This is a genomic window from Embleya sp. NPDC050493, from assembly GCF_044458105.1.
GTDB lineage: Bacteria > Actinomycetota > Actinomycetes > Streptomycetales > Streptomycetaceae > Embleya.
The window spans coordinates 502,859-618,201 of record NZ_JBITHP010000003.1; the positions used below are offsets into that span (position 1 = coordinate 502,859).

Annotated in this window: 86 protein-coding genes (1 of these 86 cut by a window edge); 46 read left to right on the forward strand and 40 right to left on the reverse strand. The window is 71.6% G+C overall.

Annotated elements, in window-relative coordinates:
• Positions 1-56: 56 nt before the first annotated feature.
• Entirely contained in the window at positions 57-605 is a 549-nt protein-coding gene (locus ACIBM5_RS08990; RefSeq protein WP_396006150.1) for a TlpA family protein disulfide reductase, read from the reverse strand.
• 257 nt (positions 606-862) lie between these two features.
• Between ACIBM5_RS08990 and ACIBM5_RS08995 the strand changes: the two genes are divergently transcribed.
• The 5 genes from ACIBM5_RS08995 (at position 863) to ACIBM5_RS09015 (ending at position 5,405) form a co-directional block, all read left to right on the forward strand.
• Positions 863-1,033 (forward strand): hypothetical protein, encoded by a 171-nt coding sequence (locus ACIBM5_RS08995; protein WP_391584005.1) that lies wholly within the window; start codon positions 863-865, stop codon positions 1,031-1,033.
• Between the two features lie 38 nt (positions 1,034-1,071).
• Positions 1,072-1,245 (forward strand): hypothetical protein, encoded by a 174-nt coding sequence (locus ACIBM5_RS09000; protein WP_396006151.1) that lies wholly within the window; start codon positions 1,072-1,074, stop codon positions 1,243-1,245.
• Positions 1,246-1,328: 83 nt separating this feature from the next.
• Positions 1,329-3,125, forward strand: a complete 1,797-nt coding sequence (locus ACIBM5_RS09005; RefSeq protein WP_396006152.1) for an ABC transporter ATP-binding protein — start codon at positions 1,329-1,331, stop codon at positions 3,123-3,125.
• Positions 3,122-3,595, forward strand: coding sequence for a S26 family signal peptidase (locus tag ACIBM5_RS09010; protein ID WP_396006153.1), 474 nt, complete (start codon positions 3,122-3,124; stop codon positions 3,593-3,595). Before ACIBM5_RS09005 ends, ACIBM5_RS09010 begins: the two co-directional genes overlap by 4 nt.
• 322 nt (positions 3,596-3,917) lie before the next feature.
• Positions 3,918-5,405 carry a rhamnulokinase family protein gene (locus ACIBM5_RS09015; RefSeq protein WP_396006154.1) on the forward strand — a complete coding sequence of 496 codons (1,488 nt, stop codon included), beginning with the start codon at positions 3,918-3,920 and terminating at the stop codon, positions 5,403-5,405.
• Positions 5,406-5,717: 312 nt separating this feature from the next.
• On the opposite strand, the gene ACIBM5_RS09020 is transcribed toward ACIBM5_RS09015, so the two are convergent.
• Positions 5,718-8,321 (reverse strand): collagenase, encoded by a 2,604-nt coding sequence (locus ACIBM5_RS09020; protein ID WP_396006155.1) that lies wholly within the window; start codon positions 8,319-8,321, stop codon positions 5,718-5,720.
• 818 nt (positions 8,322-9,139) lie between these two features.
• On the opposite strand from ACIBM5_RS09020, the gene ACIBM5_RS09025 reads away from it, so the two are divergent.
• The 3 genes from ACIBM5_RS09025 to ACIBM5_RS09035 all read left to right on the forward strand — a co-directional run bounded on the left by ACIBM5_RS09025 (position 9,140) and on the right by ACIBM5_RS09035 (position 12,333).
• The gene (locus ACIBM5_RS09025; RefSeq protein ID WP_396006156.1) at positions 9,140-11,464 is read left to right on the forward strand and encodes a glycosyl hydrolase family 18 protein; all 2,325 of its coding nucleotides are present in this window, start codon (positions 9,140-9,142) and stop codon (positions 11,462-11,464) included.
• A 242-nt stretch (positions 11,465-11,706) separates the two neighbouring features.
• Positions 11,707-12,060 carry a VOC family protein gene (locus tag ACIBM5_RS09030; RefSeq protein ID WP_391583998.1) on the forward strand — a complete coding sequence of 118 codons (354 nt, stop codon included), beginning with the start codon at positions 11,707-11,709 and terminating at the stop codon, positions 12,058-12,060.
• Between the two features lie 135 nt (positions 12,061-12,195).
• Entirely contained in the window at positions 12,196-12,333 is a 138-nt protein-coding gene (locus ACIBM5_RS09035; RefSeq protein WP_396006157.1) for a hypothetical protein, read from the forward strand.
• Between the two features lie 103 nt (positions 12,334-12,436).
• Here ACIBM5_RS09035 and ACIBM5_RS09040 read toward each other — a convergent pair whose 3' ends face one another.
• Positions 12,437-17,464: an FG-GAP-like repeat-containing protein gene (locus ACIBM5_RS09040; protein ID WP_396006158.1), complete on the reverse strand. Its 5,028-nt coding sequence runs from the start codon at positions 17,462-17,464 to the stop codon at positions 12,437-12,439.
• Positions 17,465-18,158: 694 nt separating this feature from the next.
• Between ACIBM5_RS09040 and ACIBM5_RS09045 the strand changes: the two genes are divergently transcribed.
• The 3 genes from ACIBM5_RS09045 (at position 18,159) to ACIBM5_RS09055 (ending at position 28,070) form a co-directional block, all read left to right on the forward strand.
• Positions 18,159-24,677, forward strand: coding sequence for an RHS repeat-associated core domain-containing protein (locus tag ACIBM5_RS09045; protein ID WP_396006159.1), 6,519 nt, complete (start codon positions 18,159-18,161; stop codon positions 24,675-24,677).
• Between the two features lie 67 nt (positions 24,678-24,744).
• Positions 24,745-25,212 (forward strand): hypothetical protein, encoded by a 468-nt coding sequence (locus tag ACIBM5_RS09050; RefSeq protein ID WP_396006160.1) that lies wholly within the window; start codon positions 24,745-24,747, stop codon positions 25,210-25,212.
• Positions 25,213-25,517: 305 nt separating this feature from the next.
• Positions 25,518-28,070 carry a hypothetical protein gene (locus ACIBM5_RS09055; protein ID WP_396006161.1) on the forward strand — a complete coding sequence of 851 codons (2,553 nt, stop codon included), beginning with the start codon at positions 25,518-25,520 and terminating at the stop codon, positions 28,068-28,070.
• A 458-nt stretch (positions 28,071-28,528) separates the two neighbouring features.
• Here the strand turns inward: ACIBM5_RS09055 and ACIBM5_RS09060 are convergent, their stop codons facing one another.
• The 8 genes from ACIBM5_RS09060 to ACIBM5_RS09095 form a co-directional block, all read right to left on the reverse strand.
• Positions 28,529-29,392, reverse strand: coding sequence for a helix-turn-helix domain-containing protein (locus ACIBM5_RS09060; protein WP_396006162.1), 864 nt, complete (start codon positions 29,390-29,392; stop codon positions 28,529-28,531).
• Between the two features lie 525 nt (positions 29,393-29,917).
• The gene (locus ACIBM5_RS09065; protein ID WP_396006163.1) at positions 29,918-30,397 is read right to left on the reverse strand and encodes a VOC family protein; all 480 of its coding nucleotides are present in this window, start codon (positions 30,395-30,397) and stop codon (positions 29,918-29,920) included.
• Between the two features lie 110 nt (positions 30,398-30,507).
• Positions 30,508-31,281, reverse strand: a complete 774-nt coding sequence (locus tag ACIBM5_RS09070) for a copper homeostasis protein CutC (protein WP_391583990.1) — start codon at positions 31,279-31,281, stop codon at positions 30,508-30,510.
• A 134-nt stretch (positions 31,282-31,415) separates the two neighbouring features.
• Entirely contained in the window at positions 31,416-32,441 is a 1,026-nt protein-coding gene (locus ACIBM5_RS09075) for an asparaginase (protein WP_396006164.1), read from the reverse strand.
• A gap of 74 nt (positions 32,442-32,515) precedes the next feature.
• Positions 32,516-33,379, reverse strand: a complete 864-nt coding sequence (locus tag ACIBM5_RS09080; protein WP_391583988.1) for an amino acid ABC transporter permease — start codon at positions 33,377-33,379, stop codon at positions 32,516-32,518.
• Entirely contained in the window at positions 33,376-34,020 is a 645-nt protein-coding gene (locus ACIBM5_RS09085; RefSeq protein WP_391583987.1) for an amino acid ABC transporter permease, read from the reverse strand. The genes ACIBM5_RS09080 and ACIBM5_RS09085 overlap by 4 nt, the downstream gene beginning before the upstream one ends.
• 261 nt (positions 34,021-34,281) lie before the next feature.
• Positions 34,282-35,247 (reverse strand): glutamate ABC transporter substrate-binding protein, encoded by a 966-nt coding sequence (locus tag ACIBM5_RS09090; protein WP_396006166.1) that lies wholly within the window; start codon positions 35,245-35,247, stop codon positions 34,282-34,284.
• Between the two features lie 182 nt (positions 35,248-35,429).
• Positions 35,430-36,197: an amino acid ABC transporter ATP-binding protein gene (locus tag ACIBM5_RS09095; RefSeq protein WP_396006167.1), complete on the reverse strand. Its 768-nt coding sequence runs from the start codon at positions 36,195-36,197 to the stop codon at positions 35,430-35,432.
• A 148-nt stretch (positions 36,198-36,345) separates the two neighbouring features.
• On the opposite strand from ACIBM5_RS09095, the gene ACIBM5_RS09100 reads away from it, so the two are divergent.
• Positions 36,346-37,500 (forward strand): ROK family protein, encoded by a 1,155-nt coding sequence (locus ACIBM5_RS09100; RefSeq protein ID WP_391583984.1) that lies wholly within the window; start codon positions 36,346-36,348, stop codon positions 37,498-37,500.
• A gap of 75 nt (positions 37,501-37,575) precedes the next feature.
• On the opposite strand, the gene dnaE is transcribed toward ACIBM5_RS09100, so the two are convergent.
• Positions 37,576-41,184, reverse strand: coding sequence for a DNA polymerase III subunit alpha (dnaE, locus tag ACIBM5_RS09105; RefSeq protein ID WP_396006168.1), 3,609 nt, complete (start codon positions 41,182-41,184; stop codon positions 37,576-37,578).
• 148 nt (positions 41,185-41,332) lie between these two features.
• On the opposite strand from dnaE, the gene ACIBM5_RS09110 reads away from it, so the two are divergent.
• Complete coding sequence (locus ACIBM5_RS09110; RefSeq protein ID WP_396006169.1) at positions 41,333-42,313, forward strand: LysR family transcriptional regulator; 981 nt, start codon at positions 41,333-41,335, stop codon at positions 42,311-42,313.
• A gap of 245 nt (positions 42,314-42,558) precedes the next feature.
• A complete protein-coding gene (locus ACIBM5_RS09115; RefSeq protein ID WP_396006170.1) occupies positions 42,559-43,146 on the forward strand; it encodes a LuxR C-terminal-related transcriptional regulator in 588 nt (195 codons plus the stop codon).
• Positions 43,147-43,265: 119 nt separating this feature from the next.
• Here the strand turns inward: ACIBM5_RS09115 and ACIBM5_RS09120 are convergent, their stop codons facing one another.
• The 8 genes from ACIBM5_RS09120 to ACIBM5_RS09155 all read right to left on the reverse strand — a co-directional run bounded on the left by ACIBM5_RS09120 (position 43,266) and on the right by ACIBM5_RS09155 (position 53,072).
• A complete protein-coding gene (locus ACIBM5_RS09120) occupies positions 43,266-44,990 on the reverse strand; it encodes an ATP-binding cassette domain-containing protein (RefSeq protein WP_396006171.1) in 1,725 nt (574 codons plus the stop codon).
• Complete coding sequence (locus ACIBM5_RS09125) at positions 44,987-46,786, reverse strand: ABC transporter ATP-binding protein (protein WP_396006172.1); 1,800 nt, start codon at positions 46,784-46,786, stop codon at positions 44,987-44,989. The genes ACIBM5_RS09120 and ACIBM5_RS09125 overlap by 4 nt, the downstream gene beginning before the upstream one ends.
• A 153-nt stretch (positions 46,787-46,939) precedes the next feature.
• Entirely contained in the window at positions 46,940-47,068 is a 129-nt protein-coding gene (locus ACIBM5_RS09130; RefSeq protein WP_396006173.1) for a SapB/AmfS family lanthipeptide, read from the reverse strand.
• A 102-nt stretch (positions 47,069-47,170) separates the two neighbouring features.
• Entirely contained in the window at positions 47,171-49,768 is a 2,598-nt protein-coding gene (gene lanKC / locus ACIBM5_RS09135; protein ID WP_396006174.1) for a class III lanthionine synthetase LanKC, read from the reverse strand.
• A gap of 263 nt (positions 49,769-50,031) precedes the next feature.
• Positions 50,032-50,901 (reverse strand): biotin-dependent carboxyltransferase family protein, encoded by an 870-nt coding sequence (locus ACIBM5_RS09140; RefSeq protein WP_396006175.1) that lies wholly within the window; start codon positions 50,899-50,901, stop codon positions 50,032-50,034.
• 73 nt (positions 50,902-50,974) lie between these two features.
• Positions 50,975-51,592: an allophanate hydrolase subunit 1 gene (locus ACIBM5_RS09145; protein ID WP_396006176.1), complete on the reverse strand. Its 618-nt coding sequence runs from the start codon at positions 51,590-51,592 to the stop codon at positions 50,975-50,977.
• On the reverse strand, positions 51,589-52,353 hold the full coding sequence (locus tag ACIBM5_RS09150; protein WP_391583974.1) for a LamB/YcsF family protein: 765 nt from the start codon (positions 52,351-52,353) through the stop codon (positions 51,589-51,591). The genes ACIBM5_RS09145 and ACIBM5_RS09150 overlap by 4 nt, the downstream gene beginning before the upstream one ends.
• Positions 52,350-53,072 carry a GntR family transcriptional regulator gene (locus tag ACIBM5_RS09155; RefSeq protein ID WP_396006177.1) on the reverse strand — a complete coding sequence of 241 codons (723 nt, stop codon included), beginning with the start codon at positions 53,070-53,072 and terminating at the stop codon, positions 52,350-52,352. Before ACIBM5_RS09155 ends, ACIBM5_RS09150 begins: the two co-directional genes overlap by 4 nt.
• A 155-nt stretch (positions 53,073-53,227) precedes the next feature.
• Here ACIBM5_RS09155 and ACIBM5_RS09160 point away from each other — a divergent pair, with 155 nt between their 5' ends.
• The 5 genes from ACIBM5_RS09160 (at position 53,228) to ACIBM5_RS09180 (ending at position 57,316) form a co-directional block, all read left to right on the forward strand.
• Complete coding sequence (locus ACIBM5_RS09160) at positions 53,228-53,992, forward strand: DUF969 domain-containing protein (protein WP_396006178.1); 765 nt, start codon at positions 53,228-53,230, stop codon at positions 53,990-53,992.
• Complete coding sequence (locus tag ACIBM5_RS09165) at positions 53,989-54,957, forward strand: DUF979 domain-containing protein (protein WP_396006179.1); 969 nt, start codon at positions 53,989-53,991, stop codon at positions 54,955-54,957. Before ACIBM5_RS09160 ends, ACIBM5_RS09165 begins: the two co-directional genes overlap by 4 nt.
• Before the next feature lie 77 nt (positions 54,958-55,034).
• Positions 55,035-55,679, forward strand: a complete 645-nt coding sequence (gene pcp / locus ACIBM5_RS09170; protein WP_396006180.1) for a pyroglutamyl-peptidase I — start codon at positions 55,035-55,037, stop codon at positions 55,677-55,679.
• A 268-nt stretch (positions 55,680-55,947) separates the two neighbouring features.
• Positions 55,948-56,481, forward strand: coding sequence for a hypothetical protein (locus ACIBM5_RS09175; protein ID WP_396006181.1), 534 nt, complete (start codon positions 55,948-55,950; stop codon positions 56,479-56,481).
• A gap of 196 nt (positions 56,482-56,677) precedes the next feature.
• Entirely contained in the window at positions 56,678-57,316 is a 639-nt protein-coding gene (locus tag ACIBM5_RS09180) for a class F sortase (protein ID WP_396006378.1), read from the forward strand.
• Between the two features lie 214 nt (positions 57,317-57,530).
• Here ACIBM5_RS09180 and ACIBM5_RS09185 read toward each other — a convergent pair whose 3' ends face one another.
• Positions 57,531-59,309 carry a histidinol-phosphatase gene (locus ACIBM5_RS09185; protein ID WP_396006182.1) on the reverse strand — a complete coding sequence of 593 codons (1,779 nt, stop codon included), beginning with the start codon at positions 59,307-59,309 and terminating at the stop codon, positions 57,531-57,533.
• 222 nt (positions 59,310-59,531) lie between these two features.
• Entirely contained in the window at positions 59,532-60,245 is a 714-nt protein-coding gene (locus ACIBM5_RS09190; protein ID WP_396006183.1) for a DUF2306 domain-containing protein, read from the reverse strand.
• 248 nt (positions 60,246-60,493) lie between these two features.
• Between ACIBM5_RS09190 and ACIBM5_RS09195 the strand changes: the two genes are divergently transcribed.
• On the forward strand, positions 60,494-61,540 hold the full coding sequence (locus tag ACIBM5_RS09195) for a sensor histidine kinase (RefSeq protein WP_396006184.1): 1,047 nt from the start codon (positions 60,494-60,496) through the stop codon (positions 61,538-61,540).
• Positions 61,537-62,199 carry a response regulator gene (locus ACIBM5_RS09200; RefSeq protein WP_396006185.1) on the forward strand — a complete coding sequence of 221 codons (663 nt, stop codon included), beginning with the start codon at positions 61,537-61,539 and terminating at the stop codon, positions 62,197-62,199. The genes ACIBM5_RS09195 and ACIBM5_RS09200 overlap by 4 nt, the downstream gene beginning before the upstream one ends.
• A gap of 305 nt (positions 62,200-62,504) precedes the next feature.
• Here the strand turns inward: ACIBM5_RS09200 and fusA are convergent, their stop codons facing one another.
• Complete coding sequence (gene fusA, locus ACIBM5_RS09205; protein WP_396006186.1) at positions 62,505-64,625, reverse strand: elongation factor G; 2,121 nt, start codon at positions 64,623-64,625, stop codon at positions 62,505-62,507.
• Positions 64,626-65,556: 931 nt separating this feature from the next.
• Positions 65,557-66,804 (reverse strand): MFS transporter, encoded by a 1,248-nt coding sequence (locus ACIBM5_RS09210; RefSeq protein ID WP_396006187.1) that lies wholly within the window; start codon positions 66,802-66,804, stop codon positions 65,557-65,559.
• Positions 66,805-66,923: 119 nt separating this feature from the next.
• Here ACIBM5_RS09210 and ACIBM5_RS09215 point away from each other — a divergent pair, with 119 nt between their 5' ends.
• The 3 genes from ACIBM5_RS09215 to ACIBM5_RS09225 all read left to right on the forward strand — a co-directional run bounded on the left by ACIBM5_RS09215 (position 66,924) and on the right by ACIBM5_RS09225 (position 70,484).
• On the forward strand, positions 66,924-67,835 hold the full coding sequence (locus ACIBM5_RS09215; RefSeq protein WP_396006188.1) for a winged helix-turn-helix transcriptional regulator: 912 nt from the start codon (positions 66,924-66,926) through the stop codon (positions 67,833-67,835).
• 209 nt (positions 67,836-68,044) lie between these two features.
• A complete protein-coding gene (locus tag ACIBM5_RS09220) occupies positions 68,045-69,535 on the forward strand; it encodes an alpha/beta hydrolase (protein ID WP_396006189.1) in 1,491 nt (496 codons plus the stop codon).
• Positions 69,536-70,019: 484 nt separating this feature from the next.
• Positions 70,020-70,484, forward strand: a complete 465-nt coding sequence (locus ACIBM5_RS09225) for a hypothetical protein (protein ID WP_396006190.1) — start codon at positions 70,020-70,022, stop codon at positions 70,482-70,484.
• Between the two features lie 73 nt (positions 70,485-70,557).
• Here ACIBM5_RS09225 and ACIBM5_RS09230 read toward each other — a convergent pair whose 3' ends face one another.
• From ACIBM5_RS09230 to ACIBM5_RS09240, 3 genes are all read right to left on the reverse strand, one after another.
• A complete protein-coding gene (locus tag ACIBM5_RS09230) occupies positions 70,558-71,361 on the reverse strand; it encodes an IclR family transcriptional regulator (RefSeq protein ID WP_396006191.1) in 804 nt (267 codons plus the stop codon).
• Between the two features lie 128 nt (positions 71,362-71,489).
• Positions 71,490-73,646 (reverse strand): SpoIIE family protein phosphatase, encoded by a 2,157-nt coding sequence (locus ACIBM5_RS09235; protein WP_396006192.1) that lies wholly within the window; start codon positions 73,644-73,646, stop codon positions 71,490-71,492.
• A gap of 45 nt (positions 73,647-73,691) precedes the next feature.
• Positions 73,692-76,256, reverse strand: coding sequence for a SpoIIE family protein phosphatase (locus ACIBM5_RS09240; RefSeq protein ID WP_396006193.1), 2,565 nt, complete (start codon positions 76,254-76,256; stop codon positions 73,692-73,694).
• Positions 76,257-76,609: 353 nt separating this feature from the next.
• Here ACIBM5_RS09240 and ACIBM5_RS09245 point away from each other — a divergent pair, with 353 nt between their 5' ends.
• Positions 76,610-77,236, forward strand: coding sequence for a hypothetical protein (locus tag ACIBM5_RS09245; protein ID WP_396006379.1), 627 nt, complete (start codon positions 76,610-76,612; stop codon positions 77,234-77,236).
• Positions 77,223-77,900 carry a class F sortase gene (locus tag ACIBM5_RS09250; RefSeq protein WP_396006194.1) on the forward strand — a complete coding sequence of 226 codons (678 nt, stop codon included), beginning with the start codon at positions 77,223-77,225 and terminating at the stop codon, positions 77,898-77,900. Before ACIBM5_RS09245 ends, ACIBM5_RS09250 begins: the two co-directional genes overlap by 14 nt.
• Positions 77,901-78,198: 298 nt before the next feature.
• Here the strand turns inward: ACIBM5_RS09250 and ACIBM5_RS09255 are convergent, their stop codons facing one another.
• Entirely contained in the window at positions 78,199-79,146 is a 948-nt protein-coding gene (locus ACIBM5_RS09255; RefSeq protein ID WP_396006195.1) for an NAD-dependent epimerase/dehydratase family protein, read from the reverse strand.
• 101 nt (positions 79,147-79,247) lie between these two features.
• On the opposite strand from ACIBM5_RS09255, the gene ACIBM5_RS09260 reads away from it, so the two are divergent.
• Positions 79,248-79,865 (forward strand): TetR/AcrR family transcriptional regulator, encoded by a 618-nt coding sequence (locus ACIBM5_RS09260; RefSeq protein ID WP_396006197.1) that lies wholly within the window; start codon positions 79,248-79,250, stop codon positions 79,863-79,865.
• A gap of 151 nt (positions 79,866-80,016) precedes the next feature.
• Here the strand turns inward: ACIBM5_RS09260 and ACIBM5_RS09265 are convergent, their stop codons facing one another.
• A complete protein-coding gene (locus tag ACIBM5_RS09265; RefSeq protein WP_396006198.1) occupies positions 80,017-81,264 on the reverse strand; it encodes an FAD-dependent oxidoreductase in 1,248 nt (415 codons plus the stop codon).
• Between the two features lie 75 nt (positions 81,265-81,339).
• On the opposite strand from ACIBM5_RS09265, the gene ACIBM5_RS09270 reads away from it, so the two are divergent.
• The 3 genes from ACIBM5_RS09270 to ACIBM5_RS09280 all read left to right on the forward strand — a co-directional run bounded on the left by ACIBM5_RS09270 (position 81,340) and on the right by ACIBM5_RS09280 (position 83,716).
• Positions 81,340-81,918: a TetR/AcrR family transcriptional regulator C-terminal domain-containing protein gene (locus ACIBM5_RS09270; RefSeq protein ID WP_396006380.1), complete on the forward strand. Its 579-nt coding sequence runs from the start codon at positions 81,340-81,342 to the stop codon at positions 81,916-81,918.
• Positions 81,919-82,203: 285 nt separating this feature from the next.
• A complete protein-coding gene (locus ACIBM5_RS09275; RefSeq protein ID WP_391583955.1) occupies positions 82,204-82,668 on the forward strand; it encodes a hypothetical protein in 465 nt (154 codons plus the stop codon).
• Positions 82,669-82,795: 127 nt separating this feature from the next.
• Complete coding sequence (locus tag ACIBM5_RS09280) at positions 82,796-83,716, forward strand: aminoglycoside phosphotransferase family protein (protein ID WP_396006199.1); 921 nt, start codon at positions 82,796-82,798, stop codon at positions 83,714-83,716.
• Between the two features lie 241 nt (positions 83,717-83,957).
• On the opposite strand, the gene ACIBM5_RS09285 is transcribed toward ACIBM5_RS09280, so the two are convergent.
• Positions 83,958-84,779, reverse strand: a complete 822-nt coding sequence (locus ACIBM5_RS09285; protein WP_396006200.1) for an NAD(P)H-binding protein — start codon at positions 84,777-84,779, stop codon at positions 83,958-83,960.
• 157 nt (positions 84,780-84,936) lie between these two features.
• Between ACIBM5_RS09285 and ACIBM5_RS09290 the strand changes: the two genes are divergently transcribed.
• The 4 genes from ACIBM5_RS09290 to ACIBM5_RS09305 all read left to right on the forward strand — a co-directional run bounded on the left by ACIBM5_RS09290 (position 84,937) and on the right by ACIBM5_RS09305 (position 88,232).
• Positions 84,937-85,542 carry a TetR/AcrR family transcriptional regulator gene (locus tag ACIBM5_RS09290; protein WP_391583952.1) on the forward strand — a complete coding sequence of 202 codons (606 nt, stop codon included), beginning with the start codon at positions 84,937-84,939 and terminating at the stop codon, positions 85,540-85,542.
• Positions 85,543-85,815: 273 nt separating this feature from the next.
• Entirely contained in the window at positions 85,816-86,166 is a 351-nt protein-coding gene (locus ACIBM5_RS09295; protein WP_391583951.1) for a YciI family protein, read from the forward strand.
• A 5-nt stretch (positions 86,167-86,171) separates the two neighbouring features.
• A complete protein-coding gene (locus ACIBM5_RS09300) occupies positions 86,172-87,548 on the forward strand; it encodes an RNA polymerase sigma factor (protein ID WP_396006201.1) in 1,377 nt (458 codons plus the stop codon).
• A gap of 51 nt (positions 87,549-87,599) precedes the next feature.
• Positions 87,600-88,232, forward strand: a complete 633-nt coding sequence (locus ACIBM5_RS09305; RefSeq protein ID WP_396006202.1) for a maleylpyruvate isomerase family mycothiol-dependent enzyme — start codon at positions 87,600-87,602, stop codon at positions 88,230-88,232.
• Positions 88,233-88,335: 103 nt separating this feature from the next.
• Here ACIBM5_RS09305 and ACIBM5_RS09310 read toward each other — a convergent pair whose 3' ends face one another.
• The gene (locus ACIBM5_RS09310) at positions 88,336-88,626 is read right to left on the reverse strand and encodes a type II toxin-antitoxin system RelE/ParE family toxin (RefSeq protein WP_391583948.1); all 291 of its coding nucleotides are present in this window, start codon (positions 88,624-88,626) and stop codon (positions 88,336-88,338) included.
• A 335-nt stretch (positions 88,627-88,961) separates the two neighbouring features.
• Between ACIBM5_RS09310 and ACIBM5_RS09315 the strand changes: the two genes are divergently transcribed.
• The gene (locus ACIBM5_RS09315; protein ID WP_396006203.1) at positions 88,962-90,185 is read left to right on the forward strand and encodes an acetyl-CoA C-acetyltransferase; all 1,224 of its coding nucleotides are present in this window, start codon (positions 88,962-88,964) and stop codon (positions 90,183-90,185) included.
• A gap of 25 nt (positions 90,186-90,210) precedes the next feature.
• On the opposite strand, the gene ACIBM5_RS09320 is transcribed toward ACIBM5_RS09315, so the two are convergent.
• From ACIBM5_RS09320 to ACIBM5_RS09330, 3 genes are all read right to left on the reverse strand, one after another.
• Entirely contained in the window at positions 90,211-90,942 is a 732-nt protein-coding gene (locus ACIBM5_RS09320) for a hypothetical protein (RefSeq protein ID WP_396006204.1), read from the reverse strand.
• Positions 90,920-91,648: a TetR/AcrR family transcriptional regulator gene (locus ACIBM5_RS09325; RefSeq protein WP_396006205.1), complete on the reverse strand. Its 729-nt coding sequence runs from the start codon at positions 91,646-91,648 to the stop codon at positions 90,920-90,922. Before ACIBM5_RS09325 ends, ACIBM5_RS09320 begins: the two co-directional genes overlap by 23 nt.
• Before the next feature lie 106 nt (positions 91,649-91,754).
• Positions 91,755-92,330 (reverse strand): MerR family transcriptional regulator, encoded by a 576-nt coding sequence (locus ACIBM5_RS09330; RefSeq protein ID WP_396006206.1) that lies wholly within the window; start codon positions 92,328-92,330, stop codon positions 91,755-91,757.
• 224 nt (positions 92,331-92,554) lie between these two features.
• Here ACIBM5_RS09330 and ACIBM5_RS09335 point away from each other — a divergent pair, with 224 nt between their 5' ends.
• The 4 genes from ACIBM5_RS09335 to ACIBM5_RS09350 all read left to right on the forward strand — a co-directional run bounded on the left by ACIBM5_RS09335 (position 92,555) and on the right by ACIBM5_RS09350 (position 97,049).
• Positions 92,555-93,604 carry an aldo/keto reductase gene (locus ACIBM5_RS09335; RefSeq protein WP_396006207.1) on the forward strand — a complete coding sequence of 350 codons (1,050 nt, stop codon included), beginning with the start codon at positions 92,555-92,557 and terminating at the stop codon, positions 93,602-93,604.
• Positions 93,605-93,859: 255 nt separating this feature from the next.
• Positions 93,860-94,948, forward strand: a complete 1,089-nt coding sequence (locus tag ACIBM5_RS09340; RefSeq protein WP_396006381.1) for an ABC transporter substrate-binding protein — start codon at positions 93,860-93,862, stop codon at positions 94,946-94,948.
• 5 nt (positions 94,949-94,953) lie between these two features.
• Positions 94,954-96,060: a FecCD family ABC transporter permease gene (locus tag ACIBM5_RS09345; RefSeq protein ID WP_396006208.1), complete on the forward strand. Its 1,107-nt coding sequence runs from the start codon at positions 94,954-94,956 to the stop codon at positions 96,058-96,060.
• Complete coding sequence (locus ACIBM5_RS09350) at positions 96,057-97,049, forward strand: ABC transporter ATP-binding protein (protein ID WP_396006209.1); 993 nt, start codon at positions 96,057-96,059, stop codon at positions 97,047-97,049. Before ACIBM5_RS09345 ends, ACIBM5_RS09350 begins: the two co-directional genes overlap by 4 nt.
• Positions 97,050-97,183: 134 nt before the next feature.
• Here ACIBM5_RS09350 and ACIBM5_RS09355 read toward each other — a convergent pair whose 3' ends face one another.
• Positions 97,184-98,395 carry a cytochrome P450 gene (locus tag ACIBM5_RS09355; protein WP_396006210.1) on the reverse strand — a complete coding sequence of 404 codons (1,212 nt, stop codon included), beginning with the start codon at positions 98,393-98,395 and terminating at the stop codon, positions 97,184-97,186.
• Positions 98,396-98,720: 325 nt separating this feature from the next.
• On the opposite strand from ACIBM5_RS09355, the gene ACIBM5_RS09360 reads away from it, so the two are divergent.
• The gene (locus ACIBM5_RS09360; RefSeq protein ID WP_396006212.1) at positions 98,721-100,187 is read left to right on the forward strand and encodes an acyl-CoA carboxylase subunit beta; all 1,467 of its coding nucleotides are present in this window, start codon (positions 98,721-98,723) and stop codon (positions 100,185-100,187) included.
• A gap of 432 nt (positions 100,188-100,619) precedes the next feature.
• Here the strand turns inward: ACIBM5_RS09360 and ACIBM5_RS09365 are convergent, their stop codons facing one another.
• On the reverse strand, positions 100,620-101,579 hold the full coding sequence (locus ACIBM5_RS09365; protein ID WP_396006213.1) for a D-alanyl-D-alanine carboxypeptidase family protein: 960 nt from the start codon (positions 101,577-101,579) through the stop codon (positions 100,620-100,622).
• A 122-nt stretch (positions 101,580-101,701) separates the two neighbouring features.
• Between ACIBM5_RS09365 and ACIBM5_RS09370 the strand changes: the two genes are divergently transcribed.
• The 4 genes from ACIBM5_RS09370 (at position 101,702) to ACIBM5_RS09385 (ending at position 107,055) form a co-directional block, all read left to right on the forward strand.
• Positions 101,702-102,382: a response regulator gene (locus ACIBM5_RS09370; RefSeq protein ID WP_396006214.1), complete on the forward strand. Its 681-nt coding sequence runs from the start codon at positions 101,702-101,704 to the stop codon at positions 102,380-102,382.
• Entirely contained in the window at positions 102,379-103,854 is a 1,476-nt protein-coding gene (locus tag ACIBM5_RS09375; RefSeq protein ID WP_396006215.1) for an ATP-binding protein, read from the forward strand. The genes ACIBM5_RS09370 and ACIBM5_RS09375 overlap by 4 nt, the downstream gene beginning before the upstream one ends.
• A gap of 119 nt (positions 103,855-103,973) precedes the next feature.
• Positions 103,974-104,546: a hypothetical protein gene (locus tag ACIBM5_RS09380; protein ID WP_396006216.1), complete on the forward strand. Its 573-nt coding sequence runs from the start codon at positions 103,974-103,976 to the stop codon at positions 104,544-104,546.
• 298 nt (positions 104,547-104,844) lie between these two features.
• Complete coding sequence (locus ACIBM5_RS09385; protein WP_396006217.1) at positions 104,845-107,055, forward strand: acyl-CoA dehydrogenase family protein; 2,211 nt, start codon at positions 104,845-104,847, stop codon at positions 107,053-107,055.
• On the opposite strand, the gene ACIBM5_RS09390 is transcribed toward ACIBM5_RS09385, so the two are convergent.
• Positions 106,972-109,812, reverse strand: coding sequence for a LuxR C-terminal-related transcriptional regulator (locus ACIBM5_RS09390; RefSeq protein WP_396006218.1), 2,841 nt, complete (start codon positions 109,810-109,812; stop codon positions 106,972-106,974). The genes ACIBM5_RS09385 and ACIBM5_RS09390 overlap by 84 nt on opposite strands.
• A gap of 238 nt (positions 109,813-110,050) precedes the next feature.
• Positions 110,051-110,491 (reverse strand): VOC family protein, encoded by a 441-nt coding sequence (locus tag ACIBM5_RS09395; RefSeq protein ID WP_396006219.1) that lies wholly within the window; start codon positions 110,489-110,491, stop codon positions 110,051-110,053.
• A 136-nt stretch (positions 110,492-110,627) separates the two neighbouring features.
• On the opposite strand from ACIBM5_RS09395, the gene ACIBM5_RS09400 reads away from it, so the two are divergent.
• Entirely contained in the window at positions 110,628-111,563 is a 936-nt protein-coding gene (locus ACIBM5_RS09400; protein WP_396006220.1) for a polysaccharide deacetylase family protein, read from the forward strand.
• Positions 111,564-111,679: 116 nt separating this feature from the next.
• Here ACIBM5_RS09400 and ACIBM5_RS09405 read toward each other — a convergent pair whose 3' ends face one another.
• Together ACIBM5_RS09405 and ACIBM5_RS09410 are read right to left on the reverse strand one after the other, a co-directional pair.
• Entirely contained in the window at positions 111,680-112,399 is a 720-nt protein-coding gene (locus tag ACIBM5_RS09405; protein WP_396006222.1) for a response regulator, read from the reverse strand.
• Positions 112,396-114,030: an ATP-binding protein gene (locus ACIBM5_RS09410; RefSeq protein WP_396006223.1), complete on the reverse strand. Its 1,635-nt coding sequence runs from the start codon at positions 114,028-114,030 to the stop codon at positions 112,396-112,398. Before ACIBM5_RS09410 ends, ACIBM5_RS09405 begins: the two co-directional genes overlap by 4 nt.
• A gap of 298 nt (positions 114,031-114,328) precedes the next feature.
• Between ACIBM5_RS09410 and dctA the strand changes: the two genes are divergently transcribed.
• Positions 114,329-115,343: the 5' portion of a C4-dicarboxylate transporter DctA gene (gene dctA, locus ACIBM5_RS09415; RefSeq protein ID WP_396006224.1), read on the forward strand. 485 nt of this gene lie beyond the right edge of the window; the window shows 1,015 of its 1,500 coding nt (coding positions 1-1,015); it begins with the start codon at positions 114,329-114,331; its stop codon lies beyond the right edge, outside the window.

The following is a 115,343-nucleotide window of genomic DNA, read 5'->3' on the forward strand; positions in this document are numbered from 1 at the left end:
ATCTTGTCGGAATCCGATCGCGCCCGGCCGAATCGGTCGAATCCGGCGGTGGTGCGTCAGGCGGCGGTGCGCACCGGTGCGGAAAGGGCTTTCGGGTCGAAACCGCTCGCGGTGATCGTGCCGTCCGTATCCAGCAGACCGAACACCGGATATCCGGTCACCGCGAATCCGCGACCGAGTGGACCGTCGGTCGGTTCGACCACGACCTGCGCGACCGCGGCCAGCGCGGCGACCTGCTCCCGACTCTCCGCCTCGTCGCCGTGCACCACCGCGAGCACCCGCCGGCCGTCCGCCCTGCGCGCCGCCGCCACGAACTCCGGCAGTCGCTCCTTGCAGGCCCGACAGTCCGGCGAGAAGAAGCCGAACAGCGCGGCCCCCAAGTCGTCCCGGGACACCGTCTCGCCCGTGGTGGTGACCGCGGTGAAGGCGGGCGCCGGCGAGCCCACCGGCAGCACCAGGTCCGAGATGTCCACGTCCTGCGCGCCATGCCCGTGTTCACCCTGTTCACCCTGGGTGCGAAGTTTGCGAATGACGCCGAACGTGAGCAGCAGATTCAACAGGCACAACACCGTGACCAGTACGACGGCGGCGATCAGGAACGGCATGGGGATGCTCCCAAAAGGGCGAAGGATGTCGGCCGACCTCGATGTGCGCGCGACCGGCGAACACGGCCGTCGAAATGTATCCCCGCACTCGCCAATGGCAACAGTGCTCACTCGGCGACGGCTCGAAACAATCACGGTATTCATTGATTCGAGGTACTCGCCATCTCTTGCGACTCGGCTGACGAAGGGTTTAGCGTCGCCTCCGGCAGAAGCACACCCCGCTTCCGTCGATTCGACCCTTCAATGGAAGGTCCACGATGAACCGTGTGATCGGCACCATGGGCGACAAGCTGTTGGGACTCGTCCTCCGCGAGAAGCGAGCCGGGGCGTGCGTCCCGGAACACGGCCAGTTCTGCGTGTGTCGCAACCACTATCGCTACGTGTACAGCTGCAACGGCCCGTGCGTGAAGACCGCCACCCGGTGTTGACCGGCGTCCTCGCCGCTACCGCGACTCCGGAGGCTGAGATGAAGCGAGCGATCGGCACGATCGGCGACCGGCTGCTCGGCCTGGTCCGGGAGGAGAAGCGCGCCGGCGCGTGCGTCGAGTACGTCGGCCGACTGTGCCACTGCCGCGGCGGCCGCGAATACCGCTACAGCTGCAACGGCGTCTGCACCCTCCGACCGGGCGACCCCTGTTGATCCCGGAATCGCACGGGACCCCGGAGGGCGATACCTCTCCGGGGTCCCGGTTGCGCCCGCGCGCGGTCAAGGTGGCCCTTGCGTTGCAGTTCAGGGCCGCGCCCGTGGGCGCGGTGCTGTTGCTGGTGGCCACCGTGCTGATCGGCGTGCTCCCGGCCCTGGCCGCGTGGCTGACCAAATTGCTCTTCGACGAGCTGGGCCGCGGCGAACACGCCGACTCGGGACGGGCGGTGGCCCTCGGCCTCGCGCTCGCGACGCTCGGTGCGGTGCTCGCCGTGCTGATGCAACTGGCGAGTTACCTGGACGAGGTGGTGCGTCGACGGCTCGTCGTCACCGTCGAGCGGGACCTGTTCGCCAAGGTCAACGAGTTCCGCGGACTGCGCCGCTTCGAGGACCCGGCCTTCCACGACCGGCTGCGGCTGGCCCAGCAGGCATCCGAGGACGCGCCGCACAACATCACCATGTTCAGCCAGGAGGTGGTGCGTTCCGGCGCCGCGCTGAGCGGGTTCACCGGTGTGCTGCTCGCCGTGTGGCCGCCGATGGTGGGACTGCTGTTCCTGGTCGGCGTCGCCGCGTTGCCGGCCCGGTTGTCGATGGCGCGTCGACAGGTGGCGGTGCTGGAGCTGACCTCCGGGAAGCAGCGCCGCCGGCTGTTCTACCGGTCGTTGCTGACCGACCCGCGCGCGGCCAAGGAGATCCGGCTGTTCGGGCTGGGCGACTTCCTGCACGGCCGCCTGGTGCGGGCGCTGCGCGAGGCCACCGACGCCGAACTCGCGGTGGCCCGAAGGGGCATGCTGATCCAGGCCGGATTCGCCGCGCTGAACGCGGTGGTGGCCGGGCTGGGCATGGTCGTGGTGGTGGCCGGCGCGGCGCAGGGCCGATTCAGCGTCGGCGACGTGATGTTGTTCACCGCAGCCGCGGCGGGCGTCCAGCAGGTCTTCACCGGCGTGATCACCCAGGCCGGCATGGCCGCCGAGGCGATCCGCCTGTTCGGTCACTTCCTGGATCTGATGGACACGCCCGACGACCTGGAGACCGGGACCGGACAGGTGCCGGCGCTGCGCGGACGACTCGAATTCGACGACGTGTGGTTCCGCTACGACGCACAGGGCCCGTGGGTACTGCGCGGGGTGAGCCTGGTGGTGCCCGCCGGCGCCGCCGTGGGCCTGGTCGGACGCAACGGCACCGGCAAGAGCACGCTGATCAAGCTGCTCTGCCGGTTCTACGACCCGGATCGGGGCGCGATCCGCTGGGACGGCGTGGACATCCGCACGATGGACGTGGCCGCGCTGCGCCGCCGGATCGGGGTGACCTTCCAGGACTACATGACCTACGATCTCTCCGCGGCGGAGAACATCGGCATCGGCGACCTGGCCCACCGCGAGGATGCGGCCCGGATCCGGTCGAGCGCGGTGCTGGCGGGCATCGACGCGGACCTGTCCGCGCTGCCGGACGGCTACCGGACCCAGTTGAGCCGGGTGCACCTGGACGAGGACGACGACTCGGCCGGTGTCACGCTGTCCGGCGGTCAGTGGCAACGGGTGGCACTGGCCCGGTCGTTGATGCGCGGCGACGCGGATCTGCTGATCCTGGACGAGCCCAGCTCGGGCCTGGACCCGGAGGCCGAGCACGAGGTGCACCGCGCGCTGCACCGGCACCGGGCGGGCCGGACCGGCCTGCTCGTGTCGCACCGGCTGGGCGCGCTGCGCGACGCGGACACGATCGCCGTGCTCGCCGACGGCCGGATCACCGAACTGGGCCGCCACGACCAGCTGATGGCCTTGGCCGACGGGCACTACGCCCGGCTCTTCGGGCTCCAGGCGGCCGGGTACCGGGACCGGTGCGAGGACTCGACCAGGATCGTGGAGGAGGCGCAGTGAGGGGGTACGGGCGCGTGGCCCTGGTCGTCGGAACGGTCGCGACGAGTGCGGCGCTGGCCGGGTGGGCGGTGCGCTCGCGGCTGGCACTGGTGCGGGTGACCGGGATGAGCATGGCGCCGACGTTCGTGGACGGCGAGCGGCTGGTCGTGCGCCGGACCACCGCCGTGCGGCGCGGCGACGCGATCGTCTTCCGCAATCCGGTCCGGTACGGCGCGGAGGACGACCTGCGGTGGCTGGTCAAGCGGGTCGCGGCGGTGTCCGGGGATCCGGTGCCGAGCGAGGTGCGCCCGGCGGTGCACGCGGTGCACGGAACGGCGGTGCCGCCCGGTTCGCTGGTGGTGCGCGGGGACGCGGTGCGCACCCAGGATTCGCGGCACTTCGGCTACGTACCGACCTCGACCGTGCTCGGCGTGGTGATCGGCGGGCGGGGGGAGCAGAGCCGGCGCGCGGTGTGGGAGACCGGCGTCTGACGGGTCGGGGTGGGGGAGCCGGCTCGTGACGTGTTCCGGCGGTGGCGCCGGGGCCTGGCGGTGTAGGGGGAGGGGCCGGCGCTTGACGTGTTCCATCATGGGGACGTACGTTCGCCGACATGGATTGAAACGTTTCATTTCGCGGTCGGTTCAGGTCGGGTCGAGTCGGGCTGGCTGGGCTGGGCCTGCCGGCATGGCTCGGTCTCCGGCGGTGGGTGGCCGTGAACGCCGGTCGGGTCGAGGTGCGCCGGATTTCGGTCGGCGTGGCCTGGGGGATGCCGGGCCGGAGGAGCCGGGTCGGTGGCTTGGGAGGGAGTCGGGCATGCGTACGGCGCGGAGTTTTGTGGCTGTCGATCTGGGGGCGTCCAGTGGCCGGGTGCTGGCCGGGCGGGTGGGACCGGATTCGCTGACCGTGAGTGAGGCCCATCGGTTCGTCAATCGGCCCGTGCGGGTCGGCGGGACGTTGCACTGGGACGTGCTCGCGCTGTACGCGGGCGTCCTCGACGGGCTTCGGGCCGCCGGACGCACGGCCGGCCCGCCGGTGAGCGTGGGAATCGACGCGTGGGCGGTCGACTTCGGGCTGCTGGACGCCGACGGTGCGCTGCTCGGCAATCCGGTGCACTACCGCGATACGCGCACCGACGCGGTACCCGACCGGGTGTACGCCCGCGTGGCCGCGACGGAGCTGTACACGATCACCGGCATCCAGCACGCGAGTTTCAACACGGTCCATCAGCTCGTCGCGGCATCCGACACCCCGCAATTCGCGGCCGCCCGGCAGGTGTTGCTGATCCCGGACCTGATCTCGTACTGGTTGACGGGAGTTGCCGGCACCGAGGTGACCAACGCCTCCACCACCCAGCTTCTGGATCCTGTCACCGGGTGCTGGTCGAGCAGGATCACGACCGCGCTCGGCCTGGATCCGCAGTTGTTCGCGCCACTTCGCCTGCCCGGCGAGGCGGCGGGCGCGCTCACCGCGCAGGTGCTCGCCGAGACCGGGCTGCGCGGACCCGTACGGGTCACCGCCGTCGGGTCGCACGACACCGCGTCGGCGGTGGTCGGGGTGCCCGCACACGGCAGTCGGTTCGCGTACATCTCCAGCGGCACATGGTCGCTGGTCGGTGTCGAACTCGACGCGCCGGTGCTCACCGAGGAGAGTCGACGGGCCAACTTCACCAATGAGTTGGGTGTCGACGGCACCGTGCGCTATCTGCGCAACGTGATGGGGTTGTGGCTGCTTCAGGAGTGCATGCGGCACTGGGACCGAACGGGCAGGCCGCACTCGCTGGAGCGGCTGCTCGACGACGCGGCGCGGGTGCCGGCGCTGCGATCGCTGGTGGACGCGGGCGACCCGGCCTTCCTGGCGCCCGGCGACATGCCGGACCGGATCGAGGGGGCCTGTCGGGAGGCGGGCGAGCCGGTGCCCGGGACGCCCGGTGAGCTGGTGCGCTGCATCGTGGACAGCCTGGCGCTCGCCTACCGGGGCGCGGTGCTGGATGCGCAACGCCTGGCGGGGCACGCGGTCGACGTCGTGCACGTGGTCGGCGGTGGGGCGTTGAACTCGCTGCTGTGCCAGGTGACCGCCGACGCATGCGGATTGCCGGTGGTGGCCGGGCCGACCGAGGCGGCGGCGCTGGGCAACCTGCTCGTGCAGGCCCGGGCCGCGGGGAGCGTGACCGGTTCACTGGCCGACCTGCGCCGGTTGTTGCGGGAGACCCAGCCGCTGCGCCGGTACGAGCCGCGGGGCGATACGGGCGTCTGGGCGCGGGCGGCGGATCGGTTGCCGGCCCGCCCGGCGGCGGTCGGTTGACCTCGGCGCGCCGGTGCACGTATCGAACTCTGGGGCACGGTCGCCGAATTGCTCTCAGCTGAGGGAGGGAGCCGCAGTCGCACACCCATCGGCAGGTGGTGTTCGGGCCCGAGCCGTTCGTGCGCGAGTCGGCAGCGGGCTACGCGAGTCCACGGCGGGCGACGGGGGTCGGTGACGGGCGACGCGAGTCGACGACGACGGGCGGCGACGAGACCCGGTGGGGTCCCGTCGCCGCCCGGTGTGGGCCGCGCGACTCGTGGTGCGCGTTGTCGACTCGTGGTGCGTGTCGTCGACCGGGTGGTGCGCGTTCGGTCAGTAGGCGGTGGTGACCGACGTGCCGGCGAAGGTCTGCTTCGCGTGGAGGGTGATGTAGTGGTAGCCCTCGGGAGGTGCCGTGATGGTCAACGTCTCGGCATTTCCGGTCGCGGTGGACTTGCTGGTGTAGGCGGTGTTCGTGGCCCACACGTCACTGTTGTAGTAGAGGTCGGCGTTGCCGGTACCACCGGCGGTGGTGATGTTCAGACGGGCGGTACCCGCCGGGATGTAGATGTAGAAGTACAGCTTGTCGTTCCCGCCGGCCGTCGCCGACAGGCCGCTGCGCCGGCAGTTCTTGCCCAGTACGCGGGGGTCGGGGTCGGTGCACTCGGCGCCGCCACCGCCGCCGGTGACCGTGACGGTGTGCGTGACGTTCGCGGTGGCGCCTCGGTTGTCGGTCACGGTCAGCCGCACGGTGTAGGTGCCGGCGGCATAGTTCCTGGTCGGGTTGGCCGCGGTCGAGGTGGTGCCGTCGCCGAAGTCCCAGGCCCGCGAGGCGATCGTGCCGTCGGGGTCGGTGGAGGTGTCGGTGAAGGCGACCGTGGTGCCGTTGACGGCGCTGGTGAACTCGGCCACCGGCGGACGGTTGGCGGGAGTACCGCCGCCGCAGTCGCCCGCCGCGCAGGCCGCCAGCCACGTGTACCAGTCGCTGTCGTAGCGGGTGCCGATGGTGCTCGTCAGGAACGAGCGGGCGCCGTTCCAGTCGCCGGCCCGGTAGTAGCCCAGCAGCCGGGTGATGTCCGCAGGGTGCTTTTGCAGCATGTAGCGCACCCCGAGGTAGCCCCAGCGGTAGATGCGGGTCGTGTCGTGGGAGTAGGTGGTGTCGAAGACCGTGCTCAACGCGTAGGTGTGCTTGCCCGCTTCGGTGATCGCCGCGTCGTAGGGCAGATTGCGGTAGGAGTAGGAGACGTACTCGGCGAAGCCCTCGATCCACCAGATGGTCGGGGTGGTGACGCCGGCGTCGAAGTCGCCGGCCATGTCGAAGCGGCCGTCGAGGTAGTGCGTGTACTCGTGGTTGAGGTTCCAGATCTCGAACGCGGGGCGCGTCCACTCGGCCTCGTAGGCGATGAAGCGCGGCTGGTTGCCGGCCGCGCTCGGGTCGCCCTCCAGGTACATGCCGCCGTTGTTGGTGTCGATGCCGAAGATCGCGCCGGCGTAGGTCTGGTAGTCGTAGCTGGAATCGAAGACCACGACCTCGATGGTGGAGTTGCGGTCGTTGGCGACGGGACCGTTGTCCGCGACCACGCCGTGGAAGTAGGCGTCCTGGTTGCGCAGGCTGGTGCACGCGGCGGTGAGGTTGGCCGCGGTCATCTCCTGCGCGCGGATCCGGATGCCGGCACTGCACGTGTAGTCGACGGTCAGCACGGCCGCGGTCAGCCGAGCCTGCAGGTTGCAGGTGTCGTAATAGGCGCACTGTGCCTTGTCGTAGAAGTCCGTGCCCTCGGCCAGTGCGACCCACAACGACGCGGTCGGCCCGGTGATCGAGGTGGCTTGCAGATGCGTGCGCACCTTCGGGCGCACCTTGGCCTGGAGGGTCGGGTACTGGACGAACCGGACCAGTTCGCGGCCCGCGTTGGTGGTCAGGTACCCGCGGTCGGTGCCGAGCAGGTCGCGGTGCGCGGTCACGAACGCGTCGACCGCGTCGACGATGCTCGGGTCGGCCTGCACGGCGGTGACGAACTCGGGGACCTGGTGGCCGCGGAACAGCACGGTGAAGCTGTTGTTGACCGCGGCCTTCATCCACCAGGACGCGTCGTACGAGCTGTTGTAGCCGGCCAACAGGCGCTTGACGACGTACAGGTAGCGGGCGTTCTGCTCGGCGCTGTCGATCAGGGTGACCGCCTCGGCCAGCGTCTCGCCGTTGGCGTCGGTGACGTCGGAGGAGTGCGGATTGGCGTAGAAGGCGTCCAGCCCCGACCGGATGGCGGTCTGCAGCGTGGGGCCGTAAGTGCCCACGGTGGACTGGTTGTACCAGTGCACGTAGTAGCCGGCCCGCAGGAAGAGTACGACCTGCGGGGCGCCGGTGCTGCCGTTGCCCGGGTAGGTGCCGGCCAGGTCGCGCAGGGCGTAGGCGACCGTGGTCATCTGGGCCTCACGGAAGATCGAGTAGGCGTCGGGCCCGGTGACCGAGAACAGCGTGTTGACGCAGTCCGTGGTCGACGCCTTGATCTGCTGAACGAGCGCGGCGCCGGTGCGACTTGCGAAGTCGGCGACCGTGCAGGTCGCCGCCGCAGCGACGCGTTGCTCGGCGGCCATGGACGGGCGGGCCGGAAGTACCGCGGCCGACGGGTCGTCGTAGTCGCGTCGGGCGGTGGCCGACGCGGACGCGGACAGCGGGGGTCGGTCGGGTACCGGTAGCGGTTTGCCCTGGGTGTGCGGGAGTTGGTCGGCCGGGGCGCTGGGGGCGGTGCCGGCCGACGGTCCGGGGACGGAGGAGGGGGTGGAGGTCGACGTGGAGGTCGCCGGGGCCGTCGATGTCGCCGCGACCGGATCGGAGGGGGCGGCCGATCCGGGCTGGGTGAACAATCCGAAGCCCATGGCGAGGGAGATGGTGACCACCGCGACGCGGCGAAGTCCCTGTCGTGCCAGGTTGGTTCGCAAAGACCGTCTCCTTGCGGAACAGAGGTCACGCCGATGCGTGCCTCCGGATGAGGGGTGGTGCCACGGCATGAGCGGTTCGTCGCCGGTCCCGCTCCGGGGACTTCGGGATCGGCGCGAGCGTGGTCCTGGTCCCTGCCTCGCCTGAAACGCAACGGTGGCGCGGCAGTTGGTGCGGCGGGGGACCGGAAGGGGAGCGTCCGGACCACCGCGTGACATGTACCATGTCACAAATCACATTTTGCGTGAAGGCCTGTCGAACATCGAGTGTGGCCAACGAAACGGCAGCCGTCGGCGGGGAAGCGGGGGCGGGGGTAGGGCCGTTCGCCTTGCGCTTGCGTGTCCCGTTCGCGCGTGCCCGCGCCCGGGTGTGTGCTCGCGTCTGCGCCCGCGTGCCCGCGTGCCCGCGTGCCCGCGTGCCCGCATGTCCGCCGGCGTGCTCGCGCCCGGGCGCCCGCCCGCGTGCCCGCGTGCCCGCGTGCCCGCGCGTCCGCAGGCGTGCCCGCTCGCGTACATTCGCGCCCGCCCTGCGCGCGTCCGTCCGTGTGCCCGCGCCGACTCGCCCGCCCGCTCGCCCGCGATCGAATCGGATCGGATCGGTTTCGCCTTCCCGCCGCTTCGCTCTCGCCGCCCCGCGCGCTCGTCACGATGCCGCCCGGGCGTGCGGATTCCGATCGATCCCGGTTTCCGATGATCCCTACTGGTCTAGACCTTGATTATTGGTCCAGACCTTCATTACGCTCGCTCTACTGTGTGAGCCGGGCATCCCGGCTCATTGTGGGGCGCAGGTTCTCCATCGGATCCCAAGTCCAGGAGCACCCATGGCCATCGGTACCGTGAGGCGCACCAAACGCACCAAACCAGGCAAGAGATTCATCGCGATCTGTGCCGCCCTGCTTCTCCCGCTCGCTGCGATGGTCGGCCTGTCGGCCGCGCCCGCGCAGGCTGCCGCGGGCGCGACCGCAACGTTCGCCAAGACCTCCGACTGGGGCGGCGGCTTCCAGGCGGAGTGGACGATCAAGAACACCGGAACCACCGCCATCACGGCCTGGACCGTCGAGTGGGACTTCCCCACCGGCACCTCCGTGGGCGCGTACTGGGACACGTTGATCACCAAGTCCGGTTCGCACATCACCGCGAAGAACCGTGAGTACAATGGCTCGCTCGCGCCCGGAGCCAGTGCCAAGTTCGGCTTCGTCGGCTCCGGCCCCGGAAGTCCCGGCAACTGCAAGGTCAATGGCGGCCCCTGCGACGGCGCACCGCCGACGGACAACCCGCCGACGGCGCCGGGGCAACCCACCGCCACCGCGACCACCGTCGACTCGATCTCGCTGAGTTGGACGGCGGCCACCGACGACAAGGGCGTCCAGAACTACGACGTCTACCGAGGCGCCACGGTGGTCGGCACGGCCACCGGAACCGCCTACACCGACACCGGCCTGAGCGCCGACACCGCGTACGCGTACAAGATCGTCGCGCGGGACACCATCGGCCAGACCGGCCCGGCAAGCCCCTCCGCCACGCTGCGCACCAAGCCGACGGGCGGTGGCACCGACAACCCGCCGACCGCGCCGGGCACTCCCCAGGCGAGCGCGGTCACCGACACCTCGCTGACGCTCAACTGGGCGGCGGCAACCGACGATCACGGCATCAAGAACTACGACGTCTACCGAGGCGCGACCAAGCTCGCGACGGTGACCACCACCGGCTACGGGGACACCGGCCTGACCGCGAACACCACGTACACGTACACGGTGGTCGCCCGGGACACCCTCGACCAGACCGGGCCGGCCAGTGCGCCGCTCACGGTCAAGACCACCGGTGGGGGCACCCCCGGCAACGACTACGCGCGCGTGGGCTACTTCGTACAGTGGGGCATCTACGGACGCGCCTACACGATGAAGTCGCTGGACACCTCCGGCGCAGCGGCCAAGCTGACCCACCTCAACTACGCCTTCTCCAACATCGATCCCACCAATTTGACCTGCCTCAACGGGGTCACCCGAGCCACCACCCCGGGGCCGCAGGACCCCAACCAGGGTGACGGCGCGGGCGATTCGTGGGCCGACTACGAACGTTCGGTCGGCGCGGGCGAGTCCGTGAACGGGACCGCCGACACCTGGAACCAGCCGCTGGCCGGAAGCTACAACCAGCTGCTGCAACTCAAGGCCAAGTACCCGAAGTTGAAGACGCTGATCTCGATCGGCGGCTGGACGTACAGCAAGTACTTCTCGGACGCCGCCAAGACCGAAGCGTCGCGGCAGAAGTTCGTGAAGTCCTGCGTGGACATGTACATCAAGGGCAACCTGCCGGTGACCAACGGACGCGGCGGAACCGGTGTCGCGGCGGGTGTCTTCGACGGGTTCGACATCGACTGGGAGTGGCCCGGCTCCGAGGGTCACGCCGGCAACCACATCTCGACCGCCGACAAGAACAACCTGACCCTGCTGATGGCCGAGTTCCGCAAGCAGATGGAAGCGCTGACCACGACCACGGGCAAGCACTACCTGCTCACCGCGTTCACCCCGGCCGACCCCGGCAAGATCGACGCGGGTTGGGACATCAGCACTCGGGACGGCACGCCCAGCGTGTTCGACTACATGGACTTCGCCAACGTCCAGGGCTACGACTTCCACGGTTCCGGCAGCGACAACAGCTGGGAACCCAACCGCACCGGCGACCAGGGCAACCTGTACGTCGACGCGGGGGACCCGTACCCGACCAAGTTCAGCGTGGAATCCACCGTCCAGTACTACCTGGACCAGGGCGTCGACCCGCGCAAGCTGGTGCTCGGGCTCGCCTTCTACGGTCGTGGCTGGCAACAGGTCACGGACGGTGGGGCGCACGGTGAATGGCAGGCCGCCAACGGTGCCGCACCGGGGCAGTTCCCGGAGGAGTCCGGCACCAGGGGCTACGCCAACCTGATCGCGTCGGTACCGAACCTGACCGTCTACCACGACGAGCAGTCGGTGTCGACCTACGGCTACACCGGCAACAACGGCCAATGGTGGACCTTCGACGACGCGTGGTCCATCGGTAAGAAGACGGCCTGGCTCCGCACCAGGAACCTCCTGGGCGCAATGCTCTGGGAGATGAGCGGAGACACCGGAGTGCTGATGACCGCGGTCGACAACGGGCTCAAGTAGCCCACCCGATCGGAAGGCCGGGAGCGCGGTGAGTGGCCGCCTCCCGGCCTTCCTCGTGCGCGGATGTCCGGCCCCGGCCGGGCACTTGGAGTCGGTCGCCGAACTCGAACCCATCACCGCGACGCCGGTGGCCGCAAGGTCGCAGGGACGATGCGCGACCGACGGGAGGAGGAGCCCGCCGTCCGGCATGGACGATGGCGTGGCGCCGGCCTGCTCGGTCGCCGTCCTGGCAGGATGGCGACATGGAACACGTGCTTGGAATCGGTGGCTACTTCGTGCGTGCCGCCGACCCGGTGGCGCTGGGCGCGTGGTATCGCGATTGCCTGGGTCTCGACACCGACGAGAACGGCCTGTGGCATCAGGAAGCCGGGCCGACGGTGGTGGCAACGTTCGAGTCGGAGACCGACTACTTCGGGTCCCGTACCCAGCAAACCATGATCAACTTCCGGGTCCGCGACCTGGATGCGATGCTCGCCCAGCTGCGCGCCAAGGGAGCGGACGTGACCACGGCGACGCAGGACATGGCGGGAGTCGGTCGATTCGGCTGGGTCACCGATCCCGAGGGCAACCGGATCGAGCTGTGGCAGCCGGCCTGACCACGTCCCCCGGCAGTCGATGATGTGCCGGTTGCCGGTTGCCGGTTGCCGGTTGCCGGTTGCCGGTTGCCGGTTGGCGACTGGCCGCCGAGGTGTGAACCTTGGCGGGGCGCGCCCATTCCGCCTTGCGCCGGGATGCGCCCCCGGCGCCGCCTGTCTCGCCTCCTGGTCACCGCCATCGAGTCCTACACCCTCACCCTGATCCGCGACCCGGCCGCCGACCCGTCCTCGTACGCGGCGGCCGGCACCCGGGACGCGACCGACTTCGAGTGACCGGCAGCGGCCGCCGGGCGTCGCAAGGCGCGGACACGCGAACGGGCCCGGCACGTGATGTGCCGGGCCCGCCGCTCATGGGTGTGCCGGTGTTGCCCTGTGGTTACCAGGTACCGGGTGCCGCCCGCCATGCCTGGAAGGGATTCTCCAACGTGCCGTCGGCCTTGCCGAGGAACGTGTTGAAGGTGCTGCTGCCGTCGCTCCAGTCGTACATGGCGCCGATGTCGGCGCGCCCGTCGCCGTTGAAGTCACCGGAGGTGGGCATGGCCCACTTGCTGTCCCAGGTGCCGGTGGCGGACTTCCAGGCACGCACGTCGTTGGTGAAGGCACCGTCGGTGTTGCCCGCGAAGGTGAAGATGCCGGTCGTGTCGCCTCCGTAGTCGTAGGTCGCGGCGATGTCGGCGCGGTGATCGCCGTTGTAGTCGCCGGCGGAGAGGATGACCCGGTTCCACTCCCAGTTCCCCACCGGTACGTTCCACGACTTCACCGGGTCGTTGAATCCGCCGTCCGGGCGGGACTTGAGGGTGAACAGTGCGACGGCTCCGCCATTGAGGTCGCCGTAGCCGTACATCGCGCCGATGTCGGCCCGACCGTCACCGTCGAAGTCGCCGGCCACGTACTTCCCGCGTGGCTGCACCCAATTCCCGGGGCCGCTCTGCCAACTCGCGAACGCGTCGGTGAAGGTGCCACTGCCGTCGACCTTGCTGATCCAGGTGTAGGCGGCGGCCGCCTCATTCCCGTGGTCGTAGATCATCGCCGTGTCGGCGCGTCCGTCGCCGTTGAAGTCGCCGGCCAGGAACTGGGCCTTGGCCCACTCCCAGTTGCCCGGAGCCGTGTATGCGCTGGGGACGCCTTCCTCGAAGGTGCCGTCGGCGCGGGACAGGAATGTGAACAGCCGGGTGCTGCCGTTCGGGTAGCCGTACAGCGCGCCGACGTCGGCGCGTCCGTTGCCGTCGAAGTCGCCGATCGCAAACTTGGCCCGGGTGCTGTCGAACCAACCGTAGTGGCTGGCCCACGCCATCCTGGGGGCGCCCACGGTGCCGTCGGCGTTGCCCGACGCGACGTAGAAGCCCGTGGTCTCCGAGCCGAAGTCGTAGACGGTGAGCACGTCGGCGCGATGGTCGCCGTCGAAGTCACCGGCGAATTCACTGCGTTGGGCGGCCGTCTTGTCGTTGGCGAGGTGTGCCGCGGAACCGCCGGCGAACGCGTTCCAGCGGATGTAGCCGCCTTCGTAGTCACCTCGGACGCCGCCGGTGACGGGGTACTCGTCACTGGTGGGGAAGCCGAGCCAGCCGCCCTCCCATTGCTGCGCGGCCCACACGGTGAGGTTGGCCCCGTAGACCGGCCAGGCGCCGGTCGCGGCCGACCAGTAGATCGAGCCCGTACTCGCGGTGGCCGTGGGGATACGGAAGTTCACGTACTTGCCGGGCTTGAGCGTGGTCGGGCTCACGTCCATCTCGGGGAACCCGAGCCTGCTGAGCGGGCCGCCCATCGACTGCCAACGGTCGTAGATCGGACCGGTGATGACGTGCGCGCCGGTACGGCCGTCCCAGGTGACCGCACCTGCCCCGCCCGCGGGGGTACCGCCGTAGCGACTGATCCAGCCCACGACCTGGTCCGCACCGTCGCGGACGGTGATCTCGTCCGAGACCGGGTAGCCCAGCGGCCCGGTCAGGCCGCCGCTGTCGAGCCACTTCTGCCGGGTGCCACCGTGCTGGAACCAGGCGCCGGTGTAGGGCGACCAGTTGATGCAGCCGAAGGTCGCATCGTTCGAAGTCCCTTGGAAATCGACGAACTTGCCGCCCTGGCCGTCCTCCCGCACCGGTGTGGTGGGCAGCCGCATCGGGCCGCCGGGCCCGCCCAGGGCCTCGTACTTGGCCAGGATCGGACCGCAGATGTCGAAGGTCTTCGACGCGTCGAACGCGGTGGCGAACGGCTTGCAGGTCGTCCACGGAGTCTGGCTGTTGGCCAGCAACTGGGCCGTACCGAAGGCCGTGGCGCTGCCTGCCGGGTTGCCTCGGATGAGGTAGAGGCTGCCACCGGGGCCCTCGGCCCACAGGTCGGCGATCTTGTCGCCGTCCAGGTCGCCGTCCGCGTGCAGGCCGGGATAGACGGCGGTGGTCATGTCGGCGGCGAGTTGCACCCGCCGGCTGTCGTCGCCCAGCGCGCCGACGTCGGTGAGCGTGGGGGAGATCTTGTGCGAGGGGTACTGGTACAGCTTGCCGGTGGTGCGGTCGCGGACCCACAGGTCCGGGCGGGCGTCCGCGGTGACGTCGCCGGGGGCGATGATGTCGCGGTCGGCCCAGTTGGCGGTGCTGAGGAGTTTCGCGTAGGGGTTGAACTGGCCGGGGGTGCCGTTGCCGGTGAAGAGGAAGAGTTGGTTGGCGTCGCCTTCGACGGTGATCAGGTCGAGTCTGCCGTCGCCGTCGACGTCACCGGGGGCGACGATCTGCTTGACCTTGGTCCAGTTGGCGGCGAGGGTGCCGGCGGGGCAGGCGAGGTTGGTGGCGGCGACCTGGCAGCGCGGCGGCCGGGTGGCCAGCACGCGGTTCTCGGCGACGTAGAACTGGCCGCCGTTGTTGGCCGATCCGGGCTTGGGCAGTGCGGTGTAGCCGTCACTGTTGCGGTAGACGTACAGGCTGCTGCCGTCGTGGACGAACAGGTCGTCCTTGGTGACACCCGCGCCGCCGCGGTGGGCTACCAGAGCCCCGGTCCAGGTGGGGGCGTTGGTGGCGGTCCGCTTCGGTCCCTGGGCGGCGAGGGAGGTGGTGCGCCCGCCGGTGGTCGGGTCGGTGGCGGCGTCGTACATCCGCAGATCGCCGGCGTCGTTCACGGCGAGCATGTCGATTCGGGTGTCACCGTTGATGTCGCCCAGTTCGGTCCGCGCGTTCGGGTTGCCGGGCGCGTAGAACTCGTAGACGAAGGACTGGGAGCGGTTGCCGGCCCGGTCCACCGCGCGCACCGTGAGGGTGTTGGTACCCCACCGGGACACGTACAGGTCGGTGATCCGCCACTTGCCGACTTGCTCGTCCCAGGTCGCGGCGGGCGCTTCGCCGACCGGCAGAGTCGAGTTGAGGGCGAACTCGACGCGGCCGACGCCGGAGTCGACGTCGGCGGCATCGACGTAGAACGTCCCGGTGTTGTCGGTGGTCTTGCTGCCGCCGTTTTTCGGGAAGTCGATGCTGGTCACCTCGCCCACCGTCGGGACGGTGCCGTCCACGGTGAACACGCAGCCGTCGGTCCAACCGGAGGGACGCCGTCCGTCGCCGCCCTTGACGCTGGTCTGGTACCGCTTGCCACCCTTGAGCAGGGCGGCGGGCACGTCGGCCGATCCGGTGGCGCCGTTGGGTCCCCATGAGGTCCAACCGCTGTTCCAGATCTCCGTCTTGCCGGTGTCCGTCATCTCGTCGAGTGCGAACCACAGGTCGCCGTCGTCGCCGTCGGGGTCGTTGCGGTCGGCGAACATGCGAAGTCGCCCGACGTCCTGGTTCAGCAGCCCGATGTAGCCGCAATTCCCGGACGCGGCACCGTTGATCGGCGCCGGGTCGGTACGCAGGTTGGTCGGCGGGTTCGGCACAGTGTTGTAGTTGACCGAGAGCACGGTGTCGGCGGGCTCGCGGGAGACCCGCTTGAAGCCGTTGTTGCTGCTGACCTGGCTCTCGTTGCCCTGCACCGCCAGGATCACCGACGGGGTGCCCAGACGTGCGGCGATCTGGTCGGTGACGGTGAAGTCCAGCATGCGCGGGGCGCAGTGGTCGTCGGCGCTGGAGCCGGGGAAGGAACCGCTCGCCCAGGCGGTGCGGTTGCCGGCGGGTTGGTTGTTCCAGTTGGTGTAGTTGTCCAGGGTGCCGGTGACCTGGTTGAGGTAGACCGGTTGCGGGGAGTCCGTGCACGAGTGCATGGCGGAGTCGACCTGCTTGACGCTGAAGGTGGCGCCGATGATGTCGGTGCCGGCCAGGCCGATGGGCACGCGGAAGAAGGAGCGTTCCAGGCCCTTCTTGTCCGGCGGCCACTGCTGGTAGCCCACGCCGGGCTGGTATTTGGTGTTGTCGCGACCGGGCGTGGTGGGGTAGGCCGACTGGGCCCAGCCCCAGGTCTCCGCCCAGCGGCCCCAGGTGGGGTCGATGTAGACGGGGAAGACCGTGTCCGGCGCGGTGAGCAGCGAGGCATCGGCGGCGAGGGTCAGGGACTTGGCGTCGACCGTGGTGTCGAGGTCGGCGGTGCGGGCGTGTGCGCCGGGACGGTGCGCGTCCGAAGTCAGGTCGCCCTGTGGCACGTTGCCCGCCGGCGCACTTTGCGCAATGGCCGACCGCGCGGCGGCCTGGTCGGTGGGGGTGGTGCGTGAGTCCCACATCTGCGGGGTGGGTGCGACGAACACCGGCGCGCCGTCGGCGGTCTTGGCCACCAGCGAGCCGTCGCTGTTCTCGGCGAGTGTGACGCCGGTGGTGGTGGTGCCGAGCTTGAGGGTGGCCAGCTTGGGGTTCTTCGCGGCCTGGGGGGTCTTGACGATCAGGGTGTGGGCGAAGCCGCCCTGCTTGGCCGCGGTGACCTTGAGGTCGACGTCCGGGAGCACGCTCGGGTACAGCGCGGACGAGCCTTCGAGGACCGGCTTGGGCAGGGTGCCGGGCCAAGTCAAAGCGAGGGTGCGCCCGTTGCTGGTGATCGAGGCGAGGATGTCGTTGCCGCCGCCGCCCAGGACGAGGTCGTCGGTGGTGCTGACCGGGCGAACCCTGCCGTCGGCGGAGGGGCGCAGGGTCGCGTCGAGGTCGACCCAAGTGCCGGTCTTCTTCGTCCGGGTGGGCACGATGGTCCGCTTGAGGGACATCGTGCCGTCCGGCAGCGCGGTGACCGTGTCGGTCTCGGTGGTCAGCGCCGGCACCGGTACCGGCTGCTTCGTGGCCCGGGCCTTGGCGGAGGCGCTCTGCTCCGCCTCGGCCTTGGCGGCGGGGGTCGGCGCCTGTGGGTCTGCCGATGCGGCGACGGGCTTGGCGGCGGACGCGCCGGGCGTGGCGGGTGCGGCCTGGGCGACGGGCGCCAGGACACCGCAGGTGAGGGTGAGCCCGACCAGCCCGCACACGGCGGCCGACAGGCTGGGACGTATTCGCTGGCTACGCGGGGGTGGATGCCCCATGTGATGTGCTCCTGCTCGGGGTTGACGACGCCGGCGCGTGATGGGCCGGATGTGGATGACGCGCCGGTGTGCTCCGGCGCACCCTCGTTGCGGAGCCGGACGCGGACGTACCTACCGCGGTCACGGCGGGAACTGCCCGGCGGTGTAGGCGAGTACGCGGGGAGCGAGCGCGGGCACGGGCAATCCGCGAACCGTCGGCGACCGACGGGGACGGTTTCGGGCGTGCGGGCGCGGCTGCCCCATGGGCAAGTCTCCTGTGCCTGGCGGGAAATGGGGCGGGTGGCCCGCATACAGATGCGCGGAACCTATGGGCCGGTGTGGAGAGGCGGCAACATGACTCTCCTGTGACCTACTTCACGGTATGTATATGGCCGAGTCGACTAATGGTCTTTGGCTGAAAGCAAGCCAACTAACCATCCGCTTTTGATAGCAGCTGCACCCTTTCGATCAACCGAGGACATCTGAAGAGCCCGCGAAGTTGTAGTGACAGGTATCACAGCCGCCCGGGGAACTGCCGTTGTCCGCAAGGGATTCCGCGCCCTACGTTGCGCTTCCCATCTGATCTTGCGTCTGCCGGTGGCGGGCGGGAACGGCGGTCGACAGAGTGCGTGGCATAGGCATGTGGTCCTGGGAGGCCGGTGGTATCTCGCGACCGAGACGCGGACCGGGACGACGGCGAGCCCGAGGAATCGTGGTGGCCGGAACCGTATTCGCCCTCCTCGCCGCGGCGGGTCCGGCGCAGGCACAGTCGTGGATCGTGTCGGAGGACCGGGCACCGAAGTGGTCGCCGGGACCGCTGCCCACAACGAAACCGGTAAAGGGCGTCGCGGCGCCGAAGCCGAACGTGCGGGCGCCGGCAGGTGACGGGCACGGGTCGTGGAAGCCGGCGAAGGTCACGTGGCCCAAGGCACTCGACGCCGAGGCCGTGCCCGCCCCGGAGGCCACCGCGCCGCGCTCGTCGGCATTCTCCGCCCTGTACGCGGCCCCCTCGGACGGCAGGGTGGCCGACAGCCCGATCCGGGTGACCACCCCGTCGTCCGCACCGTCGCCGTTCGTCGACCGCGCCGCGCCGGCGACCCCGAACGCGACGGCTGCCGCACCCGGCAAGGTACGGGTCACCGTCGGCGACCGCGCCGCCGCGGAGAAGGCGGGCGTCGACGGCGTGCTTCTGAGCGTCGCCCGCACGGACGGCCGCACCGACGCCGGCCGAGTCACCGTCTCGGTCGACTACGCCGGCTTCCGCGATGCCTTCGGCGCCGACTGGTCCACCCGGCTGCGCCTGTTCGCCCTCCCCGAGTGCGCCCTCACCACCCCGGACCAACCGTCCTGCCGCACCAAGACCCCGATCACCACATCCCGCAACAACCCCACGACCCGCAACGTGAGCGCGTCGGTGGAGTTGGCGGCGACTTCCACGGGCCGAATGGTCCTCGCGGTGGCTGCGGCGGACTCCGGTCCGTCCGGCGACTACAAGGCCACTTCACTGGCGGCATCCGGTTCGTGGACGGCAGGTGGCAACACGGGCTCCATGTCGTGGACGTACCCCATCGCGGTCCCGGCTGCCATCGGTGGAACAGCTCCGCAACTCACGCTCGCCTACAACTCGGGTGCCATCGACGGGAAGGGCACCTCCACGAATAACCAGGCATCCTGGATCGGCGAAGGTTGGGAGTATTCGCCTGGTTTCGTCGAACGCACCTACCAGGCGTGCGCCAAGGACGGTCAGGACAAGTCCGGTGAGAAGTGCTGGTCGAACCAGAACTCCCTGACTCTGTCGTTGAACGGGCGTTCCTCCACGCTGCTGCGTGATGACGTGTCCAAGGTGTGGCGCCTTGCCGAAGACGACGGCTCCCGTATCGAGTTGCTGACCGGTGCGAGCAACGGCGACGACGACGGCGAGCACTGGAAGCTGACCACCACCGACGGAGTGCAGTACTTCTTCGGGGTCGGTCACAAGCCGGCCACCGGCACCGGCCCTGCCACGAATTCGACGTGGACGGCGCCGATATACGGCAACGACTCGGGTGAGCCGTGCAACAAGGCGTCGGGTTTCGACGCTTCCTGGTGTCAGCAGGCGTGGCGTTGGAACCTCGACTATGTGATCGACGCCCGCGGGGGGATGGTCACGTACACGTACAACGAGGAGAAGAACAACTACACGCGTGGGGCGATTCTGGTCGGTTCCGGGACTGTGACCCCGTACACCCGCGGCGGGACACTGGCCAGGATCACATATGGATCGAAGCAGGCCGACAGCACGCGACCCACCGCGCAGATCGTCTTCGATACGGCGGAACGCTGCCTGAAGAAGGACGGGTTCGACTGCGATCCGGCCAAGATGACCAAGGCCAACGCGGCGAAGTGGCCGGATGTACCGATCGACAAGGTGTGCGCCGCGAGCGGCACGTGCGAGGAGCACTCGCCCACCTTCTGGTCGACTCGACGATTGACGAAGATCACCACTCAGATCCTGGCGGGTGCCGACTATCAAACCGTGGACGAGTTTGCCCTGGGTCAGGACTACCCCGATCCCGGCGACGGCTCGACCGCGACGTTGTGGCTGAAGTCGATCACCCGTACCGGCTACGACGGTTCGAAGAAGATCGACATGCCGTCCCTGGACTTCACCGGCACGTTCATGCCCAACCGCGTGGACGCGGGCGGCGACATGGCCCCGCCGATGAACCGCCGCCGGATCACCACGATCACCAACGAGACCGGCGGATCGACCACCTTCCGCTTCAACGCCGCCGAGTGCACGACGGCGAACCTGCCGACGCCGGACACCAACACCAAGGCGTGCTACCCGGTCTGGTGGAGCTACAGCGACTCCGACCCGGTCCTGCACTGGTTCCACAAGTACACCGTCGCCGAGGTCACCGAACAGGACCCGACCACCCACACGCCGGACAAGTCCACCCGCTACGAGTACGTCGGCGGCGCGGCCTGGCACCGCGACGACACCGAACTGACCGAGGACAAGGAAGCCGCCAAGCCCAAGTCCAAGGACCGCCGCACCTGGAACGACTACCGTGGCTATGCCGAGGTGATCACCCGATCCGGCGTCGCCCCGGACAAGATCACCCAGTCCAAGTCCCTGTTCCTGCGCGGCATGGACGGCGACGTCAAGAAGGACGGCACCAAGCGCGCGGTGAGCGTCACCGACTCCGCCGGCACCGTGATCACCGACACCAACGACCTGCATGGCTTCGGCTACGAGACGCAGACCTACGACGGCGCGGAACTCGGCAACAAGGTCGTCGCGACCAAGTCCGACAAGCCGTGGCTGTCCGCCGTCACCGCGACGCACAAGCGGGCACGTGACCTGCCGGACCTCACCGCCCGGAAGACGCGCACCGGCCAGAGCCGCTCCCGCAGCCTGCTCGCCGACGGCGTCAACTGGCGCCAGACTCGCACGGAGACCACATACGACCCCACGTACGGTCTGGCGGTAGCCAAGGCGGACTACGCCGACGCGCTCGACCCGTTCTGTACCAAGACGAGTTACGCGCACAACACCACGGCCTGGATCATCGGCAGGCCTACCGAGGTGACCTCCGTCGTCGGCGATTGCGATACCACCGCGACCGCTGCCACCGTCTACGGGCTCGCTCGCACCTCGTACGACAATCTGCCCCTGGGGCAGGTCGGTACGATCGGCGACGTCACCTCGACCCAGGCCGCGATCGCATACAAAGCCGATGGGACACCCGACTGGCTGACCACGGCAAAGACCGAGTTCGACGCCTACGGCCGTACGGTCAAGGCGACGGATGCGGAGAATCGGGTCACACTTACGACCTATGAACCGGCTGTGGGCGCGCTCCCGATCAGGACGACGGTCACCGATTCCAACGGCTGGAGCACGGTCCAAGAGGTCGGAGGCTCGCGTCGCCTGCCCATCAAGAGCGTCGATGTGAACGGCTTGGTCGTGGAGCAGGAATACGACGCGCTCGGCCGTCTGCTCGCGGTATGGAAGCCGGGCCATCCCAAGTCGGGCAATGCCGATCTGCAGTTCGCATACGACATCAGCAAGTCCGTGCCGTCGGTGGTGACTACCAAGACCATGCGGGTGGACGCGACGTATGCCACGTCCCACAGCATCGTCGGCGGATTCCTCCAGGCACGCCAGACCCAGACCGACACCGGCAACGGCGCGTCAGGTCGTCTGATCGCGGACACCTTCTACGACAGCCTGGGTCGGGTGCTCAAGTCCAATCAGACCTACTACGACAATACCTCCGCACCCACCAAATCGCTTTTCATTGCCAACGACAACGAAGTTCCCGCACAGAGCGCCAACGTCTATGACGGCCAAGGGCGGAAGACGGTCGAGTCCTTCTCGTCGTTGTCGGTGAAGCAATGGGAGACCCGGACGGCATATCAGGGTGCGGATCAAGTCGCCGTAACGCCTCCCGGAGGAGGTGTCGCCACACTCTCGATTTCCGATGCTCGTGGCAAGATCAGGGAACTTCGCGAGTATGACGGCGGTGTTCCCACCGGCGTCTACTCGAAGATCACGTACACTTACACGCCGCGTGAGGAATTGAAGACCGTCACCGATGCCGGCGGCAACACGTGGTCGTATCGGTACGACTTCATGGGTCGGACGATCCATACGGACGACCCCGACAAGGGCGCCTCCGACACGACGTACGACAAAATGGGTCGCGTGACCGGTACCACGGATGCCCGAGGTCAAAAGATCACCTACACCTACGACTCCCGAGGGCGCAAGAACGCTCTGTACAAGGGCGCGGAGGCCAAGCCGGAAAGTCTGCTCGCTTCCTGGTCCTACGACAATCTCGCCAAGGGCCAGAAGGACAAATCGACGCGCTACGTCGATGGCGCATCCGGGGCGCAGTATGTCTCCGAGATCACCGGATTCGACGCGGACTCGTATCGTCCCACCGGTACTCGGGTGACAATTCCAGCGGCAGAGGGAAAGCTCGCCGGAGTCTACGAGACCCAGACCTCCTACGAGTCGCTCACCGGTCGGCCGACGTATGCCTACATGCCTGCCGTCGGCGGCCTTCCGGACGAGGCGGTGACGTACGCCTACAAGAGCACGGGCCAGCTGGGCACGCTCGGCAGTACGACAGGTGACTCGTATCTCAATTGGTCGAATTACGACGTGTTCGGGCGTAATGTTCGCGCGATTCTCGGCTCTCAGCCCCGCCAGGCGGCTTTCACGAGCAGCTTCGACCCGGCGACCGGCCGGCTGTTGACGACGAACTGGGACAAGGAGACCGCAACCACCGCGAGCGTGGACGCGACCTCGTACACGTACAAGCCGTCCGGTGACGTCACTTCCATCAAAACCGTTCGCGACGGTATGCAGACGGACACCCAGTGCTTCGCCTACGACGGCTCGCGGCGGTTGAAGGAGGCCTGGACCGATACGGCCGGCGTCACCGTCGCTCCCGCGCCCAGCGTGCCGGGCATCGGCGGGTGTGCCGCCTCGACTCCGAGCACGAACTCGGCCGGTGGTCCGAACGCATACTGGCAGACGTTCGACTACGACATGGTCGGCAATCGCATCAAGCTCGTCGAGCATGACGCCGCGGATGACCCGACGAAGAACGTCTCCACGGAATACGGCTATCGCTCGGTCCCGAGTGTCACCCGTACACATACCTTGGACTCGGTCACGGTCAAGATCGGCGGTGGTCAACCGGTGAGCCGGGAAATCACCTACGACGCCGCCGGTAACACCGAAACTCGATTCGGCACCGACGGTAAAAAGCAGGTGCTGACGTGGAATGAGGAGAACAAGCTCGCCAAGGTCGTCTCGGAAAGCAGTGCCGTCAGCGACTATGTCTACGACGCGGACGGAAATCGAATCATTCGTCGTGAAGCCGGCAAGACCACGCTGTACCTCGGCAGTGACGAACTCGCCACCAAGACCGACGGCAGTGGTCCGGTGGTCGGCACCCGTTACTATCCGACGCCGGGGGGTGCGACTGTCGTCCGCTCCGGAAACGGAACACTCACCTACATGGCCGCGGACAGCCACGGCACGGCCACCAGCACACTGGACGCGGGGACGTTGACGGCGACTCGTCGTCAGTCGAAGCCGTTCGGTGAGCCCCGAGGATCGCAACCCACACAGGCGAATGGTCAATGGCCGGACGACAAGGGTTTCCTGGGCAAGTCCATGGACACGACCGGCCTCACCCACGTCGGTGCTCGTGAATACGACCCCACGCTCGGTCGGTTCATCAGCGTCGACCCGCTCATGGATCTCACCGATATCCAGCAGATCCACGGCTACACCTACGCCAGCAACTCTCCACTGACGTACGACGATCCGAGCGGTGCAGGTGAGGTGTGCGCGATCCTGGGCGTCAACGACTGCAAGGACGTCAGGCCTTCTCGACCGGCCGGCGCCTCGATCGACCCCCCGGCTCCTTCGAACCCGCCGGTCGATACCGGCGGGAACAAAACGACCGGGAACGGAACCGGAAAAAGGACCGGATCCGGCACGCAACTCGCCGACAGGTCGACGTGTGGACCGGTCATGTGTCCGAAATTCGTGGCCGAAGGTAAGATGCAGCCCATCACTTATATGGAGCTCAGGGAGCTTCTTCCGGAGATCCCGTTCTCGGAGAAGCCGGCTTGCCTGATTTTCGACTACGAGTGCACCGGACAGAATTCCTCGAAATTCACGCTCGTGACTGCTTGGCTCTTGGGTCGCGGGGACATGGAGTACAGATACTCGGACGGCAGCGACATGGTCGCTCTCCTGGAAAAGAGTTCGCATCTCGCCGATGCCCGCCAGGAGATCATGGCGCGCTACAACAGCGAGGCGACGAAGATGTCCGGTACCGTGAACTACTCCCTCGCGAAAATGAGCCCCAAAGACAAGGTGCAAAATGGCGGGGCCGACGTTCTCTCGATGATCATAGGAGACGGGCCACGCGAGGTTCAGGGTCTCCTCGGGTCCTACCAGATGACCTACCAGGTGAACGAGGTTTCGGGTGGGGTCGCGGACTCGAAGAACAGTCGCTCGCTCACTGTGACATATTCCGGGAAGACCGATCTCAATACAGCATCCTTCCTTCACTTCGTCTCCTACGGGAAGAGTTCCGAGGTGCTGGCCAGTATGGTTCCGAAGACTATTGCGGCCGGTAACGTGAAGGTCTCCTTCAACTTTACGGAGGTCATCTCGTACGCTCCGGACGGGGGTGTCTCACATCGCAGTTACCGGTGACGAAGAGGGTCGGGTGCGGGAGTTCGACGGCCATCCGGACGTCCGATGGTACGAGTGAGGGTATGCCATGAAGCCTGATCGGTTGCGCAGTGTTTTCATTGCCATCCTGTGCAGTTGCGCGGTCGCGTGCGGCTCCGCTGCTCCGGATTCGCTCAGGATGAGCGAGGAGGATGTGGTGGGAAAATGGACGGGCGATGACGGAGGCTTGGACGTCTCCGCCGACGGGCGATTCTGCGCGACGGATTTGCGAGCCGACTGGCTGGATGGATCACGCAACCTGCGGGAACGACTCACCGGATGCGGCAAGTGGATCATCATGCCGTACCGGAAGAATGGTTCATCTCAAATAGATCTGCGCATCGACGAGGACGGATCATCGGCGACATTCGCGGCAGGGGGATCGCTCAAATCTCCCCGATTGTGGGTGGAGATCGGTGATCCGGACGATGATGATGTCGTGGTTCTGAAGAAGATATCCGGCCCCGCGGGCGCTTCCACCGGTGTCGTCGTCACCACCGGTGGAACGGAAAAGTAGACGCTGCATTTCGCTGTGTAAGCGGCTGGATGGCAGGGTGTGTTCCTTCCGGAAACGGGAGGACCACACCCTGCCATTTTGATGCCTCCGTCACGCGTGCGGCCGTGCGCATGACGGAGGCGGTTCGGCGGATCGGTGTTGACGCCCGGGATCGTCCCCGGTGAGTGTGTCCCTCAGCGGCGATGGTGCGAGGGGCGGGATGCGTGCACCGACCGCGGCGGAGCCTGCTGGTACGTGATGGCGAATTCGGCGACGAGGCCGGGATTCGCTGCGCGTGAACACGAACGCGACCGACGGGGATGGGCATGGGCGGAATTGACGGTGCGGACGCGATGGTGGGCGATCCGGCCGCCGGGCAGTTGGGTGCGTTGTTGGGGGAGTTGGTGGGGCGGGGGGTTACCGAGCGGGATCGGGGGGCGCTGCGTGGGTTGGGGGTGGCGTTGCGGGAGGCCGGGCGGGTTGTCGACGTGTTCGAGGCGGTCACCCTCGATCGGCGGGACGCCGCGATGTGGACCGTGGACCTGGACCTGCTCGATGCCGCCATCGCCGTCGGTGTGCCCGTGGCCGACCCGCCCGCCGGCGTCGCGTTGCGCCTGGCGGCATGGCTCGAATCGGGGAGGCGTCGGGGCGACCTCGCCGCCGTATGCGCGCACCCCGGATTTCGGCCGCTGCTGCGCGACGCGTTTCTGGATCGGCGGGCCGACCTGCTCGCGCTGGGCCGCCCGGCCGAGTCGCGCACCCACGAGGGCGCCGACGCCGCGCTCCTGGACGCGGCCGGGCCGCTCGACCTGCTGGTGGAGAGCCTGCACGAGTGGGTGACGGCGGTTCGGGCCGGCAGCCTGCCCGCCCTGCACGAGGCCGTCTATCACCTGGATTTGGTCGGTCCCGCCCGCCTGGTCGAGCGCCGACCGCAGACCCGCCCGTGGGTCCTCGAACTGCTGACCGCCGACCTCCCGGCTCTGCTCGCGGAAACCTGGCGGACCGGGCTCGTGGACGAACGGGGACACCGGGCGCTCGAACGCTTCGACGAGCTCGCCCACAGCGAGGACGTGTATCCGGTCGATCTGTCGGACGGCGTCGGCACGGACGACGGCTTCGTCGTGCTCGCCGGCGCCCGATCGGCGGTCTTCGACGCCCGTAGGCGGCTCGCCGGCCCCCTGTTCGCCCGTCTGCCCGAGTTGGCCGGCTCCGCGCTGCCACCCACGCATCGACTGCGCTTCGCGGACGGTCGACTCGCCGCCGATCGGATGGACTCGGGGGCGCCCCGCCCCGACGACCGGACGGCCCTCGTTCCGGTGGGTGGAAAGCACTCCCACGAGCTGCGCCGCGTCGGCACCGGCTGGTGGGAGGTGGCCAACGCCGCCGGCGCGTGCACCTCCCGGTGGTACCAGGGGCCTGCTCGACCCCGGCGCGCGTCCGGCTCGCACAGCGTCGGTCGATACCGACATCGCTGGGCCGCCGGCAGCGAACTGGTCGTACCGGTACACCTGTGGCCGCATCTGACCCCGCGTGACAAGTCCGGCTCGCGGGTCCTGCGCGCCGCCGATCGGGCACTGACCGACCGGGTCCTCGGCGCGGTCGACGCCGAACTGCGGGCCCGGATCACCGAGATCGGCCGCCGGATCGGCGTGTGCAGTCCGTCGCGCGAGGTGGACGAGACCTTTCGGGCGCTGCGGCAGGTGATCGATCCGCTGCTCCCGAGGATTCGCGCCGACCGGCTGCTCGACGGCATCGCCGGTACGGTCTGGACCGCGGTCGAATGCGCCGAACTGACGGCCCGCCACCTGGACCCGCCGTCCGCCGAGGGCGTCAAGGGCACCAAGGGGGCCAAGGCCGCCAAGGCCACCAAGGACACCCGGGTCGCCGTCGATCCGCCCGGCGGCACGGATCCCAGCGCCGGTATCGACTCGCCCGGCGCCGACGACGCCGAGGTCGGCGTGGTGCTGCGGACCAACCCCCGCCCCTACCCGCGCGCCGACGCGGGTGATCTGCGGGCCCGGTACTACACCGGGATGCAGGACATGTTCGAGCGCATCGCCGCGGTTGCCGCCGCCTGTGTCGACCCGACCGTCGTGTCACCGCCGCAGACGGTCGAACTGGTCGATGCCCAGGGCTGGGAGCAGGGGCTCGGCCGGCTGGGCGCCAAGGCGTTGCGGCTCGCGCTGTTCCCGAGGTCGGGCGGCGGAGAGCAGCAGGACGAACCGGCCCGAGACCACCTGCGCATGTGGGGCGTCGCGGAACTGGCCGACCCCGGCGATCGTTGGCGCGTGCTGGAGGTCGAGGTCGACACGGGCCACCCACCCGCGCAGGGCACCGTGTGCCGCACCGCGCGCGGTTGCCTGATCGCGCTCCAGCGCTCGCCGTCGACCCGCGGCCGGGTCGCCCCGGTGCTGGAGTACGCGTACGACGGCCGGTTCGACGCGTCCCCGTTCGGGCGGATCGTCGCCGAGCGGGTCTGCGCCGGCTGGGGCGGCAGGGAACGGATCGCGGCGTTGCTGCGCCTGCACCACGATCGGGGCGCGGCGCCCTGGCCCGGCCGGTCGGTCGCCGCGCTCGCCGCCGCCGGCGCGATGTCGCGGGCGGACGCGGCCGTCCTGACGGCGGGCTTCGAGCCGCGCGATGCCTACCTGGTCCGACAGGGGCGGGGTATCGACTCGCGCCTCGCCGAGATGTCCGGGCTTGATCCGCAGGAAATCGCCGACGCCGCTCGCGAGTTGTCCCGTCGGGTCAGCCCCGAGCAACGCCTGGCGATCGCCGAACTGCTGATGCCGGAAGATCCGGCCGACGTCTGGGCGGACCGACTCGCGGTCGAGCGCGCCGCGAGCCGGTGGCATGCCGCCATCGGCAAGGGGGTCTGAGGCCCGGGCCGAACGCATCGGTTTCTCCGCACGAAGGCGTCGGTTTTCTCCAATACCCGCCCGCCCGCGCCGCGGCAGCCTGGTTCTCGCCCCGCACGGCACCTCACCCCCCGACGTCGGCGGCCCGACCGGTGCCCCGGTCGGGCAACGGGCGTACGCGGGGCGGGCCCGATGGGGGAGGCCCGTCCCGCGTTCCGACGTACGCCCGCGTCTCGACCTCGGCGTGCGGCACCCAGGCCGTGTCCGGCGAATCCTGGTGGGGTCGCGCCGCCCGGCATCCGCCCTTCGGTCTCCGCGCTGCGCTCGTCTCGCCGCACCGGAGAAACAGCCGAACCGAACCACCATGCGGCTGCTGCTCCCGCACGCCGAGTCACGGCACCGGACGACGCGCCTCATCCACCGGGATCCACCGGACACGGCCCAGGCTTGCGGCGACTCGCGCCGGGCCCCACGCATGCTCACGGCGGCAACAGCACCGTGGTCACCATGCCTTCGAGCCGGGTGGGTCGGGCCGACGCGTGCGGCGCGTGCGCGACGAAGTCGCCGGGAGTCAGCCCGGTGGCGGCCCGGACCTCGCGGTTGAGATGCGACTGATCGTAGAACCCGGTTCGGGTGGCGACGTCGGCCAACGGCAGCCCCGCGTCCACCAGGCGCAGAGCGTCCTGGAGTCGCAACACCCGGGCGACGGCCTTGGGCGTCAGGCCCAGTTGTTCTCGGAAGCGGCGCTCCAACTGGCGCTCGCTCCAGCCCAGTTCCGTCGCCAAGCCGCCGATCGGCAGCCGGCCCGCCGAGGCGGAGAGCAGATCCCAGGCGCGCAGTACCCGCGGTGCCGGCCCCGGACCGGCCGCCTGCCAACGCAGCAACGTGGCGTCCAGCACCGCGAACCGGGCGGGCCAATCCGGGAGTTCCACCAGCCGTTCGGTCAGTCGACGGATCCGCGCGCCGGCGAACTCGGTCGGATCGACCAGGTGTTCGGCCAATTCGTGCATCGACACCCCGAACATCGCGTAGGCCGCCCACGGGTGCATCACCACCTCGATGCCGTGCACGAACCCGCGATGCTCACCGATCACGGCCCGGGTCCGCATGCCGGCGAACAACGAGGTGAATGCCGTGGTCGGGCTCGCCGTGCCGTCCGCGGCCATCGGACCGACCCGGATCCGCTGGTCGAAGCCGAGTACCAGGGTGGCGAAGCCGACCGGCAGTTCGAGCCGCCTGCGCGGGCGGTCGAAGGCGACGCGCAAACCGCGATAGAAGCGCACACCGGGGCGCAACAACGCATGGGGTAAGACCTGGACGATCCGGGGCGTGGCGGGATCCACACCGAACTCCGGCTCGGACGGGACTGGTTCGCTCGCGCTGCCGCTCGGCCGAGCCGGGCCGGGTCGTCCGGCGATGCGCCCCGCAGGGCTGGGCCGCGTGGCGACGGGCCTCGCCGAACCGGATCCCGCCGGGCCGGGTGGTACGGGTACGGGAAGGTCGGGGACGGGCGGGGGGACGGGCACGGGGACGCGCGAGCGATGCGGCATGACCAACGCCTCCGGGACGATCGGACCGTGTCGCCCCCGCCCGAGACGTTCCCGATACCGGGTGCGGTACCGGCGTTCGACCGTTCGTGGCCGGGCGACGTCACGGAGTAGCGGGACGCCGGCATGCTAGCGATGCGCACCCCGTCCCCGACAGCCCCCGGCAGGCACTTTCCGGCACCTTGCCGGAACCCTTGCCTCCGCTGTGCCGTTCTCCGCCCGCGCGCAGCCGACCGGTTCATGCCCCGGGGACGGGGGGCACGACCCGGTCGGCGCATCCGCTGCGACACCCATCCGCTGCGACACCCATCCGCGGCGACGTCACTCCCCCGCGTACGCCGTGCGCAGCGTCGCGATGTCGAGCTTGCCCATCTTCAACATCGCCGCGGTCGCCCGGGCTGCCTTCTTCGGGTCCGGGTCGCCGACCATGTCGATCAGCTCGGTCGGCACGACCTGCCAGGACACGCCGTACTTGTCCTTGAGCCACCCGCAGGGCCCCTCCTGCCCACCCTCGGACAGCTTGGCCCAGTAGTAGTCCACCTCGTCCTGGTCCGCGCACGGGATCTGGAACGAGACCGCCTCGTTGAAGGTGAACTCCGGGCCGCCGTTGAGGCCGACGAACTTCTGCCCGTTGATCTCGAATTCGACGGTGACCACGGAGCCCACCGGACCGGGCCCGGCCTCGGTGTAGCGGTCGACCCGGCCCAGCCGGGCGTCCTCGAAGATGGACAGGTAGTGGTTCGCGGCCTCTTCGGCCTGGCCGTCGAACCACAGACAGGTGGTGAGTGCCTTGTCCGTCATCGTTACCTCCGGTACTCGGTGTGGGTGGTGTACACGAGTACCGACCTGTTCGGCGCGGCAAACTCATCGCCCGTCGGCGAGCGAGTTCCCGCGATGCGCGCGCCTGCCGGTCAGCGCCTGCGAGCGGCCTCGACCACGTCGCGGATGCCGTCCGCCGAGGTCACCCTGCGGGCGTACTCCGGCTGGCGCAGCGCGCCGCCCATGAAGGGATGCGGGTTGCGGTGGGTCGCGGTGCTCTCCAGGACCGCACCCGCCGCGAAGTGCACCTCGTGCACGCCGGTGGCGGCCAGGATCCGGTCGATGTTGCGGGCGGTGATGCCGCCACCCGGCATGATCACGATCCGGCCCGCGGCCTGCTCGACCAGGCGTGCGATCAGCGGTGCGCCCTCCAGCACGCTGCTGTCCTGGCCGGAGGTGAGCACCCGGTCGACGCCGAGTTCGATCAGCTCCTCCAGCGCGGCGTGCGGGTCGCGGGTCATGTCGAAGGCGCGGTGGAAGGTGACCGAGCGGTCGCCGGCCGCGGCCATCAGCTGCTCGATCACCGGCCGGTCCAGGTCGCCGTCCGCGGTCAGTGCGCCGATCACCACGCCGTGTGCGCCGGCCGCCCGGATCGCCTCGACGTCCCGGCGCATCGCGGCGACCTCGTACTCGTCGTAGACGAAGTCGCCACCGCGCGGGCGGACGATGACATGGACCCGGATCGTGTCGACGGCGGCCAGGGTGGTCTCGATCAGGCCGAGGCTGGGCGTGATGCCCCCCTCGAACAGGTCCGCGCACAACTCGACCCGGTGCGCGCCCACCCGTTCGGCGGCGAGTGCGCCGGGGACGTCGTCGATGCAGATCTCGTAGGTCAGGGCGGGGGTGGGGCCGGCGGTGACGATCATGTCGTGTTTCTCCTGGTGGACCGAGAATGTGGGCCGGGACGAGCGTTCGGCTCGGCCGGGGGTGCGGAGTCCGGACGTGAATCCGGCTGCGCAGGAGCGTGCGGGCCCGGACGTGGGTCCGGCTCCGGGGGCACTCAGGTCAGGCTCGGGCTCACTCGGACCTCGCCGACCGGCAGACCGCCGCCCAGCACCGGTACGGACGCCCACTCGTGCGCCGCGGCCGTGTCCACGCCGAGCATGCGCAACGCGGCCAGCGCGAGGGCGGTGGTCGCCCGCGGGCTGCCGTCGATCACCTTGACCGCGACCGCGTGCCCGGCCGTCGTCGCGGCCACGAACACGCCTTCGGCGCCGCCCTTGACCACGACGCCGGGCAGCAGCCGCATCACCTCGGTGTTGGCCTGCCCGTCCCCGCCGACGTACCGCGGGTACTCGCGCATCGCGTCGGCCACCGTGCGCCCGGGACCGTTCGTCGCGGTGGCCAACGCGCGTACTCCGCGCGCCAGTCCGGTCAGGGTCATCGCGAACACCGGGGCGCCGCAGCCGTCCACGGCGGTGTGAGCCGTCGACTCGCCCGCCGACTCCTCGATGCCCTCGCGGACCAACACCTGCAACGGATGTGCCGGATCGAGGTAGCCGTCGGTCGGCCACCCGGCGGCGACGCACGCGGCCAACATCGCGGCGTGTTTGCCGGAACAGTTCATCCGCTCCCGCGAGTCCGCCTCGCCGCGCGCGATCATCGCCTTGTAGGCCGCCTCGTCCTCCGGGCGGCTCGGCGGACACCGCAGCTCGTCGGCGGTCAGCCCGGCGGCGGCAAGGATCTCCCCCACCGCCCGGACGTGGAAGTCCTGCCCGGTGTGACTGCCCGCCGCGATCGCCACGTGCGCCCCGGACAGGGGCGCGCCGGCGCGCAGACAGGCCAACGCCTGGAACGGCTTGGCCGAGGAGCGCGGTATCACCGGCTCGTTCGGATCGCCGAGCTCGATCGCGGGCCGCCCGTCCGGGGCCAGCGCGACCAGGCTGCCGAAGTGCCGGCTCTCCACGAATCCGGAGCGCACCACCTCGGCCAACTCGGCGTAGCGGGTGCTGGGTTCGGGGCGCACGATGTCCTCCTGGCGCATGGGGTCCTCCGGGTCGGGGCGTTCGCCGGCGTCGGCGATCACGGACGGCGCGGTCGGGCGGGGTGCTCCGGCCGTCGGCGGTTGCACGTCGGTGCCGGCCGTTCGGCGGGGCGCGGTCACAGGCGGGCGTCCGCGCCGGCGCGGGCCCGCAGCAGGGTCCGCATGCTGCGCCGGCCTGCGGATTGGAAGCCCTGGCGGGCCTCCAGGGTGCGGGCCAGCTTGGACAGCGATGCGTTGAGCACGATGTAGACGAGCGCGATGATGATGTAGGTCTGGATCAGCAGTCGGTTGTAGCTGGCCAACACTCGGCCGCTGTACAGCAGTTCGGAGTAGCTGACGATGAAGCCGAGCGAGGTGTCCTTGAGCAGGCCGACCGATTGGCTGACCAGCGACGGCAACAGCCGGCGTACCGCCTGCGGCAGCACGATCAGCCGCATGGTCTGCGTGTCGGTCAGGCCGACGGCCAGGCCCGCTTCGCGCTGGCCGCGGTCCAGGGACAGGATGCCGGCCCGGAAGATCTCCGCGAAGACGGCGGAGGCGGACACCGAGAGCGGCAGTACCAGCTTCCAGAACAGCGGCAGATCCACGCCGTAGTGCGGCAGTCCGAACAGGACCAGGTAGACGAGCAGCAGCACCGGGACCGTGCGCATCACCTCGATGTAGCCGGTGGCCGACCACCGCAGCACCCGACGCCGGGACAGCCGGCCCAGCGCCAGTACGATGCCGCCGGCCATGGACAGCACGGTGGCGACGACCGCGGCGCGAATCGTGGCCCAGAGCCCCTCCAGCAGGTATCGCCACATCGGCCACGTGGTGTAGGGCCGCCACTTGTCCGCGTCGAGCTGGCCGTGGTCGGCGAATCGCCGTACGGCCAGGGCCAACAGCGCGGCCGCCGCGACGGTGGCCACGATGCCGGCGATCCGCATCCGGCGGCGCGCGATCGGGCCGGGCTCGTCGAACAACACTCGGGACGCGCTCATCGCACGATCGCCACCTTCCGCTCGATCACGCCGGTGAGCAGGCCCGCGGCGGCGCAGATGACCATGTAGCCCAGGCCCGCGCCGACGAACACCGGGATGGGCTGGGCCTCCAGCAGGTTGACCCGGTTCGCGGCGGAGGTCAGTTCGACCACGCCCACGGCCGCGGCCAACGAGGTGTTCATGGTCAGCGCGATGAAGATGTTGCCGATCGGCTGGACCACGCCGCGCAGTGCCTGCGGCAGGATCACCAGGCGCAACGACTGACCGAAGGTCAGTCCCAGTGCCCGGGCCGCCTCGGCCTGGCCGATGGACACCGTGTTGATCCCGGAACGCACCGCCTCGGCGATGTAGGCCGCCTCGTACAGTGCGATCACGATCACCGCGGTGGTGAACAGCGGGAAGATCACTCCGACTTCGGGCAGGCCGAAGACGAACAGTACGAGCAGGACCAGCAGCGGGGTGTTCTGGAAGGTCTCCACGTACACGGTGCCCATTCCGCGCAGGGCGGCGACGGGGGACACCCGCAGGGCGGCCACCACGACGCCGATCAGCAGCGCGCCGGCGAAGGACAGCGCGGTGAGTTCGAGCGTGGTGGTGATGCCGTCGGTGAAGGCGGAGAGATGTCGCAGCACGACATCCATCGGCGATGGCCTTTCGGGAGAGGGCGGGTAGGGGCGCGCGGGGGCCGCCACGGGGAGAGGCGGCCGGGGAGGTGCTCGGGGCCGGGCGCCGTGGTGGGGCCCGACCCCCGGCCCGAGGCCGCGCCGGGAGGGGCGTCGACTCGGGTCCGTCCTCGATCCCGCTTCGCGGTGCTCGGCGGGGGATCGTGGACGGGCCGCTCGGGCCGGGCGTCGGGAAGCCGGGTCGGGAGGGCGCGGCGTGTCACCCTCCCGACCCGGGGATCAGGAGCCGGGCACGCCGCCGATCGCGGGCGGCGTCGGCGGGTTGCCCTCGACGACCGTGCCCAGGGTCTGCTTCCAGATCGCCTGCCACGAGCCGTCCTGGCCGATCTTGCGCAGCCAGTCGTTGACGAACGTCTTGAACGCGGCGTCGTCGTGCCCGAGCCCGATGCCGTACGGGTCGGCCGTGAACGGCTCGCCGACCACGGTGGTGTCGGGGTTCTGCTTCACGTCCGCGACCAGGAGCGCCTGGTCCTGGACGTACGCGTCGCCGCGGCCCTGGCGCAGTGCGGTGACACACTCCGGGTCGCTGCCGAAGGTGACCACCTTCGCGTCCGGCGCGACCTGCTTGATCGCGGCGATGGCGGGTGTGTTGGCGCCGGCGATCACGGTCTTGCCGTTCAGGTCGGCCGGCGTCTTGATGCCGCCGGCGCCCTTCTTGACCAGGATGGCCTGGCCCGACGAGTAGTACGGGCCCGCGAACGCGACCTGTTCGGCCCGCTTGGGGGTGATCGTGTAGGTCTGGAAGACCACGTCGACGGTGCCGTTCTGGAGCAGCGCCTCGCGGGTCTCGGTGGCCGAACTGACGATCTTCACCTCGGGCTTGCCGATGATGTACTTGGCGAGCAGCCGGCCCATCTCGGCGTCGAACCCGTCGACCTTGCCGGATATCGGGTTGAGCTGCGACCACAGCGGGGCGTCCTGGGAGCCGCCGACGATGAGGTAGCCGCGCGCCTTGATCTTGGCCATCGTGGAGTTGGGCAGGATCGCGCTGTCCGGGGCGACGTCGGCCTTCTTGGCGACGTCCTCGCCGGCGGGCTTGGCGCCGCCGGGCACGTCCGAGGACGAGCCGCCGGAGCAGGCGGCCAGCGCGGTCAGGGACAACGCCGCGAGGACCGCCGGGACGGCGGAGCGCAGGCGACGCGCGGGTGCGGCGGTGCGCGGGCGACGCAGGGGGAAGCCGGACATCGGGGCCTTCCTTCGCAGGTGGGGGTTGGGGACGAGGGCGTACGGGGCCGGGGAGCGGAGCGGTGGCCCCGACGCTCGGCGGTTGGGTGCTGCGGTGGGTCGCGGGTCTTCGCCGGTCCGGTGAGACCCGGTGACCCGGGGCCGCGGAGGGCCCGGTGGGACCCGGTGGGTGCCCGGGTGGGTCAGTGGCTGAGCACCTTGGACAGGAAGTCCCGGGCGCGGTCGGTGGTCGGTGCGGTGAAGAAGGTCTCGGGTGTGCCGACTTCGACGATCTGTCCGTCGGCCATGAAGACCACCCGGTCCGCGGCGCGGCGGGCGAAGCCCATCTCGTGCGTGACCACGACCATGGTCATGCCCTCGCGGGCCAGGTCGACCATCACGTCCAGGACCTCGTTGACCATCTCCGGGTCCAGGGCGCTGGTCGGTTCGTCGAAGAGCATCACCTTGGGCTGCATGGCCAGTGCCCGGGCGATGGCCGCCCGCTGCTGCTGGCCACCGGACAGTTGCGCCGGGTAGTGGTCCGCCTTGTCGGCGATGCCCACCCGGTCCAGCAGCGCCCGGGCCTGTCGGTCCGCCTCGCTTGCGGACAGACCCTTGACCCGGGTCGGTCCGAGCGTGACGTTCTGCAACACGGTCTTGTGTGCGAACAGGTTGAACTGTTGGAAGACCATGCCCACTTCGGTGCGCAGCCGGGCCAACGCCCGACCCTCGGCGGGCAGTTCCTCCCCGTCCAGCAGGACCACGCCGGAATCGACGTTCTCCAGCCGGTTCAGACAGCGGCACAGCGTCGATTTGCCCGCGCCGGAGGGGCCGATCAGCACGACCACCTCGCCTGCGGCGACGGTCAGGTCCACGTCGGTCAGCACGCGGACCGCCCCGAACGACTTGTTGATGGCGCGCGCCTCGACCATGGGCGTCAGTACGGCGGAAGAAGGCGACGCGGACTTCATCAACGCTCCATCTTTGTTCGGAATCGAAGTTTCGTGTGACAGTAGAAGCGAAATTCGAAGGAAGTCAATGCCTTGCTGGTTATTACCTGGTGTGCTATTCCTGTCACAGCCGTACCGCAGCAGGTGTGCCTCGAACGGGAGTGGGACGTTGGCTGGAACCGCGGGTGACCTGGTGCGACTGGTGGCCAAGGGGCACGGTCGATCCCGGGCGGAACTCGCCCGACTGAGCGGCATGGCCCCGTCGAGCGTCTCCCTGCGTGTGGAGGAACTCATCGACGCCGGGCTGCTGCGCGAGGACGGCGAGGGCGCCTCCCGAGGCGGCCGACGTCCCCGGCAGTTGCGCCTGCACGAGAACGCGGGTGTGGTGGTGGCCGTCGACGTGGGCACCCACCACCTGCGGATGGCGGTTCTGGACCTGGCCGGCCGGGTCCTCCTGGAGCACGAACTCCCCGGCGACATCACCGAAGGACCCGAGCAGGTGAGCGAACGCCTGCTGGAACACATCCGGATGACGCTCCGTCAGGCAACCGTCGAAAAGTTGCCGTTGCTCGGCGTCGGCATCGGCATGCCCGGCCCGGTCGATCCGACCGCCGCCAAGGTGATCGCGCCCTCCCGGATGCCCGGCTGGAACGAGTACCCGATCGGTCGCCGGATGAGCGAACTCCTCGGCGTACGCGTGGTGGTGGAGAACGACGCCAATCTGATGGCGGTGGGCGAACACCGCTACGGCTGGCCGGATCGGGACAACCTGATGGCGGTCAAGGCCGGCACCGGGATCGGCTGCGGCATCATCGCGTCCGGGAAGCTGCATCGCGGGCGCGGCGCGGCCGGCGACATCAGCCACGTCCCGGTGCACGTCCCCGAACCGGTCACCTGCTCGTGCGGACACTCCGACTGCCTGGAGGCGCACGCGAGCGGCGCGGCCCTGCGCCGCACGCTGCGTGCGCAGGGCATCGAGGTCTCCTCGTCACGCCAACTGGTCGAACTGGTCAACGACGGCGTACCCGAGGTGACCACGCTGGTCCGCAACGCCGGCCGGCTGGCCGGTCAGGTGCTCACCCCGCTGGTGAACTTCTTCAACCCGGACGTGCTCGTCCTCGGCGGTGGCCTCTCCGCGGCCGAACCCTTCGTCGCCGCCGTACGCGGCGCGATCTACGAACGCTGCCTGCCGCTGGCCACCCGCGACCTGGAGATCGCCACCGCCGTCACCGGCCGCGACGCATGCATGCTGGGCGCGGGCGCCCTGGTCCTGGACGAGGTCCTGGCCAGCGAATGGGTCGACGACACCCTGTCCGCCCGCTGACGGACCCACCTCACGCCGGACGGCCGCTCGGCTACCCGACGGGGACGCCGGCCGTCCCACGCGGCGGCGGCGTGTTCAGCCGGCGCCGGCCCAGGTGTCGGGGCCGAAGCTGCCCTTGATGTCGGAGGCCAGGGTGGTCGGGTTCACCTTGGCGGCCAGGGCGTAGACGGTCGTCTTGTGGGTGGCGCGGACGGTGAGGTGGACCGGGGTGTCGCCGGGGTGGGCGGTGAGGATGCGCTTGAGTTCGGCCACCGATTGTTCGGTGACGCGGTGGGCGGGGAGGGCGAGGCGGACGGGGGGTCTTCCGCCGTGTTCCGCGGATGACACGTCCAGCACGGTCGCTTCCCGGCCGAAGATGTTCGGGGTTCCGTCCCGGTCCTCGATCCGGCCGGTGACGCGGACGACGTGGTCCTCGACCAGTGCGTGCCGGACGAGGCGGTAGACGGCGGGGAAGAACAGGACCTCGATGCCGGCGTCCCGGTCTTCGAGGTTGACGATGGCCCACACGTTGCCCTGCTTGGTCGTCTTGAGTTGTACGCCGGTGATCAGCCCCGCCAGCCGGACGTCGCCGGAGCCGCGTTCGGGGCCGGAGCCCGAGCCGAGCAGCGCCGCGATGGAGCAGTCCCGCGCGGCGGCGAGGATGTGCTCGGCCCCGTCCAGCGGGTGAGCGGAGACGTACAGGCCGAGCATCTCGCGTTCGGTGGCCAGGAGTTGCCGCCGGGGCCACTCGGCGTCGTCGATCGGGAAGTCCAGCCCGAAGGCGGGCCCGTCGCCGTCCGCCGCGCCCGCGTCGGCGAAGAGATCGTCCTGGCCGAAGCTCGCCGCCTTCTTCACCGGGATGAACGCGTCGATGGCGTCCTCGTGGGCGGCGGCCAGGCCCTTGCGCGAATGCCCCAGGGAGTCGAACGTGCCGGCCTTGATCAGCGAGTCCACGGCCCGCTCGTTCAAGGCGGGCAGGTCCGCCTTGGTCAGGAAGTCCGCGAAGGAGGTGAACTTCCCCTTCCGGCGCCGGGCTTCGACGACGGCGTCGATGACGGTGTCGCCGACGTTGCGCACGGACCGCAGCCCGAACCGCACATCGTCACCGACGGCGGTGAACTCTGCGACGGACTCGTTGACATCGGGTGGCAGTACACGCACCCCGTTCTTGCGGGCGTCGGCGAGGTAGATCGCGGCCTTGTCCTTGTCGTCGCCGACGGAGGTGAGCAGCGCGGCCATGTACTCGGCCGGGTGGTTGGCCTTGAGGTAGGCGGTCCAATACGAGACGAGGCCGTAACCGGCGGTATGGGACTTGTTGAACGCGTAACCGGAGAACGGGAGCATGACGTCCCACAGCGCCTTGATCGCTTCCTCGCCGAAGCCGTTGCCGCGCATGCCGTCGTGGAACCGGTCCCATTCCGCGGCGAGCACCTCCGGCTTCTTCTTGCCCATCGCCCGGCGCAACAGGTCCGCGCCGCCCAGGGTGTAGCCGGCCAGTTCCCGGGCGATGGCCATGATCTGCTCCTGGTAGACGAGCAGATGGAAGGTGTTCCCGAGGATCGGCTCCAGGGCGTCGCGCAGTTCGGGGTGGATCGGGGTGATCTCCTGGCGACCGGTCTTGCGGTGCGCGTAGTTGGTGTGTGCGTTCGCCGCCATGGGGCCGGGCCGGTACAGGGCGTTGACCGCGGCGATGTCCTCGAACCGGGTGGGTTCCATCTGTCGCAGCAACACGCGCATGCCGCCGCCGTCGAGTTGGAAGACGCCGAACGTGTTGCCCTCGGCCAGCAGTCGGTACGTCCGGGCGTCGTCCAGGGGGATCACCGTGGCCGAGGAATCGGCGTCCAGCGGGTCGACGGTGGCCAGGTCGATGCCCCGGTTCTCGCGGATGTTCTCGATGGCCTGGTCGATCACGCCCAGGTTCCGCAGGCCCAGGAAGTCCATCTTGATCAGGCCCATCGCCTCGCACGAGGGGTAGTCGAATCCGGTGATCCGCACGCCGTCCGAGGCGCGCATGTGCAGCGGGATGCGGTCGGTGAGTCTGGTCTTGGACAGGATCACCGCCGCGGCGTGCACACCGGTGCCGCGGATCAGGCCCTCGACTCCGCGCGCGGTGTCCAGTACCCGCCTGACGTCCGGCTCCTCGTCGTACATGCGGCGCAGTTCGCCGGCCTCGGCATACCGCTCGTGGGCGGCGTCGAAGACCGCGGCCAGCGGGGCGGGCTTGCCGTTGTGGTCCGGCGGGAGTGCCTTGGTGATGCGCTCGCCGTGGGAGTACGGATAGCCCAGGATGCGGGCGGAGTCCTTGATCGCGTTCTTCGCCTTGATCCGGCCGAAGGTGTTCACCATGGCGGTGTACTCGTCGCCGTACTTCTCGGTGACGTAGCGGACCATGCGGTCGCGTTGGCGGTCGTCGAAGTCGAGGTCGACGTCCGGCGGGTTGATTCGCTCGGGATTGAGGAACCGCTCGAACAGCAGGCCGTGTTCCAGTGGGCACAGTTCGGTGATGCGCGTGGCGTAGGCCACGATGGAGCCGGTGGCCGAACCGCGGCCGGGACCGAGCGGGATCCGGTTGTCCCGGGCGTGCCGGCAGATGTCGGCGACGACGAGGAAGTACGAGCTGAAGCCCATCGGGCCGATGACGGACATCTCGGTCTCGAAGCGATCCAGGACGTGCGCGGGGATCGGATCCCCGTAGCGCATCGCCAACCCCCTGAGGACCTCCCTGCGCAGCCAGGACTCCTGGCTCTCGCCGGCGGGTACGTCCGGGAAGTGCGGCATCTCGTCGACGTAGTCGAAGACGTCGTCGTAGGACTCGACACGTTCGGCGATCAGCAGGGTGTTGTCGCAGGCCTCGGGCAACTCCGCGAACAGGGTGCGCATTTCGGCAGCGGATTTGAGGTAGTAGCCGGAGCCGTCGAAGCGGAACCGCTTGGGGTCGTTCTTGTCCTTGCCGACGCCGATGCACAGCAGGCTGTCGTGTGCGTCGGCCTGGTCCTCGGTGACGTAGTGCGCGTCGTTGGTGGCCAGGAGCGGCAGGCGCAACTCCCGGGCCAGGCGGAGCAGTCCGTCGCGGACTTCGCGTTCGATGGTCAGACCGTGGTCCATCAGTTCCAGGAAGTAGTTCTCCGGACCGAAGATCTCGCGGTAGGCCGCCGCGGCGGCCTTCGCCTCGTCGTACTGGTTCAGCCGCAGGCGGGTCTGCACCTCGCCGGAGGGGCAGCCGGTCGTGGCGATGATGCCGTCCGGCCGCTGCGCGATCGACTCCCGGTCCATACGCGGCTTGCCCGCCGGGAACTGGCCCTCGTACCCGGCCTGGGTGCTCAGCCGGAACAGGTTCCGCAGCCCCCGGACGTCGCGCGCCCACATGGTCATGTGCGTGAAGCGGCCGCCTCCCGAGACGTCCTTCGAGCCCTCGCCGTCGTTGCCGACGGCGCGCCGGCCACCGGGTCCCCAGAACTCCTGCTTCCGGGAGAACCGGGACGAGGGCGCCACATACGCCTCGATACCGATGATCGGCTTGACGCCGTCGAAGCCCTTCGCGACCCGGGCGAACTCGTGCGCGCCGAACATGTTGCCGTGGTCGCTCATGGCGATCGCGGGCATCCCGAGCCGGGCGACCTCGCCGAACATCGGCCCGAGCTTCTGGGCGCCGTCGAGCATCGAGTATTCGGTGTGGTTGTGCAGGTGGACGAAGGAATTCGGCACGCGTGAGTCATCTCCGAGGCCGGCGGGAGACCGCCATTGGTGAAACCGGGCGTTGACCGGAGACATCAAATCGAGCATGCCGTAACGGGATCAAACAACTATCTCGCCCACTGCCCACAACCTCTGGTTGTGCTCCTAGGATGACGGCGTGGATATCGCCGCCGTGCGCACCTTCGTCGCCGCCGTGGACGCGGGGCAGTTCCAGTCGGCCGCGGCGCAACTGTCGATCACCCAGCAGGCCGTCTCCAAGCGCATCGCCGCGCTGGAGAAGGACCTCGGTGTGCAGCTGTTCGTGCGGACCGCGCGCGGAGCCCGGTTGACCATCGACGGGCAGGTGTTCCTGCCGCATGCCCGGGATCTTCTGCACGCCGAGGAGCAGGCCGCCGCGTCCGTGCGTCCGGGGCGGCGCGCGCTGCGGGTCGACGTGGTGGGTCGACGGCTCGCCCCGGCCGGCCTGGTCCGCGAATTCCATCGCGCGCACCCGGAGATCGGGCTCGACGTGGTGACCCTCTTCGGCGCGGACGCCGCCGTGGACGCGGTACGGTCCGGCGCCATCGACGCGACCCTGCGTGCCGTCACGATGCCCGGTCGGCAGTTGCCGGACGGTGTCGAGGCGACCCCGGTCCTCGACGAGCCGCTTCGGTTGTTCGTCGGCCCCGCCCACGAGTTCGCCACCGCCCGTGCGGTCGCGCTCGACCGACTGGTCGGGCAGCGGATCTGGATGCCGGGCAACATCCGCGGCACCGAGTGGACCGCCTACTACGACGCACTCGCCGCCGCGTTCGGGCTCACCATCGACACGATCGGTCCCGACTTCGGCATCGAGGCGCTCCTCGACACGATCGCCGACTCGTCGACGTTGGCGACCTTCCTCACCGACCGAACGCCGCTCGTCTGGCCGGTCGGCCACGACCTGCGGCTCATCCCCCTGTGCGATCCGACCCCGATCTACCCGCACTCGCTGGTCTGGCGCACGGACAATCCGCACCCGGCGCTCACCGCGCTCCGCGACCACCTCGCCGCGTCGGCACCCGAGGACCGGGAGGGCGAGACCTGGGCGCCGTCCTGGGCCCGAACCCGACGCTCCGATCGCCCGCGTCGACCCGGCGGTGACGGGCGCCGCAGGTAGCGGGCGAGCGCGTCCCGCGTCCTTCCTTCCGTGCCGACCGGGGCCGTGCCGGTCGCGCCGTCGGCCCGGTGTGATCGAGAGCGGCCCCTAGCGGTCGTGGTTCGACAGGAAGTGTGAGCGACGGATCCAAACGTCGCACAAACGCATCATTCGGTTACGGGTTGTGGTGTAAGTCGTGGGGCGGGGTAGCTATCGAGGTGCTCGACGGGCAACTTCGGGACGTCGGCGTCGATTGGGAGCGAACAATGATCCGCGTTCTCTTGGTGCACGACACGGAATTGATGCGATCGGCGCTCACCGCGCTGCTCGATCGTGAGGAGGACATCGAAGTGGAGGCCGACAGTTGGGACGGCGCACCGAATCGGGCCCGGTGTCAGCGCCCGCACGTCTGCGTGGTGGACGTGGACTGTCCCGGGTCCGTGCAGTTGCCGCGCCGGCCGGTCGATCCGGACTGTGCCCTGCTCGTCCTGGCCACGACCTCCCGGCCGGGCAGCCTGTGCCGGGCGGCCGAGGCCAAGGCCATGGGCTTCGTGGACAAGGACGCCCAGCCTCCGCAACTGCCGCGGGCGATCCGGCTGGTGGCCGCCGGACGGCGCTACGTGGACGGGTCGCTCGCGCTGGACCTGCTGCGGGCCGCGAGCGCCCCGCTGACCCCCCGCGAGATGCGGGTGCTGACCCTGGCCGCCGAGGGGGCATCCGCTCCGGAGATAGCCCGTAACCTGCGGCTCAGCATCGGCACGGTCCGGAACTACATGTCCGCGATCACCCGCAAGACGGGTGCCCGCAACCGGATCGACGCGATCCGGATCTCGCAGGACGCCGGCTGGGTATAGACCGGCCCGGTCGGATCCGGGCGCACCCCAGCCCGGATCCCGACCCCATTCGCCCCCCACGCCCCGCACCGCCCCGCACCGCCCCGCCGACGCCCGCTCCCATCGCATCGATGCCCGGCTCAGATCCGCTCGGCGTGCCAGTCCCCGACCAGATCCCGGTACAGCGACGAGCGATCCAGGAGCTCCCGATGCGTCCCGCACATCGCGTGCACGCCGTCCAGGACGAGCACCCGGTCCGCCCGTCGAGCCGAACTGATCCGATGGGCGACCACGATCAGCGTCCCGGGCCGCTCCGCGAAGGCCAGTTCGGCCCGCCGTTCGGCGACCGGGTCCAGGTGACAGGTGGCCTCGTCCAACAACACCAGGGGCGCCGGTGACAGGTGGGCCCGCGCCAAGGCGATCAACTGGCGCTCGCCCTGGGACAACGAGGCCGGGTCCACCGGCGCATCGAGTCCGCCGAGTCGATCGATCAGCGGCAACAGGCCGACGGCGTCCGCCGATGCGGTCAGCGCCGAGGTGGTCGCGCCGTCCGGGCACAGGTAGAGCAGGTTCTCCCGCACGCTGCCGGTGAACACGTACGCCTGCTGCGGGATGAGCACCCGCAGCCGGGACGGATCGCCGCCGACCGGGCGGACCGGCCGTCCGTCCACGTGCACCTCGCCCCCGTCCGGCGCGAGCACACCCGCGACGACGGCGGCCAGCGTCGACTTACCGATCCCACTGGGGCCGACCACCACGAGGTGCTCACCGGGTTCGACGATCAGGTCCAGATCGCGCAACACCGGTTCCGCGTTCGGGCCGTACGCGAACGTCACGCGGTGCATCCGCACCCGTGGCGGCCCGCCGGTCGTGCCCGCCACGTGCCGCGCCGCCGCCGGGCCGGCCGCCGGTCCCGAGGTGAGCCGATCCAGCACCACGAGCAGTCGGGTGCCGGCCGCGCCGAGCGCGTGCATCAACGTGTGCAGCGCCGGCAGCAGGGCCTGGGTGAGGTACGTCAGCGCACCCAGCAGCGCACCCGCGGTCAGGCCCCGGTCGAGCAGCCAGGGAGCGGTCACCAACAGCAGCAGGACCGGCAACTGCCCGGCCACCGCGAGTGCGATCGCCCGCGCGCCGGCCCACCGGGCCAACGACCGCGCCGCGCGGGCCTCGGCGTCGATCAGCGCGTGTGTGTGTGCCGCGACCGAATCGCGCGCACCGCCCGCGAGCACGTCGCGCAGTCCCGTCGCCACCGTCCCGAGTCGGGTGGACAGCGCCTCGTCGGCGTCCAGGAAGGCGCGCTGCCGGGAGGCCATCGGTGCCAGCGTGGCCAGGAAGAGCGCCAGTCCCAGCACCAGCGGTGGCACCACCACGACCAGCAACTCCGGTGCCAGCGCGGCCAGTCCGATCAGCGCGCCGAGCGCGGTGAAGACGAAGGAGCGGGCCACCAGGACCAGTCCGGCGAAGCTGTCCCGGGCGATCTCGCACTGGTTGGTCAGTCGGGAGACCACCGCGCTGTCCGCCGCGCGCGCCGGCGCCTCGATCGCCTCGACCAACGCGCCGGTCGCCACCCGCCGGACCAGCCCGTCGCGCAGCGGTTCGACCAGATCGGCCAGGCCGCGAAAGATTCCGCCCGTGGCCGCCCCGCCGAGCACGATCGCCACCGCCGCAACGGCCAGCCAGGCCAGACCGATTCCGGCGTGCCCGGCCAGGAAGCCGTGATCGAGGGCCATCGCCACGCCGTAGCCGCCGAGGAACGTCTGCGCCGACTCCAGCAGCGACCAGCCCGCGAGCCGGAGCAGGGCCGTCCGGCGCCGGGCCAGGAAACGCCGGGCCAGCGCGGGCACCCGGGATCGACCGCCGCTCACCGGTCCTCCCCGACCGGGTCGGACGCCGCGCCGGCAGCCGATCCACCGGGGCCCGACGGATCGCCCGGATCCGCGAACACCGCCCGATAGTCCGGGTCTTCCCACAGCGTCTCGTGCGGGCCGAGCGCGCGCACCCGGCCGCCCTCCAGCCACACGACCAGGTCGGCCCGCGCCGCCGAGGAGGCCCGGTGGGCGATCAGCAGCCGAGTGCCCGCGCGGACGTCACGGACCAGCGCCCGCCCGACCCGCAGTTCGGTGACGCTGTCCAGGCTCGAGGTGGCGTCGTCCAGCACGAGCAGCCGGCCGGCATGGGCGAACGCACGTGCCAGACCGAGTCGTTGCAGCTCGCCGCCGGACAGCGGCGCGGTAGCGAGCGGCGCCGCGTAGCCCTTGGGCAGCAGCCGGATGAAACTGTCGGCGCCGGCCGCCTCGGCGGCGACCTCGATCCGGCCGGGGGAGCAGGTGTAGGGCCCGAAGGCGATCGCCTCGGCGATCGTGTCGCCGAACAGGGCCGGCCGCTCGAAGGCGTACCCGACCTCCCGACGCAGCTGCGCCGGGTCGATCCCGGCCAGCGGTACGCCGTCCAGCAACACCGCACCCGCATCCACGTCGGTCAGCCGCCCGGCGACCGCGGCGAGCGTGGACTTGCCCGCGCCGGAGTGCCCGACCACGGCCGCGGTGGTGCCGCCCGGCACGATCAGGTGCACGTCGCGCAGCACCGGCGTGCCGTCGCGGACGACGGTGACCCCGCGTAGTTCGAGCCGGCCCGGGCCGTTCGCCGGAAGCGGGTCGCCGCCCGACCGCATCGGGGGCACGGCCAGCAACTCGGCGGTGCGGCGGGCCGCGGCGCGGCTGCGCACGAGGCCGTTGAGTTGCCCGACGGCGGCGCCCAGACCGGCGGCCAGTACGGCGTAGCGCGAGGCGGCAAGCAGTTCGCCGACGGTCAGGTCGCCGTGGGTCAGTCGCACCCCACCGACGGCGAGTACGGCCGTGGTCAGCAGCGGCACCAGGATTCCGGCGCCGGCCACGGCTCGTCCGTAGACGTGCCACATCCGCCTGCCCTGGTTGCCCAACTCGGGCAACGGCGCGAGGATTCGGTCGAGTTCGCGCGCCGAGCTGCCGGCGGCGGCGATCGTGCGCGCGCCGCCCAGCGCCTCGACGAGCCGGCCGGCGATGTCCGCCTGGACGCGCTGGTAACGGGCCACGCTGTCCGAGGAGTCGCGGACGAAGGCGCGCAACAACCAGGCCAGCAGCGGTACACCCGCCAGAAAGACGGCGAACAGCCGGATGTCGATCACCGCGAGAGCGATCAGGCCGCCGAGCGGAACGAACAGGGTGGCCACGCCGTTCGCGGCCGTGGTGGGGGCGGTGCTCGCCTCGGCGACGTTGCCGGTGAGCCGGGTGACCAGGTCGCCGGGGGTGCTGCGTTCGGCGGCGCGGTGCGGGGCGAGCGACAACACGTGGTCGACGCCCAGCCGGCGCAGCCAGGCGGCGGTGCGAGCGGTGGTGATCCCGCCCAGGAGCGCCTCGGCGGCGTCGAAGACGACCTCGGCCAGGATCAGGACGGCGCACAGGGCGACCGCGCGGCGTGCTCCGACGGCGTCGTCGAGGAGTAGGTCGAGCGCGTGGCCGAGGACGGCGGGCAGCGCGATCGCGACGGCCGCGGCGCCGAGACTGCAACCGAACACGGCCGCGGTGCGGCCCGCGCTGTGCCGGAGGGCGCCGGCCAGGAGTCGGCCGGTGCCGTCGGTGGGCGCCGGTTCGGCGCGTTCGGCTGTCCGGCGCGTTGCGGCCATGCGCTGCGATTCCTCGCCTCCGGGTGCGGGGTGCGGTCCTGGGAGTCTGGCGGGGGGCGTACTTTCGAGAGCAGCGGTCCCGGGCGGAATGCCGCCGCCCGGGACCGCGTTCAGCTCGTCATCTCGGGGTGTTCAACCCCGGCAGTGAGTCGGTCAGTTGCAGGTGACCAGGCTCAGGCTGCTGTTGCCGCACAGGAGGAGGCTGGCGCGGCTGCCACCGCCACCGCCGCCGAACTCGGGGGCCTCTTCGGTCTCCAGCGCCTGCAGGTCGAGAAGTGCCATGATGATCGTTCCTCTCGGTAGTGGAGCTCGTTCGTTCGGATGGTGCGCCGGCCCCCGGAACGGCGGGCCGGTCCTGCTTCGATCCCCGTGAAGGAATCGGCTCTAGGGCCGCGAAGGCGGCGGGAGGAAGGGCAGTTGCACGGGTCGGTCGTGCAGGGCGCTGCCCAACGCGAGCAGGCAACCGGCGGTGCCGGTGCTCAGGTCCATCGACAGGCGCATCATCTGCTCACCGGCGAAGGCCACATGCCCGCGGTAGGGGACGGCGCCCCAGGACAGCGACTCGATCTGCCGACGGATGTCGTCGGGTTCGGTGCCGGGACCTCCGGTGCTGGTGCGACTCAGGTGCAACACCATGCCCGCGGCGCCGCGGAACAGGCCGGGCTGGGCGTAGAACCTGGCCTGCGCGGCACGGACGATCTCGATCCGGGCCTGCTCGAAGTCGGCGTCGGGGCGGTGCGCGAGATAGTCGTCGAGGACCATTCCGATGCCCACGCTGCCCGCGCCCAGGTACGGCATCGTGCGCCGGCCCTCGTCGACCTGGAGGGTGCCGCCGACCGCGACCACGCAGCGGGCCAGGTCGGCCCGCAGCGCATCGGCGGCGGCATCCAACAGGCCCGGGTCGCGGAGCCGTTCGTACAGCCGCAGGTACAACAGCGCGCTGCCGGTGGCGCCGTGCAGGAGACCGGCGCGGGCCGGTGCGGGGCCGGTGCGGGCACGGTCGGCGAGTCGCTCGGCGCACGTGATCGCGTGGGTGTGCAGGCCGGTTTCGCCGGTGGAGGAGGCCAGTGCCTCCAGGGCCAGGCCGAGGCCGGCGAGTCCGCTGTGCAGATCGGATCCCAGGGTGCGCCGGTCCTGCGCCAGGATCGTGTCGACCAGATCCAGGGCCCGTTCCCGATGGCCGAGTCGGTCCAGTGTCCAGGCGACGCCGGACAGCCCGTCGTAGAAGCCGATCGGGTTCCCGGAGGGCAGGTTCTCGGTGCTGCGCAAAAGCCATTTCTCGGCCGCCGGCAGCGGCTCGGCATCGGTCTCGGCCAGGGCGTACAACACACCGGCCGCACCGTAGCCGAAGCAGGCGCCGCCGCCGGGCACGGCGAACTGGGTGATGTCGCCCGGGAAACAACGATCCTCGCGGTCCGGGGTCGCCGACGCGTGGATCGCCCGGGCCATCGAGTCGCGGCTGTTCGGCCAGTCGTCGAGGGCGACCGGCAGGTATGCGTCCGTCGACCGTGGGCCGTGCGCCGCCGGCGACGCCGCGTCCCGGGTCTGCTCCGGGTGGTGTCCGCGCAGGATCTCCTCGACCGCCGCATCCAGCCAGTCGGCCGGGATCGGGAACTGCTCGGCGGCGATGTCGGCCAGGTGCCGGGCCTTGCCCCGGTCCACGGTGAACAGGCTGGTCAGTGGCAGGAACAGGGCGATGCGCAGACAGGCGAGGGCGTAGCGGTCCACGTCGGCGCCGCGCCGGTCGCGCGGAGCGACGAAGCCGGGATTGGCGACCACCTGCCGACCGCTCTCGTCGTCGACGGCGGCGGCCTCGAAGTCGAGCAGCGTCACCGCGCTCTCGTCCTCGGACATCATGATGTTGAACAGGTGCAGGTCGTTGAAGACCACGCCGCGGGCATGGATCTGCGCGACCGCGTTCTCCACGAGTGTGTACACGCGCATCGCCCACTGGGTGTACTCGGCCAGGCGCTCGGGCGAGGGGTCCGTCTCGATCAACGGATGCCGGTGCGCGAAGAACGTGTTCAGCGGACTGCCCTGGATGAACTCCAGCACCAGGAACTTGTGTTCGCCGAGGTCGAACCAGTCGTGCACCTCGGGTGTACAGGCGAGTCCGCTCAGCCGGCGCAGCGCGTCGCGCTCGCGCTCCAGCCGGGTGACCGCGTCCGCGCCGTCCGCGGCGAGTCCGGCGTGCGGGCGGGCCTCCTTGAGCACGACCTGTTCGTCGGTGCGCAGGTCCCGGCCGATGTACACGCCACCGCCGTTGGAGAAGTGCAGCGCACGCTCGATCTTGTACGGGAGTTCGCCGACGGTGGTCGCGGAACGCGCGGCCAGGTGCGGGCCCAGGAAGGCGGGCAGTTCGAGCCACGGCGGCAGCCGGAAGGTGGGTTCGCGGCGGTCGGGGACCAGGGTGCCGGTGTCGTCCTCGATCGCGGGACACAGTTCGCCGCGCTCGTCGTGGCAGTTGCGTTCGGTGAAGCTGCCGTACCGCAGGTAGACCGGGCCCTCGCCCCAACGCAGGTCGCTGAGGATGTACGGGCCGGGCTCGCCGGCCAAGAGCGCGGCCAGGTCCGTCGCGATGCTTTGACACTGCCCGTCGTCGGCGGGGTAGACGGTGACGAATTTTCCGCTCCCGGCCCGCTCGGCGTACTTGGCGTTGCGAGTGTGCAGCAGGTACGGGCTCGGCACACACTTGAAGGCGATGCGGCGCGGGACGCAGTAGTCCCAGACCGCGGCGAGCACCTTGTCGGCGTTGCCCAGACAGGCGGAGACGTGGATCTTCCAGCCCTGGGCGGGCAGCGGGCACTCGATCGGTCGGAACGCGAGCCAGTCGCCGGAGTTGTGCCGCCGCCAGCCGTCCGGGAGTTCGCGGCGCGTGGTCTCGTAGGACGCCGCCGGACCGCTCTCGTCCGTGCGGAGTCGGTGCGGCGCGTCGTAGAAGGTTCGATCGGCGTCGCAGTAGACCGCGTACCCCTTGTTCATCGCACTCCCATTCCCGTTGGCCGGGTGCCGTTGGGAACACTGCCGGCGAAGCGGAGCGTGCGGCAGTCGTATTCATCACCAAACGCCCGTGAGGAATGCACGGATTCGTCCGTGAGGAACTCACGGGCGCGGCGGTCGCTTCGCAGGTCGGCGCCGGGGTGCGGCCCGCTCCGGTGAGCGCGCGGGCGTGCCCCGGCAACTCCTTTGTAGCGCAGTCGAGTTGCCGGTTGATGGCATGCGGCGTGGTGCGGGTCGACCTGTGGTCAGTGCGCCGTGACGGTGAAGCGGACCGGTGTGCCGGGGACCGCCTGAGCGGCCGGGGCGAGGTGTTCCTCGGGGACCACGCCGATCACCGGGTAGCCGCCGGTGACCGGGTGGTCGGCCAGGAAGAGCACGGGCCGGCCGTCCGGGGGCACCTGTACGGCGCCCAACACCATGCCCTCGCTCGGCAGTTCGTCCGTGCGCGCCCAGCTCAGCGCGGGTCCGTCGGTGCGCAGCCCGATCCGGTTGCTCGCCGAGGCCACCGTGTAGCGGGCGGCGCCGAGCGCGGCGGGGGCGTCGGGTGCGAACCAGTCCCGGCGCGGGCCGAGCACCACCGGCAGCACGAGCTCGGTGGGCGGCCCCGGTCGACGGGACACATCCGCGTCCGGCGGCGTGGGGCCGGTCGGCTCGCCCAACCCGAGCACGTCGCCGTCGGCCAGCGGCGCGGGCCCCAGTCCGGAGAGCAGGTCGGTGGACCGGCTGCCCAGCACCGGCTCGACCGCCACGCCGCCGGCGAAGGCCAGATAGCCGCGCAGACCGGCGGTGGCCGGGCCGACGTCGAGCACGGCGCCGGCCGGGATCCGGATCGCCGCGCCCCACGCCACCGGGCGGCCCTGGACCCGGACCGTGCAGGGCGCGCCGACCACCGCGGCCACGGTGGTCGCGCACACCCGCACGGCGGTGCCGGTCAAGGTGGTCTCCAGGGTCGCCGCGTCGGGCGGATTGCCGACCAGGCGATTGGCGAGCCGGTGTGCGGGCTGGTCCAGCGCGCCGGAGCGGGGCACACCCAGGTGCGCGAACCCGGCGCGGCCCAGGTCCTGCACGGTGGTCAGGGCGCCGGCCCGGACCACCTGGATGGCGCGCGTGTTCATTGCTCCTCCGGTGCGGAGAGCGTCCGCATGGTGGTCGGGGCGTCCGCTCGGACCGCCTCGACGGCGCGCGCCCTCATCGGTCCTCCGGCACGAAGTGCACCCGCACCCCGGGAGCGAACAGGGCGGCGGGCTCACGGGCGGCGTCCCACAACACCGCGTCGGTGCTGCCGACCAGTTGCCAACCTCCGGGCGAGGAGCGCGGGTACACGCCCGCGTACTCGCCGGCCAGTCCCAGCGAGCCGACCGGGACGGCGGTGCGCGGCGTGGCCCGGCGGGCCAGGTGATAGCGCCGGGGCAGGCCGGTGAGGTAGCCGAATCCGGGGGCGAAGCCACAGAAGGCGACCCGGAAGGTGATCCCGCCGATGATCTCGGGCACGCGCCCGACCGGCACCCGCCACAGGTCGGCCACCTCGGCCAGGTCCGGCCCGTCGTAGCGCACCGCGATCTCGATCAGCTCGCCCGCCTCGGCGGACAGCGGCGGGATGTGCCACCCGGGGACGTCGGCGGCCAGGGCGGCCGGTTCCGCGAGCCCGTCCAGCAGCACGGTGCGTGCGGCCGGGACGATCTCGCGGACCGTCGGCAGGGTTCCCGCGGCGCGTCGGCGCAGCAGTTCGGCGTGCAGCGCCTCGGCCCGGTCGGCCGTGTCCACCTCCAGGAGCAGCGCGTGTCGGCCCACCGGCAGGGCCCTCACGCGAACGGCTCCAGGGACACGTCGGCGGCCAGCAGCGCGCGGCGGACCCGCAGCGCCAGCTCGGCCGCACCCGGGGTGTCACCGTGCAGGCACAGCGACCGGGCCGAGACGGCGACCCGCTCTCCCGTGATGGCGACGACGGCGCCCTCACGCGCCATCGTCAGCGAGCGGGACACGACCCGGTCCCCGTCGTGGACGACGGCTCCGGGTTCCCCGCGCGGCACCAGGGTGCCCTGCGCGGTGTATGCGCGGTCCGCGAACGCCTCGCGTACGCAAGGCAGTCCGGCGGACTCGGCAGCTTCGAGCAGGCGTGAGCCGGGCAGCCCCAGGACCGGCAGCGCAGCGCCGGCCAGGAGCACGCCGGCGACCACCGCGCCGGCCTGGTCCTCGTCCCACACCGTGCGGTTGTACAGCGCGCCGTGCGGCTTGAGATAGGCCACCCGGGCCCCGGCGGCACGTGCGAAGACCTCCAACGCGCCGATCTGATAGGCCACTTCGGCGGCCAGCTCGGCGGCCGGCACGTCCATCGCGCGGCGGCCGAAGCCGGCCAGGTCGCGATAGGAGACCTGTGCGCCGATCCGCACGTCGTGCTCGGCGGCCAGGTCGCAGACCCGACGCATCGTGATCGGATCCCCGGCGTGGAATCCGCACGCGACGTTGGCGCTGGTCACCACGGACAGCAGTGCCTCGTCGTCGGTCAGCGTCCAGCGGCCGAAGCCCTCGCCCAGGTCGGCGTTGAGGTCGATCACGGTGGCGCTCATGCGCCGTCCATGCGCATCGCCGTGCAGATCATCTCGCACGCGTCGTCCAGGTACCGCTCCAGAACCACCGCGGCGCCGGCGGTGTCGCCGGCCGCGAGCAGGTCGGCGATCCGCCGGTTGCGGCGCAGGAACGGTTCGTGCAGCGCCCGGGCCGAGGGCATGGCCAGGAAGGCCAGCCGCAGCTCGGCGATCAGCCGGGTCATGTACTCGTCCAGACGCGGGCTGCCCGCGAGGGCGACCAGGGCCCGGTGGAAGCGCAGGTCGGCGGTGCCGACCTCGGGCCAGTCGCCGGCGTCGGCCGCCGCCTCGCCGCCGGCGACCGCCGCGTGCAGTGCGGCGATGCGCTCGGGTGCGGCCGTGGCGGCGGCCCGCAGACCGGTGCCCTCCAGGGCCCGACGGACCGCGTAGATGTCGGACACGTCGTCGGGGTCGAGCATGCGGACGAAGACGCCGCGATTCATCTCGTGCACGACCAGGCGGCCGTCGACCAGCGTGCGGAACGCCTCACGCAGCGTGTTGCGGGAGACACCGAGGGCGGCGCCCAGGGCCTGTTCGGACAGTCGGGTGCCTGGTGGCAGCGCGCCCTCGGCGATGCGATCGCGCAACACCTCGGCGACGCGTTGTGCGGTGCCCGCGCGTCCGAGCAGGTCGCGATCGGCGGCAAGGCGTCCGAGCGTGTCGTCGGCGGAAGGCCGGGCGAGGTCGACGTCTTGGCCCATGTGGGGTTCCCCCAGAGTGCGACGGGCAGTGCGGGAGGAGTAGATCAAGTTCCCGCACCGTTCACAAGGTCTTGTGGGATTGTTCAACAATAGCTTAGCCTCCTCGGCACCTCCTCGTCCCCCTGTTCGAGGACCCGAGCGTGGAAGGCTGCGCAATGATTGTGCTCCTCGGCGTCCTACTGGTGATCGTAGGGTTCGCCACTCGACGCAACCCCCTGTTGGTGGTCGGCGTTTCCGGCGTGGCCACCGGCCTGCTCGGAGACCTGTCACCGCGCGAAGTGCTCGCCGCGTTCGGCAACGGCTTCGCGTCCAGCCGGGGCGTGACGATCTTCGCGATCACCCTGCCGGTGATCGGCCTCCTGGAACGCAACGGCCTCCGGGAGCAGGCCCGTACCCTGATCGCGCGGTTCGGCAGGCTTACCACCGGGCGCTTCCTGGTGCTGTACCTGGGCCTGCGTCAGCTCACCGCCGCGGTCGGCCTGGTCACCCTGGGCGGACCGGCCCAGACGGTACGCCCGTTGGTGGTTCCGATGGCCGAGGGCGCCGCCGAGCGCAGCCACGGGCCGCTCCCGGACAAGGTCCGGGAGAAGATCCGTTCGCATGCCGCGGGCGCCGACAACGTCGGCCTGTTCTTCGGCGAGGACTGCTTTCTGGCGGTCGGCTCGATCCTGCTGATCACCGGCTTCGTGAACACCACGTACCACCAGCACATCGAGCCGTTGCACGTGGCGCTGTGGGCGATTCCCACCGCCGTCTTCGCGTTCCTCATCCACGGCTGGCGACTGCTGCGGCTGGACCGCACGTTGGCCCGCGAGTTCGCGGCCGTCCCCGCCGCCGGGCCGGTCGCCGAGACCGTCGCCGCATCCGTGGCCGCACGTCCCGCCGCCGCTGGCGCCGTTGCCGAGAGGAAGCTCAAGTGATCGAGGTCGAATGGTTCTTCTGGCTGGTCGGCGCCATCTTCCTGGTGATGGCCGGGCAGATGCTCGTGGACCGCAGCAATGCCAAGCGCTTCGGCAGCGCCGCGTTCTGGGGCCTGCTCGGTGCGGGCTTCATCTACAGCACCCGAGTCGTGGAGAAGACCTCCCCGGCCGAACCGCTGGGCGTGGCCGTGCTGGTGATGGTGTGTCTGGCGGGCTTCGGCTTCACCGGCAAGGGCGCCGTGCACAGTACCGACAGCGAGCAGCGGGTGGCCATCGCCGCCCGCCTCGGCAGCCGCCTGTTCATTCCGGCACTGACCATCCCGGTGGTGGCGATGGTGTGCGCGGTGATCGTGAAGAAGTGGCACATCGGCTCCGAACCGGTCCTGCAAAAGGGCAGCGAAACCCTCCTGGGCCTGGGCATCGGCGCGATCGTCGCACTCGTGGTCGGCATGCTCGTGGTCCGCGAGAAGCGCATCAGCGTGCCGATCCACGAGGGTCGTTCGATGCTGGAGGCGATGGGCTGGGCACTGCTTCTGCCGCAACTGCTGGCCACGCTCGGTTCGATCTTCCAGGTCTCGGGGGTCGGCAAGCAGGTCGGCGTGCTCACCTCGAAGGTGCTGCCGGACGGCAAGATCTACGTCGCGGTGATCGTGTACTGCCTGGGCATGTTCCTGTTCACCACGATCATGGGCAACGCCTTCGCCGCGTTCCCGGTGATGACCGCGGCGATCGGCTGGCCGGTGCTGGTGGTCGAGGGCGGCGGCGACCCGGCGGTGGTGCTCGCCCTGGGCATGCTGGCGGGCTTCTGCGGCACGCTGTGCACCCCGATGGCGGCCAACTTCAACCTCGTGCCCGCGGCCCTGTTGGGACTCAAGGACCAGTACGGGCCGATCAAGGCGCAACTGCCCACCGCGGGCGCGCTGCTGGTCGTCAACATCGGCATCATGTCGGCCTTCGCGTTCTGAGCCCGCCCGGCCCCTGCGCCCCGCCTCCTTCCGTTCGCCTCGTTCCGCTCGCTCGGCCGTCCCAGGAGACAACAGTCATGACCCGCGTACTCGTCACCGGATTCGACACCTTCGCCGGCGAGGCCACCAATCCCTCGTGGGAGGCCGTGCGGCTGCTCGCGGAGGCGCCCGAACCGGGCCTGACGGTGACGGTGGTGAAGCTGTCCTGTGTGTATGGGGTGGCGCTGAAGGAACTGCGGGCGGCCGTCGAGCGGGTCGATCCCGACCTGGTGCTGTGCGTGGGCCAGGCCGGCGGCCGGCCGGACGTCACCGTGGAGCGGGTCGCGGTCAACATCGACGACGCCCGGATCCCGGACAACGCCGGTCGGCAGCCGATCGACACACCCGTCGTCGAGGCGGGCCCCGCCGCGTACTTCGCCACGCTGCCGGTCAAGGCGTGCGTGGCGGCGGCCCGCGCGGCCGGCGTGCCCGCATCGGTGTCCCAGACGGCCGGCACCTTCGTCTGCAACCACGTCTTCTACGGCCTGATGCATCTGCTCGCCACCGAACGCCCCACCACCCGCGGCGGCTTCGTGCACGTGCCGTTCTCCTCCGACCAGGCCACCGATCGGGTGGTCCCCTCACTCCCGCTGCCCACCATCACCGCCGGCCTGCGCGCGATCGTGACCACGGCCGTCACCCGCACGGACGACATCACCGCCCCGGGCGGCGCCACCCACTGAACCCCGCCGGGGGGAGGGGCGCCGGATGGGGTCGAGCGCCGAAGGTCACCCATTCGGCCAGTCCGCGGGCGAATCGTGCGAACCGGGTCCCGATACCGGGTGGCGTGCGGAAACCCGGGGCCCATCGGGTGACACAGTGTATCCACTCGGCTCCGTGGCGGCATTCTCGGCATGCGAGGGGCCGTGCGCCCGGCTTATCTGGAAGTCGCGAGCACGGCTGTCCCAGCGGTAGGTCGCTACCGCGTCCGGGCTCGCCGGAGGTTGCATCATGCGTTCGATCACCAGGTTTGCGGGCGCCACGCTTCTCGGCGCGAGTCTCGCGCTGGCCGCTCCCACGGCCGGCCACGCGGCCCCCGCCCGTACTCAGGTCGACCCGGCGGACTGCGCCAAGGCGGTCGCCGCGGCGGCGAAGGCCCAATTGCAGTACGACGCCGCGGTCGCGGACTTCGCCAAGGCAGCGGCCGGGCGGCCCGACAAGTCCCGGCAGGAACAGCTCGACCGCACCAGGAACGAGATGAGCGCCGCGACCTCGGCCGCCGCCAAGGCCTGCCCGAACGTCAAGATCCCCGCCGGCGAGGGCGGACCCGACAAGGGCCGGGCGGACGCCGCCCAGGCCGCGCACGGCGGCGCGGCCGGATCCGACGGCAAGTACGCCCAGGCCCCCTCGGGCAGCATGCACACCGGTGCCGGTGGTACGTCCGGCACTGCCGGCGGCAGCGGAATCGCGCTCGGCGTGGGCCTGTTCGCCGCCGGTGCGGGCGTCGTCGTGCTGCGTCGCCGACGCGGCACGGACCGAGTCTGAGCGGAACCCTCGCCGCTCGGACCACCGCGTTCCCGCACCGCCCGGCCCCGGTCGCGGCGGTGCGGGAACGCGGGTGTAACCCACCGACCACGTGGGTGACTTCGGGCCACGGCCCCGCCCGGGCATGCCGGGAGCAACCCCGTCAGGAGCAGCAGTGGACCCTTCGGCCCCGCCCGACGAAGGTCGCAGGCGCACCATGGGGCCGGTGGGCGCCGGCGTCGTCGCGATGTGCCTCGGCGCCGCGTTGATCGTCAACGGCGCCGGGGCCGCCGACCCGCCGCCGCAGCCCGGCGAGGCCCGGGTCTATCCGGACGAGCCACGCCCGGCGCCGAACGATCCGCCGCCGCTGGCCCCGCTGGCGTCCGCGGCGCCGATCCGGGTGCGGATCCCGGCGATCTCGGTGGACGCACCGCTGACCGGTCTGGGCCTGGAGGACGGCGGCCGGCTCGCGGCCCCGCCCGACGACGAGGTCAACCTCGCGGGCTGGTATCGCAGCGGCACCGCGCCCGGTGCGGGTGGTACCGCGATCGTGGCCGGCCACGTCGACACCCGGGAGGGCCCGGCGGTCTTCTACCACCTCGGCGAGCTGCATCGGGGGAACACCGTCGAGGTGGATCGCGCCGACGGCGACACGGCGATCTTCACCGTGGACGCGATCGAGGTCTACCGCGCCGAGCAATTCCCCGACCGCCGCGTCTACGGCGCCGCGAAGGGTGCGGAGTTGCGGCTGATCACCTGCGGGGCGGGCTTCGACCGAGCGGAGCAGCGCTACCTGGGCAATGTCGTCGCGTTCGCGCACCTGACCGGCCTGGTCCCGGGACGGCACACGTCCTGAAACGCCGCCGCCCCGCCGACCGGATGGCCGTCGGGGCGGGGCGAACAGCGCGGCAGGGCGAACGGTCGGGGCGCACGGCGCACGGCGCACAGCGCGGCGGGGTCGAGGCCGAAGCCGGGACCGGGGCCCGGGACCGGGCCGAGCGCCCCGCCCCGGCCCCCGCCTCGATTCCGGCCGGGCCCCTGCCCCGCCGTACCGCGTGCGGGTTGTTACCTCAGTGCGAACCCTTGACGTCGACGAAGATCGGGTTGCTGTAGAACCAGATGTCGCGCCACGGGTCGCCGTCGTTGTTCGGGTGCTGGATCGGGCCGGCCGGGTCGACGCCGGCGCCGAACGGGCCCACGCCGTGCCGGTTGCCGTCGCTGCCGCGCAGACGGACGTAGTACGGCTTGTTCCGGCGCGGCAGTTGCACCTTCAGGGTGTAGGTGCCGGTGCGGCCGGACACGTCGATGCGCTTGCTCACCCGCGTGTCCGGGGCCTGCCACGAGTCCGCGTCGCGGGACTTGCCGGTGACCGTTCCGGTGATCACGTCCACGTGCGCGAGGCGGGGCACCTCGCCGTGGTAGTTGGGCCGGCTCGCGGTGGTGATCCGGATGTAGAGGGTGGCGCCGCGGTTGGCCGCCAGCGGCAACCGGCCGCCCAGGGTGACCGGCTCGGTGTGGCCGTTGTCCGCGACCATCCACACGTCCAGGCCGTCCAGAAGCTGGCCGTGGTCCACCCACACCCGACCGGCCCGCAGGCCGGCCATCACGTCGCGGTAGCCGAAGCGCTCGACACCCACGTGGGTGCGGCTGAACTGACCCGGCCAGAAGTCGCTGCCGGGCTGCGGGACTCCGGTGTCCACGGGCAGCGGCTTGGAGCCCAGGTCGTCGAAGCCCTTGCCGGGCGGGTAGGCGCCGTCCGCGTGGGTGTCGAACATGGTGCGGTGGTTGTCCGAGTTCGAGGTGACCGACCACAGCCGGCCCTCGGCGAGCAGCGCGTCCCACATGCCGCCGACCGTCGAGGTCATCCAGTCGAAGCCGCCGTGCGTGCGGTAGCTCTCGATCGGGTACCGCGGCCAGCTCTGCGGCGACGGCGCGTTCTGGTACTCGCCGCGCTGGAAGGTGCCCGGACCCGACTGTCCCTCGCGGTACTTCACCCAGGCCGGGTCGGCGTTGGCCTGCGAACCGGGCGCGCCCTCGAAGCCGAGGAAGATCGAGGGGTCCGCGTCCTGCCACGCGCGCAGTTCGTGCGGCGAGACGATGCCCAGCCGACTGGGGTGGTTGGCCAGCACCAGGACGTCCTCGACGAAGCCCTCACGCCGGCGCTGCCCGAGCCAGCGGATCGCCTCCACCGCCTTGGCCTCGTTGGCCGCGGTGACCGGGTCGCCGGGGGCGCCCACGTCGAACTTGTTGAGCTTGGCGTCGAAGGTCAGCTCGAATCGGCGGAGCAGTTCCACCTCGTTCCGGCCGGGCGCGACCATCACGGTGGCGTGCTCGGCGGCGGGGACGTACCACTCCAGGCCCTGGAAGATCAGCACCCGGGGGTTCTCCTGGCGGGCCTTGACGATCTCCGCGTGCTCGCGCTCCGCGCCGCCGGCGTTGGCGTGGCCGAAGTTGGCGTGCTCGGTGTAGACGATCCAGTCCAGGCCGAACTGCCGACCCTGCGCGGCCGACTGGGCGAAGCCGTACTTGGCGTCGTGGCTGTAGACCGTGTGTACGTGGTGGTCGCCCACCAGGTAGACGAACTTGGCGGGCGGGCCGTCCTGGCCCGGTCGCGAACTCGCCTGCACCGCATCGTCGGACTCGGCCGCGGCGGCCGAACCGGCACCCACCGCGCCGAGCGCCGACGCGCCGAGGAAGCCGGCTCCGAACAGGCCGGCCCGACCGATCAGACCACGCCGGGACACACCCTGCGGGTCGAGCCGGTCCTCGGCCACCTCCGGGTCGGCCCATTCGGGCAATTGCGGAGTGGGGTGGTCGTCGGGTCGGTTCGAGTGGTCCTCGGTCGCCATGTGCGTTCCTCCGGTCTGGGGCATGGGCGGATGCCGCGGCAGACGCTATGGGCCGTAGGTGGCGATTGGGCGACATCCGCCCCTCGCGCACATGACGGGCACAATGATCTTGAGGTGTCCGGGCTTCGACGGCATCGACCGGCATCGACCGGCCCGGACCGGCATGGACCGGATCGAACAAGCTCGAACCGTCTCGGACCGGCTTCGACCGGAGGCCGCAGCTCAGCCGGCCCGCGGCTGCGGATCGGGCGCCGGGTCGCGCGCCGGGTCGGCCTGCCGGTGCCCGGCCCGCGGGCGTTGGCCGCGCCGGCGCAGCAGCAGTTCGACCACGATCAGGTTGGGCACCCAGCACAGGAACGGGACGACCCGGTACGCGCGGTCGAAGTCGGTCATCGGGACCAGGACGACCAGCCACAGGCGCAGCGTCACCGCCGCGTAGGTGAACGCGAAGGCACGCTGCATCCAACGCCGGTGTTCGCCGACCGTGCCCCAGCGGATGGCGCGCAGGCCCATCAGCGCGCAGGTCACCCACAACACCGCCGGCATGCCGAAGCCGGCCGTGCCCACCGCGCCGGCCAGGTTCAGCGGCGCGAGCACCAGGCCGGCCGCGCCGCCGAGCAGGATGCACGCCACCGTCACTCGGCCGCAGATCCGGTGCAGCCGCGGCGACCGGCGGCGGACCCGGGCCGACAGTTGTGCCGGAGACAGCAGCAGGGCCAGGCCGGCGGCGACGATGTGGGTGTAGAAGAACGCCTGCGCCCATCGCGGTCGGTCCGCGTAGTTCGCGGCGATGCCGCTGTCGTCCGAGGCCAGATCGGCGAGCGTGTCGGTCAGGTAGGGAAGCGGCGCGAACACCGCGACGGCCAGGGCGCTCAGGGCCAACCACCACACCCCGACCGTGCGTCGTCGGGTCGATTCGTGCGTCACCGCTGTCATCTCCGGGCGTCCCTTCCCCCGTGCGCCGGCAACGCTCTTCCCGTGTGCCGGCGACGCTGTCTCCCGCGGGCCGGCCACGCATTTCCCGTATGCCGGCGACGCTCTTGCGCCGAGTGCCGGCAACGCTAGGAAGCGAGGGGCGCCCCGCTCGCCCCTCGCGGCGGGGGAATCGCCTACCTCCCGCGAGGGAGGTACGTCTCCGTCGGGGGGAGGTGACCGATGTGACCGATGCCGGTGCAGGATGGGCCATGCGCATTTCCGACGCCTGGCTGACCGTGGGGTTCGTGGTCGCGGCGGCCTCGGTGACCGTGCTCGCCCCGGCCGGCCCGCCGTACCACGCGTTGGACCCGGTGGGTGTCGGGCTCGCGGTCGGATCCGCGCTGTGCCTGCTCTGGCGCCGGGTCGCGCCGATCCCGGTGGTCTTCGCCACGTCGGTGCTGGTGGTGGTCAACGCGGCGGTGGGCTACGCCACCACGGTGACCCAGTGGCCGGCCTGGATCTCGTTGTTCACCCTCTTCTCGCTGCGGGGGGCGACCGCCCGGGTCATCGGGTCGATCATCGAGTTGTCGGCGGTGGGCGGGTACGTCGTCCTGGATCGTGCGCCGGTCGGCGGCGCGGACGTGTTCGGCGTGGCGGTCTGCTTCCTGTTGGCCGTCGTCACCGGCGACGCCGCCCGCAGCCGGCGGGCCGTCTCGGTCGCCGAACACGCCCGGGTGCGGGCCGAGGAGCGCACCGAATTGGCCCGCGAACTGCACGACGCGATCGGGCACGCGGTGAATGTGATGGTCATGCAGGCGGGTGTCGGGCGCCGGGTGTTCGCCGACGACCCGACCTTCGCACGCGAGGCGCTGGGCAACATCGAGAGCGTCGGCCGCGAGGCGCTCGGCGAGTTGGACCGGCTGGTCCGAGTGCTGCACGCGGCCGAGCCGGTCACCGATCTGACCGGCCTGGTGGAGCGGGTCCGGGCCGCCGGACGGGAGTTGCGGCTGAACGCCGAGGAGGTCGCGGTGAGCGAGGGTGTCGCCCGGGCGCTGCACCGGATCGTCCAGGAGGCGCTGACCAACGCGCTGCGGCACACCGAGACGGGCCGGATAGACGTGGACCTGGTCCGGTCGAACGGCACGGTGGTGCTGGAGATCGTCAACCAGGGCCGACACCGGCCGGTGGGCCCGCCCGGCCGCGGTCTGGCCAACATGCGCGAACGCGCCCGCCTGGTCGGCGGCGAGGTGGAGGCCGGTCCGATCCAGGCGGGCTTTCGGGTGCGCGCGACCCTCCCGGCCGAGGCGCGTTCGTGATCCGGGTCCTGCTGGTCGACGACGACGCGTTGGTGCGCAGCGGGCTGCGGGCGCTGCTGCGGGCCGAGCCGGGCATCGACGTGGTGGGCGAGGCGGCGAACGGTGTCGAGGCGGTGCGCGGGGCGCTCGAACATCGCCCCGACGTGGTGGTGATGGACATCCGGATGCCGGTCCGCGACGGGGTCTTTGCCACCCGGGATCTGATGGCCGTGCCGGATCGCCCGCGGGTCCTGGTGCTCACCACATTCGACCTGGACGAGGTGGTGGACGACGCGATCACCGCCGGCGCGGACGGATTCCTGCTCAAGCGGGCCACGCCCGAGGAACTGGTCGCGGCGATCCGTACGGTCGCCGCGGGCGACGCGGTGGTGTCGCCGGCGGTGGCCCGCAGGCTGTTCGCCTCGCACGCCGCACGCGTGGGACCGGACCACGCGCGTGCGGCCCGGCTCACCGAGCGCGAGGCGGACGTATTGCGGGCGATGGCGCTGGGCCTGTCGAACACCGAGATCGCCCGCACGCTGCATCTGTCCGTGGAGACGGTCAAGACGCACGTCAAGCACATACTGGCCAAACTGTACGTGCGCGACCGCACCCAGGCGGTGGTGTGGGCGTACCGAACAGGCTTCGCCTATCGCGGTACGGTGCCCGCCCCGGACTGATCCGGACCGAACCCGGGTCAGGGGCCGGGGGGTTGTGGCCGAAGGTGCTCGCGCCTGTCGGTGCGGGCGTCGCGGGGTAGGGTCCCGGGCGCCGTCGCGCCTGCCGCCATGGCGTCGTGGTGTCGGGTCCGGGGTGTTCGTGCCTGTCGGCGCGGGACTCGCGCAGTCGGTGGGTCGTCACGTGCCGATGCCCGCCGGTGCCGCGCAGCGTGGGCGGCCTCCCGTCGCGTCGGTCCCGACGGGAGGCCTGCTCCGGGGGCGCGGAATTCCGCGTGGTGAGCGGAATTCCGCACCCCCGTCGGCGATTACGCCGTGCTCGCCTTGGCCAGGATCGCCTCCGCGACGTGCCCGGGGACTCGGGCGTACGCGGCGAACTCCATCGTGTAGCTCGCCCGACCCGAGGTCCGGCCGCGCAGGTCGCCCACGTAGCCGAACATCTCGGCGAGCGGCACCAGCGCCGTGACCACCTTGGCGCCGGAGCGCTCGGTCATCGTGGAGACCTGTCCACGCCGGGCGTTGAGATTGCCGATGACCTCACCCAGGTATTCCTCGGGCGTGGTCACCTCGACCGCCATGGTCGGTTCGAGCAGCGCCGGCGACGCGAGTCGCGCGGCCTCCTTGAAGGCCAACGATCCGGCGATCCGGAAGGCCATCTCGGACGAGTCGACGTCGTGGAAGTCGCCGTCGAGCAGGGTGACCCGAAGCCCGGTGAGCGGGTAGCCCGCCAGCACCCCGAACTCCATCGCGGCGCGGCAACCCGCGTCCACCGACGGGATGAACTCCTTCGGGATGCGCCCGCCGGTGATCTTGTCGACGAACTCGTAGCCCTCTCCCTCCAGTGGTTCGATCGCGATCCGGACCTTGGCGTATTGGCCCTTGCCGCCGGTCTGCTTGCGATAGGTGTAGTCGTGCCCGGCCACCGCCGCGCACACCGTCTCGCGGTAGGCGACCCGGGGCCGGCCGACGTCGGCGGCGACGTCGAACTCCAGCCGCATCCGGTCGACCAGCACCTCCAGGTGCAGTTCGCCCATGCCGGAGACGATGGTCTGGCCGGTCTCCCGGTCGGTCTTGACCCGGAAGGACGGATCCTCCTCGGCCAGGCGCTGGATGGCGACGCCCAGTTTCTCCTGGTCCGCCCGGGACCTGGGTTCGATGGCCACTTCGAGCACCGGTACGGGGAAGTCCATCGATTCCAGGATCACCGGGTGCGCCGGATCGCACAGGGTCTCGCCGGTGGTGGTCTGCCGCAGCCCCATCACCGCGACGATGTCGCCGGCGCCCACGGACGCGATCTCCTCTCGTTTGGCGGCGTGCATCCGGTAGATCTTGCCGACCCGTTCCTTGCGACCCTTGACCGGATTGTGCACCTGGTCGCCGGCGGCGAGTCGGCCCGAGTACACCCGGATGAAGGTCAGCTTGCCCAGGTGCGGATCACTCGCGATCTTGAACGCCAGTGCCGCGAGCGGCTGTTCGTCCGACGGCTTGCGCTCGACCTCGGTCCGTTCCGCGTCGACCGCGTGTCCCACGATCGCGTCCACGTCCAGCGGCGACGGCAGGTAGCGTACGACGGCATCGAGCAGTGGCTGAACTCCCTTGTTCTTGAAGGCGGTTCCACACAGGACCGGGGTGACGGTGCGGCCTTCGTCGAGACCGGAGGCGATGGTGATCCGCCGGATCGCGGCGTGCAGCCGCGCCTCGGTGGGCTCCTCGCCCGCCAGGTACAGCTCCAACATCGCCTCGTCGTGTTCGGCCACGGTCTCCAGCAGTCGGCCGCGCCAGGTCAGCGCGGTCGCCAGGTACGCGGCCGGGATCTCGACGTCCTCGTACGCCTCGCCGAGTCCGCTCTCGGCGGACCACAGCAGGGCCCGCATGCGGACCAGGTCGACCACGCCGCGGAAGTCGGCCTCGGCGCCGATCGGCACCTGCACGACCAGGGCCACCGCGCCCAGCCGTTCGCCGATCATCTCGACGCAACGATGGAACTCGGCGCCGGTGCGGTCGAGTTTGTTGACGAAGCAGATCCGGGGCACCCGGTAGCGGTCCGCCTGCCGCCACACCGTCTCGGACTGCGGTTCGACGCCTGCGACCCCGTCGAAGACGGTCACCGCGCCGTCGAGCACGCGCAGGCAGCGTTCCACCTCGACGGTGAAGTCGACGTGGCCGGGTGTGTCGATCAGGTTGATCCGGTGACTCACCCCGTCCAGGGTCCAGTCGCAGGTGATCGCGGCGGACGTGATGGTGATGCCGCGATCGCGCTCCTGCGGCATCCAGTCCGTCGTGGTGGTGCCGTCGTGCACTTCGCCGATCCGGTGCGAGGCGCCCGTGTAGAACAGGATGCGCTCGGTGGTGGTGGTCTTGCCGGCGTCGATGTGGGCCATGATCCCGATGTTGCGGATGCCGGCGAGGTCGCGGGCGGGTGTGGTCATGACGGGTCTTCTCTCCTGCTCGACGGGATGGATGGTGACGAATCCGGGCAGCCGCCATCGACCCGTCGCCGCGCCGAGCCGGCCCGGCGCGCGGCACGGCCGCGTGCGGTGGGTGCACGGCACGGAGGGGGACGGATTTCGTCGGATGGCAGGCATGCCGGGGCGCGGTGGCCGCCGGGACCGGTGCGCGCGCTACCGGACACACCCCATCGACCCGTGCGCGCACCGCGCACGCGCCGGTCGGCGACACCGCACGCCGGTACGAGGGCGGGACGGTGTGCCGGTCCGGTGCGGCGCGGGGCGTGGCACGGTCGGTCGGTGGGGGATCAGGGTGCGGGCGCCGGCGGAGCCGGGACGGACCGGGCTCGGCGCGGGGCGGCGGCCTTCGGGTCGGCTCGGGGGCGGCTGTTCGGCCGCGGGCCGGTGGGTGGGACGACCGTGGTCGTCACACCGCCTACCGGTGGCGGTTCAGCCGCGAGGCGACCCGGAGCGATCGGGCCAACGGCCCTTCCACGGCTCCCGGTTCGTCGTCGGATGCGCGCTCCGCGGGCGGCTGCCGAACGCGTGGCGCGGCTCACCGATCCGCTTGCAGGTCACATCCATGCCCCCAACCTAGATCAGGAACTGCCACACGGTCACCTGGATTTCCCGCCCCGCGGACGAGCCCGCGGCGCCGGGATCGGCGAGCGCACAGGCTGAGCCTCCGGCCGGGGGCGGGCGCGGCCGCATCGACACCCGCCGCGGCCGTGGACGGGCGTGCGGCGCCGGGATCGGGGTCGGCGAGCGTAGTCGATGAGCACCGGCCGACGGCGGGCGCGGCCCGCACCGACACCTGGCCGCCGCCGTGGACCGGCCGGCCCCGACCTCGGTACCGATCCGCCGCCGGCCTCGGTCCCGGTCGCAGCCCGGTGGGCCCCACGGGCGGCCGGCCTCAGGTCAGGTCTCGTTGGGTACGGATCGGGCTCGACCACAGTACGAGGGGGGTCAGGAAGGCGATGCCGCACAGTGTGGCCAGGGCGGCCCGGGTGCCCAGCCAGGTTGCGATCAGGCCGGCGGTCAGCGCGCCGATCGGGATCGCGCCCCAGGACACGAACCGGACCGTGGCCATCACCCGGGGCAGCAGGTCCGGCGGGGTCACCGTCTGGCGGTGGGTGCGGGTGAGGATGCTGAGCACCACGACCCCGGCGCCGAAGCCCGCGTTCGCCACCGCGAAGACGAGCAGTCCGAGACCGTGGCCGGCCAACGGCACGAACCCGAGCGCGACGGCGCCGAAGAGCGCGGCCCCGATCAGGGCACGGGCGCTGCCCACCCGGGCCACCAGGCGCGGGGTCAGCGCCGCGGCGAGCAGGCTGCCCATCCCCTCGGAGGCGATCAGGACGCCCACCAGCGCGGCCGGCGCGTCCAGGGTGCGTACCAGGAATGCCGGGACGAGCGCCAGCAGCGCGCCGCAGACGAAGTTGACGGTGGTCGCGGCGGCCACGCACGGGCGGATCACCGGGTGCCGGCGCACGTAGCGCAGCCCCTCGGAGATCAGCGCGAACACCGAGGGCCCGGCGGTGGTCGACGTGGTCCGGGCCGGGCGCGGCAGGCCGCGCAGCAGCACCGCCGACACCAGGAAACTGACCGCGTCCACCAGCAACCCGCTCGCGGCTCCGCACAGTTGCACCAGCACGCCGCCCAGCGACGGGCCGCCGAGCTGGGTGGCCGAAACCGAGCCCGAGGTGAGGCTGTTGCGGGCGGTCAACTCCTCCTTGCTCACGATCGACGGGAGCAGCGTCGCGTTGCCCACGTCGAAGACCACGCTCGCCAGGCCGACCACGAAGGCGACCATGATCAGTTGCCACAGGTGCAGTACCCCCAGGGCCCACGCGAGCGGGACGGAGGCGACCGCGACGGCCCGCAGCACATCCATCGCGACCTGGGTGCCGCGCAGCGGGAGTCGTTGCACGATCACTCCGGCCGGGAGCCCGATCAGGATCCACGCGGTGTACTGCGCGACGGTGATCAGGCTGACCTGGAGGCTGCTCGCGTGCAGGCCCTGGAGCGCCACCAGTGGCAGTGCGACGGCGGTCACCGCGTCGCCGACGTGGCTGACGGTCGTGGCGGTCCAGTAGCGCCGGAATGCGCCCGCCGTGCGGGTGATGGTCGGGCCGGCCTCGCTCGTCGTCGTTTCGCTCATCTGCGCCCCCGGAAAGCCCGGCCCGCCGGGCGGCCGAGCCGGGACCGCCGGACGAGCAAGTGAGTAACCAATGGAAACTCACTATAGTGAACGGGTCGTACCAGGCAAGGCGAGGTCACATGCGATACACGGATCTGACGGATGCCGACTGCGCCATCACCCAGGCGCTCGGCATCGTCGGCGACTGGTGGACCCTGCTGCTGATCCGCGATGTCGCGGCGGGCGTGCACCAGTTCGGCGCGCTGCACGAGCAGGTCGGGATCAGCCGCAAGGTGCTGGCCCAACGGCTCAAGGCACTGGTGGAGCACGGGGTGTTGGAGAAGCGGCTCTACCACCCGCACCCGCCGCGCTACGAGTACCACCTCACCGAATCCGGTCGCGGCCTGCTCCCCGTCCTGGTCGCACTACAGAACTGGGGCTCACGGCACGTCCTGGGCGACGGCACGCTCACCGCCACCGGCGAATCCGACTCGGCCGAGGCCCGTCAGGCGCACGCCCTGGTCGGCACCCGGCTGCCCGCACTGACCCTGCGCACCGCCGCCGACGAGCGCATCGACCCGATCGCGGACACCGCGTGGACGGTCCTGTACTGCTTCCCCGGCGCCTACGCCCCCGGCCTCCAGGGCCATCCGCCCGGCTGGGACCGGATTCCCGGCGCGCCCGGCTGCACGCTGGAATCGTGCACCTACCGCGACCGGCTGGCCGAATTCACCGACCGCGGCGCCACCGTACGCGGCGTGAGCACCCAACGCCCGGACCAACTGGCCTCGTTCGCCCGGCACGCGAACATCCCGTTCCCGCTGCTCTCGGACGCCGACCTGGAACTGACCGCCGCACTGCGGCTGCCCACCTTCCGGGCGGCGGGCGTGGACCGGCTCAAGCGCCTGACGCTGCTCCTGGACGACACCCGCACGGTCCGCGGCGTGCTCTACCCGCTGCCGGACCCGGCCGGCTCCGTGGAGGACGCGCTCACCCTGATCGACACCCGTCCGACCCGGACCACGCGCGCCGACCAACGAGTCGATCGGTAGGACGTCCCCGCTCACCCGCAGGTGGCACCCACACGGCGAAACCGCCACCTCCCGAGGACCCCGACCCGGTACGTGTGACGGACGCGCCCCTCGCGGCCCCTTCCTAGCCTCGCAGCATGCGCATACCAGTACCGCGAAACTCCCGCACGCGAGTGAACTCGTCGCACAACAAAGGACATCGGCCGGCATCGCGCTTCGGCGGACGAAGCGTGCGCCTGCTCGCCGCGTTCGTCGCCTGCGCGAGCGTCGCGGGTCTCGGCACGGCCGCCGGCCCCGCCCGCGCCGCCGCCGAACCCGCCACCGCAGCCGCCTCGATCGCCCGACCGCTCACCTGGCAGCCGTGCCCCGAGGACCCCACCGCCGACTGTGCCGAGCTGACCCTGCCCGTCGACTGGTCCCGCCCGCACGGCCCGAGCTTCGAGATGGCCGTCGTCCGCCGCAAGGCGACCGACCCCACCCGGCGGATCGGCTCCCTCGTGGTGAACTTCGGCGGACCGGGCTCGCTCGGTGTGGACGACGTACTGACCACCTACAAGGACTTCTTCTCGGCGGAGGTGAACGCGCGCTTCGACCGCGTCGGCTTCGACCCGCGCGGCTGGGGCCGCAGCGCCGCACCGACCTGCCCCCAGGTCGGGCCGAGGCCGACCGCCGACCCCACCACACCGGCCGGCTTCGCCGAATTCGCGGCCGACAACCGTAGGTTGGTACACGGTTGCCGCGCCGGAACGGGCCCGCTGTACGACCGCCTCGACACGCTTTCGGTGGTCCGCGACATCGAGGCACTGCGAGCCGCACTCGGCGATCGGCGCCTGACCTTCTGGGGAGTGTCCTACGGAACCCTGATGGCACAGCAGTACGCCGAGCTGTTCCCGCAGCGGGTCCGGGCGTTGGTCGCGGACAGCAACATGGACCACAGCGTGGGCGGTGCGGATTTCCTGCGCGCGCAGGCCGCGACCGTCGAGGACTCCTTCACCGAATTCGTGAACTGGTGCGCCGCGGCCGCCGACTGCCCGCTGCACGGCGCCGACGTCGGCGCACTGTTCGAGCGGCTCTACTCCCGGGCCGAGGCCGGCACCCTGTACGAGCCCGGCAACCCGACTCGCGGCGTGCGCCCGAAGAACCTGCTGTCCGCGATCCAGTGGAAGATCTCCTACCTCAAGGAGGCGCCCACCGACACGCTCGCCGACGCCCGCCGCTCCGCCGCCGACCTCCTCGCCGCCCTGGACGCCTCGCCGCCCAGGCCCGCGCCGGCGATTCCCGACATCCCGGACTCGGACGCGCGCAGCAGGCAGTCCGTGCTGTGTGCCGACTGGCGGCTGGACATCCCCGACGCGGGCACGCTCGCCGCCATCGGCCGCCGCTCGCAGACGATCGCGCCGCACATGCGCCGCTCGATCCAGGCATGGGACGCGATGACCTACTGCCTGGGTCGCCCGATGCCCGTGACCAACCCGCCGCGTCCCTACCGGATCCCCGGCCACACCCCGATCCTGCTGGTCAACAACCTGCACGACCCGCAGACTCCGTACTCATGGGCGGTGCACGCGGCCCGGCAGATCCCCGGCGCCACCCTGCTCGCCGCCGACGGCTGGGGTCACATGAGCTACGACAAGAGCCGTTGTGCCGCCGCACTGACCGACCGCTACCTGATCGACCTCGCCATGCCGGCGCCCGACACCCATTGCGCGCCCGACGATTAGGCCGGGTCCGGTGGATTTTGGTGGATGAGGTCGCGTCGTCCGGTGCCGTGGCTCGGCGTGCCGGAGAAGCAGCCGCATGGTGGTTCCATTCGGCTGTTTCTCCGGTGCGGCGAGACGCGGTGCCGGGCGGCGCGGCCCCACCTGGATCCGCCGGACACGGCCTAGGCCGGCTCGACCCACCTCTCGGGTCGCCGGCGCGCACCGTGCGGGCCGGCGGCCCGACCGTCGTCCCCGGGGTTCGACGCGGGGCGGAATCGAGACACCGTGGGGACGCCGCCCCCGTCGGGCATGATCCGCACCACGGTGCTTTGCGGTCGACTTCGGCGGAATCGGCGTGTTCGGGGCCGGATCTGGGCAAGAATGCGCCCAACGGCGGGCCCGCGACGGCGGACTCGGCGACGACGCGGTTCGGGGGTGGGCGATGCGCGTCGGTCGGCCCGCCCGGCGGCCACAACTGCGGGGGGTCGGTGTGGAGGCAGAGTTGATGACCTTGGCGGCATCGGGCGCGACCACGATGGTCGGGCTGATGGTGTCGGAGTCCTGGGCGCAGGCCCGGACCCGGATCGCCGCCCTGTTCGGCCGGGGCGATCCGGCCCAGGGGATCGCGGTCGAACGCGAACTGGACTCCTCCCGACGCGAGTTGTCCGTGGCCCGGGAGTCCGGCGACGATCCGGTGATCGCGGACATCGAGGCCGAGTGGCGCACCCGGCTGCGTCGCCTGCTCCGCGCCGATTCGGTGGCGGCGGCGGAACTGCGCACGCTGCTCGACGAGTTGGCGCCGTTGCTGCCGGAGGAGGCGGCGGGTGCGGTGCACAACACGATCAGTGGCGGCACCCAGCAAGGCCCGGTCATCCAAGGACGGGACTTCACCGGCCTGACCTTCGGCGCGCCGGGCATCGCGGCACCCCCACCGGACCCGGCCCAGGGCGGTCCCGAACCGCGCCGTTGACCACGCGCCGCGCTCCGCCCTCCGGCGGCAGGGCCGGTTCCCGATTCGCGCCCGCCGTCGTTGCCGCGTCGTCCTACAGCCCCATCCGAGCCACCTGGACGGACAGTTCGCCCGCCGAGGCGACCACGGCCGACACGTAGTCCGGTACCTGCTCGTCGGGCACCCGGTGGGACAGTGCCGCGATGCTCACGGCCGCCACGACGCCGCCGTCCTCGCGACGCACCGGGGCACCGATGCCGAGCACGTCCGGGTCGAGTTCGCCGCGTGCCACCGCGTAACCCCGGGTGCGGATCTCGGCGAGTCGCGTGCGCAGTCGCTCGGGGTCGGTCACGGTGGCGTCGGTGAACCGGGGGAGCGGGCGCGCCAGGAGCCGGTCGAGTTCGGCGTGGTCGGCCCAGGCCAGCAGGGTCAGTGCGGCGGCGCCGGCGTTGAGCGGCAGCACCTGTCCGCGCTCGTAGGACAGCCGCAACGTGTGCACGGCCTCCTCGCGTTCGAGGCAGACCACCACATCGCCGGCCCGGCGGGTCAACAGCACCGGCTGACCGACCGCACGGGCCAGGGTGCGCAGCACCGGACGGGCCAGGTCGGACAGACCGACGCCCTTGCGGGCCAGCCGGGCCAGGTCCATCACCCGGGGCCCGAGCCGGAACCCGGAGCCGCCGTCGTTCTCCTCCAGGAACCCGTTGGCGGTCAGGCTCTGCAGATAGCGGTACGCGGTGGAGCGGGCGACGCCCAGGTGCTCGGCGACCTGGTTCGCGGACAGCGCGAGGCGGTCGTCGCCGAACAGCAGAAGGATGTCCAGGGCGCGGTCCGCGGTGGAGTTGCGCCCGCGATACGCCTGCCCACTTCCTGATTCGCGGGGGATGGTTCCTGACATGCGAAAAACCGTAGCAGGGCTCGCGGTGACATCCGGGAGCCCCGGGGCTCGTGGCGACGCCACGAAGCGCCGACCGTCGACGCCGGGGCGTCGCGGGCTCCGACGCGGGGTCGAGGACAGGCCCGGGCTCACAGCGGGGCGGGCAACAACTGCTCCGTCCAGATCGTCTTGCCGTCGCCCGTGTAGCGGGTGCCCCAGCGCTGGGTGAACTGGGCGACCAGGAACAGTCCGCGCCCGCCCTCGTCCGAGGTGCGCGCGTGCCGCAGCCGGGGGCTGGTGCTGGTGGCGTCGGAGACCTCGCAGATCAGCGTGGCGTCACGGATCAGCCGCAGCCGGATCGGCCCCGACGCGTACCGGATCGCGTTGGTGACCAGTTCGCTGATCACCAACTCGGTGGTGAACGCGATGTCGTCCAGTCCCCACTCGGCGAGTTGTCGGCCGGTGAGCGTGCGGGCCTCGGCCACGATGGCCGGGTCGGCGGGCAGCTCCCAGGACGCGACCCTGGAGGAGTCCAGGGTGCGGGTGCGCGCGATCAGCAGGGCCACGTCGTCCGGCGGCGGATTGTGGGTCAGCGTGTTCAGCACCGAGCGGCACAGCTCGTCCAGGGGCCGGTCCGGTTCGGCGAGCGAGGCGCGCAGCCGATCCATGCCGAAGTCCACGTCCCGATCGCGGGTCTCGATCAGGCCGTCGGTGTAGAGCACCAGCAGGCTGCCCTCGGGCAGCTCGAACTCGGCCGACTCGAACGGCAGGCCGCCCAGGCCCAGCGGCGGCCCGGCGGGCAGGTCGAGGAACTCCACCGCACCGCCGGGGCGGACCAGGGCGGGCGGCGGGTGCCCGGCGCGGGCGAACGTGCACAACCGGCTGACCGGGTCGTATACCGCGTACAGGCAGCTGGCGCCCAGTGCGGTGGTGTCCACGCCGCCCTCGCCGGTGCCCTCCTCGTCGACGAACCGGATGACCAGGTCGTCCAGATGGGCGAGCAACTCGTCCGGTGGCATGTCCAGGTCGGCCAGGGTGTGCACCGACGCGCGCAGCCGGCCCATCGTCGCCGCGGCGTGCGTGCCGTGTCCGGCCACGTCGCCGACCACCAGGGCGACCCGGGCGCCGGACAGCGGGATCACGTCGAACCAGTCGCCGCCGACCCCGGCCCGATCGTCGGCGGGCAGGTAGCGACTGGCCACCTCGACCGCGGTCTGCCGGGGCAGCCCGTGCGGCAGCAGGCTGCGCTGCAGGGCCAGTGCGGCGGCGTGCTCGTGGGTGAAGCGGCGTGCGTTGTCGATGCACACCGCGGCGCGCGAGACGAACTCCTCGGCCAGGATCAGGTCGTCGCCCTCGAACGGGTCCGGGGTGTCCCGGCGGAAGAAGTGCGCCATGCCCAGGATCGTGCCGCGGGCCCGGATCGGGACCACCATCATCGAGTGCAGGCCCACCGTGCGGGTGCGCTCCGTGGACACCTTGTCCTCGGCCAGCCAGGGCAGGATCACCGGGTCCAGGACCGGTTCCAGGACCGCCTTGCCGTCGACCAGGCAGCGTGCGCCGGGGGAGTTGCGGGCGACCGGGGCACGCTCGCCGATCCGGGCGATCGACTCGGCCGGGTCGCCGTCGGTCCTGCCGTCCCGGCCCTCGCGGGCCGAGCGCTGCCCGAGTCGGATCAGCTCCGGGTTGTCCCGGCTGACCGGGCCGGGCGCGGGCTCGATCCCGCCGAGCACCGGTTCCAGCAGGTCGACCGCGACGAAGTCGGCCAGGTCGGGGACCGCGACGTCGGCGAGTTCCTGCGCGGTGCGCGCGACGTCCAGGGTGGTGCCGATCCGGGCCCCGATGTCGCTGAGCAGCGCGAGCCGCTGCCGGGCCCGCCAGCGGTCGGTGACGTCGATGACGAGGTAGCACACCCCCGCCGGTGTTCCCGTGCTGTCGTCCAGCCGGAAGAACGAGGTGGAGTACGCGTGCACGTGTTCCGGGTCGCTCGCGGTGCGGCCCTGGTACTCGTGGTCGATCAGCGGGACCCCGGTCTCCAGCACCTCGCGCATCCGCGTCTCGATGGTCTCGGCGGGCAGGCCGGGCAGCACCTCGGAGAGCCGCCGGCCCAGGCGCAGCGCACGGGGGATCCCGCCGTTGCGTTCGAGCTGGTCGTTCAGCCACACGCAGCGCAGCTCCCGATCGACCACCGCCATGCCGACGGGTGCCCGGTTGAGCAGGTGGTCGAGCAGCGCCCGGTCCGCGCCCCACGGCACGGAGGACGCGTCGGCACCGGCATCGTCGGCACCGGCCGGGTTGGGTGTGCCCATCGAGCCCTCCTGTTCCTCCTCATTCCATGGTCGCGCGTTTGCCGCTCAGCGCAGATCGGCCGTGCCCCCCGCACCCGGCGCCGGTTCGGCCGACCCCGGCGCGGCGGGCCGGGTCGTCGGCCGCCGGGTCAGCAGCACGGCCACGTCGTCGGCCCGCTCGGTCAGTCGGCCCGCGTCGCGCAACATCCGGTCCGCGAGCTCGGCCAGGCCCGCGTCGGGGGCCTGCGACAACGACGCGCGCATCCGGTCGATGCCCAGGTCCAGGTCGGTGCCGGACTCCTCGACGAGGCCGTCGGTGTACAGGGCCAGGACCGAGCCCGGCTCCAGGGTCACCCGGGTCACCGGATACTCGGTGGCCGGGTCCACCCCGAGGAGGGTGCCGCCGGCCACGTCGAGGACTCGGGTGCGCCCGTCCGGGCCGCGCAGCAGCGGTGGCGGGTGGCCCGCACGAACCGCCTCGGCGTTGCCGGTGGCGGGGTCCAGTTCGATGTAGCAGCAGCTGGCGAACAGGCCCGGATCCAGATCGGCGAGCAGCCGGTTGGTGCACCGCACCACCTCGTCGGGTCGTTGTCCGCCGGTGGCGAAGGCGCGGACGGCGCTCCGCAGTTGGCCCATGGTGCCGGCGGCGGCCACGTTGTGCCCCTCGACGTCGCCGATCACCAGACCGACTCCGCGCCCGGTGTCGATCACGTCGTACCAGTCGCCGCCGATCTCCATGCCCTGGGTGCCCGGCAGGTAGCGGGCCACCACCTCCAGGTCGGGCAGGTCGGGCAGCCGGTGCGGCAGCAGGGCGTGTTGCAGGCCGCGGGCGAGGGTGAATTCCGCGTCGTAGAGCCGGGCCCGTTCCAGCGCCTGGGCGATCAGGCCGCTGAGCGCGGTGAGCACCGAGCGCTCCTCGGGGGTGAACAGGTGGTTGCGGTCGAAGCCGAGGATGCAGCTGCCCACCGACCGGTCGGAGGCGATCAGCGGCAGGAACGCCCACGCGGACATCTCGTCGAGCGGGATGCCCGGATACGCCGCTGCCAGTTCCTCGGCCGATTCGAAGAAGATCGGCACGCCGCGGGTGAGCGCCTCGACACCGGGGAGCGAGGCGTCCAGCGGCACGCCCTCGAACGGGTCCAGGAAGTTCTCGGGATAGCCGGTCTGCAGGGCCAGAAAGAAGCGTTTGTCCCGGACGATGTAGATCGCCAGCTCGCGGCCGCCGAAGGCGGGCAGGATCTGGTCGGCGACCACCTCGCACACCTCGCCGACCGACACCGCCTCGGTGAGCGCACCCGCCATCTGGAGCACGTGGTAGATCGCTCCGAGCCGGGGCGGCTCGGTCTCGGGGCGGGAGGCATCGGCCTCGGTCGCCCGACCGCCGGCGCCGGGTGGCGCCCCCACCGGGACCACCTTGCCGGTCAGCCCGTACGGGTCGGGGTAGAGCGAGAACGCCAGCCAGCGGTCGCGCGGGGTGTGGGCCAGGAAGGAGCCGGGCTGCTGGGAGAGCATCGCCGCCCGGTAGCGGTCCTCGTAGGACGGGTCGGCCAGCCAGGGCAGGGCCTCCCAGGGGGTCCGGCCCAACAGGTCCTCCGGCCGGACGCCGAGCAGGTCCGCCAGGTTGCGGCTGGCGTAGGTGATCCGGCCGCCAGGGTCGAGCGAGAAGACGCCGTCGCGCAGCCGCTCCACCGCCTCCGCGGCGGCTGCGCCGGCACCCAGGTCCAGCACCGCGCCCACCAGGTGTCGCGACCGGTCGCCGGACCCCTCGTCGGGAACCCGGCCCCACACCTCCAGCGGCCGGCCGGCGCCGTCGGAGCCCGCCACGTGGAGCCGCCAGGCCAGTACCCGGCCGGTCGCCACGGCCTGCCGCGCGGCGTCGCGGAACTCCTGTCCGCCGCCGGAGATCACCCGAGCCGCCAGGGTCGTCGCGCGTCGATCGAAGTCGGCCGGGTCGACGCCGAACAGCTCGCACAACTCCTCGTCCGCGTCGAAGTCGCCGGTGGCCACGTTCCAGTCGAACAGGCCCACCCGGATCAGCGGGAACGTGTTGGCGGGCAGCAGGGTCACCGTGGGTGGGCCGTCGTAGTCGACGGGCACACCGCGGGCGACCCGTGCGCCGAGCGCGTTGCCCAGGCGTTGGGCCGCGGTGCGCAGACTGCGCCGCCGCGAGGGGGGCAGGCCGCGTCCGGGGGAGGCGGGCCACATCACACACACCACGCCGAAGGTCTCGGTGCCCGCGCGGACCGGCGCTGAGGCGGACGCGTAGGCGTACGGCATGCCCAGGGCCAGCTGGGGAAAGCGCCGCATGGTGTCGCCGTCGTCGGCGAGGAAGACGATGCGGCCGGTGCGGTAGGCCTCGGGGGCGGGCAGTGCGCCGGTGACCGGGACCCGACTCCACGGCCCGAGCAGGGACAGGGCCAGTCCGGCGACCTTGGCCAGGACCAGCGAGCGCCGATCGGGTGAACGCAGGTAGACCACCCCGGCGTAGGCGCCGGTGCCCCGGACGGCGCTGTCCAGGCACGTGGAGCAGTCGGCCAGGACCGCCTCGCGTTCCTGGTCGAGGTCGGCCTCGCTGTGCACCGCACGAAGGGGACGGGGCCCGGCGCCGGGCCCCGGCACCGTGCCGGTCATGGGCGCCACCCACGTCCGGGCACCGGGCGTCTTCGTACCGTGCGGCGCGGCGGCCGCTCCGCTGCTTGCGCGCACATATGTCTCGGATTACGCCTGCCCGGACCCGATGTCAAACCGGCGTATCCACGAGCGGATCCGGCATATTGCCACGCGGGCCGCCCGGGTGTCGCCGGGCCGGGCGTCCGAGCCGGGGCGGGACGACGGACGGTGTACGTGCTGCGACATACGGGTGAATCCGGGACGGGGTGGTGTGTGTCGTCGCGGTGGGGGCGGATGCGGAAGGCACCGTCGGAATGTCCCATCTTCAGGTGATGCGACCACCTTTATCCGTCCTCTTCGTGGAGCCCATCGTGATGCCATCCCCGTGCCATAGTCCGTCCACCCGCACCCGGCGGCTGACCGTCGCGGCGATCGCGCTGGGTGCCGCCACGCTCGCCGGTACCGGCGCCGCACACGCGCTGCCGATGGCGCCGGGGGACAACGGCGACGTGAAGGTGCACATGAGCACCACGTCGCCGACGGACCAGCGCAACGAACCCAAGGTGTGCCTGTTCAACCTGGCGGCGTTCAACTTCGACACGCTCCAGTCGGTCACCTACACGATCGCCCCGCAGCCGGCGAACAGCGCGGGATCCGTGCTGGGCGGGACCATCACCCTCGTGGACGGCACCGGTCACACCCCGAACCTGTCGCTGCCCAACGGGCAGTACAAGCTGGTGTGGACCTTCGAGGGCGAGCAGGGGGCCGGCAAGCAGAAGGTCTTCAGAGTCGACTGCCCCGCCGGCACGACCACCGGTGGCGGCGCGACCACGGGTGGCGGCCGGCCCGCAGGTAGCGTCAACGCCGGTGGTGGTGGCGGCAGTTCGCAGGTCGACGCGGGTGAGGTGGCGGCCGGCGTGCTGGTCGCGGGCGCAGCGCTCGGCGGCTTCGGCCTCTACCTCGCCCGTCGTCGCCGTGCCACGGGCGATGGGACGAACTGAGCCCGCGCCGGCGCAGCGCGCGCGTCGCTCCGGCCCGTTCGCGGCCGGGGCGACCGCGTTGGCGGTCGCCGTCGGACTGTGGCTGGTCCAGCACGGATCCGACGGCCCGGTCGAGCGGCCGCCGGCTCCCGTCGCGGACGCGGCCCGGGTGCCGGCCCAGGCCCGGACCCCGAACGACGCGCCGCACCGGGTGGACGCCGCGCCGCTGACGGCGTCGGCGCCGACCCGGATCAGGATCCCGGCGATCGGTGTCAACGCGCCGACGAGCGTGCTGGGCATCGGTCCGGACCGGCGGCTGGCCACCCCGCCGGTGGGCAACAAGAACCTGGTCGGCTGGTACGGCGACGGTGTCACTCCCGGCGCCCGCGGAAACGCGATCACCGTCGGCCACGCGGACACCCGCTCCGGCCCGGCAGTGTTCTTCAAGCTGGGCCTGCTCCGGGTGGGGGACCGGATCGAGGTGCAGCGGCGGGACCGCCGGACGGCGGTCTTCGCGATCGACGCGGTCCGGTCCTACCCGAAGGACGCCTTTCCCGACGACGTGGTCTACGGGCCGACCGAGGCCGCGGAGTTGCGGGTGATCACCTGCGGTGGTCGCTACGACAAGCACGCCGGATACGCCGCGAATGTCGTGGTCTTCGCGCATCTGACGGGCAGCCGGTAGGGCTGCTCGACCCGTCCGCGATGCCGACCCGCACCCGCCTTTCGCGCGGGGCGGGATCGGCGCGGGGGTGTCACCCGGTGGTCCCGGATCCGGCTTGCATCGGGTCCGGGCCACCCGGGGTCGGGGCCACTCGGGGTCCGCGCCGATCGGGTTCGGCTCACCCGGGGGCCGGGCCATCCGGGGCCTGCGGGCCGGCGGGGTCCGGATCGCCGGTGTCCGGTCGGCATCGGGACAGGCGCCGGAGCCGGCGCGAAGCGCGGCGGAGCGAAGGCGCGCGGGTCGGGCCCGGACGCGGCCGTCAGGCGTGCGCGCTGCGGAACCAGGCGACCGTGGCCGCGATCGCCTCGGCGTGCGCGGTCGGCGGGAGCGGGCCGAAGGTCTCGGTGAACCGGCCGGCGTCGACCACGAACGGGCGGTCGCGCTGGTACCAGGTCTCGCCCAGGGCGCGCACCGTCGGGTTCACCAGACCCAGTACGCGCTGCAGGGTGCGACCCACCGCGGCCGACTTGTCCGGGCGGCCCAGTTCCGCGAAGAGCAGGTCGAGGAACTGTCGTCCGGTCACCGGCTCGGCGGCGGGAATGTGCCAGGCGTGCCCGTCCGCGCGCGGGTCCTCGCCGAGCACCACCAGCCCCTTGGCGAAGTCGGGCAGGTAGCCGAACGAGTGCGGTTGGTCCAGCGGACCCACCCAGCGCGCGACCCTGCCCCGCACCGCGGCGCCGAACACGGTCTCGCCCACCACGCTGTTCACGCCTCGGGGGCCGTAGTAGTCGGATGCCCGGCCGATCGCCACCCGCAGTTCGCCGGCGTCGTGCGCGGCCGACAACGACCGGGCCATCGCGGCCCGGACCCGGCCCTTGGGAAAGTCGGCCGCGTACGGCATGTCCTCGGTCATCGGCGCGCTCACCGGCCCGTACATGTACAGGTTGTCCGCGAACACCAGCTTGGCGCCGGCCGCGGCGGCGCCCGCGCGGATCGCGTCGGTCAGCGCCGGGAACTCGCTCGTCCACCGGGTGTAGGCCGGAGCCGCGCAGTGGTAGACCACGGCGGCGCCGGCACATGCCGCCGTGGCTCCCTCGGTCGTGGTGACGTCGCCGCGACGGACCTCGACGCCCTCGGGCACCGTCAGGCCGCCGCTGCGGTTGACCGCGCGCACCCGCCGGCCGCGCGAGACGAGTTCGTCGACGACGGTTGCGCCGACCGCGCCGCCGGCGCCGAGAACCACGTGCAGATCGGACCCAGTGGACATGAGGACTCCCGAGGTGGTCCTCCCTGTGGCGTGTGGCCCGACCCGGGGAGGGTGATTTTTGATACGGCGTTATGAAACAGCGTTGCGATACTGTTGTCAACATGGGACGGCCACGCACGCGCGATTGGGACGAACTCCGCCGGGAGTTGCTGGAGGCCGCCGGGAGGCTGCTCGCGCAGGAGGGCCCGCAGGCGTTGAGCACCCGTCGGGTCGCCCACGAGGTGGGCACCTCGACGACCGCCGTGTACAACCTCTTCCAGGACAAGGCCGGGCTGCTGCGGGCGATGTTCCTGGACGGATTCGCGGCCCTGGAGCGGCGGTTCGCCGACGTGCCGGTCGACGGCGACCCGGAGACGGACCTGATCGCGCTGGGCTACGCCTACCGGGCCGCGGCGCGGGCCAACCCGCATCGCTACGACCTGATGTTCGGTCGGCCGATCGCCGACTTCCATCCGAGCGACGCGGATCTGGCCCGGGTCCGGGGCACGTTCGACACCCTGGTGCGGGCCGTCGACCGCTGCGTGGCAGCCGGCCGCTTCGCGCCGACCGACCCGCACGACACGGCCACCCACCTGAGTGCCCTGGTGCACGGGCTGGCCAGTCTGGAACTGCGCGGTGCGCTGGGCGAGGGGGAGGTGGCGGACCACCGGTGGCGGGTCGCGCTGGAGGCGGCCTGTCGGGGCCACCACGCGGTGACGTGGGCGGCAGTGCCGGGGTGACGACGGCCCGCGGGCGGGGGTCGGGTCGGCGCGACCGCCTGCCGGAAGGGCCCGGATGGGATGCCTCCGGCGGGACCCCTCACCGGTGGTCGAGGTCGAGGTCGGCGGCGCCCGGGTCGGTCCGAGCCCACCCGGGTCCGCCGGACCCGACCTACGCGTCGTCGAGGTCCGGGTAGTCCGGGAGTTGCCAGTCGCCGCCTCGGTCCGTCTTCGAGTGGCGGGCGACGAGATCGGGGATGCGCAGGAAGCAGGCCAGTGCGGCGGCGGAGTGGAAGGCGTCGATGGCCCACTTGTTCCTGGGCATGGCCAGGCGCAGGAGATGCGGCTTGACCGTGGCCTGGATCCCGTCGACGAAGGGCCGCAGTGTGGTGTCGTAGTTCGCCAGGGCCTCGGGCAGATCATGGGCGTGCCGGCTGATTTCGCCGGCCAGGACGTATGCGCCGACCAGGCCGCCGGAGACGCCCATGCCGCTGAAGGGGGAAGCGCAGTGTGCGGCGTCCCCGACCAGGACCACGCGCCCCTTCGACCAGGTGTCGGTGCGTACCTGCACCACCTCCTGGGAGTAGAAGTCGTCGGCCGTCTCCATGCCTTCGAGGAAGCGCTCGGTCTGCCATCCCGCATCGCGGAACCTGTCGGCCCAGAACGTCTTGCGGCGTTCGATCGACTCCCGGTGGACGGCTGAGGACTCCTCGGAGTCCTCCCGCAGGATGAAGTAGACCTGAGTCTCGGTCGGGTTGTGACTCCGGCGCATGATCATCCGGCCGGGGGCGTGGTAGGTGTCCCGGATGTTGGTGTCCGTCGCGACGCGTGGGACGAACCAGTAGGCCATGTGGATGCCCACCCGCCAGTAGGGGTCCGGAGCGCCGGGCGGCAGGATGGCCCGCCGCAGGCGCGACCCCTGCCCGTCCGCGCCGACCAGGAGATCGAACTCGTCCGAAGTGCCGTCCGAGAAGTGGGCGACCACTCGCTTCTCGTCCTGCTCGAATCGGTCCACGCTCACGCCGAAGACGTGGTTCACGTCCTCCTTCGTCGCATCGTGGAGGATGCGCACCAGGTCGCCGCGCATGATCTCGTACTCGGAGGTCAGCGTCTGCCGGCCGCGGCCCGAGGTGTTGGCCATGATCGTCGCCCTCGCCTTGCCGCGAGCGTCCACCATGGCCACGCCTGCCTCGTCCACGCGCCTGCTCCCGACGACGTCGAGGAGTCCCATGCGCCGTATGGCGTCGATGCCCTGGCCTCGAAGGTCGACCTGGGCGCCGGTGGCCCGCAGCGCCGGGAAACGTTCGACGACGGTCACCCGGTGACCGCCTCGGGCGAGCCAGTAGGCCAGCGCCTCTCCCGCGATCCCGCCGCCGCAGATGAGGACCTTCAAGGAGGGAGTTCCGGCTCCGCGTGTCATGGCAGAACCCACTTTCTATCGGTGATAGGTGGATTTACAGCGTCCACCTATCGCCGATAGGTTGTCAACATGAAGATGAACCGCGAGACCGTCGTCGGCGAGGCGCTCGACCTGCTCGACGAGGTCGGCCTGGATGCCGTCAGCACGCGACGGCTCGCGAAGCGACTGGGTGTCGAGCAGCCGTCGCTCTACTACCACTTCCGGAACAAGAAGGAGCTGCTCGGCGCCATGGCCGAGGCCGCCATGAGGCCCCATGCGACGGCTCCGCTACCGGAACCCGACGACGACTGGCGTGACTGGTTCGTCGAGAACACGCGAAGCCTGCGCCGCACCCTGCTGATGCGTCGCGACGGTGCACGGCTGCACGCCGGAAGCAGCCCCGGCGGCACCGATCTCGACCGCATCGCCCACAAAATGGCCTTCCTGATCGCCTCCGGCGTGCCCGAGCGAGACGCCCGGATGGCGATGCTGGCCGCCGGCCGCTTCACGATCGGCTCCGTTCTGGAGGAGCAGGCGGACGCCGACCCCGGTGACGGCGCGGAACAGCCCGCCGTCCCGCCGATCGAGCACGAGTCGGCGTTCGAGGAGGGACTGGCCCTCATCCTGGACGGCCTGGCGAACCGCCTGGGCGAAACCGGCCCCGCGACCCGCTGAGCCACCGGGGCCGGCCGCGCCCGTCGAATCGGCGGTGTGGCAGGCCGCCGGCCGACTGCCGCGGCCCGATCGCCGGCCGCCACGGGCCCGGGCGCCATACGCCGGCTCGGCGCGGCCCGGACTGCTCCGGGCGGACCGGCCCGGCAACGGCAACCGGCTCGACCGCATGCCATCCACCGCGCACAGCCGCACCGGGCCCGGGCTGTGCGGAAATCCGCTCGCCGTTGTCGGTGGGCTTGCCTACGCTCGTGCCATACCACGCGACGACACCTCGGGGGAACCCTCATGAGCATGCCGAACTACACCCAGGACCCACTGGTTCGCCTCGACCGGCACCGGATCGAGTTCACCACCTACCCCGGCGACCACGCCGCACTCGGCTTCGTCGCCACCCGCGCGACCTGCTCGTGCGGCACCTGGGCCTCGAACCGACCCTGGGAGCGCAGCGATCACCTGCGCGCCTTCGGTCGGCACATGAGCGACGTCCAGGTCATCGCGCACACCGTGCCCGGTGCCTACGCGCAACTCGCGGTGGTCCCGCTGCGCTGCGTCGACGCCGAGCACGCCGCGGCCGTGGTCCGCGACTGGCCCGAGGCTCAGGACGCCGAACACGGCCTGTTCCGGCGCGAGGAGACCGTGTTCATCGCCTACCGGGACGGCGAATTCCCGTGCTCCGTCGCGGTCTGGGCACACCTTCAGGGCCACGTGAGCGACGTGTACGCCGGTCGCCTGCTACGGGACGTGGCCTGACCGCGGCCGTCGATTCGCAACAACCGACCGGGGCGAACCATGTCTTGACGCCCGCCCGGCAGCCGGGCACCGCCGTCCCCTCCTTCGTACCCGCGTGAAATCCGGCCCCACGAAGGAGAAACCCCCTGTGAGCACCCCCATTTCCGTCGATGTCCCCACCACGTTCGTCGAGTCCTACGGCCGCCAGGGCGCCTCCGCCCGGGCCTGGCTCGACGCGCTGCCGGGACTGGCCGCGGACCTGCTGGACCGCTGGACCCTGCGCCCGGACGGCCCCGCCGCGCACGGCATGGCCGCGCTCGTGCTGCCGGTGATCCGCGCGGACCGCACGCCCGCCGTGCTGAGGCTTCGACAGCCCACCGAGGACGACGCCGGCGTCGCCCTGGGCCTGCGCACCTGGAACGGCGACGGTGTCGTGCACCTGCTCGACCACGACCCGGACTCCGGCGCGATGTTGCTGGAACGGCTGGACGCGAGCCGCACCCTGTCCGCGGTGCCCGACGACGACGTCGCCATGCGCACGCTCGCCGAGTTGGCGGCGCGCCTGGTCGCGGTCCCGGCGCCGCCGGGGCTGCGGCACCTGGCGCGGATCGCCGCCGACATGCTCGACCGGGCGCCGCACGCGGTGCCGGCTCTGCGCGACCCCGCCGAACGGCGCCTGGTGCGCTCCTGCGCGAGCGCCGTCGCCGAGTTGATCGACGAACCCGGCGACCGACTGCTGCACTGGGACCTGCACTACGACAACGTGTTGGCCGCCGATCGCGAGCCGTGGCTGGTCATCGACCCCGAACCACTCGCCGGCGACCCGGGGTTCGAGCTGTGGCCGGCGCTGGACAGTCGGTGGGAGGCCGTCGTGGCCACGGGCGACGCGACCCGCGCGCTGCTCCGCCGCTTCGACCTGCTGACCGAGGTGCTGGATCTGGACCGGCGGCGCGCGGCCGGATGGACGCTCGCTCGGGTGTTGCAGAACGCGTTGTGGGACATCGAGGACGGTCGAAGCACACTGGAACCCGCGCAGGTCACCCTCGCCGAGGCGCTGCTCGGGCGGTAGTACGCGACGGCGCACCCGACCGCGGCCCGCCGGACCGCCGGGCGGGGACGGTGCGGCGGGCAGTGGTGGTCTGCCGGAGATGGGGCCGGAGATGGTGCGGTCGGGCAAGTGCCCGGTGGACGCGGTCGGTTCCCGGGGTCGGTCGCGGCCGGCCGGAACGGGCCGTCCAGGGCCGCCCATTGGAGCAGCCCGCGATACGAATCCGACGACGAGCCGTGCCCGGCGCTCGCGGCCCGCCCGGTCAGCGGAAGGCCGCGACGTGGCGGGCGGCCCAGTCGGCGAAGGTGCGGGCCGGGCGGCCGAGGATCCGTTCCACGTCCGAGCCGACGGCCTGCTCCGCGGGAGTGGGCGTGCCGAGGATGGCGAGCGTGGCGTCGGCCACGGGCTCGGGCATGACGTGCAGGAGGCCGGCGCGCGCCTCGTCCCGGGTCTGCTCGACGAAGCGGACGGGCTCGCCGAGCGCACCGGCCAGCACCTCGGCACGCTCGCGCGGTGACAGGGCTCGGGGACCGGTGAGTTCGTAGGTGCGCCCGTGGTGACCCTCCTCGGTCAGGACGGCCACCGCCACGTCGGCGATGTCGGCCGGGTCGATCGGGGGCAATGCCACGTCGGCGAACGGGGCGGCGACCTCGCGCCGGGTCCGGACGCCCTCGATCCACTGGAAGGTGTTGGTCGCGAAGCCGCCGGGGCGCAGCACGGTCCAGGCCATGCCGGACTCCTTGACGGCCCGCTCGAAGGCGACGGGATGTCCGTAGGCCTCCGGTCGGGTGCCCGCGCCCTGCGAGGACAGCAGCACGACGTGCCGCACACCCGCCGCCGCAGCCACCGCGAGGACACCCTGCGGGTCGTCGCCGGCCACGAGCAGGAACAGCGCCTGCGCGCCGACGAGCGCCTCGGTCAGGCTCGCCGGGTCGGCGAGATCGGCGACGTGGTGCCGGACGCCGGCGGGCGGCTCGCTGGTGGGGGCGTTGCGGGAGACGGCGACGACCTGCCGGCCGGCGGCGGCGAGCTGCTCGGTGACGGCGCGTCCGACGTTTCCGGTGGCGCCGGTGATGACGATCATGAGGTTCCCCTTGTGTTCGTGTGTGGGTGTTCTGTGCGGGCGTTCCCGGGCGGGTGTGCGTGTGCGTGTGCCGCGGAGTGTCCGGCGAGTGAGTTAGTTGACTAACTAAGAAAGACGCTAGCAAGCGGGAGGACCGCTGTCTATATTTGTTAGTGAGATGACTGACTCAGTGCAGAAGAAGAAGAGCCGGCGCGGAGCCGAGTCCGGACCCGGCAAGCGGGAGCGGCTGGTCACGGCGACCGCGCGCGTGCTGCATCGGCAGGGCGTGGAGCGGACCACCCTGGCGGACATCGCGACCGAGGCCGACGTGCCGGTGGGCAACGTCTACTACTACTTCCGGACCAAGGACCAACTCGTCGAGGCCGCCATCGGCGACCACGAACGGCAACTCCGCGAGCTGATCGCGGCTTTGGCCGAACTGCCCACCCCCCGCGAGCGGTTGCGGGCGCTGGTCGGCGGCTGGGTGGAGCAGCGCGAACTGGCGGTGCGGTACGGCTGCCCGTTCGGCACGCTGGTCTCCGAACTCGACAAGCGCGAGGACGACCTGGACCGTCGCGCCGCCGAGGTGATGCGCCGGCTCCTGGCCTGGGCCGAGGAACAGTTCCGGGCGATGGGCCACGACGCGGACGCGCGCGAGCTCGCACTCTCCCTGATCGGCGCCTACCAGGGCATGTCCCTGCTCACCAACACCCTTCGGGACCCGGAGATCATGGTCGGCCAGGGCCGACGCCTCACCGCGTGGATCGACTCCCTGGCCGGCTGAGCGGCCCGGTCGATCCCGTACCCGAGCGGCCCGGTTTCGATCCGGCGAACCCGCCCGGCGGAGGCGGGGCGTCGGCGGCCGGGGGAGGCTGTCGGGGACGACGACGGTGTCGGTGCCGGTCGAGCCCGGCTCGACCGGGGTCGACCGGGGTCCGTCCGGACCGGGTCGAAAAAGTTTTTGAGGGCCTGTCGATCCGGCCGCTGCTCGTTCGTCGTCATGGTGTACGGCAACCCGCCGGACGCGGAAACGACAGGACAGAGCAGGAGTCGGACCATGAAGTACATGTTGTTGATCCACAGCGGCGCGATCGACGCCGACGGCGGAGCCGCCGAGTGCACCGTCGAGGACTGGATGGCGTACGACAAGGAGGTCAAGGACGCGGGGATCTTCGTGTCCGGCGAGTCGCTCGCGGACCTGATCACCGCGACCACAGTCCGGGTCGATCCCACCGGTGATCGGACCGTGACGGACGGGCCGTTCGCCGAGACCCGCGAGGTGCTCGGCGGCTTCTACGTGATCGACGTGCCGGACCTCGACGTCGCGCTCGACTGGGCCGCGCGTTGCCCCGGTGCGCGCGGCACCGGCGCGGTCGTGGTGCGGCCGATCGCCGACTTCGCGGGCTGACGGGCATGGACGAGCGAGCCGCCGGTTCCGAGGCGCCCCCGGGAGTACCCGGCGACGGGCCCGCCGAGGGGGGCCGGGGTGCGTCGGTGGATGCGTCCGTCGAGTCGGTGTTCCGGGAGGAACGGGGTCGGCTGCTCGCATCCCTCGCCCGCCGCTTCGGGGACCTGGACCTGGCCGAGGAGGTCGCGTCCGAGGCGATCGAGGCGGCGCTGGTGCACTGGCCCGTCGACGGCGTGCCGGACCGGCCGGGAGCCTGGCTGCTGACCACGGCGCGGCGCCGGGCGGTCGACCGGTTGCGTCGGGACCGCACGTACGCGGCCCGGCTGGCGGTATTGCAGGTGGAGGCGGATCGGGCCGATCCCGCGCCGCCGGCGGATGCCGGCGACGACCTGCCCGACGAGCGACTCCAGCTGTTCTTCACGTGCGCCCACCCCGCCCTGCCCGCCGAGGACCGCGGCGCGCTGACGCTGCGCTGCCTCGCCGGGCTGACCACGCCCGAGGTGGCCCGGGCGTACCTGGTGCCGACCGCGACGATGGCCCAGCGGATCGTCCGGGCGAAGAAGAAGATCCGCGAGGCGCGCATCCCGTTCCGGGTGCCCGGTGCGGACGAGCTGCCGGAGCGTCTGCCGGGTGTGCTCCAGGTGATCTACTCGATCTTCACCGAGGGCTACACGGCCAGCTCCGGCCCGCACTTGCAGCGACTCGACCTCGCGGAGGAGGCGATCCGGCTGGCGCGGATCCTGCGCCGGTTGTTGCCCGCCGAGCGTGAACTCGCCGGGCTGCTCGCGCTGATGCTGCTGATCCACGCGCGGCGCGCGGCCCGGACCGATCCCGCCGGCGGCATCGTGCTGCTCGACGACCAGGACCGGGGTCGATGGGACCGGGCGATGATCGAGGAGGGTCGGGGCCTGGTGGTTGCCGCGCTGAGCGGCGGCCCGCCCGGACGGTACGGCGTGCAGGCCGCGATCGCCGCGCTGCACGACGAGGCCGCGAACGTGGCGACCACTGACTGGCCGCAGGTGGTGGCCCTGTACGACGTCCTGCTCGTCCTCACCCCGTCGCCGATCGTCGCGCTCAACCGGGCCGCGGCGGTGGCGATGCGGGACGGCCCGGAGGCGGGTCTGGCATTGCTGGACGAGCTGGCGGACGAGCCGAGGCTGCGCGGCTACCACCCCTTCGCGACCGCCCGGGCGGATCTGCTGGGCCGCCTCGGTCGCCGCGCCGAGGCGGCGGCGGCCTACCGTGAGGCGCTGGACCTGGCCGGTACCGAACCCGAACGGGCACACCTGCGACGCAGGTTGCGGGCGCTCGGGGAGCCCAAAGAGGCCGGGGCGCCCGACGGTGCCGAGGGCGTCGAGGCGGATCCGACCGACGACGAGTGACGGCCGCATGGCCGACCCGACCACCAATCTGCGACCCGAGGAGAACCGGACATGGACCGCAACCAGATCCTTGCGTGGGTACAAGCGGAACGACTGAGCCTCGCCGATCTCTTCGACGACCTCGACGAGCGGGAGTGGGCAGCCGCCTCGCTCTGCGCGGAATGGACGGTGCGCGAGGTGGCCGCGCACCTGACCACGTCGACGCGTACGACGCTGCTGGACATGATCAAGGGCGCGATTCGGGCCCGGGGCGACTTCGACCGGATGGTCGCCGACGAGGCCCGGGAGTTGGCCGTCCGGTTCACCCCGGCGGAACTGGTCGCGCAGATCCGGGAGACCGCGGGTTCGGCACGTCGGGCGCCGATGGCCGCTCCGCTGGATCCGCTGGCCGACGCGCTCGTGCACGGACAGGACGTCGCCAGGCCGCTCGGACGCGTGCGCACGATGCCCACCGAGCCGGCGCTCGCGGCGCTCGGCCATGTGTTGACCAGCCCGTTCTACGGTGCGCGCAAACGCTTCCGGGGCACGCGCGTGGTGGCCACCGACGCACAGTGGTCGGCGGGCAAGGGTCCCGACGAGATTCGTGGCCCCGCCGCCGACCTGCTCCTCCTGGCCACGGGCCGCCCGGCCGGCCTCGACACCCTGTCCGGGCCGGGGTTGCAGCGGGTCGCGGCGACGCTGTAGGGCGAGCCTGTGCGGGCGAAGTCGCGCGGGCCACGCGGTGAGGGGGCGCGCCGGCCCGCGAAACGGCCGAGTCGGGCGAGCGGAGGGGGACCGGCGGGTGGGGCTATTCGTCGGCGTCGCCGAGGAATTCCATGCCGTCCAGGACGGTCACCACGACGACGACCATGACCCCGCGCAGCACGCCGTACTCGATCAGCAGCGCGGGGGCGACCATCGCCTGCCGAGTGTCGTCGTCGGGGCCGATCGGGGCGGACGCCTTGGTGTAGGGATTGCGGGCGAGGACCCGGAGTGCCTTGGTGAGCTGCTCGCGGCGCTCGGGCGGAAGCGAGTCGCGAACGGTGGCCGCCGTTTCGGTGTACTCCACGCGGTACGGGCCGCTCGGATGCGCCTTCACGGTGCCCTCCTTCCCCTGCCGTTCCGGTCTGTGCCGTTTCGGTCTGTGGCGTTCCGGTCCTGAGGGGACGGTAGCCGGTGCTCGACGCGGTGACCAGATCGGGGGCGGATCGACGGCTCCGGGGATTCGGTCGCCGGCCGTCGATTGTCAAGCATCGACGCGTGGGCGTCGGGTGGCGCTCGGGCCGTGCGGTTCCGGCCATTCCGGCCGGCGGGGCCATTCCGGGCGAGATGTGCGGTTGGCGGGCGCGGCCTCTGGTCAAGATACCGACCAGTCGGTACCTTCACGAGGCGTGGGCGTCGCGACCCACTCACTCTCACAGCAGGGATTCCGTCATGCCCGAAGCAGTCATCGTCTCGACCGCCCGTTCGCCGATCGGCCGCGCGCTCAAGGGTTCGTTGAAGGACGTCCGGCCCGACGACCTGGCCGCGCTGATGGTTCGGGCCGCGTTGGACAAGGTCCCGGGCCTGGACCCGCACGACATCGCCGACCTGATGCTCGGCTGCGGCGGTCCCGGCGGTGAGCAGGGCTTCAACATGGGCCGCAACGTCGCGGTCATGCTGGGCATGGACCACCTGCCCGGGACCACCATCACCCGCTACTGCTCGTCGTCGTTGCAGACCACCCGGATGGCGATGCACGCGATCAGGGCGGGCGAGGGCGACGTGTTCGTCTCGGCCGGCGTCGAGTCGGTGTCCAGGGCCGCACTCAAGGGCAGCAGCGACTCGCTCCCCGACACCCGCAACCCTCTCTTCGCACCGGCCGAACTGCGTTCGGCCGAGCGGTCCGGCGCCGGGACCGCGCCCTGGACCGATCCGCGCGAGGAGGGTGTACTCCCGGACGTCTACATCGCGATGGGCCAGACCGCCGAGAACCTGGCCCAGTACAAGGGCATTTCCCGGGCCGAGCAGGACGAGTTCGCGGTCCGCTCGCAGAACCTGGCGGAACGGGCGATCGCGGACGGCTTCTGGGCCGAGGACATCACGCCGGTCACGCTCGCGGACGGCACCGTGGTGAGCAAGGACGACGGTCCGCGTGCGGGCACCACGCTGGAGGGCATCTCCGGGCTCAAGCCGGTCTTCCGCCCGGACGGCACGGTGACGGCGGGCAACGCGTGCCCGCTCAACGACGGCGCGGCGGCGTTGGTGGTCATGTCGGACACCAAGGCGCGCGAGCTGGGTCTGACTCCGCTCGCCCGGGTGGTCTCCACCGGGGTGACCGGGCTGTCGCCGGAGATCATGGGTTACGGCCCGGTCGAGGCGTCCCGGCAGGCGTTGCGCAACGCCGGTCTCACCGTCGCCGACATCGACCTGGTGGAGATCAACGAGGCGTTCGCCGCGCAGGTGATCCCGTCGTACCGGGACCTGGGCTTCGACCTGGACAAGGTCAACGTCAACGGCGGCGCGATCGCGATCGGCCACCCGTTCGGGATGACCGGCGCGCGGATCACCAGCACACTGATCAACTCCCTGCGGTGGCACGACAAGCAGTGGGGCCTGGAGACCATGTGCGTCGGCGGCGGCATGGGCATGGCCATGGTCCTCGAACGCCTGAGCTGACCCGACCACCGGTCCGATCCAGGCTTCAGTGGTGGTTCGGGTCGGCGGTGTCGTGCGGGCCGGAGCGGCGGGGGCGGTACTGCTGGGCGCCCTTGCGGTCGCGGACGGCGACGCCCAGGGTGCGCAGTTCGTCCAGCGCGTCCTCGGCCGCCCCGGCCTGCTTGTCGGTCAGGGCCCGCTTGCGGGCGCGGAGCAGGGCGTGGGCGGCCTCGTCGAGGTCGGGGGTGCCATCCACCCAGGTGGTGAACTCCGCCTCGCGCGGGTCGGTGGTGCCGCGCCACGGATAGTCGAACCGGGCGAAGGCGTCGTGCAGGTGGCCGGTGGGCAGGTCGGTCGCCTGGACCCGGGCGAGTTCGGTCTCGCTCGGGTCCAGGGCGACCAGGTCCCGGCCGTCGGTGAAGACGGCGTGGATCCGCTCGCGAAGTATGTGCAGGCCGGAGCCGTCCCGATGGATGGCGACGTGGTCCTCGGCCACGGTCACCACCGGGCTCTCCCGGCGAGCGGCCGCGGCCATCCAGGCCCCGAGGCCCGCGCCGAGCACGGACAGGATCGGTACGGCCCAGTGCGTCGGCAGCCGTGCGGCCAGCCGCAGCGGGCCGGGTGCGGAGCCGACCAGATCGATCAGCCAGTCCACGAACGGCGCGACCGCGAACCCGGCGCCGAAGCCGAGCAGTGTGCTGCCGACGCCGATCAACCAGAGCCACACCGACGGCATCCGCACCGTGACGGCCTGCTCATCGGGCTTCGTGTGGCGCATGACTTCTCCTTGTCTTGCTCGGCTTTGCTTCGTTCGGTGCTGTCTCGTCCTGGCTTGTCTTGTTCGGGCCTTTCTCGGCCGGTTTCGGCCTGTCCGGTCCTGCCTGGTCCGGCCCTGGTTCGGGCGCGGGCGCCAGGTAGCGCGCGACGGTGCGGCGCAGTGCGGGCGTGGCGTCCCGATCGGGAGCGGCGCCCAGGTATACGGCGTCGACCACGGTCTGGATCCACCCGGCCGCCTCGTTCGGGTCCAGTGCCGCGTCGATCGTGCCGTCGGCGATGCCGCGGGCGATCAGGCCGGCCAAGCCGTCCCGGACGACCGCCTCGGTCCGGGTGACCACCTCGACCAGTTCGGGATCCCGGCCGACCTGGCGCAGCAGTTCCACGAGCAGGCCGGCGGCGCTCGGGTCGCGGGCGTCGGCGGCGAGTTCGGTGACGAGTTCGACGATCGCCTCGGCCGGGTGTTTGGCATCGGCGAACCGGGCGATGCGTTCGTGGGACAGCGGTAGGTCCCGTTCGAACACGGCGCGGAACACCGCCCGCTTGTCCGGGAAGTAGTAGAAGACGCTCGCCGCACTGAGACCGGCCGCACGAGCGATGTCGGCGACGGTCGTCGGCTCGAACCCCTGTTCCGCGAAGAGCCTGGCGGCGGCGAGCGTGATCGCTTCGCGGCGCTGGGCGGTGCGGCCGGGGTCCACGGTGCGGGGCACTGGGTGTTGCCCTTCGATTCGATGACTGATCGGTCAATCGAAGAATAGCAGGCGGGCGCTCTTCGGAGGGCGGGCGGCGGGAGGGCAGGGGTCGGGGCGGTCGGGCTCAGGGGGTGGGCGGGCCGCAAGCAGTCCGGGTATCGGGCAGGGCGGCTTCGGTGGCGGTGGTGGTGGGGGTCGTGGTTTCGGTCCCCGTCCCGGTCGTGGCCTCCGTCTCGGTCTCGGTCGCGGCCTCCGACTCGATCTGCGCCCGGGGCGTCGCCGGTGTTTCCCCTTCCGTCGCCGCCTCGCTCTCCGTTTCCGTCCCGGCGAGATAGTCCTCGTAGACGCCCACCTTGTAACCGATCAGGTCGAGGCACTTGTGCAGCTGGTCGATCTGGGCGGCTATCCGGGACTGGTGTTCGCGGAGGATGGCCAGTCGGGCGCGTTCGGTGCCCTCCCCGGCGCGGGCCAGTTCGGTGTAGTGGCGGATGGCGGGGATGGGCATGCCGGAGCCGCGCAGGATCATGCACATGTTCAGCCAGGCGATGTCGTGTTCGGCGTACACGCGTCGGCCGGCCGGGTTGCGGCGGACCGGATTGGCCAGGATGCCCTCGCGCTCGTAGAAGCGCAGGGTGTCGATGCTCAGGCCGGTGCGGGTGGCGACCTGGCCGATGGTCAGGTCCTCGGGGGTGTCGGTCACGGGTCTCAGGATGGGACTTGACCTGGAGTCGAGTCCAGCTCGTAGATTTCCGGTCGGGAACGCTTTCGCGTCCGGGAGCCCGGGCGCACCCACGGCGATTGCCCGACCCCCATTCGGACGGCCCGTGCCCGGCGCGGTGGGGCGGCCGCGGGATCGCCCGCCCGGTGGGCCGCCCGGTCGCCGGCCCGTGGGAACACGCACGCACGTACACAAGGAGCACGATCATGCGCTACCGCACTCTCGGCCGCACCGGTATTCAGGTCAGCGTGCAGGCCCTCGGCACGATGATGTTCGGGATGGTGGGCAATCCCGACCACGACGACTGTGCTCGAATCGTGCACGCCGCGTTGGACCACGGGATCAACTTCGTCGACACGGCCGACATGTACTCGGCCGGCGAATCCGAGGAGATCGTCGGCAAGGCCCTGGAAGGACGGCGCGACGACGTGGTCCTGGCGACCAAGGTGCACTTTCCGATGGGCGAAGGCATCAACCGGGGCGGCAACTCGCGGCGTTGGATCACCACGGCGGTCGAGGACAGCCTGCGGCGGTTGCGGACCGATTGGATCGACCTGTACCAGATCCATCGTCCGGACGAGTCGACCGACGTCGAGGAGACCCTCTCGGTCCTGACCGACCTGGTGCGGCAGGGCAAGATCCGCGCGTTCGGTTGCTCGACGTTCCCGGCCGAGGACGTGGTCGAGGCCCATCACGTGGCCGAGCGTCGTGGGCTGCAGCGGTTCCGGACCGAGCAGCCGCCCTACTCGATCCTGGCCCGGGGCATCGAGGGCTCGTTGTTGCCGGTGTGCGAGCGCCTGGGCATGGGTGTGCTGACCTGGAGTCCGCTGGCGTCCGGGTTCCTCACCGGCAAATACCGCAAGGGCGGCCCGATCGACCTGACGTCCGGTCGAGCCGGGCTCAACCCGGGGCGCTTCGACCCGGCACTGCCCGTGAACGCGGCCAAGCTCGACATCGTCGAGCAACTGGTCGAACTGGCCGAGGAGATCGGCTGCACGCTGCCCGAACTCGCGGTCGCCTTCCCGACGGCGCACCCGGCGGTCACCTCGGTCATCATCGGGCCGCGCACCATGGAACAGCTCGAAGGGTTGGTCAAGGGCGCGACGCTCACCCTGGACGACGCGACGCTCGATCGCATCGACGCGATCGTTGCGCCGGGTACGAACGTGTACCACCCGGACGGCGCGTGGACCCACCCGGCACTGGCCCGAAGCGCCCTGCGCCGACGCCCCCTCACCGACCGCGCGGCCGGCTGACCGACCGGCGCGCCGCACGGCTTCGACGTCTTGTACCCGCGGTACCCCGGCCGACAAGGCACGCCGTGATCCCGGTCCCACGGACGGGCGTCCCGTCCGACGGACCGGGACCGGGACCGGGACCGGGGTGGCGTGGGGCGGGGGCTTGGGGTTTGGGGGAACTTTGTTCGGGGGTTGGCCGACTGTGTGTGTGGGTTCGCGTTTGCGGGTCGACTGTCGGTACTTCCGGGGAGCGAAACAGTGCGGGGCAGCAAGGTGTGTGGCGTGGCCGCCGTGGTGGTTTTGTTCGCGACGGCGTGTGGGGGCGATTCGAAGGACACGGACGGTGCGGCTTCCGGCCCGACCGTGGCGGCGACGAGGCCGGGTGCCGGTGGGGCGTCCGGTTTCCCGGTGAAGGTGGCGGACTGCGCCGGCGTCGAGACGACGTTTGCCGAGGCGCCGAGGAAGGTGGTCACCAGCAACGCCTCCAGCCTGGAGATGTTGTTCTGGCTCGGCGCCGGAGACCGGGTGATCGGAACCGGCTTCCCGCCCGGCAAGGGCACCATGCCGGCGCAGTTCTCGGCCCAGGCGGGCAAGGTCCGGGTGCTCGGCGACATGGTGATTCCCAAGGAGCAGTTGCTCGGCTCGGGCGCCGATCTCTACATCGACACCTTCGCCGACATGGGCGGCATGGGAGCGATGGGCGCGGGGCCCTCGCCGAAGGAGTTCGCGGCGGCCGGCATCAAGCACATCTATCTCAAGTCCACCGCCTGTGCGAGCAAACGCCAGGGCCCGCAGCAGGACTTGGCCGCGGTCGAGGCCGACATCCGGGAACTGGGCGCGGTGACCGGGACGTCCGCCAGGGCCGAAGAACTCGTCGCCGGCATGGAGCAGACCCTGGGCACGGTGCGCACCGCGCTCGCGGGCGTGCCGCAGGACCGGCGGCCGACCTACTTCTTCTTCGATTTCGACGCCGGTACCAAGCAGCCGATCGCGATATGCGGCAAGCAGGTTGCCAACGCGGTGATCACCCAGGCCGGAGCGCGCAACGTGTTCGCCGATTGCGCCGGCGACTTCAAGCCCGTCCCGTGGGAGGACGTGGTGGCGAAGAACCCGGACTGGATCCAGTTGGGTGTACGGAACAAGGGCAGTGCCGAGGACAACGCGAAGGCATTCGACGAGGCCGAACGCTTTCTGCGCACGTTCGATGCGACCAAGGGCCTGAATGCGGTGCGGGACGGGAAGTTCGTCCGGATCGGCTCCGAGAGCACCACGATCGCCGGGGTCCGCAACGCCGACACGGTCCGGCGGATCGCGAGCACGATCCACCCGGGACTGGTCCAACCCGCGCCGGCCGCGGGGTAGGGCCGATGGTTTCGGTATTCGAGCGCAGGACCCGACGCCGAACCGAGGCGGTGCCCGCGCCCGCCGCCCCGGTCGACGACGACCGGGCCCGCCCGGCGCGCACCGCCTGGGTGGTCGGGGTCCTGGCCGTGCTCCTGGTCGTCGCGTTGACCTCGGCCGTGTCGCTGGGATCGGTGGACATTCCGATCGGCGAAGTGTGGTCGGTGGTGGGGCGACGGCTGACCGGCGAGGCGCCCGAGCCCGGCACCCGTGACCTGATCGTGTGGCAACTGCGGCTGCCGCGAGCCCTGTTGGCGGCGGTGGTCGGCGCCGGACTGGGACTGGTGGGCACCGCCGTCCAGGCACTGGTGCGCAATCCGCTCGCCGATCCGTACCTGCTGGGCATCTCCTCCGGCGCCTCGCTCGGCGCGGTCGCGGTGATCGTGCTCGGCGCGGGCACCGGAGGGGTGCTCGGCTACGGGCTGTCCGCCTCGGCGTTCGCCGGCGCGTTGGCGGCCTTCGCGCTGGTGTGGGCGCTGGCTCGGCGCGGCGGCGGATTCTCCCCGCTGCGCCTGGTGCTGGCCGGGATCGGGGTGGGCCAATTCCTGTCCGGCTTCACCAGCTTCCTGGTCCTGCAGGCGGGCGACGAGCAGCAGACGCGGGGCGTGCTGTTCTGGCTGATGGGCAGCCTCAGCGGGGCGCAATGGGAGCAACTGGCGCTGCCCGCCGCCGCGGTGGCGCTCGGCCTGCTCGGTTTGCAGGCCCGGGCCCGGGCGCTGAACGCACTGTCGATGGGCGACGAGACGGCGGCCGGGCTGGGCGTGGACGTCGCCCGGCTGCGGCGTGAACTGTTCGCGGTGACCAGCGTGCTGACCGGTGTGCTGGTCGCCGTCTCGGGGGCGATCGGCTTCGTCGGACTGATGGTTCCGCACGTGTGCCGGTTGCTGATCGGCGGCGATCACCGCCGACTGCTGCCCGTCTCGGCGCTGTTCGGCGCTGTGTTGCTGGTGGCGGTGGACACGTTGGCCCGTACGGCGGTGAGTACCCAGGAGTTGCCGATCGGTGTGGTCACCGCCGTGATCGGTGCACCGGTACTGCTGCTCCTGCTCGATCGACGGCTGGAGACGCGATGACGGGCGGCGTGCGGGACAGCGCGGGCGAACGAGCGGGTGGCGGCGCGGACAGCGGAACCGGCGACGGAGCGGGCGTGGGCTTCGGCACGGCACGGACGCGGATCACCGTGGAGGATCTGCACGTCACCCTCTCCGGGCGGGACATCCTGACCGGAGTCGGGCTGATCGCGGCCGGCGGCGAGATCACCGGCCTGGTCGGCCCCAACGGCAGCGGCAAATCCACCCTGTTGCGCACGGTGTATCGGCACCTGAAGCCGCAGGCAGGCCGGGTCCTGCTCGGCGACCGGGATCTGCGGGCGATGCCCCCCGCGATGGCGGCCCGGCATGTGGCGGCGCTGCCGCAGGAGCGGGAGAACGACTTCGACTTCACCGTGCGTGAGGTGGTCGCGATGGGTCGTACGCCGTATCAGAAGGCGTTCGCGGGCGACAGCGCCGCCGACCGGGCGGCGGTGCTGATCGCCTTGGTGCAGGCCGGCGTGGAAGCGCATCAGGGTCGACGGTTCTCCACGCTGTCCGGTGGTGAGCGGCAACGGGTGTTGCTGGCAAGGGCGTTGGCGCAGGAACCGGACGTGCTGGTCCTGGACGAGCCGACCAACCATCTCGACGTGCGGCATCAGGTCGAGCTCCTGGCGCTGCTGCGCGCCCAGGATCGGACCACGCTGATCGCGCTGCACGACCTCAACGCGGCGGCCTCGGTGTGCGATCGGCTGCACGTGCTGCACGACGGTGCGTTGCGGGCGTCCGGCACGCCGCGCGAGGTGCTCACCCCGGAACTGCTCGCCGAGGTGTTCGGCATCCGCGCTGTCGTCCTCGACCATCCGCTGACCGGCGACCCGCTGATCGCGGTCGACCATCGAACGCCGGCTCCGCCGCCGCCCGCCCCGCGGCCGGTGGGTCCGGGCGGGGGTGCGGGCGGGGCCGTGGGCGAAGCGGATCACGATGAGGCCGGGGGCGACTCTGGGGCGGTGGTGACGCGGGGCCGATGGTGACGCGGGGCGGTGGTCGCGGGCGACCCGGCCGCCGCTCGGTCGGTCGCCGGCACGGGCATCGTCGGTGCCCACCCCGGGCGGGACGTCCACGTCGTCCGGGTGTGGACGGCGCCTCGGACGCCCCCGGTGGCGGATCAGGTGGGCTCCGCCGGGGTCGGGACGATGTCGAGGTGCGTCGGGCCGTTGACCATCAACGAGGGGATCGGCGGCGGGGGTTGGTCGGGGTGTGCGAGAGCGACCCGGGGGAGGCGGTCGAACAGGGTGGTCACCGCGATGCGGGTCTCCAACCGGGCCAGATGTGCGCCGAGGCAGAAGTGCGGGCCGTATCCGAAGGCGAGGTGCGCCTTGTCGGCGCGCGTGGGGTCGAACGTGTCGGGTGCGTCGGGGTGCACCGCTGGGTCCCGGCCGGCGGCGGCGAAGGCGATGATGATCGCATCACCCCGACGGATCGACACGCCCTCGCCCAACTCGATGTCCTCGATCGCATAGCGCAACGGCAGGTACATCACCGGTCCTTCGTGCCGCAGCGTCTCCTCGATCACGTCGGTCCAATCGATGCCGCCCGCCCGCAGCCGAGCCGAATGCTCGGGGTGGCTGAGCAATTCGGACAGGACGCTGGTGATCAGATTGACCGAGGTCTCGTAGCCGGCGCCGAGCATCAGGAAGAGCGAGTCGAGGAGTTGCTGCTCCGAGGATTCCTCCTGGTCGACCGCGGCCGGGATCAGCAGGTCACTGGTCAGGTCGGCACCCGGGTGTTCCCGCTTGTGTCTCAGCAACTCGACCAATCTGCACTGGAGTTCGACCTGCCGCAGGACCGCCTCGGTGGCATCGATGGTGGTGTCCAGGATCGCGTCGATCGCAGTGCCCAGCCCGGCGCGCAGGTGGTCCGGTACGCCGAGCAGGTCGCAGATGACGGTCATGGTCAGCGGCAACGACAGGGCTTGGCGCACGTCGACGCTTTCGCCCGGCGGTACGGCCGCCAGCGCGTCGACCAGACGATCCGCCGTTGCCTGGACGCGCGGCCGCATCGCCTCGACCCGACGGGGCGCGAAGGACGGCGCGAGCCGGGCACGCAGTCGGCGGTGTTCCTCGCCGTAGGTGTTCGCGAGACTCTGCTGGAGCGCCACCGAGGCCATCGGCCAGCCATCGGCCAGTTCGGCCAGTCCGGGCCAGTGCCGGCGGAAGTCGCGGGAGACCCGGGGATCGGTGGTCAGCGCCTGGATCACGCCATACCGGGTGATCGACCAGGCCCGTACCCCTCCCGGGAGTTCGACCAGGACGGCCGGTCCCCGAGCGCGCAGAGCCGCCGCCTCGGCATGCGCGGCGCGGGCGGTGGGGTCGAGCACGGGGCATCGGTGAACGGGTTCCGCCGACATGCCGGGCTCCCTTCGAGGGGAACGTGCAGATTGCTCGCCGGGCCCACGAGGCTAGCGGCGCAGTCGTGTTCGCGAACCACGCCGACGTCCGAGGACGCCGTATACCCCTCCCTTCTACGCCTGGTTCCGCACCCTGACAACACCGTGGGCGGAGTGGGTCGGATCGGGTGCCGGTCGGATCCGCCCGTGCGGGGGCGCGTGCAGGCGAAAGGCCGATGCAAGCGATAGTCGAGGTCGCGCCGCTTTAATGAGTCGGTACCTCGCGTCGATCGACGACTCGGGAAACGGGGAAGCCATGACGACCACTGCCACCACCGGAATTCCGGAGCAACGCGAAGCCACATCGGCGCAGCCGCCGGTGTCCGACCCGGTCGATGCGCGCGATCCGCGACTACGGTTGCGCCGTTTGCTCGACGCGGACGGGGTGCAGGCCCTGCCGGGAGAGGATCCGGCCGGGGTCTACGCGGTGTCCGGTCGGATCGACGGCGCCCGGGTGATCGCGTACTGCACCGACGCGACGGTGATGGGCGGCGCGCTCGGGTGGGCGAGTGCCGAGCGCATTTCGCGGGCGGTGGACACGGCGGTGCGCGAGCGTTGCCCGGTGGTGGGCCTGTGGCATTCCGGCGGCGCCAAGCTCGCCGACGGGGTGGAGTCGATGGACGGCGTGGGCCGGATGTTCGCGGCGATGACCCGTGCCTCGGGCCGGGTTCCGCAGATCTCCGTGGTGCTCGGTCCGGCCGCGGGCGCCGCGGCGTACGGCCCCGCGCTGACCGACATCGTGGTGATGGCACCGGCCGGCCGGATGTTCGTGACCGGGCCGGACGTGGTGCGCAGCGTCACCGGCGAGGAGATCGACATGGCGGGCCTGGGCGGCCCGGAGGCACACGCCAGACGTTCGGGCGTGGCGCACGTGAGCGCCGGTTCCGAGGACGAGGCGTACACCCACGCGCGTCGGCTGGCCGGGTTCTTCGCCCGGCCCGGCCGGTTCGATCCGGACGCCGCCCGCGGCCGTACCCGGGACCTGCGCGCGCTGCTGCCGGAGTCGGCGCGCCGTGCCTATGACGTACGCCCGTTGGTGCACGCGATCGTGGACGGATCGGGACCCGAGGACTTCACGGAACTCCAGTCGCACTGGGCGCCGAACATCGTGGTCGGCTTCGGTCGGATGGCCGGGCGCAGCGTCGGAGTGATCGCCAACAACCCGCTGCGCAAAGGTGGTTGCCTGGACTCGTTGTCGGCCGAGAAGGCGTCGCGGTTCGTCCGGATGTGCGACGCCTTCGGAGTCCCGCTCGTGGTGCTCGTGGACGTGCCCGGCTATCTGCCGGGGGTGGGCCAGGAGTGGGGCGGGGTGATCCGGCGCGGCGCCAAGCTGCTGCACGCGTTCGCCGAAGCCGAGGTGCCCCGGGTGACCGTGGTCACCCGCAAGTCGTACGGCGGTGCCTACATCGCGATGAACTCCCGTTCCCTGGGCGCCACTGCCGTGTTCGCGTGGCCGGAGGCCGAGGTCGCGGTGATGGGCGCGGAGGCGGCGGTGGGCGTCCTGCACCGCAAGCGGCTCGCCGCCGTGGAGGGCGCCGCGCGCGAGGAACTCCTCGCCGCACTGGTCGCCGAGCACGAGCGCATCTCCGGCGGCGTCGGCCGGGCCCTGGACTTCGGCGTGGTGGACGAGGTGATCGAACCGAAGGACACCGTGGAGCGGGTCGTGGAGGCACTGGCCGGCGCACCCGCCGGCCGCGGCCGACACGGCAACATCCCCCTTTGAGCCCCGGTGGCGCCGTCCCCCCGTGCGGCGCCACCGGTCCTTCCCGTGGATCGACGGGTTCCCGACGAGTTCCGTGACCGACGCGGTCCTTCGATCGGCGCGGCTCCTCGATCGGCGCGGCCCCTCGATCGGCGTGACTCCTCGATCGGCGCGGCCCCTGGATCGAGCGGAAACCCGGTGATCCAGGGCCCGCCGATCGAGAGGCCCGGTGATCGCCGGGATCAGGAATCGGGCCGCATCGCCACTCCCCGCTCGCCGGCCTGCCGGTCGGGCCCGACCGCGGATCGAATCGCCGGCCAGTGTAGGAGCCGACCGGACACCGGGCCGTCGAATATCGGCCGGCGGCCGGGTCGTGCGCGGTGCCGACCCGGACCGCCGGACACGGCCGGTGGGGGCGAACGGGGCGGGTGGCGCTGGTGTGCGCAGGTTCGGCTACGGGGTGCCGATCGAGCGGATCAGGGTTTCGCTCGCGTTGATCGCGGCGGCGGCGGTGCTGCCCTTGCGCTGGGCCATGACCGCGGCGACCACCAGTTGCGGCCGGCCGTCGATGCGGCGCTCGGCGGCGAAGACGAGGTTGCCGCCGGCCGGGGTGGTGAAGCCGGTCTTGCCCGCGAGCACGCCCTCGCGGCCGAGCAGGGTGTTGCTGTTGGACTTGGTGATCTGCGCCGAGTCGGTATAGCTGCGCACGCCGGCGACGGCGGCGAAGGCCGGTTCGCGCATCGCGACCCTGAACAGCCTGACCTGGTCGGCGGCGGTGCTCACGGTGGCGCGGTCGAAGCCGCTGGGATCGGTGTAGTGGGTGTCGCGCATGCCCAGTTCCTTGGCGGTGCGGTTCATCCGGGCGACGAAGGTCGCCTCGTCCCCGTCCACCCAACGGGCGATCTCGTGGGCGACGTTGCTCGCCGAGACGGCCATCAGCGCCTCCAGGGCCCGACGTTCGGTGAAGGACTCGCCCGCCGTGACCGGGGTCAGGCTCTCGAACCGGCGCAGTCGCTCCGGGTAGCGGTTCGCCTCCTCGGCCGAGATGGTGAACGACGGCCCCGGTGCCCCCGCCGCGAGCGGCTTGGCCTTGAGGAACAGGTAGGCGGTCATCACCTTGGCCAGGCTCGCGGTCGGCGTGCGCTTGGCGGAGCCCGAGGCGAGCGGCTCCCGGGCGTCGTCGACCGACACGGCGGCCTGGCCGCCCTCGGGCCATGCGGGGGCGAGCGTGACCGGCCCGCCGGCGACGGTGGAGGTCGGCGGGGCCGCGGCCCCGGTGGACACCGACACCGCGTTGGTCCGGGCCGACTCGCCCGCGCAGCCGGCGACGAGGGCCAGCAGCGCGGCGACGACGAGCGCGACCGCACCCGACGATCGACGGCGGGGGACGGGGAGTGCAGTGCGTATGGTCATGGCCTCGACCCTGGCGAGCGCGGATGACCACACTCGGCCGGGAAGAAGACCGTTCTGTCACAACCGGCCCGATCGCTTCCGCGAAGCGCGTTCGCGGTCGGATGCTGATCGATACTGAACCAATGGTTCGCGTGCTCCTGATCGAAGACGACCCCGCCGTGGCCGAGGGCCTGGCCATCGGCCTGCGCCGGCAAGGCCACACGACCGAGGTGCGGCACAGCGGCGAGGACGGCCTCGCGGGAGTGGCCGGATTCGATCCCGACCTGGTCGTGCTGGACCTGATGTTGCCCGGCATCGACGGCTTCGAGGTGTGCCGGCGCATCCGCCGGGCCGGCACCCTGCCGGTGATCATGCTCACCGCGCGCAACGAGGACATGGACGTCGTCCTGGGCCTGGAGGCGGGTGCCGACGACTACGTGGTCAAGCCGGTGCAGGCCCGGGTCCTGGAGGCCCGGATCCGTGCGGTGCTGCGCCGCACCGAGTCGGCGGCCCCGGTCGGGCGCCGCGAGGTACACGGCGAACTGACCCTGGATCGCACCGCGCTCACCGTGCTCAAGGCCGGCCGGCCGGTCGCCCTGGCGCCCTCCGAGCTGCGGTTGTTGCTCGCCCTGTCCGCCTCTCCCGGCCAGGTGTTCAGCCGGGGGCAACTGCTGGAGGCGGTGTGGGAGCACCCCTACCTCGGGGACAGCCGCCTGGTCGACGCGTGCGTCAAGCGCCTGCGGATCAAGATCGAGGAGCCGGACCGGCCGGCTCGCTACATCCAGACCGTGCGCGGCTTCGGCTACCGGTTCGGGCCGCTGTGACCGGGCCGCTCGCCCGGCTGCGCGTGCTGCGAGGCCTGCGGGTGCGGCTGGCCTCGGCCTGCCTGCTCGTCGCCGCGTTCGCCGCGCTCGCGACCGCCGCGCTGACCTACCGGGAAGCTCGTACCGCGATGTTGCAACGCGCCCAGGACTCGGTGGTGCGCTCGGTGCGCGACCGGGTCGACGCGGTCGCGCCGTCGGTGCCGTTCCCGCCGGACCAGGCCGCGCTGGAGCGGATCGTGGCGCTGGTGGACACCCGGGGCAACAACGACCACTGGGCCGTCGCGGCCGGCTACCGGGACCTGTGGGCGGCCACCGACCGCACGCTGACACCGAACGCGATCCCCGCCGAGCTGCGCACCACCTCCACCGCGGCGACCGCGTTCCAGCGGGTGGAGCGCGAGGGCGTGATCCTGCTCGCCGTCGGCGTGCCGGTGACCTTCGCCAAACCGCTCGACGGACGCCTGTCCGGCGTGCAGGTCTACGTGCTCACCCCGATGCGCGCGCAGATGCAGGAGGAGGCGGCCCTGGTCCGGGCCGCGCGCAACGGCGCGATCCCGGCGGTCCTGCTCGCACTGGTCCTGGCACTGGTGGTGGCCGGCGGGGTGCTGCGCCCGGTCCGGGCCCTGCAACGGGCCACCCGGCGGCTGGCCCAGGGCCGCCTGGACACCCGGCTCCAGGTCAAGGGCGGGGACGAACTCGCGGAGCTGGCAAGGGACTTCAACCACACCGCGGCGGCCCTGGAGCAGAACGAGGCGCGGCTGCGCACGATGGAGGCCCGGGCGCGCGGCTTCGCGGCCGACGTCTCGCACGAACTGCGCACCCCGCTCGCGGCGATGGCCGCCGTGATAGACGTGCTCGACGAGGACGCCGCCGCCGAGCGGCTGGATCCGGACACGGCCGCCGCGCTGCGTCTGGTCTCCGCCGAGACCGGCAAGCTGACCCGACTCGTCGACGACCTGATGGAGATCTCCCGCTTCGACGCCGGCGCCGCCGCGCTGCACGTGGACGAACTCGACGTGGCCGAGGCGGTGCGTCGCTGTCTGGCCGCACGGGCCTGGTCGGACGCGGTGTCCACCGAGCTGCCGGCGGGGATTCGGGCCGAGGTCGATCCCAGACGCTTCGACGTGGTGGTGGCCAATTTGGTGGGCAACGCGCTGCGGCACGGCGCGCCGCCGGTCGAGGTGGGCCTGGACACGGAGCGGCGAGCGGACGGCCTGTGGATCGTGCTGCGCGTGGCCGACCGCGGCCCCGGCCTGGCCGCCGACACGCTGGATCGGGTGTTCGAGCGCTTCTTCAAGGCCGACACCGCCCGGGCCCGCTCCGCCGGGAGCGGCCTGGGCATGGCGATCACGCTGGAGAACGTGCGGTTGCACGACGGACGGATCCGGGCGGCGAACCGACCCGACGGCGGCGCGGAGTTCACCGTCGAACTACCCCGGTACGCCCGGATCCGAGCGACGGAGGACGTATGACGACGGCCCGGCCAGGCCCGGTGCGGTGGATCCCGGTGGGGCCGCGCCGCCCGACATCCGCCCTTCGGGCCCGCCGCGCTCACCTCGCCGCACCGGAGAAACAGCCGCACGGAACCACGATGCGGCTGCTGCTCCGACACGTCCGGCCAGGGCACCGGACGACGCGACCCGATCCGCGAAGGTCCGCCGGACTCGGCCTGGCGGCGGCGGTCGCGTTGCTCGCGGTCGGCGCCGGTTGCGGTATCCCCACCACCGGTGCGGTGGAGGCCGGGTTGCCCGCGCAGGGCATCGTCTCGCCCGCCCCGCCGGGACAGCCCGGCAGCCTGTACGTCTACCTGATCGCCGACCATCGCATCCAACCCGTCCTGCGCACCTCGCTCACCGGTGTCACCCCGCAGGCCGCGATCGACCTGCTGCTCGCGGGACCCAGCTGGGAGGAGGTCCGGGCCGGGGTGACCAGCGCCGTCCCGCGCAACGCCGGACCCGCGCGGGTGAGCGCCCAGGGCGTCACCCTCCGGGTCGACCTGGCCGGTGCCACTCCGCTCACCGGACTCCTCCTGGACCAACTGGTGTGCACCGCTTCGATGGCCGACATCCGCAACGCCCCGAACGGGATCGCGGCGCCGGTGTCGGTGAGTACGCCGATCCAGCGCGTGGAGAACCGGTTCTGCCCCAACCCGATCGTGAACTGAGTCGGTTCTGCGGCGACCGGGGCGCGCACGTCGGGTCGGGGGCGGTGCATGTGCCGGCGGCGCGCGTTCGGCCGACCGGACGCGGAACGGCAACCCCAGCCCGGGTAGGGGCGGCGGTCAGGGGTTCCGCCACCGATCCCGGGTTCATACGCTGGCGGGGCCAACCGGTTGACCGCCGCGTCGTCGCGCCCGTCGAACCGGCGATTCCCGGACGGGCCGAGGGCGTTGCCCACACCACCGGAGCAGATCCGCAGGGCCCGAAGCGTGTTCGGGACGCATCGCCGAAGGGAGCCACGACATGGACGTGTCGCACCGGGACGAGGTCGGGGAGTTCACCGCGAACGCGGCGGCCCTGATCACCCGACACTGGGGCCGGGCCGGCGCCGCGCCCACCGGGGACCTGGACCGGCTGTGGGACGTGGGTGCCGTGCACGGCTGGTTCGACCTGGGCGACACCGGCGCCCTGGCCGCCGCGATCGCTCTGGTTCGCGCGCTCGGGCGGGCCGCATGCCCGCTGCCGGTGCTGGACGCCTTCGTCGCGGCCCGGCTGTTCGCCGCGAACACCGGCCTGGCCGGCGCGATCGGCGACGGCGGCATCCGGGTGGTGACCGCGCTGCCGGGCGGGGGCGAGGCCGACGTCGGCACCGACTGCCTGATCGAGGCCGGCGACGCGGCCACCCACGTGCTGCGCCTGCCGTACGGCGGCGGCCCGGTGGGGCTGTACCGCATCCTCGCGGCCGAACCGGTCGAGGGTCTGGCCGTACCCCGGTGGTCCCGGGCCCGACTCGGGGCGGCCCTCGCGTACGACGCGATCCCGGCGGATCGGGCCGATCGGCTGCTGACCCTGCTCCGACTGGGCCTGGCCGCACGTGCGTTCGGCGCCGCCGAGCGCACGGTGGCAGCCGGGCGGGCCGGGAGCGGTGCTCGGCGGGAGGTCCGGATCGGCGCGCGCGGCCAGGGCCGGCCGCGGGCCGAGCACAGCCGGATCGAACTCGACGCCGGCGACCTGCTGATCACCGACGCGGTCCGCCGGTACAGCGAGGGCGCCACCGACTGGGTGCTCGCCGCCGAACTGGCCGTCGCGCACGTGCGTCGGATCGCCCCGCGGGTGCGTGTCGACGCCCATCGGCCACAGGCTTCGGCCGCCGGCCGCTTCGACGACCACGAGACGCCGTGGTTGTTCCGCCGGGTGCACACCGATCTGGCCTGCCTGGGTGCGTTCGGCACGCCCGGCGGCGAGGTCGCCGATCGCCTGTTGGAGGCCGACCCGGACACCGAAGCGGACGCCGGCCCGGATGCCGGCGTCGGGTTGCCCGAACCCCGCCTGGGGCCGGACGGCGATGCCCTGCGCAAGGCGGTCCGCAAGGTGGTCGCGAGCCGCCCGATACCGCGACCGTCGGGCCCGGAGCAGGCCGACGACCCGGCAACCGTGGCCGAGTTGGCCGAACACGGCTGGTTCGCCCTGGAGTGGTCCGCGGTGCACGGCGGCAGCGGCGGCACTCCCGCCGAACGGTTCGCGCTGCGCCAGGAGGTCTGCCGGCATCGCCTGCCGGTCACCGATGCCCTGGCGTGCGCCACCGCGTTCGGCGCGGCGATCGCCCGGCACGGCACGCCGGAGCAGCGGGAGCGGTTGTTGCCCGGGATCCGCCGGGGCACGCTGCGCATCGCGCCGGGCTACCGGGCCGCGCGGGCCGAGTTCGACCCGGCCGCGGTGCGGGTGCGTGCGGCGCGGGCCGGCGGCGAGGAACGGGGTGACTGGGTGGTGAACGGCGATCGGCTGTGGTTCGCCGACGCGGAGGGGGCCCGCTACGTGTGGCTGGCCGCGCGTACCGACCCCGACCGCCGGCGACCGCAGGCCGGCCTCACCGTGTTCCTGGTGCCGCTCGACACGCCGGGCGTGACCGTGCGACCGCACCGGTCCCCGACGGGCGAGAGCGGATGCTCGGTGCTGCTCGACCGGGTCGAGGTCGCGGACACGGCCAGGATCGGTGCCGTGCACGGCGGTTGGTCGGTGATCGTGGACACCTTCGCCCCCGAGTCGGTCGCGGCCGGCGACGTCGCGGCCACGCTGCACCGCGAACTGGTCGACCTGATCGGGCTGCTGCGCACGGGCCCGGAAGCGGCCTCGGCGGCGGGGCCGCGTGGCTCCGCCGCGCGCGCCGGACTGTCCGAACTGGCCATGCGGGTGCAGGCGATCCGCCTCCTGGCGGCGGCCGCGGTGATGCCCGCGCGGGGCATCGGCGACGACACCGCGCGCCTGCATGCCCTCGCGGCCGGGGCGTTGGGCGGTGAACTGGCCACGGACTTCGGCGCGTTGGTGCTGGATCTGCTGGGTCCGGCGGCGGCACTGGGCGCGGGTGTGGCGGGTGTGGCGGGCGTGGCGGGCGTGCTGGGCGAGGGGGTGGCCGGGCCGGCGCCGCGTCGGTCAGCGGCGGATGCGCTCGGCGGCACCGGCGACCTGCACCGCGGCCTGTTCGCCCGGGCGTTGGGGCTGCCGGTGCGGGTCTGAGTCGGTGGCCGCGGGCCCGGTGGATCGGGGCTCGTCGGTGCGCCGCGGGGCTGCGCCGGGCGGTTCGTGGGCGGGCCGACACCAGTCCAGGTGCGACCGCAGGTGGGCGGGCAGTTGCCGGCGGTTCTTGATGTCGAGTTTGCGGTAGACCCGGGTCAGATGCTGCTCGACGGTGCTCACCGTGATGAACAACTCCTCGGAGATGCCCCGGTTGCTGTACCCGGACGCGGCCAGTGCGGCGACCCGCTTCTCCGATTCGCTCAGATCCGCGCCCGCGCCGCCGATGTTCGTCTCCAACAGGTCGGCGTACGCGTGCGCGATGTTGCGCGCACGCGGGCGTGCGCCGCAGTCCCGGGTCAGGTGCCAGACCCGGGACTGCAGGGTGGCGGCGCGGACCGGCTCGGCCAGGGCCCGATAGGACTCGGCGAGGGCCTCCAGGGTGCGGGCCAACTCCAACGTGTCCTCGGAGCGGCGCAGCGCCTCGACCGCCTGGGTCAGCAGTGCCGGGCGTTCGGCGACGTCGACGGTCATCGCGTGCAGCCGCAGCGTGGTCCCGCGGATCCGGCCGCCACCGGGACCGCACAGCCGTAGCTGCTCGGTCACCAGGTCCCGGGCGCGCTCGGTCTCGTCGAGGCGCAGCAGGGCCTCGGCGGCGTCGGTGCGCCAGGGCACGAAGAACGGCTGGTCCACTCCCCAGCCGTGGACCAGCCAGGCCACCTGGAGGAAATCGGCGAGTGCGGCCCGGACCCGGTCGGTGGCCAGCAGGAATCGGCCCCGGGCGCGCAGGTAGGCGAGTCCGTGCAGGCCGGTGAACAGGTCCTTGCCGACCGGCTGGTTCACCTGGTGTGCGGCGGCCGCGTAGTCGCCCATCTCGGTGTACACGCTGATCAGACTCGTCAGCGGGCCGCCGAGGAACAGACTTCCGGCGCGCTCGGGCAGGACCGCCATCGCCTGTCGCGCGTACGTCTCCGCCTCCGGCAACCGGCCCCGGCGCAGCGCCGCCTGGGCACACGCCGAGCCGAACACGGCCTGCCAGCCGGGAGCTTCGCGCCGGATCGATTCGGCAAGCAGGGCCCGGGCGTGGGCTTCCGCGCGGCTCGCGCGGTCCCGGTCGATCAACAGGTGCAGCGCGGCGACCAGCGGCGACAGGGTCACGTCGGTCAACCCGGACACCCGCAACAGGTGTTCGGCGGCCTCGACGCGCTCGACGGGATCGGGTAACGGCGCGGCCGGTTGCGGGTGGCACAGCCACGGGTGCGGGAGGTCCGATTCGACGTGGTCGATCCACTCCGCCCGCGGGTCGGTGTGTTCCTTGAGCCGGTCGAGGACCCGGCGGGCCGCGTCCAGCCGGCCGTGCGACAACAGTTGGTGGGCCAGCGGGGTCATGCTCGACGCGGGCAGGTCGCCCAGGGCCAGCGCGGTCAACGGCTCGCCCAGGCACCGCTGTTCGGCGGCGTGGGGGTTGAGCCGCCCGGTGACCTCGGCGAGCCGGACGTGCGTCTCGGCGCGCGCGGCGGGGTCGCGGCACTGTTCGGCGGCCAGTTCGAGGCAGGCGATCGCCCGGTGGGCCCGATCCCCGTCCAACGCCTCCTCGGCGGCCTCGCGCAGCACGCCCACCGCCCACGGGTCGGGGGCCTCGCGGGCGGCGAGCAGATGGGTGGCGATCCGGGCCGCCGGGGCACCCTCGTAGCGCAGCACGGCGGCGGCGCGACGATGCAGGCCGCCGTGTTCGGCCGGATCCAGACTGTCCAGCAGCGCGTTGCGGGCCGCGCGGCGCAGTCGGTCCCCGTCCAGCAGGCCGGCGCCGGAGAGCGCGCCCAGGGCCTGTGCGGTGGCGCGTGGCGTGGTGTCGGCGATCCGGGACAACACCTGGGCCGACGCGCCGGCGTCCAGGACGGCCGCGGCCCGGGCCACCCGCCACATGCCGGCCCCGCCTCGGCGCAGGCAGGTCAGCACGGCCTGGCTGAACGGGCCGCCGGGCGTCGGCGGCGTCGCGGCACCGGACGCGGATCGGTGCTCGGCGATCAGTGCGCGCAGCAACAGCGGGTTGCCGCCGGTGTGTTCGTGGTACCACTGGGCTGGATCCGAGACGGAGCCCGCATCCGAATCCGGGGCCGAGTTCGGATCCGGGGCCGGGTCCGGGCCCGAGTTCGGGTCGGGGACGTCGGGGTGCTCGGCGAGCAGTTCGGCCACGCCGGTCGGGGTCAGCGGGGCCAGGCGAAGGCGAGCCAGGTCCGGTTGGCGCAGGAACTCGGTGTCCGACTGCGGGTCCGCCAGGGCGAAGTCGAGCGAGCGGGCGAACAGTACGAGAACCCGGGCCCGGCCCGAATGCCGAGCCAGGTGCAACAGGCACCGCACCGAGGCGGCATCGGCGTGTTGCACGTCGTCCAGGGACACCACCACCGGTTGCCGCAGGGCTACTTCGTGGATCGCGGTGGTGAATCGCCGGGCCGCGCGGGTGGTGTCCTCGTCCTCGACCAACCGACCCAGGGCGAGGGCCAGTCGGGCCGGTACGGACGGGCCGTCGAGGAACTGGGCCAGGATCGCCAGGGGTCGGGCGCGGGGCGCGGCCGACCCGGTCGCGGACAGCGACATCGCGCCGATGGCCGCGGCCTGCTCGCCGACCCAGCCGAGTATCTCGCTCTTGCCGCAACCCACGGCGCCGTCCACCAGGACGACACCGCCTCGTGCGGCGGCGCATTCCCGGAGCGCCGTGCGCAACCTGCCGATTTCCGGCCCTCGTTCGATGAACTTCATGGCCTCTGCGAGCCCCCAAGTATCGCCGTGCACACGTTCTCCCACCGGTGCATGAAACCCCGGAGCCGCCGGCCTCGTCAACCATAGGTAACCGGCCATTGACCGCCAGTGACAGCGGACGGGTTGTTTGTGCCTGTGCGAACGGGCGGGAGAAATCGCGAACGTGTCCGGCCCACCACCCAGGGCCGCCCGGCGCCGGCCCGGGAGGGTGCCGACCCGGGACGGTGCCGCGGGTGGGTCAGTTCGGCGCCCGGCCGGCCGCGACGCAGAACTCGTTGCCCTCGGGGTCGGCCATCACGAAGTGGTGGCCGGTGTCCTCGTGCAGGATGGTGCCGCCCGCGGCCACCAGGCGCGCGGCCTCGGCGCCCATGCGGTCCCAGCGCTCCTCGGGCGAGCCGTGTCCGGGCACCCGGATGTCGATGTGCAGCCGATTCTTCACGGTCTTGGGCTCGGGCACCTTCAGGATGGACAGCCGAGGCCCCACACCCTGCGGATCGCACAACCACGCGGAGTCGTCCGGCGACTCGTCGTCGGGCAGGTCGAACGACGCGAACCATTCCGCGCGAGTCTCGAACGGCGCGGGCGGCGGTTCGTCGATGTAACCCAGGGCCGTCTTCCAGAAGTCGGCCACGAGCGGCGCGTTCGTGCAGTCCAGGGTCAGGGAGATGTACACAGTCATACCGCGACGCTAGTGCCGACGACACTCGGCGGTGTGCCACACGGGTACCGGACGGTGCGCGCGGGGGTGATCCTCCAGGGCGCGTTCTCGATCCCGCGTCGTGGCGCTCGGGGCGGGATCGAGGACACGCTCTAGGGTGAACCCGCACGGCGGTTGGCGTCGCGCGGATGTGGAGGACGGCGCGATGGACGTGGGCCGACGGGTGGTGCTGGCAGCCGCGTTGGGCGGGCTTCTGGCGGGGTGTTCGGATGCGGGGAAGTCCGCCGCGCCGACGACGACGGCACCGCCGGCGCCGGCGGCGGCTCGCCCCGCCCCGTCGGAGCCGACACCGCCGCAGCCCTCGGGCCCGCCGCCGGCCGCCGTCCCGACCCGGGAGCAGATCGTCGCCCGGTACGGCAGGCAGGTGCCCACGAGTTGGGGCCTGGAGGTGCCGGGGTCGTTGTCCCGCCTGCCCGGCACCAGGAAGGTCGCGGCGCTGACCTTCGACGCGTGCGGCGGCAAGGGTGGCAGCGAGTACGACCGCGCACTGATCGACTTCCTGCGTGAACGGTCGGTCCCGGCAACCCTGTTCGTCAACTCCCGCTGGGTCGACGAGAACCTGCCCACGCTCCGGCAACTGGCCGCCGACCCGCTCTTCGAGATCGCCAACCACGGCACCCGGCATCTGCCGCTGTCGGTGTCCGGCCGCGCCGCCTACGGCATCCCCGGCACCAGGGATGCGGGCGAGGTCTACGACGAGATCACCGGCAACCGGGCCAAACTCACCGAACTGCTCGGCCGGCCACCGCGGTTCTTCCGCTCCGGGACGGCCTACTGCGACGACGTGGCGGCGCGGATCGTCACCGACGTCGGCGAACGCTTCGCGAGCTTCCACGTCAACGCCGACGGCGGCGCCACCTTCACCCCCGAGCAGGTTCGCAAGGCGATGCGGGACGTACGCCCGGGCTCGGTGGTGATCGGCCACATGAACCACCCACGCGGCGGCACCGCCGCCGGCATCCGCCTGGCCGTTCCCGAACTCCTGCAACAGGGCTACACGTTCGTGCGCCTCTCGGACGCGCCCGAGTCCTGAACCGGCCGATGGCGGTACCGGGGTCGGAGCGTCCCGACCCCGGAATCGGCGGGGCGGGACCCCGAGGCGACCCGGTGTTCGCTCACGGCCTCGCTTGCGGGCGTGCCGAACAGGGCCTATCCGGGTCCGGGTGGGCCGGACGTCTCCGGTTGTGGGGTGTGCCAGCGGTAGATGTATTCGGGGCGACCGGCGCGTCCGTAGCGGGGTTCGCGCGAGACCAGGCGGCGGGCGGACAGGTGGTCCAGGTAGCGGCGGGCGGTCGGGCGGGAGACGCCGACCGCGTCGGCGATGTCGGCGGCGGAGGTCACCGCGCCCGTGCTCAGGTGCGCGACGATCGCCTCGAACGTGGCGGCGGCCAGGCCCTTGGGCAGCGGCGCCGCCTCGGAGGTGCGGCGCAGCGCGGCGAACGCCTGGTCGACCTCGCGCTGTCCGGTGGCGGTCGGCGCGGCACCGGCCGCGCCGATCCGGCGGCGGTATTCCGCGTAGCCGTCCAGGCGCTCGCGGAACGCGGCGAACGAGAACGGCTTGAGCAGGTACTGCACCACGCCCAGTGACACCGCCGAGCGCACCAGCCGCAGATCCCGGGCCGAGGTGACGGCGATGACATCGGCGTCGTGTCCCTGGGCGCGCATGGTCCGGCACAGGTCGAGGCCGTGCAGGTCCGGGAGGTAGAGGTCGAGCAGGACCAGGTCGACTCGGCGGGTGGACAACAGGCGCAGTGCCTCGGTGCCGCTGCCGGTGACGCCGGCCACCTCGAACTCCGGGATGCGGCCGGTGAAGACCGCGTGCGCCTCGGCCAGGACCGGGTCGTCCTCGACGATCAGGGTGCGAATCATGCTTCCTCCCCCGGACGTTGGCCCGGCAGTGCGGGCAGGCGCACGGTGAACACCGCGCCGCCGGTCTCGCCGCGGGCGACGTCGACGGTGCCGGCATGCCGGGCCACCGTGGCCCGGACCAGGGCCAGACCCAGACCGCGATCCTGGGATCCGTAACTCTCCTTGGTACTCCACCCGCGCTCGAACACCCGGGTGGCGAGCGGTTCGTCGATGCCGGGGCCGCTGTCCGCGACCCGCAGCAGCAGGCCGCCGTCGACCGCGTCCGGGTCGACGCCGACGGTGACCCGCACGGTGCGCGGCGGCGGCGCGGACACCGCCGCGTCGATCGCGTTGTCGACCAGGTTGCCCAGCACGGTGACCAGGTCGCGTGGTTCGAACCGGGAGGCGAGCGCGTCGAGCGGGTCCGGCCCGTCGTGGTCGGTCGCCGGCCCGGCGGTCACGGTCAGCTGCACACCGCGTTCGGCGGCCTGCGCGTGCTTGCCGAACAGCAGTGCGGCCAGGGCGGGTTCGTGTACGGCGGCGGTGAGTTCGTCGGCCAGGTCCTGGGCGGCGGTCAGTTCGCCGGTGGCGAATCTGATCGCCTCCTCGCCGCGCCCGAGTTCGATCAGCGCGACGATCGTGTGCAGCCGGTTGCCGGTCTCGTGTGCGGATGCGCGCAGCGCCTCGGCGAAGCCCTTGACCTGATCGAGTTCGCCGACCAGGGCGCGCAGTTCGGTGTGGTCGCGGAAGGTGGCCACCATCCGCCCGTCCCGGCCGGTCGGGCTGATGTTGACCGCGAGGGCGCGGGTGTTGCACAGGTGGATCTCGTCGCCGACCGTGCGGCCGGCGACGAGCGTGTCGGCCAGGGTGCGGTCCAGACCCAGGGTGCCCACGTGCCGCCCCTCCGGCGCGGCCGGCAGCGCGAGCAGTCGGACGGCCTCGTCGTTGGCCAGCACCAGTCGGCCGGCGGAGTCCACCACGATCAGGCCCTCGCGGACGGCGTGCAGGACCGCGTCGTGGTGTTCGTACACCCGCCGCAGCTCCACCGGTCCCAGACCCAGGGTCTGCCGGCGCAGCCGGTGGTGCACGGCCATGCTCGCCGCGCAGGCCACGGCGAGCGCTGCGGCGGCGACCGCGAGCACCAGCGGGACGTCCTGGCCGACCAGCGCGTCGACCCGGCGGTTGGTGACGCCGACGGAGACCAGCGCGAGCGGACGGCCGTCGGGGCCGAGGATCGGGACGACGGCGCGTACGGAGGGGCCCAGCGAGCCGGTGTAGGTCTCGGTCGAGGTGCGCCCCCGGGCCGCGGCGTCGATGTGACCGAGGAACGTCTTGCCGATCCTGGTCGGGTCGGGGTGGGTGAAGCGGGTGCCGTCGACGCTCATCACCACCACGAAATCGACGCCGTTCTCCTTGCGGATTTGCTCGGCCGTCGGCTGGAGCCGGGCGGTCGGGTCGGCGGAGCCGGCGGCCTCGACGATGCCGGGCGCGCGGGCCAGCGTGCGGGCCACGTCGAGCGCGCGCTCGCGGGCGGTCTGCTCGCCGGAGCGGCGTACGGCATGGACGGCGACGCCGGAGCCCGCCGCGACGAGCAGCAGGACGAGGGCGAGCTGCCACAGCAGCACCTGCCGAGCGATGCTCTGGTTGGCCATGCGCGAATTATCACTGGACGTCCGGCCCGTCTCGCAAGGCAGTCACTGTCCGCATTTCAGGCGTTTTCCGACGATTCGGCCGGAATTTCGTCGTGCGCGTAATGCGCGTAACCACCGACCCTCTCCCCTGGCGCGCCAATCTACGTGCCGTAACGCGCTGTTTCGCCGATGTTTCCGCCGCCCGACCGGTTCGACCACCGGCCGGGCCCCGCCGGGCGAGGCGGGCCCGGCCCGGTGCCGGCTCCGGTGTCGCAGCGTTCCCGTCCGCTCGACCCGACACCCTCCCGGGAGGCCCCTCATGTCCCAGGCCACCACGACCGACCCGGCCGCCGGCGCGGCCGACCCGCCGCCGCCCGCCGACTCGCCGCCCGTACGGGCAGCGCAGGCGCGCCGGCCCTGGTACACGCTGTTGTACGTGTGGGTCCTGGTCGGCATCCTCGCCGGCATCGTGGTCGGCGCCGCCTGGCCGCACACCGGCGAACAGCTGCGCCCGCTGGGCGACACGTTCGTCAACGCGATCAAGATGATCATCACGCCGATCATCTTCGTGACCGTGGTGACCGGCATCGCGGGCGTGGACAGCCTGCGCGGCGCCGGCCGGATCGGCTGGAAGTCGCTGGTCTATTTCGAGGCGCTGACCACGATCGCGCTGATCCTGGGCCTGGTCGTGATGAACGTGCTGCGCCCGGGCGACGGGGTACACGCCGACGTCGGTTCGATGAAGGTCTCCGCGACCGCGCAGGGCTACATCGACAAGGGCGAGGCGCAGTCCTGGTGGCATTTCCTCACCGATCTGGTGCCCAGCAGCGTGGTCGGCGCCTTCGCCGACGGCGACGTGCTCAAGGTGTTGTTCTTCGCGGTGCTCTTCGGCATCGCGATCAAGCTGGTCGGGCGCCCGGCGGAGGGCATCGCGGTCGGCGTGGAGCGGACCGGCCGGGTGCTGTTCGCGGTGCTGCGCATCGTGATGTACGCGGCACCGGTCGGCGCGTTCGGCGCGATGGCGTTCACGGTCGGCAAGTACGGGCTCGACACGCTGACCAGCCTGGGCGAACTGGTGGCGATCTTCTACGGGACGAGCCTGTTCTTCGTGGTGGTGGTGCTCGGTGTGGTGATGGCCGCGATCCGGCTGAACATCCTGCACCTGCTGCGCTACATGAAGGACGAACTGCTGATCGTGCTGGGCACCTCCTCCAGCGAGAGCGTGCTGCCCCGGGTGATCAGCAAGATGGAGAACCTGGGCGTGCCGCGGCAGGTGGCCGGTCTGACGGTGCCGAGCGGGTACTCGTTCAACCTCGACGGGACCTGCATCTACC

Bases quoted from the DNA above. Each gene is read 5' to 3' on its own strand.
- ACIBM5_RS08990 (WP_396006150.1), bottom strand. From the start codon at position 605: ATGCCGTTCCTGATCGCCGCCGTCGTACTGGTCACGGTGTTGTGCCTG.
- ACIBM5_RS08995 (WP_391584005.1), top strand. From the start codon at position 863: ATGAACCGTGTGATCGGCACCATGGGCGACAAGCTGTTGGGACTCGTC.
- ACIBM5_RS09000 (WP_396006151.1), top strand. From the start codon at position 1,072: ATGAAGCGAGCGATCGGCACGATCGGCGACCGGCTGCTCGGCCTGGTC.
- ACIBM5_RS09015 (WP_396006154.1), top strand. From the start codon at position 3,918: ATGCGTACGGCGCGGAGTTTTGTGGCTGTCGATCTGGGGGCGTCCAGT.
- ACIBM5_RS09025 (WP_396006156.1), top strand. From the start codon at position 9,140: ATGGCCATCGGTACCGTGAGGCGCACCAAACGCACCAAACCAGGCAAG.
- ACIBM5_RS09030 (WP_391583998.1), top strand. From the start codon at position 11,707: ATGGAACACGTGCTTGGAATCGGTGGCTACTTCGTGCGTGCCGCCGAC.
- ACIBM5_RS09035 (WP_396006157.1), top strand. From the start codon at position 12,196: ATGCGCCCCCGGCGCCGCCTGTCTCGCCTCCTGGTCACCGCCATCGAG.
- ACIBM5_RS09040 (WP_396006158.1), bottom strand. From the start codon at position 17,464: ATGGGGCATCCACCCCCGCGTAGCCAGCGAATACGTCCCAGCCTGTCG.
- ACIBM5_RS09050 (WP_396006160.1), top strand. From the start codon at position 24,745: ATGAAGCCTGATCGGTTGCGCAGTGTTTTCATTGCCATCCTGTGCAGT.
- ACIBM5_RS09055 (WP_396006161.1), top strand. From the start codon at position 25,518: ATGGGCGGAATTGACGGTGCGGACGCGATGGTGGGCGATCCGGCCGCC.
- ACIBM5_RS09065 (WP_396006163.1), bottom strand. From the start codon at position 30,397: ATGACGGACAAGGCACTCACCACCTGTCTGTGGTTCGACGGCCAGGCC.
- ACIBM5_RS09070 (WP_391583990.1), bottom strand. From the start codon at position 31,281: ATGATCGTCACCGCCGGCCCCACCCCCGCCCTGACCTACGAGATCTGC.
- ACIBM5_RS09080 (WP_391583988.1), bottom strand. From the start codon at position 33,379: ATGAGCGCGTCCCGAGTGTTGTTCGACGAGCCCGGCCCGATCGCGCGC.
- ACIBM5_RS09085 (WP_391583987.1), bottom strand. From the start codon at position 34,020: ATGGATGTCGTGCTGCGACATCTCTCCGCCTTCACCGACGGCATCACC.
- ACIBM5_RS09090 (WP_396006166.1), bottom strand. From the start codon at position 35,247: ATGTCCGGCTTCCCCCTGCGTCGCCCGCGCACCGCCGCACCCGCGCGT.
- ACIBM5_RS09095 (WP_396006167.1), bottom strand. From the start codon at position 36,197: ATGAAGTCCGCGTCGCCTTCTTCCGCCGTACTGACGCCCATGGTCGAG.
- ACIBM5_RS09115 (WP_396006170.1), top strand. From the start codon at position 42,559: ATGATCCGCGTTCTCTTGGTGCACGACACGGAATTGATGCGATCGGCG.
- ACIBM5_RS09125 (WP_396006172.1), bottom strand. From the start codon at position 46,786: ATGGCCGCAACGCGCCGGACAGCCGAACGCGCCGAACCGGCGCCCACC.
- ACIBM5_RS09130 (WP_396006173.1), bottom strand. From the start codon at position 47,068: ATGGCACTTCTCGACCTGCAGGCGCTGGAGACCGAAGAGGCCCCCGAG.
- lanKC (WP_396006174.1), bottom strand. From the start codon at position 49,768: ATGAACAAGGGGTACGCGGTCTACTGCGACGCCGATCGAACCTTCTAC.
- ACIBM5_RS09140 (WP_396006175.1), bottom strand. From the start codon at position 50,901: ATGAACACGCGCGCCATCCAGGTGGTCCGGGCCGGCGCCCTGACCACC.
- ACIBM5_RS09150 (WP_391583974.1), bottom strand. From the start codon at position 52,353: ATGAGCGCCACCGTGATCGACCTCAACGCCGACCTGGGCGAGGGCTTC.
- ACIBM5_RS09155 (WP_396006177.1), bottom strand. From the start codon at position 53,072: ATGGGCCAAGACGTCGACCTCGCCCGGCCTTCCGCCGACGACACGCTC.
- ACIBM5_RS09160 (WP_396006178.1), top strand. From the start codon at position 53,228: ATGATTGTGCTCCTCGGCGTCCTACTGGTGATCGTAGGGTTCGCCACT.
- pcp (WP_396006180.1), top strand. From the start codon at position 55,035: ATGACCCGCGTACTCGTCACCGGATTCGACACCTTCGCCGGCGAGGCC.
- ACIBM5_RS09175 (WP_396006181.1), top strand. From the start codon at position 55,948: ATGCGTTCGATCACCAGGTTTGCGGGCGCCACGCTTCTCGGCGCGAGT.
- ACIBM5_RS09180 (WP_396006378.1), top strand. From the start codon at position 56,678: ATGGGGCCGGTGGGCGCCGGCGTCGTCGCGATGTGCCTCGGCGCCGCG.
- ACIBM5_RS09185 (WP_396006182.1), bottom strand. From the start codon at position 59,309: ATGGCGACCGAGGACCACTCGAACCGACCCGACGACCACCCCACTCCG.
- ACIBM5_RS09190 (WP_396006183.1), bottom strand. From the start codon at position 60,245: ATGACAGCGGTGACGCACGAATCGACCCGACGACGCACGGTCGGGGTG.
- ACIBM5_RS09195 (WP_396006184.1), top strand. From the start codon at position 60,494: ATGCGCATTTCCGACGCCTGGCTGACCGTGGGGTTCGTGGTCGCGGCG.
- fusA (WP_396006186.1), bottom strand. From the start codon at position 64,625: ATGACCACACCCGCCCGCGACCTCGCCGGCATCCGCAACATCGGGATC.
- ACIBM5_RS09210 (WP_396006187.1), bottom strand. From the start codon at position 66,804: ATGAGCGAAACGACGACGAGCGAGGCCGGCCCGACCATCACCCGCACG.
- ACIBM5_RS09215 (WP_396006188.1), top strand. From the start codon at position 66,924: ATGCGATACACGGATCTGACGGATGCCGACTGCGCCATCACCCAGGCG.
- ACIBM5_RS09225 (WP_396006190.1), top strand. From the start codon at position 70,020: ATGACCTTGGCGGCATCGGGCGCGACCACGATGGTCGGGCTGATGGTG.
- ACIBM5_RS09230 (WP_396006191.1), bottom strand. From the start codon at position 71,361: ATGTCAGGAACCATCCCCCGCGAATCAGGAAGTGGGCAGGCGTATCGC.
- ACIBM5_RS09235 (WP_396006192.1), bottom strand. From the start codon at position 73,646: ATGGGCACACCCAACCCGGCCGGTGCCGACGATGCCGGTGCCGACGCG.
- ACIBM5_RS09240 (WP_396006193.1), bottom strand. From the start codon at position 76,256: ATGACCGGCACGGTGCCGGGGCCCGGCGCCGGGCCCCGTCCCCTTCGT.
- ACIBM5_RS09245 (WP_396006379.1), top strand. From the start codon at position 76,610: ATGCCATCCCCGTGCCATAGTCCGTCCACCCGCACCCGGCGGCTGACC.
- ACIBM5_RS09250 (WP_396006194.1), top strand. From the start codon at position 77,223: ATGGGACGAACTGAGCCCGCGCCGGCGCAGCGCGCGCGTCGCTCCGGC.
- ACIBM5_RS09255 (WP_396006195.1), bottom strand. From the start codon at position 79,146: ATGTCCACTGGGTCCGATCTGCACGTGGTTCTCGGCGCCGGCGGCGCG.
- ACIBM5_RS09260 (WP_396006197.1), top strand. From the start codon at position 79,248: ATGGGACGGCCACGCACGCGCGATTGGGACGAACTCCGCCGGGAGTTG.
- ACIBM5_RS09265 (WP_396006198.1), bottom strand. From the start codon at position 81,264: ATGACACGCGGAGCCGGAACTCCCTCCTTGAAGGTCCTCATCTGCGGC.
- ACIBM5_RS09270 (WP_396006380.1), top strand. From the start codon at position 81,340: ATGAACCGCGAGACCGTCGTCGGCGAGGCGCTCGACCTGCTCGACGAG.
- ACIBM5_RS09275 (WP_391583955.1), top strand. From the start codon at position 82,204: ATGAGCATGCCGAACTACACCCAGGACCCACTGGTTCGCCTCGACCGG.
- ACIBM5_RS09285 (WP_396006200.1), bottom strand. From the start codon at position 84,779: ATGATCGTCATCACCGGCGCCACCGGAAACGTCGGACGCGCCGTCACC.
- ACIBM5_RS09290 (WP_391583952.1), top strand. From the start codon at position 84,937: ATGACTGACTCAGTGCAGAAGAAGAAGAGCCGGCGCGGAGCCGAGTCC.
- ACIBM5_RS09295 (WP_391583951.1), top strand. From the start codon at position 85,816: ATGAAGTACATGTTGTTGATCCACAGCGGCGCGATCGACGCCGACGGC.
- ACIBM5_RS09300 (WP_396006201.1), top strand. From the start codon at position 86,172: ATGGACGAGCGAGCCGCCGGTTCCGAGGCGCCCCCGGGAGTACCCGGC.
- ACIBM5_RS09305 (WP_396006202.1), top strand. From the start codon at position 87,600: ATGGACCGCAACCAGATCCTTGCGTGGGTACAAGCGGAACGACTGAGC.
- ACIBM5_RS09315 (WP_396006203.1), top strand. From the start codon at position 88,962: ATGCCCGAAGCAGTCATCGTCTCGACCGCCCGTTCGCCGATCGGCCGC.
- ACIBM5_RS09320 (WP_396006204.1), bottom strand. From the start codon at position 90,942: ATGCGCCACACGAAGCCCGATGAGCAGGCCGTCACGGTGCGGATGCCG.
- ACIBM5_RS09335 (WP_396006207.1), top strand. From the start codon at position 92,555: ATGCGCTACCGCACTCTCGGCCGCACCGGTATTCAGGTCAGCGTGCAG.
- ACIBM5_RS09345 (WP_396006208.1), top strand. From the start codon at position 94,954: ATGGTTTCGGTATTCGAGCGCAGGACCCGACGCCGAACCGAGGCGGTG.
- ACIBM5_RS09350 (WP_396006209.1), top strand. From the start codon at position 96,057: ATGACGGGCGGCGTGCGGGACAGCGCGGGCGAACGAGCGGGTGGCGGC.
- ACIBM5_RS09360 (WP_396006212.1), top strand. From the start codon at position 98,721: ATGACGACCACTGCCACCACCGGAATTCCGGAGCAACGCGAAGCCACA.
- ACIBM5_RS09365 (WP_396006213.1), bottom strand. From the start codon at position 101,579: ATGACCATACGCACTGCACTCCCCGTCCCCCGCCGTCGATCGTCGGGT.
- ACIBM5_RS09370 (WP_396006214.1), top strand. From the start codon at position 101,702: ATGGTTCGCGTGCTCCTGATCGAAGACGACCCCGCCGTGGCCGAGGGC.
- ACIBM5_RS09380 (WP_396006216.1), top strand. From the start codon at position 103,974: ATGCGGCTGCTGCTCCGACACGTCCGGCCAGGGCACCGGACGACGCGA.
- ACIBM5_RS09385 (WP_396006217.1), top strand. From the start codon at position 104,845: ATGGACGTGTCGCACCGGGACGAGGTCGGGGAGTTCACCGCGAACGCG.
- ACIBM5_RS09390 (WP_396006218.1), bottom strand. From the start codon at position 109,812: ATGAAGTTCATCGAACGAGGGCCGGAAATCGGCAGGTTGCGCACGGCG.
- ACIBM5_RS09395 (WP_396006219.1), bottom strand. From the start codon at position 110,491: ATGACTGTGTACATCTCCCTGACCCTGGACTGCACGAACGCGCCGCTC.
- ACIBM5_RS09405 (WP_396006222.1), bottom strand. From the start codon at position 112,399: ATGATTCGCACCCTGATCGTCGAGGACGACCCGGTCCTGGCCGAGGCG.
- ACIBM5_RS09410 (WP_396006223.1), bottom strand. From the start codon at position 114,030: ATGGCCAACCAGAGCATCGCTCGGCAGGTGCTGCTGTGGCAGCTCGCC.